The 115032-nt window shown below is 64.7% G+C and carries 111 protein-coding genes (1 of these 111 only partly in view); 46 read left to right on the forward strand and 65 right to left on the reverse strand.

Features of this window, described 5'->3' with window-relative positions; translation table 11 throughout:
* Positions 1-2728 (forward strand): carboxyl transferase domain-containing protein (locus KVY23_RS12155; RefSeq protein ID WP_308070785.1); only part of this gene is annotated, 2728 nt, incomplete at its 5' end.
* 72 nt (positions 2729-2800) lie between these two features.
* On the opposite strand, the gene KVY23_RS12160 is transcribed toward KVY23_RS12155, so the two are convergent.
* The 4 genes from KVY23_RS12160 to KVY23_RS12175 form a co-directional block, all read right to left on the reverse strand.
* Positions 2801-3694, reverse strand: a complete 894-nt coding sequence (locus KVY23_RS12160) for a pseudouridine synthase (RefSeq protein WP_230556783.1) — start codon at positions 3692-3694, stop codon at positions 2801-2803.
* 61 nt (positions 3695-3755) lie between these two features.
* On the reverse strand, positions 3756-4598 hold the full coding sequence (locus KVY23_RS12165; protein ID WP_230556596.1) for a rhodanese-related sulfurtransferase: 843 nt from the start codon (positions 4596-4598) through the stop codon (positions 3756-3758).
* Positions 4599-4625: 27 nt separating this feature from the next.
* Positions 4626-6311: an alkaline phosphatase gene (locus tag KVY23_RS12170; RefSeq protein ID WP_230556597.1), complete on the reverse strand. Its 1686-nt coding sequence runs from the start codon at positions 6309-6311 to the stop codon at positions 4626-4628.
* 93 nt (positions 6312-6404) lie between these two features.
* The gene (locus KVY23_RS12175; RefSeq protein ID WP_075839622.1) at positions 6405-7307 is read right to left on the reverse strand and encodes a ParA family protein; all 903 of its coding nucleotides are present in this window, start codon (positions 7305-7307) and stop codon (positions 6405-6407) included.
* A 98-nt stretch (positions 7308-7405) separates the two neighbouring features.
* Here KVY23_RS12175 and KVY23_RS12180 point away from each other — a divergent pair, with 98 nt between their 5' ends.
* Positions 7406-8890 carry a cryptochrome/photolyase family protein gene (locus tag KVY23_RS12180; RefSeq protein WP_230556598.1) on the forward strand — a complete coding sequence of 495 codons (1485 nt, stop codon included), beginning with the start codon at positions 7406-7408 and terminating at the stop codon, positions 8888-8890.
* 16 nt (positions 8891-8906) lie between these two features.
* Here the strand turns inward: KVY23_RS12180 and KVY23_RS12185 are convergent, their stop codons facing one another.
* A complete protein-coding gene (locus KVY23_RS12185) occupies positions 8907-9932 on the reverse strand; it encodes an iron-siderophore ABC transporter substrate-binding protein (RefSeq protein WP_230556599.1) in 1026 nt (341 codons plus the stop codon).
* A gap of 101 nt (positions 9933-10033) precedes the next feature.
* Here KVY23_RS12185 and KVY23_RS12190 point away from each other — a divergent pair, with 101 nt between their 5' ends.
* Positions 10034-10846: an SDR family oxidoreductase gene (locus KVY23_RS12190; RefSeq protein WP_206509499.1), complete on the forward strand. Its 813-nt coding sequence runs from the start codon at positions 10034-10036 to the stop codon at positions 10844-10846.
* Complete coding sequence (locus KVY23_RS12195; protein ID WP_075839623.1) at positions 10843-11337, forward strand: SRPBCC family protein; 495 nt, start codon at positions 10843-10845, stop codon at positions 11335-11337. The genes KVY23_RS12190 and KVY23_RS12195 overlap by 4 nt, the downstream gene beginning before the upstream one ends.
* A gap of 15 nt (positions 11338-11352) precedes the next feature.
* Here the strand turns inward: KVY23_RS12195 and KVY23_RS12200 are convergent, their stop codons facing one another.
* Entirely contained in the window at positions 11353-11862 is a 510-nt protein-coding gene (locus tag KVY23_RS12200) for a DinB family protein (RefSeq protein WP_075839624.1), read from the reverse strand.
* A 149-nt stretch (positions 11863-12011) separates the two neighbouring features.
* Here KVY23_RS12200 and KVY23_RS12205 point away from each other — a divergent pair, with 149 nt between their 5' ends.
* The 3 genes from KVY23_RS12205 to KVY23_RS12215 all read left to right on the forward strand — a co-directional run bounded on the left by KVY23_RS12205 (position 12012) and on the right by KVY23_RS12215 (position 14711).
* Complete coding sequence (locus KVY23_RS12205) at positions 12012-12635, forward strand: bifunctional 2-polyprenyl-6-hydroxyphenol methylase/3-demethylubiquinol 3-O-methyltransferase UbiG (RefSeq protein WP_206509498.1); 624 nt, start codon at positions 12012-12014, stop codon at positions 12633-12635.
* 48 nt (positions 12636-12683) lie between these two features.
* Positions 12684-13052 carry a VanZ family protein gene (locus KVY23_RS12210; RefSeq protein ID WP_075839625.1) on the forward strand — a complete coding sequence of 123 codons (369 nt, stop codon included), beginning with the start codon at positions 12684-12686 and terminating at the stop codon, positions 13050-13052.
* Between the two features lie 201 nt (positions 13053-13253).
* Complete coding sequence (locus KVY23_RS12215; RefSeq protein ID WP_230556785.1) at positions 13254-14711, forward strand: stealth family protein; 1458 nt, start codon at positions 13254-13256, stop codon at positions 14709-14711.
* Here the strand turns inward: KVY23_RS12215 and KVY23_RS12220 are convergent.
* From KVY23_RS12220 to KVY23_RS12230, 3 genes are all read right to left on the reverse strand, one after another.
* The gene (locus KVY23_RS12220; protein ID WP_269418060.1) at positions 14708-15643 is read right to left on the reverse strand and encodes a phosphodiesterase; all 936 of its coding nucleotides are present in this window, start codon (positions 15641-15643) and stop codon (positions 14708-14710) included. The two genes, KVY23_RS12215 and KVY23_RS12220, sit on opposite strands and share 4 nt — an antisense overlap.
* A gap of 147 nt (positions 15644-15790) precedes the next feature.
* The gene (locus KVY23_RS12225; RefSeq protein ID WP_075839626.1) at positions 15791-16891 is read right to left on the reverse strand and encodes an acyl-CoA dehydrogenase family protein; all 1101 of its coding nucleotides are present in this window, start codon (positions 16889-16891) and stop codon (positions 15791-15793) included.
* Positions 16892-16901: 10 nt separating this feature from the next.
* Positions 16902-18077 carry an acyl-CoA dehydrogenase family protein gene (locus tag KVY23_RS12230; protein WP_075839627.1) on the reverse strand — a complete coding sequence of 392 codons (1176 nt, stop codon included), beginning with the start codon at positions 18075-18077 and terminating at the stop codon, positions 16902-16904.
* A gap of 75 nt (positions 18078-18152) precedes the next feature.
* On the opposite strand from KVY23_RS12230, the gene KVY23_RS12235 reads away from it, so the two are divergent.
* Both KVY23_RS12235 and KVY23_RS12240 read left to right on the forward strand, forming a co-directional pair.
* Positions 18153-18722 carry a histidine phosphatase family protein gene (locus KVY23_RS12235; RefSeq protein ID WP_230556600.1) on the forward strand — a complete coding sequence of 190 codons (570 nt, stop codon included), beginning with the start codon at positions 18153-18155 and terminating at the stop codon, positions 18720-18722.
* Position 18723: 1 nt separating this feature from the next.
* Positions 18724-19206, forward strand: a complete 483-nt coding sequence (locus KVY23_RS12240) for a RidA family protein (RefSeq protein WP_230556601.1) — start codon at positions 18724-18726, stop codon at positions 19204-19206.
* 33 nt (positions 19207-19239) lie between these two features.
* Here the strand turns inward: KVY23_RS12240 and KVY23_RS12245 are convergent, their stop codons facing one another.
* The gene (locus tag KVY23_RS12245; protein ID WP_230556602.1) at positions 19240-21063 is read right to left on the reverse strand and encodes a DEAD/DEAH box helicase; all 1824 of its coding nucleotides are present in this window, start codon (positions 21061-21063) and stop codon (positions 19240-19242) included.
* Positions 21064-21360: 297 nt separating this feature from the next.
* Here KVY23_RS12245 and KVY23_RS12250 point away from each other — a divergent pair, with 297 nt between their 5' ends.
* Positions 21361-23148 carry a long-chain fatty acid--CoA ligase gene (locus KVY23_RS12250; RefSeq protein WP_230556603.1) on the forward strand — a complete coding sequence of 596 codons (1788 nt, stop codon included), beginning with the start codon at positions 21361-21363 and terminating at the stop codon, positions 23146-23148.
* Positions 23149-23207: 59 nt separating this feature from the next.
* Here the strand turns inward: KVY23_RS12250 and KVY23_RS12255 are convergent, their stop codons facing one another.
* Positions 23208-23822 carry an alpha/beta hydrolase gene (locus KVY23_RS12255; protein ID WP_230556604.1) on the reverse strand — a complete coding sequence of 205 codons (615 nt, stop codon included), beginning with the start codon at positions 23820-23822 and terminating at the stop codon, positions 23208-23210.
* A 56-nt stretch (positions 23823-23878) separates the two neighbouring features.
* On the opposite strand from KVY23_RS12255, the gene KVY23_RS12260 reads away from it, so the two are divergent.
* Positions 23879-27301, forward strand: a complete 3423-nt coding sequence (locus KVY23_RS12260) for a bifunctional RecB family nuclease/DEAD/DEAH box helicase (protein ID WP_230556605.1) — start codon at positions 23879-23881, stop codon at positions 27299-27301.
* A 28-nt stretch (positions 27302-27329) separates the two neighbouring features.
* Here KVY23_RS12260 and KVY23_RS12265 read toward each other — a convergent pair whose 3' ends face one another.
* Both KVY23_RS12265 and KVY23_RS12270 read right to left on the reverse strand, forming a co-directional pair.
* On the reverse strand, positions 27330-28553 hold the full coding sequence (locus KVY23_RS12265; RefSeq protein ID WP_230556606.1) for an alanine racemase: 1224 nt from the start codon (positions 28551-28553) through the stop codon (positions 27330-27332).
* Positions 28554-28591: 38 nt separating this feature from the next.
* The gene (locus KVY23_RS12270; RefSeq protein WP_230556607.1) at positions 28592-29236 is read right to left on the reverse strand and encodes a TetR/AcrR family transcriptional regulator; all 645 of its coding nucleotides are present in this window, start codon (positions 29234-29236) and stop codon (positions 28592-28594) included.
* 78 nt (positions 29237-29314) lie between these two features.
* Here KVY23_RS12270 and KVY23_RS12275 point away from each other — a divergent pair, with 78 nt between their 5' ends.
* Positions 29315-30619, forward strand: a complete 1305-nt coding sequence (locus KVY23_RS12275) for a D-arabinono-1,4-lactone oxidase (RefSeq protein ID WP_230556608.1) — start codon at positions 29315-29317, stop codon at positions 30617-30619.
* Between the two features lie 6 nt (positions 30620-30625).
* Here the strand turns inward: KVY23_RS12275 and KVY23_RS12280 are convergent, their stop codons facing one another.
* On the reverse strand, positions 30626-31321 hold the full coding sequence (locus KVY23_RS12280) for a thioesterase domain-containing protein (protein ID WP_230556609.1): 696 nt from the start codon (positions 31319-31321) through the stop codon (positions 30626-30628).
* A 164-nt stretch (positions 31322-31485) separates the two neighbouring features.
* Between KVY23_RS12280 and KVY23_RS12285 the strand changes: the two genes are divergently transcribed.
* Positions 31486-32970 (forward strand): molybdopterin-dependent oxidoreductase, encoded by a 1485-nt coding sequence (locus tag KVY23_RS12285; RefSeq protein ID WP_230556610.1) that lies wholly within the window; start codon positions 31486-31488, stop codon positions 32968-32970.
* On the opposite strand, the gene KVY23_RS12290 is transcribed toward KVY23_RS12285, so the two are convergent.
* Both KVY23_RS12290 and KVY23_RS12295 read right to left on the reverse strand, forming a co-directional pair.
* Positions 32963-33898: an adenosine deaminase gene (locus KVY23_RS12290; protein ID WP_206509489.1), complete on the reverse strand. Its 936-nt coding sequence runs from the start codon at positions 33896-33898 to the stop codon at positions 32963-32965. The genes KVY23_RS12285 and KVY23_RS12290 overlap by 8 nt on opposite strands.
* Before the next feature lie 10 nt (positions 33899-33908).
* Positions 33909-34700 carry an enoyl-CoA hydratase/isomerase family protein gene (locus tag KVY23_RS12295; protein WP_230556611.1) on the reverse strand — a complete coding sequence of 264 codons (792 nt, stop codon included), beginning with the start codon at positions 34698-34700 and terminating at the stop codon, positions 33909-33911.
* A gap of 84 nt (positions 34701-34784) precedes the next feature.
* On the opposite strand from KVY23_RS12295, the gene KVY23_RS12300 reads away from it, so the two are divergent.
* Entirely contained in the window at positions 34785-35930 is a 1146-nt protein-coding gene (locus KVY23_RS12300) for an acyl-CoA dehydrogenase family protein (RefSeq protein ID WP_230556612.1), read from the forward strand.
* A gap of 187 nt (positions 35931-36117) precedes the next feature.
* Here the strand turns inward: KVY23_RS12300 and KVY23_RS12305 are convergent, their stop codons facing one another.
* Entirely contained in the window at positions 36118-36321 is a 204-nt protein-coding gene (locus tag KVY23_RS12305) for a cold-shock protein (RefSeq protein WP_068369974.1), read from the reverse strand.
* Positions 36322-36469: 148 nt separating this feature from the next.
* Between KVY23_RS12305 and KVY23_RS25110 the strand changes: the two genes are divergently transcribed.
* Positions 36470-37198 carry a GNAT family N-acetyltransferase gene (locus KVY23_RS25110; protein ID WP_230556613.1) on the forward strand — a complete coding sequence of 243 codons (729 nt, stop codon included), beginning with the start codon at positions 36470-36472 and terminating at the stop codon, positions 37196-37198.
* Between the two features lie 10 nt (positions 37199-37208).
* A complete protein-coding gene (locus KVY23_RS12315) occupies positions 37209-38228 on the forward strand; it encodes a glutathione S-transferase family protein (protein ID WP_230556614.1) in 1020 nt (339 codons plus the stop codon).
* On the opposite strand, the gene KVY23_RS12320 is transcribed toward KVY23_RS12315, so the two are convergent.
* Together KVY23_RS12320 and KVY23_RS12325 are read right to left on the reverse strand one after the other, a co-directional pair.
* Positions 38213-38635: a VOC family protein gene (locus tag KVY23_RS12320; RefSeq protein ID WP_075839636.1), complete on the reverse strand. Its 423-nt coding sequence runs from the start codon at positions 38633-38635 to the stop codon at positions 38213-38215. The genes KVY23_RS12315 and KVY23_RS12320 overlap by 16 nt on opposite strands.
* A complete protein-coding gene (locus KVY23_RS12325; RefSeq protein ID WP_206509484.1) occupies positions 38632-39486 on the reverse strand; it encodes an AraC family transcriptional regulator in 855 nt (284 codons plus the stop codon). Before KVY23_RS12325 ends, KVY23_RS12320 begins: the two co-directional genes overlap by 4 nt.
* Before the next feature lie 78 nt (positions 39487-39564).
* Here KVY23_RS12325 and KVY23_RS12330 point away from each other — a divergent pair, with 78 nt between their 5' ends.
* The 6 genes from KVY23_RS12330 (at position 39565) to KVY23_RS12355 (ending at position 50940) form a co-directional block, all read left to right on the forward strand.
* Positions 39565-40305: a YbdD/YjiX family protein gene (locus KVY23_RS12330; RefSeq protein ID WP_230556615.1), complete on the forward strand. Its 741-nt coding sequence runs from the start codon at positions 39565-39567 to the stop codon at positions 40303-40305.
* Positions 40305-41165 (forward strand): LLM class F420-dependent oxidoreductase, encoded by an 861-nt coding sequence (locus tag KVY23_RS12335; RefSeq protein WP_374108725.1) that lies wholly within the window; start codon positions 40305-40307, stop codon positions 41163-41165. Before KVY23_RS12330 ends, KVY23_RS12335 begins: the two co-directional genes overlap by 1 nt.
* A 99-nt stretch (positions 41166-41264) precedes the next feature.
* On the forward strand, positions 41265-42398 hold the full coding sequence (locus KVY23_RS12340) for an ABC transporter ATP-binding protein (RefSeq protein WP_230556616.1): 1134 nt from the start codon (positions 41265-41267) through the stop codon (positions 42396-42398).
* The gene (locus tag KVY23_RS12345; protein ID WP_230556617.1) at positions 42395-43159 is read left to right on the forward strand and encodes an ABC transporter permease; all 765 of its coding nucleotides are present in this window, start codon (positions 42395-42397) and stop codon (positions 43157-43159) included. Before KVY23_RS12340 ends, KVY23_RS12345 begins: the two co-directional genes overlap by 4 nt.
* Positions 43160-43198: 39 nt before the next feature.
* Positions 43199-47032 (forward strand): ABC transporter ATP-binding protein, encoded by a 3834-nt coding sequence (locus KVY23_RS12350; RefSeq protein ID WP_230556618.1) that lies wholly within the window; start codon positions 43199-43201, stop codon positions 47030-47032.
* A 113-nt stretch (positions 47033-47145) separates the two neighbouring features.
* Positions 47146-50940, forward strand: a complete 3795-nt coding sequence (locus KVY23_RS12355; RefSeq protein WP_230556619.1) for a multifunctional oxoglutarate decarboxylase/oxoglutarate dehydrogenase thiamine pyrophosphate-binding subunit/dihydrolipoyllysine-residue succinyltransferase subunit — start codon at positions 47146-47148, stop codon at positions 50938-50940.
* Between the two features lie 85 nt (positions 50941-51025).
* Here the strand turns inward: KVY23_RS12355 and KVY23_RS12360 are convergent, their stop codons facing one another.
* Entirely contained in the window at positions 51026-51562 is a 537-nt protein-coding gene (locus KVY23_RS12360; RefSeq protein ID WP_230556788.1) for a DUF1772 domain-containing protein, read from the reverse strand.
* 74 nt (positions 51563-51636) lie between these two features.
* Here KVY23_RS12360 and KVY23_RS12365 point away from each other — a divergent pair, with 74 nt between their 5' ends.
* On the forward strand, positions 51637-52266 hold the full coding sequence (locus KVY23_RS12365) for a TetR/AcrR family transcriptional regulator (protein WP_230556620.1): 630 nt from the start codon (positions 51637-51639) through the stop codon (positions 52264-52266).
* A 93-nt stretch (positions 52267-52359) separates the two neighbouring features.
* Here KVY23_RS12365 and KVY23_RS12370 read toward each other — a convergent pair whose 3' ends face one another.
* Positions 52360-52971, reverse strand: a complete 612-nt coding sequence (locus KVY23_RS12370) for a TetR/AcrR family transcriptional regulator (protein ID WP_230556621.1) — start codon at positions 52969-52971, stop codon at positions 52360-52362.
* Positions 52972-53040: 69 nt separating this feature from the next.
* Here KVY23_RS12370 and KVY23_RS12375 point away from each other — a divergent pair, with 69 nt between their 5' ends.
* Genes KVY23_RS12375 through KVY23_RS12385 form a run of 3 tightly spaced genes read left to right on the forward strand, consistent with a single transcriptional unit; the run spans position 53041 to position 56390 of the window.
* Positions 53041-54606: an NAD(P)/FAD-dependent oxidoreductase gene (locus KVY23_RS12375; RefSeq protein ID WP_230556622.1), complete on the forward strand. Its 1566-nt coding sequence runs from the start codon at positions 53041-53043 to the stop codon at positions 54604-54606.
* On the forward strand, positions 54603-55448 hold the full coding sequence (locus KVY23_RS12380) for an SDR family oxidoreductase (protein ID WP_075839641.1): 846 nt from the start codon (positions 54603-54605) through the stop codon (positions 55446-55448). Before KVY23_RS12375 ends, KVY23_RS12380 begins: the two co-directional genes overlap by 4 nt.
* Positions 55449-55451: 3 nt before the next feature.
* On the forward strand, positions 55452-56390 hold the full coding sequence (locus tag KVY23_RS12385) for an alpha/beta hydrolase (RefSeq protein ID WP_230556623.1): 939 nt from the start codon (positions 55452-55454) through the stop codon (positions 56388-56390).
* Here the strand turns inward: KVY23_RS12385 and KVY23_RS12390 are convergent.
* The 5 genes from KVY23_RS12390 to KVY23_RS12410 form a co-directional block, all read right to left on the reverse strand.
* The gene (locus tag KVY23_RS12390) at positions 56346-57227 is read right to left on the reverse strand and encodes a glycine betaine ABC transporter substrate-binding protein (protein ID WP_230556624.1); all 882 of its coding nucleotides are present in this window, start codon (positions 57225-57227) and stop codon (positions 56346-56348) included. The genes KVY23_RS12385 and KVY23_RS12390 overlap by 45 nt on opposite strands.
* A gap of 75 nt (positions 57228-57302) precedes the next feature.
* The gene (locus tag KVY23_RS12395; protein WP_374108722.1) at positions 57303-58499 is read right to left on the reverse strand and encodes an NADP-dependent malic enzyme; all 1197 of its coding nucleotides are present in this window, start codon (positions 58497-58499) and stop codon (positions 57303-57305) included.
* A 241-nt stretch (positions 58500-58740) separates the two neighbouring features.
* Complete coding sequence (locus tag KVY23_RS12400; protein ID WP_230556625.1) at positions 58741-59001, reverse strand: hypothetical protein; 261 nt, start codon at positions 58999-59001, stop codon at positions 58741-58743.
* A gap of 4 nt (positions 59002-59005) precedes the next feature.
* Positions 59006-59620, reverse strand: coding sequence for a MarC family protein (locus KVY23_RS12405; RefSeq protein WP_230556626.1), 615 nt, complete (start codon positions 59618-59620; stop codon positions 59006-59008).
* A gap of 13 nt (positions 59621-59633) precedes the next feature.
* Entirely contained in the window at positions 59634-60497 is an 864-nt protein-coding gene (locus tag KVY23_RS12410) for a PHP domain-containing protein (protein WP_230556627.1), read from the reverse strand.
* A 109-nt stretch (positions 60498-60606) separates the two neighbouring features.
* On the opposite strand from KVY23_RS12410, the gene KVY23_RS12415 reads away from it, so the two are divergent.
* Positions 60607-61683 carry a magnesium and cobalt transport protein CorA gene (locus tag KVY23_RS12415; protein ID WP_206509471.1) on the forward strand — a complete coding sequence of 359 codons (1077 nt, stop codon included), beginning with the start codon at positions 60607-60609 and terminating at the stop codon, positions 61681-61683.
* Here KVY23_RS12415 and KVY23_RS12420 read toward each other — a convergent pair.
* On the reverse strand, positions 61680-62288 hold the full coding sequence (locus KVY23_RS12420; RefSeq protein WP_230556628.1) for a suppressor of fused domain protein: 609 nt from the start codon (positions 62286-62288) through the stop codon (positions 61680-61682). The two genes, KVY23_RS12415 and KVY23_RS12420, sit on opposite strands and share 4 nt — an antisense overlap.
* A gap of 70 nt (positions 62289-62358) precedes the next feature.
* Here KVY23_RS12420 and KVY23_RS12425 point away from each other — a divergent pair, with 70 nt between their 5' ends.
* The 5 genes from KVY23_RS12425 (at position 62359) to KVY23_RS12445 (ending at position 67172) form a co-directional block, all read left to right on the forward strand.
* Positions 62359-63075 (forward strand): metallophosphoesterase, encoded by a 717-nt coding sequence (locus KVY23_RS12425; protein WP_230556629.1) that lies wholly within the window; start codon positions 62359-62361, stop codon positions 63073-63075.
* Complete coding sequence (locus KVY23_RS12430; RefSeq protein WP_075839644.1) at positions 63065-63916, forward strand: chromosome partitioning protein ParB; 852 nt, start codon at positions 63065-63067, stop codon at positions 63914-63916. Before KVY23_RS12425 ends, KVY23_RS12430 begins: the two co-directional genes overlap by 11 nt.
* Before the next feature lie 112 nt (positions 63917-64028).
* The gene (locus tag KVY23_RS12435) at positions 64029-65570 is read left to right on the forward strand and encodes a sodium-dependent transporter (RefSeq protein WP_230556630.1); all 1542 of its coding nucleotides are present in this window, start codon (positions 64029-64031) and stop codon (positions 65568-65570) included.
* Positions 65567-65680: a methionine/alanine import family NSS transporter small subunit gene (locus KVY23_RS12440; protein WP_075839645.1), complete on the forward strand. Its 114-nt coding sequence runs from the start codon at positions 65567-65569 to the stop codon at positions 65678-65680. The genes KVY23_RS12435 and KVY23_RS12440 overlap by 4 nt, the downstream gene beginning before the upstream one ends.
* A 91-nt stretch (positions 65681-65771) precedes the next feature.
* Positions 65772-67172 (forward strand): MFS transporter, encoded by a 1401-nt coding sequence (locus KVY23_RS12445; protein WP_230556631.1) that lies wholly within the window; start codon positions 65772-65774, stop codon positions 67170-67172.
* A gap of 51 nt (positions 67173-67223) precedes the next feature.
* On the opposite strand, the gene KVY23_RS12450 is transcribed toward KVY23_RS12445, so the two are convergent.
* The 6 genes from KVY23_RS12450 to KVY23_RS12475 all read right to left on the reverse strand — a co-directional run bounded on the left by KVY23_RS12450 (position 67224) and on the right by KVY23_RS12475 (position 73197).
* Entirely contained in the window at positions 67224-68393 is a 1170-nt protein-coding gene (locus tag KVY23_RS12450; protein WP_230556632.1) for an ABC transporter ATP-binding protein, read from the reverse strand.
* Positions 68394-68398: 5 nt separating this feature from the next.
* On the reverse strand, positions 68399-69232 hold the full coding sequence (locus KVY23_RS12455) for a carbohydrate ABC transporter permease (RefSeq protein ID WP_075839646.1): 834 nt from the start codon (positions 69230-69232) through the stop codon (positions 68399-68401).
* Positions 69232-70173 carry a carbohydrate ABC transporter permease gene (locus KVY23_RS12460; RefSeq protein WP_075839647.1) on the reverse strand — a complete coding sequence of 314 codons (942 nt, stop codon included), beginning with the start codon at positions 70171-70173 and terminating at the stop codon, positions 69232-69234. The genes KVY23_RS12455 and KVY23_RS12460 overlap by 1 nt, the downstream gene beginning before the upstream one ends.
* On the reverse strand, positions 70170-71492 hold the full coding sequence (locus KVY23_RS12465; protein WP_308070854.1) for an ABC transporter substrate-binding protein: 1323 nt from the start codon (positions 71490-71492) through the stop codon (positions 70170-70172). The genes KVY23_RS12460 and KVY23_RS12465 overlap by 4 nt, the downstream gene beginning before the upstream one ends.
* A gap of 176 nt (positions 71493-71668) precedes the next feature.
* Positions 71669-72160, reverse strand: a complete 492-nt coding sequence (locus KVY23_RS12470; protein ID WP_206509465.1) for a general stress protein — start codon at positions 72158-72160, stop codon at positions 71669-71671.
* Positions 72157-73197 (reverse strand): CoA ester lyase, encoded by a 1041-nt coding sequence (locus KVY23_RS12475; protein ID WP_230556634.1) that lies wholly within the window; start codon positions 73195-73197, stop codon positions 72157-72159. Before KVY23_RS12475 ends, KVY23_RS12470 begins: the two co-directional genes overlap by 4 nt.
* Positions 73198-73274: 77 nt before the next feature.
* On the opposite strand from KVY23_RS12475, the gene KVY23_RS12480 reads away from it, so the two are divergent.
* The 4 genes from KVY23_RS12480 to KVY23_RS12495 all read left to right on the forward strand — a co-directional run bounded on the left by KVY23_RS12480 (position 73275) and on the right by KVY23_RS12495 (position 77276).
* Positions 73275-74549, forward strand: coding sequence for a magnesium transporter MgtE N-terminal domain-containing protein (locus KVY23_RS12480; RefSeq protein ID WP_230556635.1), 1275 nt, complete (start codon positions 73275-73277; stop codon positions 74547-74549).
* A gap of 20 nt (positions 74550-74569) precedes the next feature.
* The gene (locus KVY23_RS12485) at positions 74570-75124 is read left to right on the forward strand and encodes a DUF1003 domain-containing protein (RefSeq protein ID WP_230556791.1); all 555 of its coding nucleotides are present in this window, start codon (positions 74570-74572) and stop codon (positions 75122-75124) included.
* A 125-nt stretch (positions 75125-75249) separates the two neighbouring features.
* Positions 75250-76113 (forward strand): lytic transglycosylase domain-containing protein, encoded by an 864-nt coding sequence (locus tag KVY23_RS12490; protein WP_230556636.1) that lies wholly within the window; start codon positions 75250-75252, stop codon positions 76111-76113.
* Positions 76114-76142: 29 nt separating this feature from the next.
* Positions 76143-77276, forward strand: coding sequence for an Mrp/NBP35 family ATP-binding protein (locus KVY23_RS12495; protein WP_230556637.1), 1134 nt, complete (start codon positions 76143-76145; stop codon positions 77274-77276).
* A gap of 23 nt (positions 77277-77299) precedes the next feature.
* Here KVY23_RS12495 and tatB read toward each other — a convergent pair whose 3' ends face one another.
* Genes tatB through sigE form a run of 4 tightly spaced genes read right to left on the reverse strand, consistent with a single transcriptional unit; the run spans position 77300 to position 80324 of the window.
* A complete protein-coding gene (tatB, locus tag KVY23_RS12500; RefSeq protein WP_075839652.1) occupies positions 77300-77722 on the reverse strand; it encodes a Sec-independent protein translocase protein TatB in 423 nt (140 codons plus the stop codon).
* A 52-nt stretch (positions 77723-77774) separates the two neighbouring features.
* Positions 77775-79229 carry a S1C family serine protease gene (locus KVY23_RS12505; protein WP_230556638.1) on the reverse strand — a complete coding sequence of 485 codons (1455 nt, stop codon included), beginning with the start codon at positions 79227-79229 and terminating at the stop codon, positions 77775-77777.
* Between the two features lie 59 nt (positions 79230-79288).
* Positions 79289-79624 carry a hypothetical protein gene (locus KVY23_RS12510; protein ID WP_230556639.1) on the reverse strand — a complete coding sequence of 112 codons (336 nt, stop codon included), beginning with the start codon at positions 79622-79624 and terminating at the stop codon, positions 79289-79291.
* A 16-nt stretch (positions 79625-79640) separates the two neighbouring features.
* Positions 79641-80324, reverse strand: coding sequence for an RNA polymerase sigma factor SigE (gene sigE / locus KVY23_RS12515; protein WP_294637150.1), 684 nt, complete (start codon positions 80322-80324; stop codon positions 79641-79643).
* A 300-nt stretch (positions 80325-80624) separates the two neighbouring features.
* On the opposite strand from sigE, the gene KVY23_RS12520 reads away from it, so the two are divergent.
* The gene (locus KVY23_RS12520; RefSeq protein WP_187346765.1) at positions 80625-81257 is read left to right on the forward strand and encodes an O-methyltransferase; all 633 of its coding nucleotides are present in this window, start codon (positions 80625-80627) and stop codon (positions 81255-81257) included.
* A gap of 5 nt (positions 81258-81262) precedes the next feature.
* Here KVY23_RS12520 and glgC read toward each other — a convergent pair whose 3' ends face one another.
* Complete coding sequence (gene glgC, locus KVY23_RS12525) at positions 81263-82477, reverse strand: glucose-1-phosphate adenylyltransferase (protein WP_206509460.1); 1215 nt, start codon at positions 82475-82477, stop codon at positions 81263-81265.
* Between the two features lie 76 nt (positions 82478-82553).
* On the opposite strand from glgC, the gene glgA reads away from it, so the two are divergent.
* Positions 82554-83741, forward strand: coding sequence for a glycogen synthase (gene glgA / locus KVY23_RS12530; RefSeq protein WP_230556795.1), 1188 nt, complete (start codon positions 82554-82556; stop codon positions 83739-83741).
* Here the strand turns inward: glgA and KVY23_RS12535 are convergent.
* The 10 genes from KVY23_RS12535 to dapE all read right to left on the reverse strand — a co-directional run bounded on the left by KVY23_RS12535 (position 83726) and on the right by dapE (position 91923).
* The gene (locus tag KVY23_RS12535) at positions 83726-84547 is read right to left on the reverse strand and encodes a putative RNA methyltransferase (RefSeq protein WP_230556640.1); all 822 of its coding nucleotides are present in this window, start codon (positions 84545-84547) and stop codon (positions 83726-83728) included. The genes glgA and KVY23_RS12535 overlap by 16 nt on opposite strands.
* An 84-nt stretch (positions 84548-84631) precedes the next feature.
* Positions 84632-84799, reverse strand: a complete 168-nt coding sequence (locus tag KVY23_RS12540; protein ID WP_068369835.1) for a DUF3117 domain-containing protein — start codon at positions 84797-84799, stop codon at positions 84632-84634.
* 97 nt (positions 84800-84896) lie between these two features.
* A complete protein-coding gene (locus KVY23_RS12545; RefSeq protein ID WP_230556641.1) occupies positions 84897-85505 on the reverse strand; it encodes a DNA-3-methyladenine glycosylase I in 609 nt (202 codons plus the stop codon).
* A gap of 3 nt (positions 85506-85508) precedes the next feature.
* A complete protein-coding gene (locus KVY23_RS12550; RefSeq protein WP_075839657.1) occupies positions 85509-85856 on the reverse strand; it encodes a DivIVA domain-containing protein in 348 nt (115 codons plus the stop codon).
* A 29-nt stretch (positions 85857-85885) separates the two neighbouring features.
* Complete coding sequence (locus KVY23_RS12555) at positions 85886-86818, reverse strand: glucosyl-3-phosphoglycerate synthase (RefSeq protein ID WP_230556642.1); 933 nt, start codon at positions 86816-86818, stop codon at positions 85886-85888.
* On the reverse strand, positions 86815-87675 hold the full coding sequence (folP, locus tag KVY23_RS12560) for a dihydropteroate synthase (RefSeq protein WP_230556643.1): 861 nt from the start codon (positions 87673-87675) through the stop codon (positions 86815-86817). Before folP ends, KVY23_RS12555 begins: the two co-directional genes overlap by 4 nt.
* A gap of 20 nt (positions 87676-87695) precedes the next feature.
* The gene (locus tag KVY23_RS12565; protein WP_230556644.1) at positions 87696-89471 is read right to left on the reverse strand and encodes a long-chain-acyl-CoA synthetase; all 1776 of its coding nucleotides are present in this window, start codon (positions 89469-89471) and stop codon (positions 87696-87698) included.
* Positions 89472-89506: 35 nt separating this feature from the next.
* Entirely contained in the window at positions 89507-90058 is a 552-nt protein-coding gene (locus KVY23_RS12570) for a TIGR00730 family Rossman fold protein (protein WP_206509454.1), read from the reverse strand.
* Positions 90055-90816 carry a TIGR00730 family Rossman fold protein gene (locus KVY23_RS12575; RefSeq protein ID WP_230556645.1) on the reverse strand — a complete coding sequence of 254 codons (762 nt, stop codon included), beginning with the start codon at positions 90814-90816 and terminating at the stop codon, positions 90055-90057. The genes KVY23_RS12570 and KVY23_RS12575 overlap by 4 nt, the downstream gene beginning before the upstream one ends.
* 9 nt (positions 90817-90825) lie before the next feature.
* Positions 90826-91923, reverse strand: coding sequence for a succinyl-diaminopimelate desuccinylase (gene dapE, locus KVY23_RS12580; RefSeq protein ID WP_230556646.1), 1098 nt, complete (start codon positions 91921-91923; stop codon positions 90826-90828).
* Between the two features lie 97 nt (positions 91924-92020).
* On the opposite strand from dapE, the gene dapD reads away from it, so the two are divergent.
* A complete protein-coding gene (gene dapD / locus KVY23_RS12585; RefSeq protein ID WP_230556647.1) occupies positions 92021-92974 on the forward strand; it encodes a 2,3,4,5-tetrahydropyridine-2,6-dicarboxylate N-succinyltransferase in 954 nt (317 codons plus the stop codon).
* A 13-nt stretch (positions 92975-92987) separates the two neighbouring features.
* Here dapD and KVY23_RS12590 read toward each other — a convergent pair whose 3' ends face one another.
* The 4 genes from KVY23_RS12590 to KVY23_RS12605 are packed head-to-tail and all read right to left on the reverse strand — an operon-like array spanning position 92988 to position 97106.
* On the reverse strand, positions 92988-93425 hold the full coding sequence (locus tag KVY23_RS12590) for a 6,7-dimethyl-8-ribityllumazine synthase (RefSeq protein WP_230556648.1): 438 nt from the start codon (positions 93423-93425) through the stop codon (positions 92988-92990).
* A 9-nt stretch (positions 93426-93434) separates the two neighbouring features.
* Complete coding sequence (locus KVY23_RS12595; protein WP_230556649.1) at positions 93435-93857, reverse strand: DUF1810 domain-containing protein; 423 nt, start codon at positions 93855-93857, stop codon at positions 93435-93437.
* A gap of 24 nt (positions 93858-93881) precedes the next feature.
* Complete coding sequence (locus KVY23_RS12600; protein ID WP_230556650.1) at positions 93882-94961, reverse strand: MerR family transcriptional regulator; 1080 nt, start codon at positions 94959-94961, stop codon at positions 93882-93884.
* Positions 94962-95006: 45 nt separating this feature from the next.
* Entirely contained in the window at positions 95007-97106 is a 2100-nt protein-coding gene (locus KVY23_RS12605) for an HNH endonuclease signature motif containing protein (protein ID WP_230556651.1), read from the reverse strand.
* A 277-nt stretch (positions 97107-97383) separates the two neighbouring features.
* On the opposite strand from KVY23_RS12605, the gene KVY23_RS12610 reads away from it, so the two are divergent.
* Positions 97384-97974 (forward strand): CHAP domain-containing protein, encoded by a 591-nt coding sequence (locus KVY23_RS12610; protein ID WP_230556652.1) that lies wholly within the window; start codon positions 97384-97386, stop codon positions 97972-97974.
* Between the two features lie 2 nt (positions 97975-97976).
* On the opposite strand, the gene KVY23_RS12615 is transcribed toward KVY23_RS12610, so the two are convergent.
* The gene (locus tag KVY23_RS12615) at positions 97977-99377 is read right to left on the reverse strand and encodes an acyl-CoA synthetase (protein WP_187346815.1); all 1401 of its coding nucleotides are present in this window, start codon (positions 99375-99377) and stop codon (positions 97977-97979) included.
* 17 nt (positions 99378-99394) lie between these two features.
* On the opposite strand from KVY23_RS12615, the gene KVY23_RS12620 reads away from it, so the two are divergent.
* The gene (locus tag KVY23_RS12620; protein ID WP_230556653.1) at positions 99395-99802 is read left to right on the forward strand and encodes a hypothetical protein; all 408 of its coding nucleotides are present in this window, start codon (positions 99395-99397) and stop codon (positions 99800-99802) included.
* A 34-nt stretch (positions 99803-99836) separates the two neighbouring features.
* Here KVY23_RS12620 and KVY23_RS12625 read toward each other — a convergent pair whose 3' ends face one another.
* The 5 genes from KVY23_RS12625 to KVY23_RS12645 form a co-directional block, all read right to left on the reverse strand.
* Positions 99837-100454 carry a LysE family translocator gene (locus tag KVY23_RS12625; protein ID WP_230556654.1) on the reverse strand — a complete coding sequence of 206 codons (618 nt, stop codon included), beginning with the start codon at positions 100452-100454 and terminating at the stop codon, positions 99837-99839.
* A 267-nt stretch (positions 100455-100721) separates the two neighbouring features.
* Positions 100722-101825 (reverse strand): succinyldiaminopimelate transaminase, encoded by a 1104-nt coding sequence (gene dapC, locus KVY23_RS12630; RefSeq protein WP_230556655.1) that lies wholly within the window; start codon positions 101823-101825, stop codon positions 100722-100724.
* Positions 101826-101841: 16 nt separating this feature from the next.
* Entirely contained in the window at positions 101842-102165 is a 324-nt protein-coding gene (gene fdxA / locus KVY23_RS12635; protein ID WP_075840339.1) for a ferredoxin, read from the reverse strand.
* A 110-nt stretch (positions 102166-102275) separates the two neighbouring features.
* Complete coding sequence (locus tag KVY23_RS12640; RefSeq protein ID WP_230556656.1) at positions 102276-103022, reverse strand: hypothetical protein; 747 nt, start codon at positions 103020-103022, stop codon at positions 102276-102278.
* 5 nt (positions 103023-103027) lie between these two features.
* Entirely contained in the window at positions 103028-105604 is a 2577-nt protein-coding gene (locus KVY23_RS12645; RefSeq protein ID WP_230556797.1) for a bifunctional FO biosynthesis protein CofGH, read from the reverse strand.
* A gap of 73 nt (positions 105605-105677) precedes the next feature.
* On the opposite strand from KVY23_RS12645, the gene KVY23_RS12650 reads away from it, so the two are divergent.
* The 3 genes from KVY23_RS12650 (at position 105678) to KVY23_RS12660 (ending at position 108342) form a co-directional block, all read left to right on the forward strand.
* Positions 105678-106166, forward strand: a complete 489-nt coding sequence (locus tag KVY23_RS12650; protein WP_230556657.1) for a PH domain-containing protein — start codon at positions 105678-105680, stop codon at positions 106164-106166.
* A gap of 62 nt (positions 106167-106228) precedes the next feature.
* The gene (locus KVY23_RS12655; RefSeq protein ID WP_230556800.1) at positions 106229-107659 is read left to right on the forward strand and encodes a PH domain-containing protein; all 1431 of its coding nucleotides are present in this window, start codon (positions 106229-106231) and stop codon (positions 107657-107659) included.
* Positions 107647-108342, forward strand: a complete 696-nt coding sequence (locus KVY23_RS12660; RefSeq protein ID WP_230556658.1) for a uracil-DNA glycosylase — start codon at positions 107647-107649, stop codon at positions 108340-108342. Before KVY23_RS12655 ends, KVY23_RS12660 begins: the two co-directional genes overlap by 13 nt.
* Here the strand turns inward: KVY23_RS12660 and KVY23_RS12665 are convergent.
* The 5 genes from KVY23_RS12665 to typA all read right to left on the reverse strand — a co-directional run bounded on the left by KVY23_RS12665 (position 108269) and on the right by typA (position 113611).
* Positions 108269-108721 carry a hypothetical protein gene (locus KVY23_RS12665; RefSeq protein WP_230556659.1) on the reverse strand — a complete coding sequence of 151 codons (453 nt, stop codon included), beginning with the start codon at positions 108719-108721 and terminating at the stop codon, positions 108269-108271. The genes KVY23_RS12660 and KVY23_RS12665 overlap by 74 nt on opposite strands.
* Before the next feature lie 27 nt (positions 108722-108748).
* Complete coding sequence (locus KVY23_RS12670) at positions 108749-108934, reverse strand: hypothetical protein (RefSeq protein ID WP_230556810.1); 186 nt, start codon at positions 108932-108934, stop codon at positions 108749-108751.
* A 16-nt stretch (positions 108935-108950) separates the two neighbouring features.
* Positions 108951-109835, reverse strand: coding sequence for an N-acetyl-1-D-myo-inositol-2-amino-2-deoxy-alpha-D-glucopyranoside deacetylase (mshB, locus tag KVY23_RS12675; RefSeq protein ID WP_230556660.1), 885 nt, complete (start codon positions 109833-109835; stop codon positions 108951-108953).
* Positions 109832-111571, reverse strand: a complete 1740-nt coding sequence (locus KVY23_RS12680; RefSeq protein WP_230556801.1) for an ABC transporter family substrate-binding protein — start codon at positions 111569-111571, stop codon at positions 109832-109834. Before KVY23_RS12680 ends, mshB begins: the two co-directional genes overlap by 4 nt.
* A gap of 102 nt (positions 111572-111673) precedes the next feature.
* On the reverse strand, positions 111674-113611 hold the full coding sequence (gene typA / locus KVY23_RS12685) for a translational GTPase TypA (protein WP_075840331.1): 1938 nt from the start codon (positions 113609-113611) through the stop codon (positions 111674-111676).
* A gap of 186 nt (positions 113612-113797) precedes the next feature.
* Here typA and KVY23_RS12690 point away from each other — a divergent pair, with 186 nt between their 5' ends.
* The gene (locus KVY23_RS12690; RefSeq protein WP_230556661.1) at positions 113798-113974 is read left to right on the forward strand and encodes a hypothetical protein; all 177 of its coding nucleotides are present in this window, start codon (positions 113798-113800) and stop codon (positions 113972-113974) included.
* Here KVY23_RS12690 and KVY23_RS12695 read toward each other — a convergent pair.
* Entirely contained in the window at positions 113940-114365 is a 426-nt protein-coding gene (locus KVY23_RS12695) for a (deoxy)nucleoside triphosphate pyrophosphohydrolase (protein WP_206509440.1), read from the reverse strand. The genes KVY23_RS12690 and KVY23_RS12695 overlap by 35 nt on opposite strands.
* 32 nt (positions 114366-114397) lie before the next feature.
* On the opposite strand from KVY23_RS12695, the gene KVY23_RS12700 reads away from it, so the two are divergent.
* Entirely contained in the window at positions 114398-114688 is a 291-nt protein-coding gene (locus KVY23_RS12700; protein WP_230556662.1) for a 4a-hydroxytetrahydrobiopterin dehydratase, read from the forward strand.
* Here KVY23_RS12700 and KVY23_RS12705 read toward each other — a convergent pair.
* A protein-coding gene (locus KVY23_RS12705; RefSeq protein ID WP_206509439.1) for a mannosyltransferase crosses the window boundary here: on the reverse strand, positions 114630-115032 show its final stretch. It continues 833 nt past the right edge of the window; the window shows 403 of its 1236 coding nt (coding positions 834-1236); its start codon lies off the right edge, out of view; its stop codon occupies positions 114630-114632. The genes KVY23_RS12700 and KVY23_RS12705 overlap by 59 nt on opposite strands.

The following is a 115032-nucleotide window of genomic DNA, read 5'->3' on the forward strand; positions in this document are numbered from 1 at the left end:
CCCCGAACCCCTGATCGACCTCCTCGCAGCACGAATCACCGACCCCGGCGCACTCCTGGAAGTCATCACCCGCCAATACTACGAAATCCGCACCCTCGAAGACGTCAAAGCCTTCGACCGCGACAACAAACACTTCGTCACCGGCAACTTCGACCTCGCCGGCGAACGACTACAACTCGTCTCCACGGCAACGTCGTTCACGGACCTGTCTGCGACATTGGACGCGATCGACGACATCGCCGGTCCCGCACCCGAGCACCTCGCGGTGGACCTGTATCTGGCATGGCCCGACGCCCCGTCCGACGGGGACGAGATCTCCGCGGTCATCCAGGCGGTACTGTCCGAACACCCGCGCACCCGCGGCTGGCGCCGAATCACGGTCACCGTCTGCGGTGACGTCGTGTCCAAGATGACGTTCCGCCGACCCACCGGCGAGGGCAATCTCGCCACCGAGGAAACAGGCCCGCTGGCCGAGGACCTCGTCATCCGCGATATGCATCCGTTGACGGGGCAGCGGTTGAATCTGTGGCGGCTCAAGAACTTCGATGGTAAGCGGCTCCCCGCGGCACCGGGAACGTATCTGTTCCAGCTCAACGCCAAGAACAACCCGGCCGATGAACGCTTGATGGCACTCGCAGAAATCCGAGGCGTGACAACACAACTCGACGACAACGGCGACGTCGTCGCAGTCCCAGAAATCGAACGCACCATCGCAGCCTGCCTCGACGGCATCCGCCGCGCACAAGCGGGCCGCGGCCGCAAACGCCTCGACTCCAACCGCGTCACCCTCTACGTCTGGCCCGTCCTCGACGTCCCCGCAGACCGACTCGCCACCATCGCCCGACACATCGCCCCCTCCACCATCGGCGCGGGCCTGGAAGAAATCACCATGATCGCCCGACTCAAAGACGGCGACAACCCCATCCGCGAAGTCGCCATCCGATTCTCCTACCGATCCGGCGCCGGAGTCGTCGCCAAGATCACCGACAAACCCACCGAACCCCTCCGCCCCCTCGACGAATACACCCAGAAAGTCCAACGCAGCCAAGCCCGCGGCACCGTCTACCCCTACGAGCTCATCCCCCTCCTCACCAGCACCGGTGGCACCTTCACCGAATACGACTTCGACTCCGCCGGCACCCTCGCCCCCGTCGAGCGCCCCTACGGACACAACACCGCCGGCATCATCACCGGTGTGCTCAGCACACCCAGCGAGCGCTACCCCGAAGGCATCACCCGGGTCGCCCTCTTCGGCGACCCCACCAAAGCCCTCGGCACCGTCGCCGAAGCCGAATGCTCCCGCATCGTCGCCGCGATCGACCTCGCCGAACACCTCGGCGCCCCCGTCGAATGGTTCGCCCTGTCCTCCGGCGCCACCATCTCCATGTCCACCGGCACCGAAAACATGGACTGGGTCTCGCGCGGACTACGCCGCATCATCACCTTCACCCAAGCCGGCGGGGAGATCAACATCGTCGTCGCCGGCATCAACGTCGGCGCCCAGCCCTACTGGAACGCCGAAGCAACAATGCTCGCCCACACCAAAGGCATCCTCGTCATGACCCCCGACAGCGCCATGGTCCTGACCGGAAAACAGTCCCTCGACTACTCCGGCGGCGTCTCCGCCGAGGACAACTTCGGTATCGGCGGCTACGACCGCGTCATGGGCCCCAACGGACAAGCCCAATACTGGGCACCGAACCTGCGTGCCGCAATCGAAGTACTCTTCGCGCACTACGACCACGCCTACACCGCACCCGGAGAACGCTTCCCCCGCCGCGCCATCACCGCCGACCCCGCCGACCGCGACGTCCGCAGCTACCCACACGTGCACCCGGCATCGGATTTCACCACCGTCGGCGACATCTTCTCACCCGTCACCAACCCGGACCGCAAGAAACCCTTCGACATCCGCACCGTCATGCGCGCCGTCGTCGACCAAGACCACACCGTCCTCGAACGATGGGCCGACATGGCCGACGCGGACACCTCCGTCGTCATCGACGCACACCTGGCCGGCATCCCCGTCAGCGTCATCGGCATCGAATCACGCGCCATCGCCCGCAAAGGCTGGTTCCCCGCCGACGGACCCGACCAATGGACCTCGGGCACCCTGTTCCCCAGCAGCTCCAAGAAAACCGCCCGCGCCATCAACGCCGCCAGCGGATCACGACCGATCGTCGTCCTGGCCAACCTCTCCGGCTTCGACGGCTCCCCCGAATCACTACGCACCCTGCAACTCGAATACGGCGCCGAAATCGGACGGGCCATCGTCAACTTCGACGGACCGATCGTCTTCTGCGTCGTCTCCCGCTACCACGGCGGCGCATTCGTCGTCTTCTCCGGCGCACTCAACGACAACATGGAAGTCCTCGCCGTCGAAGGATCCTACGCATCCGTCCTCGGCGGCGCACCCGCAGCCGCCGTCGTCTTCACCAGAGACGTCAACGCCCGCACCGCCGCCGACCCGAAGGTCAAGGACCTCGAAACCGCACTCGCCGCCGCCGACACCGACGCCGACCGCGCACACCTACGCATCGAACTCGCCACCACCACAACCGAAGTCCGCAACGCCAAACTCGGCGAAGTCGCATCCGAATTCGAAACCATCCACAACATCCAACGAGCCCAACAAGTCGGATCCGTCCACCACATCGTCCCCGCCGCCGAACTCAGACCACAAATCATCGCCGCAATCGAACGCGGCATAACCCGCACACAGGCATAGCATTTCGACAACCACTGCACCCCCGGCCGCTCAGCGACCGGGGGTGCAGTGATGTCGGGGCCTGTGTCGGCGCTACCGATCGACGAGGTTGCGCTGACTCTCGAAGCGTCGGCGCTCACCGGTGACCGGATCATCGAATTCGATTGCACGCGCGAGTAGTTGCAGCGGGGCGCTGAAATCGTCGGCGGCTGTGCGTGTGAAAACTGGGTAGTATGGATCGCCCTTGATCGGGATGCCCAACGAGGACATATGAATTCGCAGCTGATGCGTTCGACCGGTGTGCGGGAACAACCGGTACCGGGCCCACTCCCCCATCGTTTCGATCAGTTCGATTCGCGTTTCGCTGTTCGGCTCGCCGGGCTCTTCCCGCGCCACCATCACGCCGTGATCTTTTTCGATTCGACTACGCACAGTTCGCGGGAAGTCGAGTTCGGGGTCGCATCCCGCGACGGCCTCGTACTCCTTGAGGACCGACCGGGATGAAAACAGTTCCTGATATGGCCGACGCAAATCGGCTGTCCGCGTGAAGATCAGCACGCCCGCCGTCGCACGGTCGAGCCGATGCGCAGGAGTGAGGTGCGGGCAGTCGAGCAGGCGACGCAACCGCACCGTCGCTGTCTCGGTGACGTGCATCCCCCGCGGAATGGTCGCAAGAAAATGCGGCTTGTCGACGACGACGATGCCGTCGTCGTCGTGCAGAATGTCGAGCTCGAACGGGACGGGCACCTCGGGTGCGGGCGTACGGTGGAAGTACACGAATCGTCCTGGTGCATAAGGACTGTCCGCGGTCCACCGGCGAGCTTTCTCGTCGACGACGCCGCCCTCGGCCATCATCTCGGCCCAGTGATCGTCCGGATACTCGCGCACCAGGAAATCGAGTACCGTCGCCGCGGTCTCGCCGTGTGGGAGCCGGATACGAAGGGGCGCAAGGCCGTCCCGGAAGGGCAGGAGTGGAGCCTGCGGAATGACCCGATTGGGCAGGAGTGGAGCCTGCGGAATGACCCGGTTAGGCAGGAGTGGAGCCTGCTCAGGCACAGTCCACGCACACCAGGCGCAGGCCCCGACCGTCGTCGCCGTCGAAGTCCTGGTAGCGGGAGGTCGGGTTGGCGCACACGGAGCACCGGCCGATCACCGAGGTGTGATCCGAGAAGTCCACCGTCATCCGCTTGTCGAAGACGTAGAGCGAACCCTCCCACAGCGCATCGTCACCGAATGTTTCGCCGTAGCGAACGATGCCGCCGTCGAGCTGGTAGACCTCCTCGAAGCCACGCGAACGCATCAGGGCGGACAGCACCTCGCATCGGACTCCGCCGGTGCAGTACGTCACGACGGGGGCCTTCTTGAGGTGGTCGAACTGCCCGGACTCGAGCTGTGCCACGAAATCGCGGGTGGTCTCGACATCGGGAACCACTGCGTTCTTGAATTTGCCGATCTGCGCCTCGAACGCATTGCGGCCGTCGAAGAACACCACCTCGTCGCCGCGCTCGTCCACCAGTTCGTGGACCTGCTGCGGACTCAGGTGCACTCCCCCGCCGACCACGCCCTCGGCGGCGACCTTCAGTTCCTCGAGTGCACCGAATGTGACAATCTCGGGGCGAACCCTGACGCTGAGCTTCGGGAAGTCGTCACCGAGGCCGTCCGACCACTTGATGTCCGCGTCGGCGAACGGGACATATGAGCGAGTACCTCGCACGTACTTCTTCACATCCGCTACTTCTCCGCCGACGGTGGCATTGATCCCGTGTTCGGAGACGATGATGCGTCCGGTCAGGTTGTTCGAGTCGGCGAGCGCATGTTGCCAGAGCCGGATGGCCTCCGGATCCGGCAACGGCGTGAACACGTAGAACAAGACGATTTTCGGTACTGCCATACAGCAAAGTATGCCGCGTGTACGTCTTTACGTGCGCACCGGCAGCGCAGCGTGCTCGACACGGGCGGTACCGGCGGGCACGGTGAAGCCCGCACCCCAGTACACCCCGGTCAACGGGTCTTCCTTGGCGTCGAGATACCAGTGGTCCATCTGCACACCCGTCGGCGTCACGGTGAACACCCCGAAGCCGTGGCTGTCGAGTTCGACATAGCGGATGTGCCGGTTCAGCGTGGTCAGGGCAGACTCCGCGACACGGCCGAGACTGTGCGGCGGCGTGCGCGTGAGGTCGTCGACATTGGCGGACGATACCGACGTCACGACCAGTTCGGTCGCGACCGCCCCCGTCTCGAAGTAACGCGCAGCGTCCTGCGGAATATCGCAGGCCCACGACGAGTGAATATCGCCGGTGATGAACACCGTGTTATTGACGCCGTTGTCGGCGATTGCCCCGAGCAGCCGCGCACGATCGGCGGTGTACCCGTCCCACGGGTCGGCCATGTAGGGCACCCCACCCCGGGGAATGCCGAGAAGTTCGGTCAAAGCGCCGGCAGCTTCGCTCTCGAGCGGCGGAACCAGCACCGGGGTGATCATCACGGGATTGCCGACGATCTTCCACGTCGTAGGCGAGCTGACGATCCCATCGGTCAGCCAGTTCATCTGATCTCGGCCGGTGATGGTGCGATCGGGTGAATCGACTTCGGCGCCTGCTGTGGGCGCGACCTGCTTCGAGCGATACGTGCGCAGGTCCAGCATGGAAAGCTCGAGCAGGCTACCGAAGCGCAGGCGCCGGTACAGGTGCCTGTTCTGCGGCGTACCGGCTACTCGAACCGGCATCCACTCGTAGTAGGCCTGCACCGAATTGGCCTTGCGAACGTTCCATGGCCCCTCGGTCTCTGGCTGATGATTCTCCGCGCCGCCGTCGTAGGCGTCGTTGGCGCTCTCGTGGTCGTCCCACGTGCAGATCCACGGGACACCGAGATGCGCCGCCTGCAGATCCGGGTCGCTCTTGTACTGACCGTGGCGGATTCGATAATCGGAGAGACTGACGATCTCGTGCACCGGGTCATGCTGGCGAACCACACCGTACTTCCCGGCGAACGCACCGGTCCGGTACTCGTAGAGGTAGTCGCCCAAATGAATGATCGCATCGAGATCGGTGCGGGACGCCAGGTGGCGGTAGGCGCCGAAGTATCCGGACTCCCAGTTGGAACAGGAGACGACACCGAACCGGATTCGATCGACGTCTGCATCGTTCGTCGGCGCCGTCCGGGTGGTGCCGATGGTCGACTGCGTTCCCGCAGCCGGGCCGTCGAGTACCTCGAAGCAGTAGTGGTACGTGGTCGCCGCGGAAAGCCCGTCGACATCGACCTTCACGGTGTGGTCGACGTCCGCGGAGGTGGACACCGTGCCACTGCGTACGAGATTGGTCAGTTCCGGGTCGGTGGCGACACGCCACCGGACCGACGTCACCGGGCCCACACCGGACCCCGGCCTCGCGTCGGGAGTCGGAGTCACACGGGTCCAGACGATCACCGCATCCGGCGTCGGATCACCCGAGGCGACACCGTGCGCGAACGGCACGAATTCCGCACCTTGCGCACGAGCAACCCTGGGCAGCGCTCCTGCCACACCGGTAGCCGCGCCGACCGCCGCGACAGCAATCGACGAGGACTTCAGAAACCCGCGCCTGGACACACCTTCTCGTGAAACCACCCGACCAGTCCATGCGAACTCGAGGCGCAGGTCAAGTCGGGCTGGCCACCGGGGGTGAATGTTCACGTCACCGACAGTTGGTGTATCACTCGATCACAGATAGACACCGACATTCTGCACGAGATGATCGGTCACATTGCGCAGCGTCTCGAACTGCCCGTGGGTGCCGTACTTCTGCCGAAGCGTGCCGAAGTCCACGAAATCCGCGGACTGCGCGATCTGATTGGATTCCGGAATCCAATGCGGTATCACCGTCGGAGGTCGAGGACGGGAAGCGCGTTCGTGTGCGGGAAGCGCGTCGTATTCGAACACCGCCCGCTGTAGGCGCTCGATCGTCGTTCGATGCAGAGACGAACTTCCGCGGTACTTCGTGATGATCAGGCCCAGTGGCGTGAGCGTGTGACCGGTGCGATCGGTGAACCGCTGCACCCGTCTCTGTAGCTGCGGTATGCCGTACGTCGACAGCACGTCGGGGATGGCAGGGACAACGTAGGCGTCGGCCATCATGAGACCGTTCGCGGTGACGATACCCAGGTTGGGGGCGCAGTCGAGAAGGATGAAATCGTAGTTCGATCGCACGTTCGCCAGCGCGGCCCGCAGCACCAGCAGCGGCTCGAGCGAGCCCGGCACCTCGTACTGCCAGGCGTTCATCTCCTCCTGCGTCTCCATCAGATCGAGCGAGGACGCAAGCAGGTCGATGCCGCGGACCGACTCCAGTGGCGATACTCCCCGCACCAGGGACCGGTCGACGTCGAACTCCGGTAGATCCGCGTCCAGGGCACTGGCGAACAAGGCGTCGACGGTCTGTTTCCGGTCGTTGACCTCCTGCCACCGCTGCTCACCGATCATCATCGTGGTCAGATTGGTCTGCGGGTCGAGGTCGACGAGCAGAACCTTGTACCCGAACTCGGCCGACATGAACTCGGCGAGCGCTGCAGTGGTCGTGGTTTTCCCGACCCCGCCCTTGAGATTGATCGTGGCGATGACAGTCGCCATGGCGAACCCCCTCCCTCCCCCTGGACACGAGTACCGGGCCAAGTTCAGCACAGAGCGCGTGGGTTTGCTGATGTATAGATCCGTGCATCCTGGGGTGCATGACCTCCTCGGCCCCGCTCTGGTTGTTCGGCGACCAACTCGGTCCGCACTTCCACTCCACACCCGATCACGGGCACCGTGAAGTGTTGCTGATCGAGAGCACCCGCGCCGCGCAGCGCCGGAGATTCCACCGTCAGAAACTGCACTTGGTGCTTTCGGGAATGCGGCATCTCGCCGAGGAGCTGGGCGAACGCGCCACCTACCTGCGCGCCGAGTCCTACCGGGACGCGCTCGAGGAGTTCGGCAGACCGGTACTCGTGTTCGAGCCGACCTCCCATGCCGCCGAGAGATTCGTGCAGCGTCTCGCCGAGGAAGGCGTCGTCGAGGATGTCCTGCCGACGCCGATGTTCGCGCTCGGCCGAGCGGATTTCGCCGAGTGGGCCGGCAACCGGCACCAGTTCAGGATGGAGACGTTCTACCGCGATCAGCGGCGACGCTTCGAGATCCTGATGAACGGGGACGAGCCCGTGGACGGGCGATGGAACCTCGACGAGGAGAACCGGGAGCCGCCGCCGAAGAAGCAGGCGAGGCTGGGCGTCGATCCACCGTGGTGGCCCACCGAGGACGCAATCGACGAGGAGGTGAGAACCGATCTCGACGAGCTCGATCTCGATACCGTCGGAAAGGACGGCCGGCGACTGTTCGCCGTCACGGCCGACGAAGCACAGAAGGCGTTGCAGCACTTCGTGTCCTATCGGCTGCAGGATTTCGGCAAGTACGAGGACGCCGTCATGACCGAGGATTGGACGATGTCGCACTCGCTACTGTCGGTCCCGCTGAACCTGGGATTGCTTGCGCCTCTCGATGTGGTCGAGGCGGCGGAGAAGGTGTGGCGTGACGGGGACGCCTCGCTGGCGTCGGTGGAGGGATTCGTGCGACAGGTGCTCGGTTGGCGCGAGTACGTCTGGCATCTGTACTGGCACTTCGGACCCGAATACGCAGATCGCAACGAGCTGGGCGCGCACGTTCCGCTCCCCTCGTGGTTCACCGATCTCGATGGCGAAAAACCGATCGCCGCCTGCATGTCGCACACCCTGTCCGAGCTGCGTGATCGCGGGTGGGTGCACCACATCCCGCGGCTGATGATCCTGGGCAACTTCGCGTTGCAGCGCGGCTACGACCCGAAAGCCCTGATGGAATGGTTCGCCACCGCCTTCGTCGACGGGTTCGCTTGGGTGATGCCCGTCAATGTCATCGGGATGAGCCAGCACGCCGACGGTGGCTTGATCGCGACCAAGCCGTATGCCTCGGGCGGGGCATACCTGAACCGAATGACAGACCACTGTGGCGGCTGCGAATTCAACCCGAAGAAACGACTGGGACCCGACGCCTGCCCGTTCACGGCGGGCTACTGGGCATTTGTGCATCGGCACCGAGATCGGTTGGCGCAGAACCATCGGACTGCGCGTCAGGTGTCGTCGATGAACAGGCTTTCCGATCTCGAGGAAGTGCTCGAACAGGAGTCACAGCGCGAGGTGTTCTGAGCAGCCCGAGCGCCCGCTAGTTCGGCAGTTCGGCCACTGCGTCGTCGATCATCGGGACGTAGCGTTCGAGTGCCCACGGGACGGTGAGGGGGTTGATGATCGACGAGCCGGTGACGAAGGGTTGGTCCGTCGGCGCCACCACGGACCCGCGTTCGATGGCTGGGATCTGGTTGTAGGCGGGTTGGGTCTCGGTGTCGCTGCGGTTCTGCGGGTCGGAGTAGAAGGTGAAGATCAGATCCGACTCGTCGAGCAGGTTGGCGTTCTCCAGGCCGATGACTGCGGAGTCGGTTCCTCCGGTTTCGTCGAGGGTGTACACGACCGGATCTATTTCGAGGCCGAGTGCGCGGACCATCGCCACGCGCTGCTCCTCGGCAAGGAACACACCGAGCGTGCCGGGGCCGGTGTTGTAGATGTAGGAGAAGGTGACGTCCCGGTACTCGGGGTGGGCCGCGGCGGCGTCGGCGAAGCGGCTGTTGATCTCGGCGATCTCTTGGGCTGCCTTACCTTCCTCGCCCATGGCCTTGCCGATGACGGAGATCTGCTCTTCCCAGGTGATGGTCCACGGCTGCTCCTCGTAGGCCACCACGGGGGCAAATCCGTTGAGCGAATCGAACTGCTGCTGAGTGATGCCGGACCACGGTGCGAGTATCAGGTCTGGTTCCAGCGCGAGGATGGCTTCGATGTTCAGTTCGGTGCCGCCAGTGAACTGTTCGGGGAGTGCCTCGCCCGATTCTGTGATTGCGTCGTACATCCACGGCAGGTATCCGGATTCGTCGGATCCCCAGGGGTATTCCTCCACGCCCACCGGTACGGTTCCGAGCGCGATCGCTGTTTCGGCGGATCCCATGCCGAGGGTGACGATGCGTTCGGGCTTGTCGGTGATCACGGCTCGGCCGAGGGCGGAGTCGATGGTGACGGTTTCGAAGTCACCGGTCGATGTGGTTTCGGCGTCTTCGCCGGCCGAACTGCATCCCCCGAGAATCACAGTTGTGGCCAGAAGACCGGACAGCACCACAGTGCGCAGGGAGCCAGCGTGTCGCATAAGAGGCCTTTTCTCGAGATCGGGTTCGACAATGAAGCCTAGGCTTACCTTTGTTGGAATTTCAACTCTCGTGAAAGCTCGAGGGAGCTACGGTGGAATGCATGAGCCTTCCTCGCCCCGCCCCTGATCGCACCGCCGTCGTGACCGGGGCATCCTCCGGTATCGGCGCAGAAATCGCCCGCGAGCTCGCCGCACGCGGACACGGAGTGACACTCGTGGCCCGCCGAGCGGAGAAACTGACCGCGCTCGCCGAGGAGTTGAGCGCACGCGGGGTGCGCGCCGAGGTGCTCCCCGCAGATCTCTCCGAGCGGTCGGATCGCGCCGAACTACTGGGCCGCATCGAAGCGCTCGGACTCGTCCCCGACGTGCTCGTCAACAACGCCGGGCTATCAACCGTCGGCCCGGTCGCATCCTCGGACCCGGAAGCCGAAATGAACATGATCGAGGTCGACGTCGTCGCGGTTGCCGACCTGTGCAGCAGGTTCCTTCCAGGAATGACCGCCCGCCGGCGCGGCGCGATTCTCAACGTCGCGTCCACTGCCGCCTTCCAGCCGCTCCCGGGCCAGGCGGGCTACGGCGCAGGCAAAGCCTTCGTGCTCTCGTACACCCAGAGCCTCGTCGGCGAGCTTCGCGGAACCGGAGTGAGCGCGACAGCGCTGTGCCCCGGGCCGGTCGACACCGGCTTCGCCGAGGCCGCGGGTTTCTCGGTCGACGACGCCGAGGCTGCGCTGCCATCGATCATGTGGGTCTCCCCGCAGGAGGTGGCCAAGACCGCGGTGAACGGGCTGGCCAAGGGCAGCATGGTTGCGATACCGGGCATGGCCAACCGCATCACCTCCGTGTTCGCTGCGGTGACACCACGCACCCTGCTGGTGCCGATGCTCGCTCGCATCCATCCCGGGCTCCGCAAGTGACGCGCGATTTCACCGTCGCCGACAGTGTGGTGGTCGCGGCCGATGCCAACATCCTGTACGACGCGATCAGCGACCCGGTGCAGATGGGCAACTGGAGTCCCGAGAATCGCGGTGCAGTGGTTGCCGAACCGCGGGACGGCGCCTACGTCGGGATGGTGTTCGACGGCCGAAACAAGCGAGGCAGAGCACGCTGGGTCACTCGCTGCACGGTGACCGTTGCCGAGCCGGCCAAGGCGTTCGAGTTTCGCGTGCACGCGATCGGCGTCACGTCTCCCCGATTGAAACGCGCCATCGCGACGTGGCGCTACGAGTTCGAGCACGTTTCGGGTGGAACCAAAGTCACCGAAACATGGACCGACGATCGCCGAAACTGGCCCGATGCACTGGCTTTCGTGTTCGACAAGATCGTCACCGGCGGTAGTACCTTCCCCGAGTTCCAGCGTCGGAACATCAGGAGGACACTCGGCAACCTCCAGAGGCGATTCGCCTGAGCATGCACGTCACCATCAACCGTGCCGTTGGAACATTCCCCGGACATAGGCAGCCTGGCCCGCGTGCTGAAGATCGTCGGAGACCACGGACACCAGCCGCACACCCAATGTCACCGGGGGATCCCAATGGTCGTCGACAACACGATCCAGGTCAGCCGCTGATAGCGACTCGACATACGCGACCGTCCTGGCGTGCACGGCATCGTGATAGTCCCGGAGCAGCTCGGCGGAAGCGGTGACCTCGGCGACCTCCTCGGCATTCTGGCCGTAGCCGATAGCGCTGCTCTCGAACGGCAGTCCGAAGCGGGCTTCCCAGCCGTCAGCGGTCCACACCTGGTCGCTTCCTGCAACGCCGGAAACATGATCGTCCTGAACACGCGTGAGGTGCCAGATCAACCAGGCGACAGTGTTCGCTTCGGAGTCCGGCCGGAAGGTGAGTGCGTGCGGAGCGATATCGTCGAGGATTTCGTGAACGAGTTCCCGAATCCTCCCGAAAGCATCGGCCAGCACTGCGGCGTGATTCACGAGGTGGTCCTTTCGTCGTGCGCCTTCGGCGCATGTGCGTGGAAATACATAGTCTTGCCCGTATTTCCGCGCACATGCGCGAAGCGCCTTCTTTGCTGTTTCGGCAAACCCTGTTGCGCCCGCGGGCGGAGGTGGGCACAGTGGAAATCATGCACACACACGACGAAACTCCCACCGAGTTCGATCAACCGTTCTGGGACAACCTGTACACCGAAATGCCACAGCGTTGGAGCGGCAAGGCCAACCCGGTCCTCGCCACCGAAGCCTCGAAGCTGACGCCCGGCACGGCACTCGACATCGGCAGCGGCGAAGGGGGCGACGCCTTCTGGCTCGCCGACAACGGATGGAAGACCACCGGCGTCGACATCTCCGAAGTAGCACTCGAGCGTGCACGAGCCAACCAAGGCGACCGTGACATCGAATGGCTGCACCGCGACCTGCTCACCTGGGCGCCGGAGACGCAGTACGACCTGGTCACCGCGCATTTCTTTCAGCTGCCCATGCAGCAGGTCGGTCCTGCGTTTCTCAGATTCGGCCACGCAGTCAACCCAGGCGGGCACCTGCTGATCGTCGGACACAGCCCCTCGGACGACCATGCCAAGCACCACCCGCGCGCAGACATACTGTTCGATGTCGATCCCATCACAGCGCTGTTCGACGACGAGAACTGGACGACCGTCCTCGCCGAGACACGCGCCCGGGCCGGTGCCGGACCCGACGGCACCCCTGCCGAGCGGAAGGACACCGTCGTCCTGCTGCGCCGCAACACCTGAGCCGGGCCGCAACTCCTGGGCTGGACCGAGACTCCTAGGCTGGGAGCGGTGCCCCCGCCCCCACCACTCGAGCTACCGCTGAAGTACTACCTCCCACTCGCCATCTCGGTGGTCGCCGCGCTGATCATTCTGTTCACTCCGGCGTCGGGGGTTCCGAGTGGGTTCGAGCACAGCGACAAGATCGTCCATTTCTGCCTGTTCGCGGCGCTGGCGTACTCGTCTCGAGTGGCAGCGATATCCGCGAGGTGGACCGCTGTGTGGACCGTCACCTTCGCGGGGCTATCCGAGGCGCTGCAGGCGGTCCTCCCGCTCGGTCGGAGCGGTTCGCTGGACGACGCACTGTTCGACGTGTTCGGTGTCACCGCCGGTCTGCTGATCGCGGCGCTCGTGGCGCCCTCTCGTTCGGCTATACACTGAGAGGACGCTCCGGGGGTCCTCGGCTCGCACGCCTGAACCGGAAGGGTCACCATCACCACGACGTCCGCACCCCACGACATCTACCTGGTTCCGCCCGAGCAGGACACGGCCGACCCGGTGACCGGTGCGTCACCGGAATCCGCAGCGCGCCTGACGGACCGCTCCGATGTCGTTCCACATGCCGGACGCTTCGCCCTGAAGATGACCTCGACCACGCCCCACGAGGCCATGGTCGAGGATCTGCTGTTCGTCCGCGAGGCGCTCGATGCCGCCAACATCAAGTACCTCCTGGTCCGGGGCAACGACGAGCGGCCGGTCGTCGCTATCGACGTCGCCGCCCGCCGCAAGCTCGAAACCGCGTTGGTCGAGGCCTGCTTGCGGGAGCCGTTCTACGCCAAGACCGTGGACGTCAAGCGCGCCAAGACAGTTCTCGTCGCCGACGGATCGCTCTCCGAGGCCAGTGACGCTCGCATCTTCCGGCTCTTCCGCCCCCGCGTCGAACCCGTCAGCGCACTGCACTACGGGGCATCGACGGCCGTTCAGATCGAACTGTGGGCGTTCTCGCCCACCGAGGTTCAGTTGCCGGTGGAGAATTCTCTGACCCGGCGCAGCATCGCCCCGAGCGAGGCGGTCCGCGGCACAGTCGAACGATTCGGCATGACCTGGCCGACCATCGAGAACATGTTCGCCGACCACGCGTCGGACATCAATTTCGACATCGACATCGTCTTCTCCTGGGTCGACGGTTCGTCGGCCGAGTTCCAGGCCCAACGGGCCCGCCGCATGCAGAACTACATTGTCGGTGAAGGTGATTCCTCGGCCGCTCGATTCCGGCAGATCGACGAACTGAAGTACGCACTCCGCTCGGTTCACATGTACGCACCGTGGATCCGTCGCATCTTCGTCGCCACCGATTCCCCACGTCCGGCGTGGCTCGCCGACGATTCCCGGGTGACCTTCGTCCCCAGCGACCAATTCTTCGTAGACGCATCGAATCTGCCGACACACAACTCGCAGGCAGTGGAAAGCCAGCTGCACCACATCCCTGGCCTGTCCGAGCACTTCCTGTACTCCAACGACGACATGTTCTTCGGCCGTCCGGTGGGGCCCCAGATGTTCTTCTCCCCCGGTGGCATCAGTATGTTCATCGAGGCGCCGACCCGAATAGGGTTGGGCTACAACGACGAGGACCGCAGCGGTTTCGAAAACGCGGCCCGGGTCAACCGTCGCCTGCTGCAGAAGCGTTTCGGTCTCATGACCACCCGGCACCTCGAGCATGCAGCTACACCACTGCGCAAGAGCGTGATGCAGGAGATGGAAAACGAGTTCGCCGACGAGTTCGCTGCCACCGCAGCGAGCGCATTTCGCGCCAGTACGAATATCTCGGTGACCAATTCGCTGTATCACTACTACGCGCTGATGAGTGGCCGCGCCGTCGTACAGAAAGATGCCAAGGTGACGTACATCGACACCACGGCGCACACGGGTCTGCACTCGATGGAAAATCTGCTTCCCAAGCGAGCCGTCGACTTCTTCTGCCTCAACGACGGCAGCTTCCCCGAGGTCGATCTCGACGTCCGAACACGGCGAGTGACCGCATTCCTGGAGCGCTACTTCCCGATCGTGGCGCCCTGGGAAACCGAAGCTCGCAGGAACTAGAAGCTGACGCGCGAGCTCCGAGTGCTCTCGGCGATACGCACGCCTTCGCGTTCCAGGCGACGCGCGACTTCGTCGGCGGGCACGTACTCGCCGACGGTGTCGTAGGAACCGATGGGCACCACCGAATGCACGACCGTGTCGTCGTAGACATTGACGAGGTTGAACGCTTGCGCACCGTCGCGGCCTCGGAGTGCGCCGTGCGCGACGTTCAAATCCTGCGTGTAGCAGGTCGCGGACGCCACCGACACAGGAATCCCCGCGAACGTCGCCGAGGTCGAATAATGTAGGTGGCCCGCCAGAATGGAACGAACATCCGTGCCGCGCAGCACCTCCGCCAACGCGCTCTGGTCGAGTAGCTCGACGAGCACGGCGAGGTCCAGAACCGTCGGCACCGGCGGGTGGTGCATCGCGAGGATCGTGCCGAACTCCGTGGGCGTGGACAACTCGTCGGCCAGCCAACGCAACTGCTCCGAGGTCACTTCGCCGTGATGCTCGCCCGGCACCGTCGAATCGAGCGTGATGATGCGGAGCCCGTCGACCTCGTGCACACGGTCCACCGTGCCGGTGCTCGGCTCCTGATCGAGCAATCGCGCGCGGAATGTGGCGCGGTCGTCGTGGTTGCCCATGGCCCAGATGATCTGCGCGTCGAGCGCCTCCGCCAGCGGCTCGACGAGGCCGCGAAGCCTGTCGTAGGCCCCGGCCTCACCGCGGTCGGTCAAGTCGCCCGTGAACACCAACGCGTCGGGTTGGACGCCGGACGCTTCGACATCGCCGAGGAGCCGCTGCAAACTCGCTGTGCTGTCGACACCGCCGTACAGATTCCCGCCCTCGACGAGATGAGTATCGCTGAGGTGCAGGAGGCAATGATTCGGGCGTGGATACTCCGCCGTCCGAGCCTTCATCGGTGTCTCGCTTCCGATCGGACTTGGCATGGGCACGCTGTGCGCGCGCCTTCGCCTCCAGCCTAACCACCCACCCTGAGAGTTTCAGATACGCCGGGCCAACATGTGGCTAACAGGCGCTCGGCGTAGGTGAGTGGAAGTACATAGCGGGCTATGTACTTCCACTCACATGCGGCGTCAGCCGCCTATCAGCACCCGCAGGTGCTCGTCGACGCCGCCGAGCGTGTGCTCGATGGCCACGAGCCTGCTCACGTAGTGCCCGACGGGATACTCCGCGGTGACACCGATGCCGCCGTGCAGCTGAATCGCTTCCTGCCCGAGCTTGCGCGAGGACCTGGAGATCTGCAGCTTCGCCCGAGACGCGACCATGGGATCGACGACGTCGTCGGCTAGGTTCATCGTCGCGTACAGGGCCATGCTCCGCGCCAGCTCCAGCAGCACGTACATGTCGGCTGCCCGGAATGTCAGCGCCTGGAACTTGGCCAGCGGAACACCGAACTGCTTGCGCTGCTTGAGGTAGTCGGTGGTCAACCGAAGCGCCTCCTCCATTGCGCCCACTGCCTCGGCGCACAGAGCGGCCTGCGCCTTCACCTCGGACGCGACGATCGCGGCGGTGGCGTCCGATCCGTCACCGAGGGGCTCGGCAGCGACATCGGAGAACGAGATCTGCGCCGCCCGCTGACCGTCGTGCGTGCGATAGGACTTGCGCGTCACGCCGGTCGCGTCGCCGTCGACGAGGAAGAGCCCGACACCTCCGCCGGGCAGCGCCGCGCTGACCACGAGGATGTCGGCACTGCCGCCGTGTGGGACCGGATTCTTGGTGCCGTCGAGCGAGAACGAGCCGCCATCCTCGGTTGCCGATACCCCGACCGCGACGTTCGGCCACCTACTGCCGGTCTCGTTGTGCGCGAACGCAAGCAACGTGCTGCCCTCGGCCACACCGGGCAGCACGCGTCGACGCTGATCCACCGAACCGACGTCGGAAATCAATCCTCCTGGGACGAGCACGGCGTCGAGAATCGGCTCCGGCGCAAGCCGTCGACCCATCTCGGTCATCACTGCCATGATCTCCACCGGCCCGGCGTCCATGCCGCCGTCGTCCTCGGCGAAACTGAGCCCGAGCAGCCCGACCTCGGCGAGTTGCTTCCACACGTCCGCGGACCAGCCCGGCTCGGCCGCGACGATTCGATTTCGCTTCTCAGTGTCGTACGCTCGCGAGAGCATCTCACGGGCTGTGTCTCGGAGGAGCTTCTGTTCTTCGTTCAATTCGAAATCCATAATGTGAACCTCACAATCCGAGAATCGTCGACGCGATGATCTGACGTTGCACTTCGTTGGAGCCGCCGTAGATCGACACCTTGCGGTAGTTGAGGTAGGTCGGCACCGACCGCTGCGCCCATTCCGCACTCCCGATGTCCTCGCCCGCCTCATAGGGCAGCGAGTCCGGGCCTGCGATGTCCATCAACATCTCGGTGGCGGACTGCTGCAGTTCGGACCCCCGCAGCTTGAGAATCGACGAGGCTGGATTGGGCTTGCCGTCCTCCGAACCCGACACCATCCGAAGCTGCGTCAATTCCAGTGCGAGAACCTCGTTTTCGAGCTCGGCGAACCGCGCCGCAAACAGCGGATCCTCGGCCAGCGTGCCCGTGCCGACCTTGGTCGCCGCGGCATGCTTCTTGGCCTCTTCGAGCCGTACCTTGGTGTGTCCGACGCGGGCGACTCCGGTGCGCTCGTTGCCGAGCAGGAACTTGGCGTAGCTCCAGCCTTGATTTTCTTCTCCGACAAGGTTTTCCGCAGGGACACGCACGTTCTCGAAGAACACTTCGTTGACCTCGACGCTGCCGTCGATCAGTTTGATCGGGCGCATCGTGATACCCGGAGTGTTCAGGTCGATCAGCAGGAACGAGATGCCTGCCTGCTTCTTCGGCGCAGTCGGATCGGTCCGAACGAGGGCGAAGATCCAATCGGCGTACTGCCCGAGCGTCGTCCATGTCTTCTGGCCGTTGACGATGTAGTCCTCGCCGTCGCGCAGCGCTGTCGTGCGGAGCGAGGCCAGGTCCGATCCAGCTTCCGGCTCGGAGAATCCCTGGCACCACCAGATGTCCACATTTGCCGTCTTGGGGAGGAACTTCTCCTTCAGCTCCTGCGAGCCGAACGTCGCGATGACCGGTCCGACCATGGACGCGTTGAAAGCCAGCGGCTCGGGCACCGAGGCCAGCTGCATCTCGTCGAGCCAGATGTGGCGCTGCACCGGGGTCCAGTCCCGGCCGCCGAACTCCTTCGGCCAATGCGGAACAGCGAGTCCGTTCGCATTGAGAATCCGCATCGTGGTCACCAGATCTTCACGGCTCAGCTCGGCGCCGACGCGGTTCTTCTCGCGTATCTCCGCGGGAATCTCGGTGGTGAAGAAAGTACGCATCTCGTCACGAAATGCGGCTTCCTCTTCTGTCAGGGCAAGATTCATGAGATCCCTCCGCTATCTTTCCACTGGGTCATCCTCGACCGTACTCTGCGGCAACTGCGATAATGTTCGCTGACTATGACTTTTCTGGCACTGGTTCGGCACGGCGAAACCGATTGGAATCTGCACGGCCGACTCCAGGGCAGCTCGGACATTCCGCTCAACTCGACCGGCCGAGCTCAGGCGAGCGAAGCCGTCTACGAACTCGAAGGACGACGCTGGGACTTACTGGTCAGTTCGCCACTTTCGAGGGCTGCCGAAACTGCCGACATCATCGGCGCCCACCTGGGAATCGAACGCACTGGAACCTATGCTGACCTGGCCGAACGGCACTTCGGCGCTGCCGAGGGCTTCACCGATTACGACGCTTGGTCACGCTGGCCGCACGGGCACTATCCGGGCCTCGAGTCGCGCGAGAATCTGATCGTTCGAGGCCTGCGCGCGATCGACGAGATAGCGGATATGCACCCCGATTCGTCGGTCATAGCCGTCGCCCACGGCGGTGTCATCCGCGCGATTGTGGGCGCCCTCCGCGGAATTCCGTCGCCGCGCATCCTCAATGCAGGAGTATCGACACTGGTTCGGCAGAACGGGAAGAATTGGACTGTCGAGACAATCAATGGCGTCCCCGCACAAAGGACTCGGTGACATGCGCACAGAACGGCATATCGAGGAATTGGGTTTCGTCCTGCCCGAGGAGGCTGGGGCCCCGCCCGGGTTCACGTTCTCCTTCGACTGGGTACGCGTGCGCGGCAACCGCGTCCACGTCTCCGGTCACTCACCCCAGCTCGCCGACGGCTCCCTCGCCGGCCCGTTCGGGGCCGTGCCGTCGGAGATCTCCCTCGATGCTGCGACGGACGCTGCCCGCGACACCGCGCTGGCCGTCCTGGGCAGCGTGCGTCGAGCGATCGGTGACCTCGACCGAATCAGCGCCTGGCTCACGGTTTCCGGAATGGTCAACGCCGACCACGGGTTCACCCAGACGACGACCGTCATCAACGGCTTCTCCGATCTCGTTCTGCAGATCTTCGGCCCGGAGGTCGGCGCGCACGCACGCAGTGCGATCGGAGTGGCAGCACTGCCGATGAACAACGCTGTGGTCGTATCGGCAGAAATCGAGATAGACGGCTAGGAACCCCAGCGGCTCTCAATCAGCGGCTCTCAATCAGCTTCTCGGACGCTTGTCCTTGCCCTTGGGTCCGCTGAATTTTCCGCCACCGCGCGGACCGCCACGGCCCCCGGGAGGGCCGAAATCGGGCTGCAACTGAATCAGCACCCCACTGATGCGGGTGCGACGCAGCGCCTCGACGGTCTCGTCGGCGAGATCGGCTGGAAGTTCGACGAGCGAGTGGTCCGGACGGATGCTGATGTGCCCGAAATCGCTGCGACGAAGTCCGCCCTCGTTCGCGATGGCTCCGACGATCGCACCGGGGGCGACGTGATGGCGCTTACCCACGGCGATGCGGTAGGTCGCCATGTCCTGACCGGTCTTGCGGTGATGCGAGTTGGCGGCATCCTCGTCGAACTTGCGCGGCACCCGCTCGCGCGGTTCGCGTGCCGCGCGCGGCGGGGCGGGCGGCTCGGGCTTGAGCAAGAACTCTTCACCGTCGCGGGACTGCACGGCGAGCGCCGCAGCGATGTCGGCGAGCGGGACGTCGTGCTCGCGTTCGTAATCCTCGATCAGCTTGCGGAACAGTCCCAGGTTCGTCGAGCTCAGGCTCTCGGTGATGGAGTCGCCGAACTTGGTGACGCGCTGCGCGTTGACGTCGTCGACGCTGGGGAGCTGCATCTCGGTGATGGGCTGGCGCGTCGCGCGTTCGATCGCCTTGAGCAGGTGACGCTCGCGCGGTGCGACGAAGAGCAGAGCCTCACCGGCTCGACCGGCCCGGCCGGTGCGTCCGATGCGGTGCACATAGGACTCGGTGTCGTGCGGAATGTCGTAGTTGATGACGTGCGAGATCCGGTCCACGTCGAGGCCGCGGGCAGCGACGTCGGTGGCCACCAGTACGTCGATGGCGCCGCTCTTGAGCTGACCGATGGTCCGTTCGCGCTGAGCCTGGACGATATCGCCGTTGATCGCGGCGGCAGAGAATCCCCGCGCCCGCAGCTTCTCGGCGAGTTCCTCCGTAGCCTGCTTCGTCCGGACGAACATGATCATCGCCTCGAACTCTTCGACCTCGAAGATCCGGGTCAGCGCTTCCAGCTTGCGCTGGTGTGCCACCTGTACGTAGCGCTGGGTGATGTTGGGTGCAGTCGAGGTCTTGGTCTTGACGGTGATCTCGACCGGGTCGTGCAGGTACTGCTTGGAGATCTTTCGGATCGCGGGCGGCATCGTGGCCGAGAACAGCGCGACCTGCTTGTACTCAGGGGTGTCCGCCAGGATGCGCTCGACGTCTTCCTGGAAGCCCATCTTGAGCATCTCGTCGGCCTCGTCGAGCACCAGGTACTCGAGCTGAGACAAGTCGAGTGTGCCCTTTTCGAGGTGGTCGATGACACGACCTGGCGTTCCGACGATGATCTGCGCACCCTTGCGCAGCCCGGAAAGCTGAATGCCGTAAGCCTGACCACCGTAGATCGGGAGAATATGCAGGCCGGGGATGTTGGTGGCGTACTTACCGAACGCCTCGGCCACCTGGAGCGCGAGTTCGCGCGTCGGAGCCAGCACGAGTGCCTGAGGCACCCGGCGTGAGACGTCGAGCCTGGACAGGATCGGTACCGCGAATGCAGCGGTCTTGCCCGTGCCCGTCTGCGCCAAACCGACCACATCATTGCCGCTCATCAGCGGCGGAATGGTGGCGGCCTGGATGGGCGAAGGACTTTCGTAGCCGACGTCGTGCAGCGCCTTGAGGACGCGTTCGTCGATGCCGAGATCGGCGAAGGTCAGCGGCGGGTCGGTGGCCGCCGACGCCGGCCCGTTCGATGTGGACTCGTCCGTGGTCCCAGCGGCATCGGTCACAGCGGCATCCTGATTCGGCTCTGTTGTGCTCATATACCTGGGAGTTTAATCCCTGTCACGGCCTCCGACGGACCGAGTGCCGAGAATTGGGCGCAACGAACGGGGATGAGCGGCGACTCCGCACCCGCTCGAGGGTCCAACTGCCGGCGAAATCGGGCATTTCGTCGCGGTCGAAATCGGCATCGCCACCAGTTATGGTGCTCTGCGAGTCATACCAAGCTCCACTGAACGTGTAGAAACGTCGCAAACCGGACACCCCGGTAATGCAGAACGACACGGAATGTGATGAAATGCACACCTGTTACGTCATTTACCCGGAGGGGTCCTACAGTGCGCGAATATTCTGTGCCAGCATCATTCACCATTCCCGAAGATGCATCGATGGCCGACACGGTTTACCGATACGAGAAGGAGTGCCCGAACCTCGTTCCCTTCCAGCGCCAGGCCGGCGGGACGTGGACCGACGTCACCGCAGGTCAGTTCGCCAAAGAGGTAGCCGCCGTAGCCAAGGGCTTCATCGCCTCCGGCGTCGAGGTCGGCGACCGCGTCGCCATCCTGTCCTCCACCCGCTACGAGTGGGTCGTACTCGACTACGCCATCTGGACCGCGGGCGGCTGCACCGTCGCAATCTACGAGACCTCCGCAGCCGACCAGGCGCAGTGGATCCTCGAAGACTCGGCCACCACGATGCTCGTCCTCGAAACCCCCGAGCACGCCGAAGCCTTGAAAGCGGTCACCGAGGGCGCGGCGGATCTGCGTGAGGTTCTGCAGATCGACGCGGGCGCCATCGAAGAACTCAGCACCCGCGGCGCCGGCGTCAGCGACGAGGACCTGCATGCCCGTCGCAAGCAGGTGAACGCGTCCAGTCCCGCGACGCTCATCTACACCTCGGGCACGACCGGGCGCCCCAAGGGCGTTCAGCTCACCCACGGCAACTTCTACGCCGAGATCCAGGCCACTTCGATGGCTCTGCACGACTCGATGAACGAGGGCAACCGCACGCTGATGTTCCTGCCGATGGCCCACGTGTTCGCACGCGCCGTCTCGGTCGCCGCGTTCGAGTCGAAGGTGACCATCGGACACACCTCCGACGTGACCACCCTGCTCGACCAGTTCGCCACGTTCAAGCCCGACTTCATTCTCTCGGTGCCCCGCGTCTTCGAGAAGGTCTACAACTCGGCCAAGCAGAAGGCATACGACGGCGGCAAGGGCAAGATCTTCGACAAGGCCGCAGCCACCGCCATCGAGTGGAGCGAGGCCAAGGATAAGGGTGGGCCCGGCCTGATCCTGAGCGCCAAGCACGCCGTGTTCGACAAGCTCGTGTACTCCAAGCTCCGCACAGCGCTGGGCGGCAACTGCGAGCGGGCGGTCTCCGGCGGCGCAGCCCTCGGCGCTCGTCTCGGACACTTCTTCCGCGGCGTCGGCATTCCCGTCTACGAGGGCTACGGCCTCACCGAGACCAGCGCGGCGATCACCGTCAACACCACCACCGAGCAGCGCATCGGCAGCGTCGGCAAGCCGTTGAACGGCCACGCCGCTAAGATCGCCGACGACGGCGAGCTTCTGGTCAAGGGACCGGTCGTGTTCGGCGGCTACTGGCACAACGACAAGGCGACAGCCGAATCGATCGTCGACGGCTGGTTCCACACCGGTGACCTCGGATCGATCGATCAGGACGGGTTCGTCTCGATCACCGGCCGCAAGAAGGAAATCATCGTCACCGCCGGCGGCAAGAACGTTGCGCCGGCCGTGCTCGAGGATGCACTCCGCGCGAACGCTCTGATCAGTCAGTGCCTCGTGGTCGGAGACGGCAAGCCGTTCATCGGTGCGTTGATCACCCTCGATCCCGAAGCACTACCGGGATGGAAGGAACGCCACAGCATCGCCGAGAACATCGCGTTCGAGGATCTGAAGAAGAACCCCGACCTCATCGCCGAGGTCGACCGGGCCGTCGCCGACGCCAACAAGAAGGTCTCGAAGGCAGAGCAGATCAAGAAGTACTCGGTGCTCGAGGTCGACTTCACCGCCGAGACCGGCGAACTCACCCCGACGATGAAGCTCAAGCGCAACGTCATTCATCAGGAGCGTGGATCCGAGATCGAAGCTATCTACAGCTGATCTCCACCGCATGAAAGCAGGGCCCGTGTGCATCACACGGGCCCTGCTTTCGTAGTGCGCTACACGTGTTCGAGTAAGAAGGTAGCCGCGTCCAGCGAGACGGTCCGGTGTACCTTCTCGTGCAGCAGGTCGTGACCTGCGTCCTCGTATTCGCGCAACTGCGCCCCGGGCACGTTCGGGATCCAGGCACGCACGGCATCGATCGGCGCCATCCGGTCGTCCACCCCGTGCACGGCCAACAAGGGCACCGCGGTGTCGTCGAGATCCGAGAGCTTTCCAGTCGTCGACTTCGGTGTTCCGCACAGCACCGCCGCGCAGAATCCGCTCGGCTCCTCGGTCAGGGCGGCGATCGCGGTCGCCGCCCCCAGCGAATGGCCCATCAGCGCCATCGGCACCCCCGAACGCTCGGCACGAGCGAGACTTGCCAGCTGCAGCGCGTTCTTCGCCAACCCGGCAATCTGCGATGCGTCCGACAACTCTCCCTCGGTCAAACCGTGTCCGACGTGATCGATCGCCCACACGTCGATGTCCTCGTTGTTGAGGACGCGGGAGAAGCGATGGTAATGGCCGCTGTGCTGGCCGAGACCGTGAAGAAATACCAGAACCAGACGCGGATGGGTCGTCGTCCACGAGCGATAGTGGACGGCACCGGTGACTCCCTCGAAAAAAGGCATTCGGCTATTTTGCATGCCGAGCTTCGGCGTCGGTGCACTCACCTACAGTTGGGCGCGTGTTCCTCTTGGCCGACCGCGTCGTTTACAGCGCCAGCGACCTCTCGGCCGCCGCGTCGTGCGAGTACGCGTTGCTTCGCACCCTCGATGCAAAGCTCGGCCGAATCGACACCGTTCACGACGCCGCAGACCCCATGCTCGAACGCACCTCGTCTCTCGGCCTCGCGCACGAACGCCGTCAACTCGACCTGTTCCAGAGCAGGTTCGGAGCGGGTGTCGCGATCATGCCCAGGCCCGAGCGCACGCTCCTCGGTCTGGCCGACGCCAATGCCGCCACCATCGAAACCGCGCTGTGGAAGTACGACGTGTTGTATCAGGCCACGTTCTTCGACGGCCGCTTCCTCGGGTTCTGCGACTTCCTGGTCAAGGAAGGCACTCGGTCGAACGACACCGCGTACTCCGTGTACGACACGAAGCTGTCGCGGCACGCCCGAGTACCGGCCCTGCTGCAGCTGGCCGCGTATGCGGATGCGCTCGAAACCAACGGCATCGAGGTGGCCCGGCACCTGCACCTGATGCTCGGCGACGGCTCCACCACCGACCACGCAACCAAGGACCTGCTCCCGGTCTACCGTCGCCAGCGAGCCCACCTCGAGGAGATCATCGACGAGCATGTCGCCGACGCCGAACCCGTCGACTGGGCCGACCCCCGGTACACCGCTTGCGGGCGGTGCGATGCGTGCGAGGAGCAGGTCATCGCCCGCGAGGACCTGCTCCTCGTCGCCGGCATCAGCGGAGGCAACCGAGCACATCTCGTCGACGCCGGCGTCACCACCATGACTAAGCTCGCCGCGCTCGACGGACCCGTCGAGGGTATCTCTGCCCGCGTACTCGGAAACCTCGCTGCGCAGGCGAGACTGCAGGTAGCGCAGTCGATGAGCGGTGTGCCCGAATACGAGATCATCGATGCCGCTGCGCTGGGCAGCATTCCGGAGCCGAACGCGGGAGATGTGTTCTTCGACTTCGAGGGTGACCCGCTGTGGACCGAGGGCACTGCGGACTGGGGTCTCGAGTATCTCTTCGGCGTACTCGACGCAGGCGGCGCGTTCACACCGTTCTGGGCCCACGACCGAGCGCAGGAGCGGGCGGCGTTGACTGCCTTCCTCGAGTACGTGACCGCGCGTCGGCGCGAGTATCCTGGGATGCACGTCTACCACTACGCGGCCTACGAGAAGACGGCGCTGTTGCGTCTCGCCGGACGGTACGGCGTCGGCGAGGATGTCGTCGACGACCTGCTTCGCGAGAACGTTCTCGTGGACCTCTACCCCGTCGTGCGGGCATCACTGCGCATCGGTGAGCGGTCCTACAGCATCAAGAAGCTGGAGCCGCTGTACATGCCGGGCAGTCGAGACGGCGAGGTCACCAACGCCGCCGCGTCGATAGTCGAGTACGCGAACTGGTGCGACCTGCGCGATCGAGGGTGTACCGAGGAGGCCGACGCGTTGCTCGCCGAGATCGCCGAATACAACCGCTACGACTGCGAGTCGACAGTTCGGCTGCGCGACTGGCTGCTCACCCGAGCGGCCGACGTCGGTGTCACGCCGCGGGCACCGGCCGCCCTCGCACCCGAGTCGGTCGAGGAAATCGACCCTGCCGAAGAGTCGTTGCGCGAGTTCGTCGGCTACGGCCCAGTCTCCGAGCGCTCACCGCAGGCGCAGGCGGTGGCCCTCTACGCCGGATCGATCGGGTATCACCGCCGAGAACGCAAGCCGTTCTGGTGGGCCCACTTCGACCGGTTGCAGAGCCCGGTCGACGAATGGGCCGAGTCCGGCGATGTGGTGAAGGTGGACACCGGCTCGATCGATTCGGTATGGGCGAAGACCACGCCCAGGCAGAAGCTCCTTCGGCGTCGGCTGACGTTGCACGGGAGCGTCGGCAACAGCCTCGGCAAGACCGTGCGACTGCTGTACGACGTGCCGGCCCCCGACGGGTTGGACCAACCGCACCCCAGCTATCGGGCGTGCAGCAAGGCCGACGTCGTCGAGGTCAGCGAGGCGTTCGTCGTGGTCGAGGAGAAGCTCGCCGCGGGCGCCGATCCGTATGAGCAAGTTCCGATGGCGATTGCACCCGACGCGCCCATCCGCACCGTCAGCCTGGAAGCGGCGATCGTCCGCGCGGCGTCCGAGGTCGAGCGGTCGTTGCCGAATCTGCCCACAACCGCGATGGCCGATCTGGCGGCACGGTCGGCGCCGCGGACACTCTCGGGCCGGCCGCTGCCCGCGATCGTGGTCGGCGAGCACGGCGCCGGGAACTACGTCGATGCGATTGCTGCGGCATTGGAAGATCTCGACAACTCGTATCTCGCTGTGCAAGGCCCTCCTGGCACTGGCAAGACCTACACGGCGGCAACGGTGATCGCACGGCTCGTCGAGCAGCGACAGTGGCGCGTCGGCGTCGTCGCGCAGTCTCACTCGGTGGTGGAGAACCTCCTGGATGCGATCGCGAAGGCGGGGGTCGCCCCCGAACTGATCGGGAAGAAGGCGCCGACCGAGCACACCCTGTTGCGCGATGCGGACTATCCCGGTTTCGTCGCCGACGCCGCCGGCGGTTGCGTTATCGGCGGGACGGCCTGGGACTTCTCGCTCGACACTCGCGTCGTGCCGGGTTCGCTCGATCTACTCGTCGTCGACGAGGCGGGACAGTTCTCGCTGGCCAACACCATCGCTGTCGCCGGTGCTGCACAGAACCTGCTGCTGTTGGGCGATCCCCAACAGCTACCCCAGGTCAGTCAGGGCACGCACCCCGAACCGGTGGACGAGTCGGCCCTGGGATGGCTCGCCGAAGGACACGACGCGTTGCCCGCCGACCGCGGCTACTTTCTGAGCCGGACCTGGCGCATGCACCCTGCACTGTGCGCACCGGTCTCGGCGCTGTCGTACGAGGGCCGTCTGTTCTCCAACGAGCAGGCCACGGGCACGCGGGTGCTCCACGGTCTGGCACCGGGGCTGCACGCCGTGACCGTCGATCACCACGCGAACACCACCGACTCACCGGAGGAGGCCGAGGAGATCAGGCGGCAGATCGAATCGCTTGTCGGTTTGCCGTGGGTCGATCCGGAAACCCACGACGCGACGCGGGGCCTGACGCCCGGCGACTTCATCGTCGTAGCGCCGTACAACGCGCAGGTGGCTCTCATTCGCGAACATCTCGAACGCGCGGGCCTCGCGGACGTCCCCGTCGGCACTGTCGACAAGTTCCAGGGGCGGCAGGCACCGATTTCGATCGTGTCGATGACCGCATCGAATGCAGGCGATTCGCCCCACGGGGCGCGCTTTCTGCTCTCACGAAACCGGTTGAACGTCGCGATCTCCCGCGGCCAGTGGGCGGCGATCGTCGTGCAGGCGCGAACGCTGACGCACTACCTCCCCGCGACACCCGACGGCCTCGAAACCCTGGGGGCATTCATGGCCCTCACCGGGTGATGAGCCCTGCTTCGAACATGCCCCGGTCTCAGCCGAAGTTCTTGCCCTCACCGCGGTAGGTGGGGACGGCGGTGACGGTGCCGTCTTCCTCGGCGATGTGCAGGGTGTCGAAGCGTTCGCACACTTCCCCGGCTTTGGCGTGCCGGAACCAGATGCGATCTCCGATGGTGACGCTTCCGGGTGGCACGGCGACCGGCGTCTGAACCTCACCTGCTCCTTCGTTTCGCAGAAGTTTCAACCCACCGCGCACGAGGCCGCCGAGGGCGGTGTTCATCGCCACCGGCGAAGGCGCGCGCGACCGCGAGGCCGGACCGGAGGCTACGTAGCCGCCGCCGAAGGTCGTTGCGACGGCCGGCGTAGGAGTGCGGACCACGGGCAGCGCGAAGTACAACGCCGGATTCGGAGTGAAGGCCCGATAGCGATCGAACAGGGTGGGCACGAACAATCCGGAGCCGGCCGTGACCTCGGTGACGACGGGGTCGGCCGAGCTGACCTCCAGCGAACCCGTCCCGCCACTGTTTACGATTTCGAGGCTGCCGACCACATCGGTGACCGCGTCGACGACCTCCCCTCTGCGCAGTTTCAGGTCCGCTACCGAGGCCCTCTTCATCAACTCGACGGCGATGTTCGAGTCGGGCAGTCCGGCGATCTGCGCCTCGTAGAACATGACTCCGACGACTCGAAACCCCCGCTCCTTGGCGAGACGGGCGAACTCGGCGACCTGCCCCGGCTCGCGCAGCGGGGATCGCCGAACTCCGATGTGCAGCGGGCCGATCCGAAGGGAAGCGTCGACGTCGATGCAGATACGCGGCTTGACCAGATCGGATCCTGCTGCGTCGCGGATGATGTCGAGGTGTGCCGGGTCGTCGACCATCAGCGTGATGCGGCCAGAGAGCACTCGGTCGCGTGTGATGGTGGCCAGGGCGGACTTGTCGACCGTCGGGTACCCCATGAGAATGTCTTGCGCTCCGAGCCGCGCCAGCCAGATCGCCTCGGACGGTGAGTAACACATGAGGCCCGCAAACCCCTGCGCGGCAGTGAGGTCGGCGCCCAGCACTCGTTCCAGAATTGCGCGAGAGCGAACGGACTTGCTCGCCACTCGCACCGGAAGGCCGTTTCCTCGTCGAATCAACTCGTGCGCGTTGGTCTCGAACGCCGCGGCATCGAGTGCCGCGAACGGGGGTTCGAGATCGGCGCTGACCCTGGAGATGCGGTCGAGGGCGGTCGGGCTGCGGCCGAGAAGTGACGTCACGGGCCCAGTCAAGCACCCTCCGACGGCATCTGCACCCTTCACGGGCGCTCGACGGCCTTCGCGGCGATCACACCGGCCAGGTCGTCCAGTGCAGCTATGACGGCGATGTCGTCACGATCGACCAGCCACCGCAGAATCAGCCCATCGACGGTCGCCATTCCGAATCGGGCCACCGAGTCGACCGGTTCCAGCCATCGTGTTCCCGTGTGCTCTGCCGCGCGGCTGAAGAACTCGAATGCCTCGGTGTCACGAATCCGGTACTGCCCACTGGCGAGAGCGGCAGCCTGCTCCGAACCCAGCGCTCGATGCCGGAGCAGATAGGTCTTGATCTCGTAGGACAGCAGCTGGCGGTCGGCTGATCGCTCGACGATCGGCCACACCGCACTCAGTCCGCTGTGCAGCAATTCACGAAGTCCCCTGGTCCCGGTGAGTTCGCATGCGTCGACCGCTGCGTTCAAGGCGGCGTGCAGCGCCCCGGTGATGTCGACGATCAGACCCTCGCCCATCGCCGTGACGAGAATTTCCTTGGACTCGAAGCAGTAGTAGACGGCGCCACGCGGTACGCCTGCTTCCTCGGCGACCCGGCGAACGGTCAAGCCCTCGATCCCCACCTGCTCGGCGACGTTCAATGCGGCCGCGACCAGTCGAGTGCGCCGTGCATCTACGGGCAACCGGGTCTGCATGCTTCCCGATAGTAGGCGCGCACGGGCGATGGGGGCCGTGAATTGACCGTGGCGGAGGTGCGCATTCATAGTTGACCGATGACGGGGCTGGAGTGGCAGAACTGGGCAGGCAATCAGCGAGCGCATCCAACCGAGTTCGCCGAGCCTGGCACCGTCGAGGAACTGCGGGCCGTGGTGCTGCGCGCCGAGACCACCGTCAAATGCGTCGGCGCGGGCCACTCGTTCACCTCGATCGCCGTCACCGACGGAACTCAGGTGAGCCTGGATCGGATCAGCGGCATCGAATCGGTGGTCACCGATGCCGACGGGTCCGCGCTGGTGACGGTGCTCGCCGGCACACGATTGAAAGAGCTCACAGCCACGTTGTGGGATCTCGGGCTGTCGATGACCAACCTCGGCGACATCGACGAGCAGTCCATCGCCGGTGCCATCTCGACCGGCACTCACGGGACTGGGGCGAGGTTCGGTGGCATCGCCGCGCAGGTGCGTGCTCTGGAAATTCTCACCGCGGACGGTCGACTCCTCGCGTGCTCGCGGCAGGAGAATGCAGACATCTTCGACGCTGCGCGCATCGGTCTCGGCGCGCTCGGCATTATCACCGGTGTCACGGTGCATTGCGTGCCGGCATTCGCGCTCGCGGCCCGCGAGGCACCCGCGACCCTGACCGGCACACTCGCCGAACTCGACGAAACGGTGTCCCGGACAGATCACTTCGAGTTCTACTGGTTCCCGCACACAGACCGAGTTCTCACCAAGGCCAACACTCGGATGCCGCTGGGGACACCGCTGGCTCCCCTGGGCAGGCTCTCGTCCTACGTCGACGACGAGCTCATGTCGAACAAGGCCTTCGAGGCCATCAACCGCATCGTGACGCGGTTTCCCGCGGCGATACCGCGCGCTAATGCCGTCTCCTCGAGAGTGCTGTCCGCGCGGGAGTACACCGATCGCAGCCACCGCGTGTTCGCCTCGTCGCGGAAGGTTCGGTTTCGCGAGATGGAGTACGCGGTGCCGTCGGAATCTATCCCGTACGTGGTGCGCGAGATCGACCGCTGGCTCGAATCGTCCTCGTGTACCGTCGCCTTCCCGGTGGAAGTGCGATTCGCGGCGGCCGACGACATCTGGCTCTCGACGGCCTACGAGCGCACCAGCGCGTACGTCGCGGTGCATCAGTACCACCGCCGGGATCACCGTGAATACTTCACCGCGGTGGAAGCGATCGCGCGCAGCGTCGGTGGGCGCCCGCACTGGGGCAAGCTGCACGGGCTGGTCGCCGAAGATTTCGCCGGAATCTACGACCGCTTCGATGACTTCCGCGGGGTTCGCGACCGACTCGATCCCGACGGCCTGTTCCAGAACGAGTATCTGCGAACCGTCCTCGGGTAAGCGGGGCTACAGGTGCCGGTTCACCAACGGCCCGACGAGCCCGAAAGCCGATGCGTCGGGGACCTCGTACTTCGAAACCGTCCCGCTGACGAAGGCGTGCCACGCCGCGCCGGCGTCGGACCCCACGGTCGAGACGACGAGCGCTTTGCCGCGGTAGACACCTGGGAAATGCTGCTTCGCCAGCTCTTGATGATCGGTGGCGAGGGCGACGAGCTCCTCGGCTCGGCTTCGATCGACGTCCTCGCCGATGCCTGCGAGGAGCTCGTCCGCCGGCTCGTCGGCGCGCGGGGGTTGAACGGGGCTACTGCCGAGCAGCGCCAGGCTGTTGACCGCGAGTCCGCCTAGCTGCAGCGCCACGGCGACGGCGTGAGCGAGCAGGCCCCCGAACGACACACCCAGAAGGTTGATCGGCCCATTGCCCCGCACTGCGAGAATATCGTCGGCGTAGCGCTCGGCCAGCGCGGATACCGAGGACGCGCGCGGCACGGACGCCGATGTCTCGACGCCGTAGACGGGGCGGTCCCCGTCGATGTGTGCGGCCAGTGCGGCGTATCTGCCCGCACGACCGTCGATGGAATGAATGCAGAAGACCGGCGAACGCGTACCGCCCGCGCGGATCGAAACGACTGTGGAGGAGGCTCTGGGCGCCCGGTCAGCGATGTCGACAAACGAAAACTGCGATAAATCACTGATGACGGTCATTTCAAGGGCCTCCGGGGTCGAGTCTTCGAGATATGGGGTGTGGCGTGAAACCCCGGCAGTACGTGTGCAGCGACTACAGAGATATGTCGTCGCGGCGGTTGCGGATGTTACCCACGTCTCATACTCCTCTGCTAGCCGCCGTCGCGGACACTTATGTTGGAGAGATGTGGAAACGCGCGCTCTCCGGGAGCATCGCCGCCGGAGTGATCGTCGGGGTCGGCGAATTGGTCTCGGTTCCGTTCGGACCGACCTCGTCGCCGGTCGTTGCAGTCGGCTCGGCCGTGGTCGACAACACCCCCGAGGCTCTCCGCGACTGGGCGATCGACACCTTCGGCACCGCGGACAAACTCGCCCTGTTCATCGGCATGGGCATCGTCATCGCGCTGATCTCCGCCGGCGCCGGGCTGTTGCGTCGTCCGTTCGGCGCAGTGCTGTTCGCGGGACTCGGAGCTATCGGGGTCCTCGCTGCGGTCACCCGCTCGGGCGCCACACCGCTGTCGGCACTACCGACCGTCCTGGGCGTCGCAGCCGGCATCGTCGTGCTGCACGCACTGATCAGCACCACCGAACCGGAGGTTCCCGGCGGCCTGAGCAGGCGGAGCTTCCTCGGGCTGGCCGTCGCGGCAGGGTTTGTCGCGGTGGCCGCCGGAACAGCCGGTCGCATGATCGGGCAGGCCCGCAGCGTCACAGCCAACCGACTCGGCTTCATCCTCCCGACGCCGACGCCGCAGCCACCGATCCCCGCCGGTGCGGACCTGAACATCGAAGGACTGCCCTCGTACATCACTCCGAACGAGGACTTCTATCGCATCGACACCGCGCTCGTAGTGCCGCAAGTGTCGTCGGAGACGTGGTCGCTGCGCATTCACGGCATGGTCGAGCGGGAACTGGAGATCACCTTCGCCGATCTTGCCGAACGGCAGGCCGTCGAGAGCACAGTGACCCTGACCTGCGTGTCGAACATCGTCGGCGGGGATCTCGTCGGCAACGCCACGTGGATCGGCTACCCGCTGAAAGACCTGCTGGAGGAAGCGGGCATCGAGGACGGCGCGGACATGGTGCTCTCCTCCAGTCACGACGCATTCACCGCAGGAACGCCACTGGAGGTTCTGCTCGACGGACGGGACGCGCTCCTGGCCGTCGGGATGAACGGTGCGCCGCTCCCCGTCGAGCACGGCTACCCGGCGCGTCTGGTCGTCCCCGGTCTCTACGGCTACGTTTCGGCGACCAAATGGGTCACCGATCTGGAAGTCACGCGCTTCGACCGGGCCAGCGCGTACTGGACCGACCGCGGCTGGGGCGAGCGCGGGCCGATCAAAACGGCATCGCGTATCGACACACCCCGATCCGGTGCCGCCGTCGAGGCCGGACCGGTCGTCATCGCCGGCGTGGCCTGGAAACAACACACCGGCATCTCCGCCGTGGAAGTGCAGATCGATGACGGTGACTGGATGCCGGCGACGTTGTCGGAGGAATACTCCGAGAACACCTGGCGGCAGTGGACCATCGAATGGGACGCGCCGCCGGGCGAGCATTTCCTTCGGGCCCGCGCGACCGACGCCGAAGGTGAAATCCAGACCGCGACGACCGCCGACACCGTGCCCGACGGTGCAACCGGCTACCCGCAGGCGTTCGTCACCGTCAGATGAAAGTGGCCTTCATCGAATTGGTACGTAGGATCTCGCTTTCGGCCTCGGTCAGTCCCACCTGGTCGACGAGCGCCGCGAAGTTGTCCTCGACGTAGCCCCCGAAGTATGCCGGATCATCGGAATTGACCGTCACCAACAATCCCCGCTCGATCATGCCCCTGATCGGGTGATCGGCAAGGGTGTCGATGACTCTGAGCCGCACGTTCGACAGCGGACAGACCGTCAACGGGATCTGCTCCTCGACCAGCCGTGTGACGAGTGCGTCGTCATCCAGGCAGCGCACCCCGTGATCGATCCGCTCCACGTGCAACAGATCGAGCGCCTCCCAGATGTATTCCGCGGGTCCCTCTTCCCCCGCGTGTGCGACGACGTGCAAACCCTCCGCCCGCGCCTTCGCGAAAACGTCGACGAACAGCGACGGCGGAAACCCCGCCTCGGCCGAATCCAGACCGAGTCCGATGATCGGGGCCTTCATTGCCAGCAGATCGTCGAGCAGCTTGTTCGCATGCAACACAGGCTTGTCCCGCAGAATCGACGCGATCAGACCGCTCGAGACGCCGAACTCACGTTCACTCGACGCCGCGGCGTCGGCCAGCCCCTCGACGACCGCCTCCAACGGCACCCCACGAGAGGTGTGCGCCTGCGGATCGAAGAAGATCTCCGCGTGCGTGACACCGCCCGCCGCAGCGCGGGAAAAGTATGCGCGAGCCAGATCGGCGAAATCCTGTGCAGTGAGCAGCACGGACATGTTGGCGTAGTACAGATCCAAGAACGAACCCAGATCCGAGAACTCGTACAGCCCCCGCAGTTCCTCGATGTCCGCGTACGGCAACGTGATCGCGTTACGCTCGGCGAACTCGAAGATCTGCGGGGGCTCGAGCGAACCCTCGATGTGCATGTGCAGTTCCGCGAGGGGCATTGTCGTCATCGCCGCAACACTACTTACCGGTGTACGTCGCCTTCCCCGGCCCGTTCTCCAGAAAGCTACGGACGGCGCCGCGAAGATCATCGGTCTCGAACAACGCCCCGGACACGTCCGAGGTGATCTCGTCCGCATGCGCGACGCCGCCCGAACGCCACGCTGCCACAATCTTTTTGGTGGCAGCATGCGCCACCGTCGGGCCGGCGGCCAGCCGCTCGGTCAGGGCAACGGCCTCGCCGTCGACATCGGTGTGGATGGCATTGACCACGCCCCACTCCAGCATCGTCTGGGCGTCGTAGAGGTCACCGGTCATGACCAGTTCGCGCGCCCGACCCGAACCGGCACGCTCGGCGAGACGCTGCGGGCCGCCCATCGACGGTGTCAGTCCCACAACGGTTTCGACGAGACCGAACTTGGCTCTGGGACCCGCGAGAATGATGTCGCAGGCCAGCGAGATCTCGAAGGCGGCCGTCAGGGTCAGGCCGTGCGCGGCGTAGACGACCGGGCACGGCAGAGCCTCGAGCGGATGCGCGATGTCGGCGAACAACTGACGCCACATATCGGCGCCCTGTTGCGCGGACAGCCCGTCGAACACGTGCACGTCGACGCCTGCCGAGTTGACCTTGCCGTCGGCGCGCAGCAGCACCGCCCGCGGCGGATTCGCCGTCAGATCAGCGACGTTCGCCGCTACGGCGTCGAACATCGCCTGATCGAAGAGGTTGAGCGGTCCGTGGTGGAAGTTGAGCACGGCAACCTCTGCGCCGGCGTCCGTCGAGTACCTGACTAGCGAAGTGGGTTCATCGGCCATGGGTGCCAGAGTGCCACACTGCGCCGGACCGATTGCTACTCACGAGTATATTGCGACCAAATTACCGTTACTTGGAGGAACACTATGAAGCGCAGCTTGTTCGAGCAGGACCACGACGCGTTCCGCGAATCCGCCCGCGAGTTCGTCACCCGCACCATAAGACCCCGCGAAGAAGAGCTCGCCGAGCAGCGTTTCATCGATCGCGACATCTGGCTCGAAGCCGGACGCAACGGATTCCTCGGGCTCGAGGTGCCCGAGGAATACGGCGGCAGCGGCGCCGACGACTACCGCTTCAACGCCGTTCTCGGCGAGGAACTCGCCCGCTCGAGCGCCGCGGTGGCGTCGTGCTTCGGCATTCACATCGACATCGTCGCGCCCTACCTGGTGAAGCTGACCACCGAGGAGCAAAAGAAGCGCTGGCTGCCGGGGTTCTGCAGCGGCGAAATTCTCACGGCCATCGCCATGACTGAACCATCGGGCGGATCCGATCTCGCCGCGCTCAAGACCACAGCGGTCGCGGACGGCGACGACTTCATCATCAACGGGTCGAAAACGTTCATCACCAACGGCAACAGCGCCGACCTCGTCATCGTCGCCACCCGGACGACGCCGGAGAAGAAGGCCAAGGGCATAACGCTCTTCGCCGTCGAAAACGGGACCGAGGGTTTCTCGCGCGGACGCAAGCTCGACAAGGTCGGCCAACCGGAATCCGATACCGCCGAGCTGTTCTTCGAGAACGTGCGGGTGCCCAGCTCCAACATGATCGGTGAATACGACAACGGGTTCATCCACATGATGCAGCTGCTGCCACAGGAACGCATCAGTTGTTCGGTCGCCAACCTGGGGCATGTACGGCCGATTCTCGAGGAAACGATCCAGTACGCCAAGGACCGAAAGGCCTTCGGACAGCAGATCGGCTCGCTTCAGTGGAACAAGTTTCTGCTCGCCGAGCTCAGTACGAAACTAGATGTGGCGCAGGCCTATGTCGACAACTGCATCGCGGCGCACGGCGTCGGGGAGCTCACCGCGATCGATGCGGCGAAGGCGAAATGGTGGAGTTCGCAGGTCCAGAACGAGATCCTCGACCACTGCGTCCAACTGCACGGTGGCTACGGCTACATGAACGAGTACCGCGCGGCTCGCGCGTGGAAGGACGCCCGCGTCACGAAGATCTGGGCGGGATCGAACGAGATCATGAAGGAGCTCATCGGCCGCGATCTGGGCCTATAGGCAGCTTCGCTGCATGTGCGCGGAAATACATAGCCCTCTATGTATTTCCGCGCACATGCGGCGAAGCCGCACACAGCACGAAGGCCGGATACTCGGGAATTGCTTCCCATGTATCCGGCCTTCGAGTTACCTGAACTGAAGACAGCATTAAGCCGTCAGCAATTTCGGGTGGCGATCCTTGGGGGGATCAGATAGCGCGAACGCCTGTGGCCTGGGGGCCCTTCTGGCCCTGGCCGACCTCGAACTCCACGCGCTGACCCTCGTCGAGCGACTTGAAGCCAGTTCCCTGGATCTCCGAGTAGTGAACGAACACGTCAGGTCCGCCACCGTCCTGCTCGATGAAGCCGAAGCCCTTTTCGCCGTTGAACCACTTAACACTGCCCTGCGTCATACCGTAAACCTTCTGTAGCGAGCTGGACCTTCACGTCGAAGCTCCAATCTCATTTCACAATCATGCCATCCAAACGCCAGATGCGATACGTCGGGGGCAAAAAAATTACTCAGCTTGCTTTCACACACGGCGCGATAGCCTTGCGACGGTGGATTCCCATCATCACGACATCATCCGTCTCGCGTGGTCGAGGCATCTCGGGCTTGACGATTCGGCATTGCGGCCGGACCATCGGCACACCGCCGTCGACCCGAATGCGACTTGCGTCACATTCGTGCGACTCGGCGATTCCAGCGCGCTGCTCGGACCGAAGGATGCGCTCACAGCGGCCGAGGCGCGCACCGACGAAGAACTCTCGAAACGCGGCGCTCTGGGCGAGCTGTTGAAAAGCACCGCCGGACGCACCTACGGCCCGACGGTGCTGGCCTTCGCGGACGAGGTGGGAACCACGCTCGACCGCCACGACCCGTTGATCTCACGTGAACTCGGCCATGTGCTCGGCCTGGAGGCACTCTGTGCGCCCGACGACGTCATTGCTGCGGACCTGACCCGGAAACGATCGTGGTTCACCTTGCTCGGCGACGATCGCCCTGCGGACTCGGCCGCATCGTTGTCCGCTGCTGCCCATCTCGAATGGGAGGGCGTGCTGGCCGACGTCGCTGTTCTGACGGCCCCCACGGCACGGCGGCAGGGCAACGCCCAGGTGGTGGCCCGGCTCGCCACCAACGAAGCCTTCGACGAGGGCATGATCCCGCAGTGGCGATCGAGCGCAGAGAACGGAACAGCGCGACGGCTGGCGGCCCGCCTCGGATACGAGGAGTGGGGTGTGTTCATCTCCGTCGACCTGTCGAATCCGTCGGACGCGGACAATCCGTAAATTGGGAATCATGAGCTATGTCGAGAACGGCAAGGAATTCAACCGAGACACCAACTACATCGAGACGCGCATCACAGCCGATGGACGTGACGGATACCCCGTCGAGCCCGGCCGCTACCGGCTGGTCGCTGCGCGAGCGTGCCCGTGGGCGCACCGGACGATCATCGTCCGTCGCCTGCTCGGCCTCGAAGATGTCATCTCGCTCGGTATCCCTGGCCCGACGCACGACGAGAGCAGTTGGAACTTCGACGAGGAGCCCGGCGGTGTCGATGCGGTCCTGAAGGTCAATCGGCTCCAGGAGGCGTACTTCGCTCGCTACCGCGACTACCCCCGCGGCATCACCGTCCCCGCGATCGTCGAGATCGCCACCGGCCAGGTCGTGACCAACAACTACCCGCAGATCACACTAGATTTCTCGACCGAGTGGACGCAGTACCACCGTGAGGGCGCACCCGATCTCTACCCGGAGGCCCTTCGCGGAGAAATCGACGAAGTAGCCGAACTCGTCTTCCGTGACGTCAACAACGGCGTCTACCGCTGCGGTTTCGCCGGAACGCAGCAGGCGTACGACAAGGCGTACGAGCAGCTCTTCGCACGCTTGGACTGGCTCGCCGGACGGCTCACCGATCAGCGGTACCTGGTGGGCGAGACGATCACCGAGGCCGACATTCGGTTGTTCACCACGCTCGTGCGTTTCGATGCCGTGTACCACGGCCACTTCAAGTGCAACCGGAGCAAGCTGAGCGAGATCCCAGTGCTCTGGGACTACGTCCGTGATCTGTTCCAGACACCGGGCTTCGGCGACACCGTCGACTTCGATCACATCAAGCGCCACTACTACGAAGTGCACACAGACATCGATCCGACGTCGATCGTTCCGAAGGGCCCCGACCTTCACGGTTGGCTCGAACCCCACGGACGCGAGTCACTGGGCGGTCGTCCCTTCGGCGACGGCACACCGCCGCCGCCACCGAAGGCCGAGGAGGTCGTACCCGCAGATCACTGGGTCCCTGCTCAGGTTCCGCTGTAGGTCCCGAAGCTCCAGTGCACACCTTCGGGGTCGCGGCAGGTGAAGCCGCGGCTCCCGTAGTCCTCGTCCTGCAGCGGATGAACGATGTTGCCACCGGCAGCAACCACGCGTTCGTGAATCATGTCGGGGTCGTCGGTGACGACATACGCCGCGCCGACCCCCGCGGGTAGATCGGCAAGCGCGCTGTCCGACTCGGCCAGGAGTGGAGCCTGCGGAACGACCCGTTGGACAGTGCCGAGCATGACCCCGCCGCCCTCGGGCCAGCGGAGTTCGGCGTGGTCGACTCGGTCACCGTCGCCGTACACGACGGCTTCGGTGAACCCGAGCACGTCGACGAGAAACCGGATGGCCGCACGGGCGTCGTCGTAGAGGAAACAGGGCCAGATGTGGGTACGTGTATCGGTCATGACTGCAGAGTCTTCTCGGTAACCTCGCCTCCGTCTTGTACGAATGCGAACTGCTCTCCCCGACGCCACTGCGTCGGCGACGACCCAGCCAGTTCGCGCCACTCACGCGCCATGTGTGCCTGGTCGTAGTAGCCGCATTGGGCGGCGACGTCGGCGAGCAACGGCGCCGCGGGCCGTCTCAGCATCTGATGGGAACGATGGAAACGTGCGATCCTGGCCGACTCCTTGGGCGTCACGCCGAATTCGGCGGAGAAGCGGTTGATCAGGTGACGACGGCTCCACCCGATATCGCGAGCCACCTGATCGACCCGTACCGATCCGCCGGAGAGGACCAGTTGCCGCCAGGCCTCGGTGAGTGTCGGATCGAGCTCGGGCTCGATCAGTGATCGGCACAGGATGTCGTCGAGGATCTCGAACCGGCCCTCCCACGAGGGCTCCGCGGCGATGCGATCGGTCAACTCTCGTGTGTCGGGAAGCACCTCGCTCAGGTCGACCATCCAATCCCCCAGCGCCGCGGTCGGAAGGCGGAACAGTGCCCGCGCACCGGCAGGGGTCAAAGAGAGCTGAATTCCGTGTTGGCTGCCGTCATGAACGATCGTCACCGGAGCGGCCGAAATGCCGCTGGCCAGGGTCTCGAACGAGCATGCTCCCTGGCGCGGCGAATCCGAGATGTCCAACGTCGAGTCGATCGCCACGATGACGGTCAGCAGGGGGCCCGGCATCCCGATATGCGTTCCGGCCTCGAATCCAGACAGGCGGTACCCCTCGTACGAGGACACAAATCGCCGCAGCCGAGCGTCGGGCAGTGCTCGTGAGCCCTCGGAGTGACCTGTGCGGTGGGTACCGGCCATCTCTGCAGGGTAGAACCGTTGACGAACGGGTACCAGCTTCTCTGGCCCAAAACTTGACCGTGAACGATCGGAGCGTCGATGGCGAAGAAGAACAACGATGAGGTCGAGGTCGTCGCGGAAGGCGGACGACTCGAGAAGGCGCTGGTCCGGATCCTGGACAACGCCAGCCGCCTGCAGGGACCGGCCGTGGAGAAGTACGTGGCGCACATGCGTCGGGCACATCCCGAGGACAGTCCCACGCAGCTCATCGACCGTCTCGAGAAGCGCTTCCTGCTCGCTGTCACCGGAAGCGGCAGCGCGGTAGGCGGGGCGGCAGCCATTCCCGGTCTCGGCACGATGGCGTCCCTGGGCGCGGTGGGCGCCGAGACCGCCTTCTTCATCGAGTCATCGGCGCTGCTGACGCTGTCGGTGGCGTCCGTGCACGGGATCCCGGTGCACGATCATCAGCAGCGACGTGCTCTTGTGCTGGCCGTCGCGCTGGGTGAATCCGGCATGCAGATCGTGGAGAAAACTGTTGGAACGTCCGCGAAGAACTGGGGAATGCTCATCACCTCGCGCGTTCCCGGCGGCGCGATGACGACTATGAACAAGTCACTTCTGAAGAAGTTCGTCCAGAAGTATCTCGCAAAGCGCAGTGCTCTTCTGTTCGGGAAGTTGCTGCCCGCCGGTATCGGCGCGGCCATCGGCGGGGCTGGCAACCGGGTCATCGGCAAGGGCGTCATTCGCAACTCCCGGGACGCCTTCGGACCGGCGCCGAGAACGTGGGCGGCAACCAGAATCATCGAACCCGACGAGCTCGACGGAATTTCGGGGCCGTGATGGCGTTGAACCCGGACATGACCAATGGCACACCTGATCTCGGTTCGTACGGCATCTGGCGACACTTCGCGGGGGTCGGCCCCGAGCTGGCCCGCTTGATCGAGTCCTCCGGCTACGGAGCCATCTGGCTCGGCGGGTCGCCCCCGGCCGATCTCGTCTCGGCCGAGGACGTTCTGGACGCGACCGAGTCCATCGTCGTCGCCACCGGCATCGTCAACATCTGGTCGGCGGCGGCACCCGAGGTGGCCGAGTCCTACCACCGCATCGAGAAGAAGCATCCAGGTCGCTTCCTGCTCGGCATCGGCGCGGGCCACCCCGAGGCGACCCAGGAATACCGGCGGCCGTACCAGGCTCTGGTGGAGTACCTCGACGCGTTGGACATCGGCGGTGTGCCGTTGGAACGTCGGGTACTCGCGGCACTGGGCCCGAAGGTACTGAAGCTGTCCGCTGATCGGAGTGCCGGCGCGCACCCCTACCTCACCACCCCGGAACACACCGCCGAGGCGCGCGAGATACTCGGCCCCGGAAAGGTACTCGCGCCCGAGCACAAGGCGGTACTCGAATCCGACCCGGTGCGGGCACGCGAGATCGGCCGTCCGCCGGTCAACAATCCGTACCTTCAGCTACGCAACTACACCAACAATCTCGAGCGTCTCGGCTACAGCAAGGACGAGCTCGGCGGAGGTGGCAGCGACCGCCTCATCGACGCACTCGTCGCACACGGCGGGGCCGACGCGATCGCGGCCCGGCTTCGCGAGCACCTCGACGCCGGCGCATCCCACGTCACACTGCATTCTCTGCCCGATGGTGCCGATCCGTCGGCGACGTATCGCGAGGTCGCCGCAGCCCTGTTCGGCTGAGCTACTCGACCGCACTCTCTCGCGAACCCGTACTCTCTCTGGCGGGCCGAGACCGTCCTCGGCTCGGCAGCTGACTTCTACGGTCGGGGGAAAAGACAGATGAGCCAGGGTCTCGATGTACACGGCTTCGGTCACAGCGCGCTCGAAGCCCACGGCCTCACGAAGCAGTTCGGGACGGTCTTGGCGGTCTCCGATCTCAGTTTCGTGGTTCCGCGTGGATCCATCACCGGATTTCTCGGGCCAAACGGCTCGGGCAAGACGACCACGCTGCGGATGCTTCTCGGACTGATCAGGCCGACGGCCGGGGCCGGGTTGGTGGCCGGGGCGCCGTTCTCTCGCCTGAGCCACCCGGCCCGTGTGGTCGGCGCGGTTCTCGACTCGCGCAGTTTGCATCCCAAGCGCACGGCGCTCGGCCATCTCCGCATCTTCACTGCCGCGATCGGTGTACCGGATACCCGCGCCGAGGACGTCCTGCGCGTGGTGGGTCTCAGCGATGTCGGTGGACGCACCGTCGGCGGGTTCTCGCTCGGCATGCGACAGCGTCTCGCGCTGGCCACCGCGCTGCTGGGTGACCCCGAGATCCTCGTGCTCGACGAGCCGGCCAACGGACTCGACCCGGAGGGCATCGCCTGGCTCCGCGACTTCCTCAAGTCGTACGCGGCAGGCGGTAGAACCGTGTTGATCTCGAGCCACCTTCTGCGCGAGGTGGAGGCGACGGTGAACAGCCTCGTGATCGTCAGCGGCGGACGTCTGGTGTATCAGGGCAGCATCGAGCAACTGCGTGCCTCCCGGCCCAGCCGCATCCTCGTCACGGTCTCCGATCCGGCCGCTCTCGCCCTGGCCCTGGCGTCGAACGGCGTCACCAACTCTCAACTGCTGCCCGACGGCCGACTCGGTGTCGCGGGTAGTGACGGCGAGTTCATCGCCCGCGTAGCGGGCGAAGCGGGTCTCACGGTGTTCGGGACGACCTACGAGCACGTCGATCTCGAACAGGTCTTCCTGTCCATGACGGCAGGCCAGTACGCAGCCCTGCCCACTCCGCACGGCCCGCCACCGGGCTACGGTCCACCACCGGGCTACGGTCCCCCATCTGGCTACGGTCCACCACCTGGCTACGGTCCCACACCGGGCTACGGTCCACCGCCTGGCTACGGTCCCCCATCTGGATACGGACCGCCGCAGGGGCATGCTCCTGCTCCTGCCGAATCCCCCTGGAACGGAGATCGACGATGACGACGCTGCTCACCGCCGAAATCCGCAAGGTCACCACACTCAAATTCTGGTGGGCTCTGGCGATCCCACCCGTGCTGGTCGGCGTCTGCGCCAGCGCCATCTCGTCGGCGGTCGCGACCACGACAGACGAGATCTACGGCGGAGAAGTCGACGGCATCATCGTGGCAGGGCTCGTCGCGGCGCTCGTGTCGGCGATGATCTTCGCTGCGGTGTTCTCCGCGGTCAACGTCGGTACGGAATTCCGGCACGACACCATCACGACGTCGTTCCTCACCGCCGCCGGCCGAGATCGCGTCATCGCCGCGAAGGTCGGTGTCACCGCACTGTTCGCGCTGGGATATGGGCTGGTCGTGGCGAGCTTCAGCATCATCGGCCTGCTGTTGTTCACCGGTGGCCGATTCGCGTTGTCCGGAGACATCGTGGCCAGTGTTGCCGCCGGTCTCTTCGCGGTGATGCTGTGGTCGCTGATCGGCTCGGGGCTGGGCCTGCTGTTCGGGTCGCCGACGTGGCCGTCGATCGCGATCGTCGCGTGGTTCCCGGTAGGCGAGATGATCGTGGTCGCGATCCTGTCCGGGCTCGGGATCGACGGTGTTTGGCAGCTTACGCCGTCGACGTTGACCATCTCGGTCATCGGCGCGGGTTCCTTCGACGACCCCGAGCTCTTGCCGGTGTGGCCGTGGGCACCGATCGGGTTGACACTGTGGGCTCTCGGGGCCCTCGCAGCGGGCTGGTACCGCACCCGCGAACGCGATATCGACTGAAATCCGAGTGTCGGTGGGTCGGACTACCGTTCACACGCGATGGTGAGAAACGGTAGCGATCAGGTCGGCTGGATTCGCCGACTCCTGGCACAGTGCTGGCTGCACCGCGCAACGATGACAGGCGCGTTGGCGGTCACGCTGATCGCCGCTGCGATCGACATCTCGTTTCCCCTTCTCACTCGCGTGGCTATCGACGACGCGGCTGCGGGCGAGAACAGCGCGATAACGGCCGTGGCCCTGACCATTGCCGGACTAGGTGTGGTCCGATTCGGTTGCCAGTTCGGTAGACGCCTCCTAGCGGGACGATTGTCCATCGACGTCCAACACGACCTGCGGCTCGCGCTTCTCGCCTCCTTGCAGCGCCTCGACGGCCGTAAACAGGACGAGATCAGGACCGGCCAGGTCGTCTCCCGATCCATCACCGACCTCCAGCTCGTGCAGGGTTTGCTCGCCATGGTTCCGTTGTCCGCGGGCGCACTCGTGCAGTTCGTACTGGCACTCGGTGTGATGGCCTACCTGTCTCCGCTGCTCACCGTCGTCGCACTGCTCATCGTTCCGGCAGTGTCCTTCGTGGTGTACCGGCTGCGGCCCACGCTCTATGCAGCCACCTGGTCCGCCCAGCAGCGGGCATCCGACCTCGCGCAGCACGTCGAGGAGACGGTTACCGGCGTCCGCGTCGTCAAGGGGTTCGGCCAGGAAGAACGCATGGTGGATCGCTTGGAGGCGCTCGGACGCCGACTGTTCGCCGAGCGAATGCGATCGACGAAGATCAATGCGAAGTTCGCCCCCTCGATGGCAGTGATACCTCAGCTCGGGCTGGTCGGAGTGATCGCGCTCGGCGGCTATCTGGCTTTGCAGGGCAGTATTACGGTCGGCACGTTCCTCGCCTTCGCCACGTACGTCGCCACGCTCTCCGCCGTGACTCGCACCCTGTCGTCCGTAGTCATCATGGCGCAGCTCTCGCGTGCGGCGGTCGAACGCGTCTACGACGTCATCGACACCGAGCCCTCGGTGCCCGAACCGGAGCACCCGACGGATCTACCGGACGGGCCGCTCGGACTCGACCTCTCAGCGGTCACCTTCGGATTCGAACCCGACCGGGATGTCCTCAGATCCTTCGACCTCACCGTCATGCCCGGAGAAACCGTCGCAATCGTCGGACATGCGGGGGCAGGCAAGACAGCCTTGTCGCTGCTACTGCCCCGGTTCTACAGCCCACACTCGGGTTCGGTCGCGCTCACCTGCGCCGGTGAGCGATTCGACGTCGATCGTGTTTCCGCGTCACAACTACGCGAGGCCGTGGGCCTCGTGTTCGACGAGCCGTTCCTCTTCTCCGACACCATCGCGGCCAATATCGCCCTCGGGCGGCCCGACGCCACCGCAGAGGAGATTCAGCGCGCCGCGGCGCTGGCCGAGGCAGCCGATTTCATCGAGGCACTGCCCGAGGGATACGACTCCGTCGTGGGCGAGCGGGGACTCACGCTCTCCGGTGGCCAGCGTCAACGCATTGCTCTTGCACGCGCTCTGCTGACCGATCCTCGCGTCCTCGTCCTCGACGACGCCACATCCGCTGTCGACGCCACTACAGAGGCGAAGATCTTCGACGCGCTCCGTTCTCTGCGCGACCGAACCACCGTGATCCTCGCCCATCGACGCTCCACCCTCACCCTCGCCGACCGAGTCGCCGTGCTCGACGGCGGAAGGATCATCGACACCGGAACCGTCGACGATCTCGACGAACGCTGCCCGCTGTTTCGTGAGCTGCTCTCCGGCAGCGATCCAGCTGCACACAGCCGGCCCGCGGTCGTTGCCACGCCAGGGCAGGACGCCGCCCGTCCACCCTCGTCGGGTGTGCTGTGGCCCGACACCAACTTCGACACGGGTACCGCCACGGGCACGTCCACCGCCGAGCACCGGGCCGTTCACTCGAGCACACCCACTGGCCGGGGACCTGCCTCCGGCGCCGTCGGCAACCTCGCCTCGACACCGCAACTGCGGGCCTCGGTCGTCGCCCTCCCCCCTGCCACCGAGGATCCTCGAACATCCGGTGCCGACGTTCGAGCCCCCGACCCGCACTTTCGCCTGTCCCGCCTCCTCTCGCCGGTGCGAACACTGCTCGTTGTCGCTGTTGCGCTGCTCGCACTGGACTCGCTCGCAGGGATCGCCTTCCCGTCCATCGTTCGTTTCGCCGTCGACGACGGTGTCGGGCGTGGTGACCGGGGAGCACTGTGGACCGCGACCGCGATCGGGGTGGCGCTGGCTACAGCAACCTGGTTTGTCATCGCAGCCACCACCACCATCACGGCCCGCGCAGGCGAACGCGTGTTGTTCGGGCTACGCGTCCGCAGCTACGCACACATCCAACGTCTGGGCCTCGACTACTACGAGCGTGAGCTGTCCGGCCGAATCATGACGCGCATGACCACAGACGTGGACGCCCTCTCCTCGTTCATCCAGACCGGCGCCTCCACGGCAGTGGTCAGCCTGCTGATGGTGTTCGGTATCGCGGCCGCGCTGCTCGTCACGGATTTCTCGCTCGGGCTGGTCGCGCTCGCGGTGGTCCCAGTGCTCGTGGTGGCCACAGTGTTCTTTCGCCGTGTGTCCGCCGCCGCGTACTCGACCTCCAGGGAACGCATCTCGGCCGTCAACGCCGACTTTCAGGAGAACATTGCCGGGCTGCGGTCGGCACAGGCCTACCGACGCGAGGAGTTCGCAGCCAACCGGTTCGCCGAGCGCGCCGAGCATTATCGCGTCAGCCGTATGCGGTCACAGAAAGCGATCTCGCTGTACTTCCCGTTCATCACCCTGCTGTCGGACCTCGCGCTCGCACTCGTGGTGTTCGTGGGAGCGAACCAGGTGGCTTCGGGGACGACAACGACCGGCACGCTCATCGCATTCGTCCTGTATCTCGGTTTGCTGTTCGGTCCCATCCAACAGCTTTCACAGGTCTTCGACGGATACCAGCAGGCCAGCGTGGGAGTACGCCGAATCGGCGATTTGCTGCGCACCCCGAGCTCGATCGAGACGGCACAGAACACTGTGGGGACAGCCTCCGTCGGCACGCCCTTCCGCGACGGGCGCCTTCGAACCGACATCGAATTCGCCGATGTCGGGTTCCGCTACGCCGGATCGTCTACCGAGGCGCTCAGTGAGGTCAATCTCACAATCGAGCACGGGACCACCGTCGCCCTGGTCGGACAAACCGGCGCCGGCAAGTCGACCGTCATCAAATTGCTGGCGCGTTTCTACGATCCGACGTCCGGAAGTGTGCGCGTCGGTGGCACGGATCTGCGTGAATATCACCTGCCCGACTACCGGCATCGGCTCGGCGTCGTCCCCCAGGAAGCGCACCTGTTCACCGGCGATGTCGCGAGCAACATCGCCTTCGGCAAACCCGACGCTACCCGCGCGGAGATCGAGGCCGCGGCCCGCGCCGTCGGGGCCCTGGAGACCATCGCTGCACTTCGGGGAGGTATGCGAGCGCCGGTGGGCGAACGCGGGCAGGGTCTGTCCGCGGGCCAGCGGCAGTTGATCGCTCTGGCCAGAGCCGAGTTGGTCGACCCGGATCTACTGCTGCTCGACGAGGCCACCGCAACCCTCGACCCTGCGACTGAGCGCACCGTTCTCGCGGCGAGCGAGAAGGTGTTGCGCAAGAGAACTTCGGTGGTCGTAGCCCATCGACTGGCCACCGCTGCCCGCGCGGATCTGGTAGTCGTCGTCGACGGTGGACGGATCGTGGAGACCGGAACGCATACCGAACTGCGCGCCCGCGGTGGCTATTACACCCGGTTGTGGGATGCGGCCGAAACGCGCGGCGGGAATAATCCGATGAATACAGGAGTAGTCAGGAACGAAGCTGAAAGTTACTCGTGAGTACATATCACAGCCACGTCCCGGCCGTTCGTGATACCCGGATGAGGTCTAGCCTGGATATGTACGCGCGTGTGTAAAGGGAACGAAGAGAAGAATCGAGGCGAACTACTGCCGTGAGCAGCAGCTCTACTACCCAATTCGGACAGAACCAATGGCTGGTCGACGAGATGTATCAGCGATTCAAGGACGACCCCTCATCGGTTGATGCCAGCTGGCACGAGTTCCTCACCGACTACGATCCGGACGCGCCGGTAAGCGACGGGACAGCGTCGACTCCGAACGGAAGTAACGGCAACGGCAAGCCCGCAGCACCCGAGTCACCCGCGCCCAAGTCCCCAGCGCCAAAATCAGAAGCACCCAAGTCGACCGAGTCGAAGGCAGACACTCCTCGGACGACGCCTTCTGCATCGGCGAGTCCCGAGCCGGCCGCGAAGAAGCCAGCACCGACGTCGAGACCAGCGACGTCCAAGGCGGCAGGCACGAAACCTGCCCCCGACATCTCGAAGCCGGCCGCCGAGTCCAGTGGTGAGGAGTCGACCAAGGTTCTGCGTGGCGCTGCTGCTGCCGTCGCCAAGAACATGTCGCTCTCGTTGCAGATTCCGACCGCGACAAGCGTTCGAGCAATCCCGGCGAAGCTGATGGTGGACAACCGTCTCGTCATCAACAACCACCTCGCGCGCACACGCGGCGGCAAGATCTCGTTCACTCACCTTCTCGGCTATGCGATCGTGCAGGCCGTCAAGGCGTTCCCCAACATGAACTGCCACTTCGCCGAGATCGACGGAAAGCCCAACTCTGTCACCCCTGCCTCGACCAACCTCGGCCTGGCGATCGACCTGAAGGGCAAGGACGGCAACCGCACTCTCGTCGTCGCCGCGATCAAGAACACGCAGAATCACTCGTTCACGCAGTTCTACAACGCCTACGAGGACATCGTTCGTCGTGCCCGTGAGGGCAAGCTCACCGGCGAGGACTTCCAGGGCGTCACCCTCTCGCTCACCAACCCCGGCGGCATCGGCACCGTGCATTCGGTTCCGCGGTTGATGAAGGGCCAGGGTGCAATCATCGGCGCGGGCGCCATGGAATACCCGGCCGAATTCCAGGGCTCGAGCGACGAGCGACTCGCGGACTTGGGCGTCGGCAAGCTCATGACGCTGACCTCGACCTACGATCACCGCATCATTCAGGGCGCGGAGTCCGGTGACTTCCTCCGGACCATCCACAACCTTCTGATCAGCGACGAGTTCTACGACGAGATTTTCCACTCGATGCGGATCCCGTACGAGCCGATCCGGTGGCGCAAGGATCTGCCCGAGGGCACCGTCGACAAGAACACTCGTGTGCTGGAACTGATTGCCGCGTATCGCAACCGTGGCCACCTCATGGCCGACACGGATCCGTTGCAGTTCACCAAGGACAAGTTCCGGATGCACCCGGATCTCGACGTCATCAGTCACGATCTGACGCTGTGGGACCTCGACCGCGAGTTCAAAGTCGGCGGATTCCACGGCGAGGACAAGATGCGTCTGCGGGACGTGCTCAGTGTTCTGCGGGATTCGTACTGCCGCCACGTCGGCGTGGAGTACACCCACATCCTCGAGACCGATCAGGTCGCGTGGCTGCAGGACCGCGTCGAAACGAAGCACGTCAAGCCCACCGTGGCCCAGCAGAAGTACATCCTGAGCAAGCTCAATGCTGCGGAGGCGTTCGAGACGTTCCTGCAGACCAAGTACGTCGGGCAGAAGCGCTTCTCGCTCGAAGGTGCCGAGTCCGTGATTCCGATGATGGATGCCGTCATCGATCAGAGCGCCGAGCATGCACTCGACGAGGTCGTCATCGGCATGCCGCACCGCGGGCGTCTGAACGTGTTGGCGAACATCGTCGGCAAGCCTTACTCGAAGATCTTCACCGAGTTCGAGGGCAACATGAATCCGGCAGCCGCACACGGCTCCGGAGACGTGAAGTACCACCTCGGCGCCGAGGGCACGTACATCCAGATGTTCGGTGAGAACGACATCTCCGTCTCGCTCACCGCGAACCCCTCGCACCTCGAAGCCGTGGACCCGGTCCTCGAAGGCCTCGTTCGCGCGAAGCAGGATCTGCTCGACAAGGGCGCCGGTCCGGGCGGTTTCTCCGTCCTGCCGTTGATGCTGCACGGCGATGCCGCGTTCGCCGGCCAGGGTGTGGTCGCGGAAACTCTGAACCTCGCCCAACTGCGCGGCTACCGCACCGGCGGCACCGTGCACATCGTGGTCAACAATCAGGTCGGCTTCACCACCGCACCCGAGCATTCCCGTTCGTCCGAGTACTGCACCGATGTGGCGAAGATGATCGGCGCGCCGATCTTCCACGTCAACGGCGACGACCCCGAGGCATGCGTTCGCGTCGCGCAGCTCGCCGTCGACTTCCGCCAGAAGTTCAACAAGGACGTCATCATCGACATGATCTGCTACCGCAGGCGTGGACACAATGAGGGCGACGACCCGTCGATGACGCAGCCGGCGATGTACGACCTCATCGACACCAAGCGGAGTGTTCGCAAGAGCTACACCGAATCGCTCATCGGCCGCGGCGACATCTCGCTCAAAGAGGCCGAGGACGCCCTGCGCGACTACCAGGGCCAGCTCGAGCGCGTGTTCAACGAGGTCCGTGAGCTCGAGAAGTACAACCCGGAGCCCAGCGAGTCGGTCGAGCTCGACCAGCCGTTGCCTGCCAAGCTCACCACCGCCGTCGACAAGTCGGTCCTGCATCGCATCGGCGACGCCCACCTCGAAGTACCGGAAGACTTCACCGTGCACCCGCGGGTCAAGCCGGTCCTCGAGAAGCGTCGCGAGATGGCGTACGAGGGCAAGGTCGACTGGGCGTTCGGCGAACTACTCGCTCTCGGGTCGCTCGTGGACGAGGGACGCAACGTGCGTTTCTCGGGCCAGGACACCCGGCGCGGGACGTTCACCCAGCGCCACTCGGTCATCATCGACCGCAAGACCGGCGCCGAGTACACCCCGCTGCACAACATCGGGAGCGCGAAGCCCGGCAAGTTCATGGTCTACGACTCCGCTCTCAGCGAGTTCGCGGCCGTCGGCTTCGAATACGGCTACTCCGTGGGCAACCCCGATGCACTCGTGCTCTGGGAAGCGCAGTTCGGCGACTTCGTCAACGGCGCGCAGTCCATCATCGACGAGTTCATCTCCTCCGGTGAGGCCAAGTGGGGCCAGCTCTCCGACGTCGTACTGCTGCTGCCGCACGGCCACGAGGGCCAGGGTCCGGACCACACGTCCGGCCGTATCGAGCGCTTCCTGACGCTGTGCGCCGAGGGCTCCATGACCGTCGCCGTTCCATCGACTCCGGCGAACTACTTCCACCTGCTGCGTCGCCACGCACGGGACGGTATCCGTCGTCCGCTGGTCGTCTTCACGCCGAAGTCGATGCTGCGCAACAAGGCCGCGGTGTCCAACATCGAGGACTTCACCGACAGCAAGTTCCACTCGGTGTTCGACGAGCCGACCTACGACTCCGGAACAGGAGATCGCAGCAAGGTCAAGCGCGTGCTCATGGTGAGCGGCAAGCTCTACTACGAGTTGCTCGCTCGCAAGCAAAAGGACAACCGTGAGGACGTGGCTATCGTCCGTATCGAGCAGCTCTACCCGGTTCCGACCCGTCGGATCACCGAGGCGGTCAGGAGCTACCCGAACGCCACCGAGTTCCGTTGGGTTCAGGAGGAGCCGGCGAACCAGGGTGCGTGGCCGTTCTTCGGTCTGGCCTTCCCGGAACTGATGCCGGAGGTGCTGAGCGGAATTAAGCGGGTCTCGCGTCGCGCCATGTCGGCACCGTCGTCGGGATCGAGCAAGGTGCACGCCGTCGAGCAGCTCGAGATCATCGACGAAGCGTTCTCGGGAGTCGGCGAGTAGATCTACCGTCCGTTCCAGAGCGAATGGCGCATCCGGTCACCTACTGGTGATCGGATGCGCCATTCGACGTTTGTGGGACGCTCGCTCAGGCATGCGATTCGCGCCTGATCGACGACGCCGCTGCAGCACGGACACCACCGAACGCGAGTAGCAGTGCCGTACCTGACGCTGTCATCCGCACCGCGTTCCAGAGCTGCCACTTTCCGGAGTAGTTGCTCCAGATCTGTTCGGCATCGGCCACGTCCTGTGGCACTGCAACGACTGCGAGGTCCTCGTTCATAGGCACGTTGACTGTCACTGTGAGCAGCAACCCGCCGAACAGGTAGACCATGGCAGCCGCAAAGAAAAACCGCGAACTCGCGTGCAGGCCTAGCCTGCGGGACAGCAGAGCAGCCAACGCCAATGCGACCGGCGTGAGAAAGAACGCCGGAAAGAACACAGCATTGCGTACCGATTCGTTCATCGCCTGCATCGCCGCGATCGCGACGCGAGGGTCAGCGTTCCCAAGTCCCCACATGGTCGAGCAAACCCACGCATAAAAGAACCCGAATATCGCGGCGGTCAACAGCACCGCGACGGCAACCACCAGCCAGTAGATGGTTCGAAAGCCTGAACGCTCCATCACGAGTACTCCCTTGCAGGTAACCGAACCCAGCCGTACGGATAAGTATCCGTACGGCCTAGTACGCTTGTCAAGTGACGACTTCCCCACGGCGTGGACGGCTACCCACTCGCGAACGCGATGCGCGACGCGCTGAGATCCTGTCCGCAGCCGCCGCCGAGCTCGTCGAAGTCGGCACGCAGGGCCTCACGATGGCCGCAGTGGCAGCGCGCGCAGGCGCCTCGAAGGAGACGCTCTACGCCTGGTTCGGCGGACGAGACGAGTTGCTCGGCGCGTTGATCAAGGCGAATGCAGACCATTCGATGGCCGCAATTTCCGAGCTCTTCGATCACGGCGACCTGGACGACCTCGACCGTGTCCGCGAACTCCTCGGCTCCTTCGCTCGCGGACTGCTGACCCTGCTGACGGGGCGGGTATCTATCGAACTGAACCGCGCCGCAGCAACTTCTCCCGAACTTGCGCAGCGGCTGCTTGCCTCGGGGCGGTACCGCGTCGGACCACGAGTGGAAGCATTTTTCGCGGAACTCCACACGCGCGGAATTCTGAACGTGCCAGATCCTGCCGACGCCTTCTGCGCCTTCTACGGATTGACGATCAGAGACACCCAGATCCGTGTATTGCTGGGCGAACCCGCGCCGACCGCCGACGCGATTGCCGCAACTGCCGATCAGGCGGTCACACAGTTCATCCTGCTGAACCAGTAGAGGAACCCAGCAGGACGTTGCAGCGCGCTGTTCGGATGGCCAGCGATCGCATCAATGTTCCATTCATGCCGACTAGAGGTTGCGATGGTCCATTCATGCGCGAGGAGGGCGGGCCAGGGTGACGGCGGGCAACGCGTTGACATTCAGTTCGATCAGCTCGTCGCGGCTGACGCGCGGATCGCGCAGCCACGAGATGGTGGCCTCCTCCACGAAGGCGATCCAGCCGCGCACCGCGAGCTCGGTAGTTGCGTTCGTCTCGATCCCGAGCTTGTGCAGGTCGGACACGGTTCGATCGGCCATCGTCGTCCGGGTCTGTTCGAAGACCTCGCGCATGTCGGGGTCCCCGGATGCAGATCCGCGCAGAAGGGAGATGAATGTGTCTCGGTTCTCGGTGACGTAATCGACATAATTCGCGATGGAAGCGTGCAGAATGTCGAAGGGATCGAGATTGCTCTCGGGCGCGGTGCGGTCGAGCATGGTCCTACTGGCCTCACGAACGATGGCGAGGTGGAAGTCCTGCTTCGAGGAGAAATAGTGGAACAGCAGCCCCCGCGAAACACCCGCCTGGTCTGCGATGTCCTCGACCGAAACCTGCTCGAGGGGCCGGTCGGCCAGCATTTGCGTTCCGAGGGCGATCAGCTGCGCACGTCGCTCCTCGGGGCTCATGCGCGTGCGCTTGGCTACTCCGTTGTTCACATCGGCCATGAAATCACTCTACTGAATAGTAGTCAACAGCTATTGACTAGCGCTCAGTAAGCTCCTACTCTCATCTACATGAGTCTTTCCGTAACAGATACTCCGGAGCGCGTGACAGCACCGCGACAGGTCGACACCATCATCATCGGCAGCGGTTTCGCCGGACTGGGCGCCGCGATCAAGCTGACCCAGCAGGGCAAGACCAACTTCCTGGTGCTCGAGCGCGGCAGTGACGTCGGCGGCACGTGGCGTGACAACACGTACCCGGGTGCGGCCTGCGACGTCCCCTCGCACCTGTACTCGTACTCGTTCGCGCTCAACCCCGACTGGACACGGTCGTTCTCCGCGCAGCCCGAGATTCAGAAGTACATCGCCTCGGTCGCCCGCAAGTACAAGGTGATGGACAAGCACGTGTTCAACTCCGACGTCACCTCGGCGACCTGGAACGAGGACACCCACCGCTGGGACATCGTGGCCAGCACCGGCACGTACACCGCCAAGATCGTCGTCACCGCTGTCGGCGCACTCTGCGAGCCCAACCTGCCGCCCATCAAGGGCATCGAGAGCTTCCAGGGCGACGTCTTCCACTCCGCGCAGTGGAACCACGACGTGTCACTGAAGGACAAGCGCGTCGCCGTCATCGGCACGGGCGCCTCGGCGATCCAGATCGTGCCCACCATCGCGGACGAGGTGGAGCACCTCGACGTCTATCAGCGCACCGCACCGTGGATCCTGCCCCGCTTCGACCGCGAGTACACCAGCATCGAGAAGCTCGCGTTCAAGTACATCCCCGGATTCCAGCGCCTCTCACGCAGTGCGATCTACTTGGCGCGCGAGACCCAGGTCGTCGGTCTCGCCAAGAACCCGAAGCTCATGAAAGCTCTCGAGATCATGGCTCGCAGACAGATCAGCACCGGCATCAAGGACAAGGCGCTTCGCAAGAAGGTCACGCCGAACTTCCGGATCGGCTGCAAGCGCATGCTCATCTCCAACGCTTACTACCCCGCGCTGGATCGTCCGGATGTCGAGCTCGTGACCGACGGCATCGCCGAGATCAAGGCACACTCGATCGTGAGCGCCGATGGCACCGAACGCGAGATCGATTCGCTCGTAGTCGCCACCGGCTTCCACGTCACCGACTCCCCCGCGTACCAGGGCATTTACGGTAGGGAGGGAAAGACTCTCGCGCAGGTCTTCGACGAGGAGGGACAGCAGGGCTACAAGGGCGCCGCGGTCGCGAACTTCCCCAACATGTTCTTCCTGGTCGGCCCCAACACGGGCCTCGGCCACACATCCATGGTCTTCATGATCGAGTCACAGCTCAACTACGTCATCGACGCACTCGACACCATCGACAAGCACGACATCGGTGTCATCGAGGTTCGCAAGGACGTGCAGGACGACTACAACGCCGACCTCCAGGATCGGATGGCGAACAGCGTCTGGATGAACGGCGGCTGCGCCAGCTGGTACCTCGACAAGCACGGCAACAACACCACACTGTGGCCGGACTTCACGTTCCGATTCCGAAATATGACCAAGAAGTTCGACCTCGCGGCGTACCGTAGCGTCGCTGCGTCCGATCTCTCGAGCAGCCTCAACTCAGCAAATGCCGACTCCAACAGCAAGGTCGTGGCCAAGTGACATCGAAGGCATCAAACGCATTTTCGGGCAAGGTCGCCGTCATCACCGGCGCCGGCTCGGGCATCGGTCGCGCGCTCGCGGTAAACCTGGCCGAGCGTGGAGCGAAGCTCGCCCTGTCCGATGTCGACGTCAACGGACTCGCCGAGACCGTGCGTCAGGCGCAGGCCCTCGGCGCGGAGGTCGAATCACAGTTCCTCGACGTCGCTCAGCGCGAGACCGTCCTCGACTACGCCGAGACGGTCAAGGCACGTTTCGGCAAGGTCAACCAGATCTACAACAACGCGGGCATCGCGTACCACGGCGACGTCGACGCCACCTCCTTCAAGGACATCGAGAAGATCATCGACGTCGACTTCTGGGGAGTGGTCAACGGCACCAAGGCATTCCTGCCTCACCTCCAGGAATCCGGCGACGGCCACATCGTCAACATCTCGAGCCTCTTCGGTCTGCTCGCAATGCCTTCACAGGCCGCCTACAACGCGGCGAAGTTCGCAGTTCGCGGCTTCAGTGAGGCACTGCGCATGGAACTGCTGATCTCCAAGGCGCCGGTCAAGATGACCGTCGTGCATCCCGGTGGCATCAAGACCGCCATCGCCCGCAACGCGACGGTCGCCGAGAACTATGACCAGCAATCGGTCGCCAAGTTCTTCGACGCCAAGCTCGCCAAGACGACACCGGATCAGGCCGCCAAGGTCATCCTCAAGGGGGTCGAGAAGGGCAAAGGCCGCGTGTTGATCGGTTCCGATGCGGTGGCCCTCGACATCATCCAGCGTCTGACGGGTTCGAAGTACCAGCGCATCATCGCCCTTGTCGCCGCTCGCGCCATGCCGCAGAAGAAGTAGGCCATGAAAAGCATCTACCTCCCGCTTCCGATCGTGGAAGCCGCACTCAAGCCGTTCTATCGGTTCGCCCTGTGGGCCACGCTGCCCACCACGGTTCAACGCCGGATTCTCGATCTGGCGGCGCCACTGCAGTTCATGCCCGACGGCGCCGTCAGCCAGAAGCTGACATTGGCCGGCCGACCTGCTGAGCGCATCACCGTCGGCGCGACCGAGCGGTCCACCGCGGTGCTGTACCTACACGGCGGCGCCTTCACGATCGGTTCCATCGCCACCCACCGATCACTGGCGGCCCATCTGGCACGCGAATCGTCCAGTGCCGTTTACGTCCTCGACTACCGACTCGCCCCGGAAAACCCGTACCCGGCGGGTCTGAACGATGCCGTCGCCGCATTCCGTGAACTCGTCAAGTCGCACGGGTACACCGCCGATCGCATCGCGATCGCCGGCGACTCGGCCGGCGGCGGTCTGAGCGTCGCGACGGCACGCCACCTGGTCGACGACGGAGTGACGCCGGCCGCGCTCGCACTGATCTCCCCGTGGGTGGATCCTGGTGCACGCGATGCAAAAATTTCGCGGGACATCGTCGTCAACACGGCGTGGTCCTACAGTGCCGCCGAGGCCTACCTCGGTGACGGTGATCCACTGGATCAGGGCTACGCGCCATTGCTGGGAGATCTGACCGGTCTACCACCGATCGTGATGCATGTGGGCACAGCCGAGGTGCTGTACTCACAGATCGTGACCTTCCGGGACAAGCTGCTTGCCTCCGGCGTCGAACTCGAATACGTCGAGTACGAAAAGCTTTGGCACGTCGCACATCTGCAGGCATCGATCCTGCGTGAAGCAGCCGATGCGGTGCGGCACATGGGCGCCTTTCTCGCTCAGCGTCTCACGAGCTCACAGAGTGCGGTCGCCGAGCCAACGCGCAGCGACATCTCCTGAGTCGGAACCACCGCGGACCTCGTCGATCATATCGGCGAGGTCCGCTGTCGTCAGTTCACCCGCCACCACGCTGAGGGCAGAAACCGCATCATCGCCCAGCGCGCCGTCGCGCAGGAGCGGTACGACGTTCTGCGCGGTGAACACCGACTCGTCGTCTTCGAGGGTCGTCAGATCCGACACCAGCGGTCCGAACGAGGCGGTCCGCACGGCCAACGCACCCACCGCACCGGACTCCACCGCATCCATTGCCGCTCGGGCGTCCGGGTAGATCATGAATTCCTCGACCTCACAGCCGTATCCGGTTGCCAGGCGAGCGGCCACGTCGATCGGATCCGGCGCCGAAACATCGTCGACGGTTCCGAGGACGATGTTTCCGCAGTCTCCTGCGACATCGCTGAGAGACGTCGCGGACGCGAACTCCCCCGCAGACGCCACCGCTATCGTCGTCCGGTCCTCGGCGAGTGCGTAATCACCCACGGCAAGGCCCTCGGGAAGCGACCGGTTCAGGTCGACGAAGACATCCTCGGCCTCGGTGGCGCCGGACAGCGAGTCGAAGGTGGCCAGGAGCTCACCGGTCACATCTGGAACGAGTGCGAGAACACCGGCGTCGAGTGCACCGAGATACTCAGCGCGGTCGCCCAGGTTGGGCGTCACCTCGACATCGACCCCGGCCGACCGAACGGCGCCGGCATAGATGTGCGCGAGCAGTTCTCCGCGCACATCATCACCGGAGCCGACGACCACCGTCGCTCTCTCGTTCACCTCGGCGCCGCATCCTGCCAGTGCCGTCGCCACGAGTGCTAGACCGGCGAGCGTCCTGCAACGCGAGGCGAACACACACTCTCCATTCCGCAAGGCACCCCGAATCGCACCCGGATAGGGGCGATTCGGGGTGCTGTTTCCTACCTGTTCCTACGCGACGCCCTCGGCTCGCGCTGCTGCCGCAACTGCGTCCGCAACGGCCGGGGCGACGCGAGGGTCGAGCGGGCTCGGCACGATCTTGTCCGCAGCCAGCTCGTCGCCGAGAACCGAGAGGATTGCCTCGGCAGCGGCGAGTTTCATACCTTCGGTGATGCGGCGTGCTCCGGCGTCGAGTGCGCCCTTGAACACGCCCGGGAAGGCGAGCACATTGTTGATCTGATTCGGGAAGTCGCTGCGGCCCGTGGCCACGATCGACGCATACTGCGCTGCGCGCTCCGGGTGAATTTCCGGGTCCGGATTGGACAATGCGAAGACGATGGACTCGGGGGCCATCGAGGCGATGTAGCTCTCGGCGATCTGGCCGGCCGACACACCGAGGAAGACGTCGGCTCCGGACAGTGCCTCTGCGGCGCCGCCGGAGAGTCCGCGCGGATTGGTGCGACCCGCGAGCTCGACCTTCACGCTGTTCAGGTCGGTGCGATCGGCAGAGACGATGCCCTTCGAGTCGAGCAGGACTACGTCCGCTGTCCCGGCCGCGAGAAGGATGTTCGCACAAGCGACGCCCGCGGCGCCGGCTCCAGAGATGACGACCTTCAAATCCGAGGTGCTGCGGCCCTGAACCTTCGCCGCACCGTTGAGTGCAGCGAGGACGACGATGGCCGTGCCGTGTTGGTCGTCGTGCATGACCGGGCAGTCGAGAGCGTCGATGACTCGCTTTTCGATCTCGAAGCATCGGGGCGCCGAGATGTCCTCGAGATTGACCGCGCCGAAGCTGTGACGCAACCGCACGATGGTCTCGACGATCTCGTCCACGTCGTGCGTCTCGAGGACGATCGGGATGGAGTTGAGTCCAGCGAATTTCTTGAACAGTGCCGCCTTGCCTTCCATCACCGGCAGCGAGGCGCGCGGGCCGATGTCGCCGAGTCCGAGGACGGCAGAGCCGTCGGAGATGACGGCGACGAGCCGATCGGTCCACGTGTACTGCTTGGCAAGCGAGGCGTCCTGTGCGATGGCCCGACTGACCTGCGCGACGCCCGGTGTGTAGGCAATCGACAGGTCACGCTGAGTCTCGAGTGGTGCGGTGAGCTCGACGGAGAGCTTGCCACCGACGTGGCCGAGGAAGATCTCCTCGTCGGTGATGGCGGACAGGTCGGCGGTGGTGCTGCTCGTTTCGGTCACAATCGTCACGGTATAACTCCTAGGTCACAATTCACCCGGCCGGTACCACTGAACCCAGAGGCGACAAAAGAACGGCAGGTGAAACAAGAAAAGGTGATGTTTCGACGAGCGCCCTTAGTGGCTGCTTCGGCCGAAAAACCGGATGACGGGAGGCGGGTGAGCCGTCACAGTCGAGCGTGACGCTGTAGCGCCGGACGCTTGAAGTCGATCAAGTGTGCCACCGCGGCGCGGGCGTTGGCAAACGCCCGACTCACCCCCACCACTGTGTCCACAGGACGGTACCGGCGATGACGAACACCAGCAGGGAAGCCGACACGGACGCCACTCGGCGACGGTGATCCGCAAAATGCTGAACCACGAGCGCGGCGAGCGCGGCGACGATGTGGGCTGTCACCGACACCGCTCCCGGTCCCGGAAAATCCCGCTGGATGCCCAAGTACTGGGCACCCGCCACGACCAACGCCAGCACGACGAGTCCTGCCGTGACGGCTCCACTCAGACCTCGAAGCACACTGTCATCCTCCTGTGACGAATCCGCGGACGGAATCGGCGATGAGCTGGACTGCGATGGCAGCCAGCAGTAGACCGGCGATACGGGCGAGCAGTGTGATGCCGCCCTGACCCAGGACCCGAATCAACACCGTCGAGAACCTGAGCACGAGAAAGAGCACCAGGTGAATGGTCACGATGGCGGCTCCGACGGCGAGCAGTGACCCGGCGCGCCCGTCGGCCTGGCTGACGTAGACGATCACGGCGGCGATTGCACCCGGTCCGGCCATGAGCGGTGTTCCCAGCGGCACGAGTGCAACATTGACGTCCTCGCCCTCAGCGCTGCCGCCTGCACCCCGCCCAGTCAGCAGCGACAGCGCGATGATCAGCAGCAGGAGACCACCCGCGCCTTGCAGCGCGGGGATGCCGATGTGCAGATACCCCAGGATCGCCTGCCCACCGATCGCGAACAGGGTGATGACGGTCAGCGATACCGCGGGTGCCTGCCACGCAGCCCGGTTGCGCTCCTCTTTGCTCTTGCGTCCGACCAGCGAAAGGAACACCGGGATCGCGCCCGGCGGGTCCATGATGACGAACAACGTAACCAGCACGGTCACGTACAGCGTCACATCGAAAGTCACTGGAGGTCCATGTTCATACGGTGAGCCCGGACGACTGCGCGAGCAGTCGCTCGTACTGCTCGACATCGGTTGTGTGTTCGCCGAGCGAGAGGGTCTTGTTGTCGCCGTGGTAGTCCGAGGACCCGGTGACGACGAGATCGAGTTCCTCAGCCAGCTCGGCGAGCGGGCGAATGTCCTCGGGTGCGTGGTCGGCGTGGAACACCTCGAGCCCACCGAGCCCGGCGGAACCGTCGGGACGCCGGCCGGCGAGTTCGCGCACCTGATTCAGATCCAGGATGCGTCCGCGCATCCGCGCCCGAACATGCGCGACGACGCTCACTCCCCCGGCCGCCGAGATCATCTCCACGGCCCGTTCGATGGGGGTGTCCACCTTGTCAACGTAGTAGGGGCTCCGCGTCGACAGCGGCCCCTCGAAAGCCTGCGCGATGCTCGTCACCACGCCGATGTCGACCAGTGCTCGCGCAAGGTGGGGCCGCCCCGCCGCCGTCCCTGTCGCGGCCATGATCGCGTCGGGATCGAACTGCGGGTAGTCGACGGCGATCCGCTCGGCCATCGCACGGATTCTGGCGGTGCGCTCGGCAAGCAGACGGGCACGTTCTTCCGCGAATGCGCTGTCTTCGGGATCGAAAAGGTAGGCCAACAGATGCACCGGCACGGGCGAGCCGTCCTCGCCGCGGCCCTCACAGGACATCTCCATGCCACGCACCACTGTCAGTCCTCGCGGCGCGGCATCGAGCGCTTGCTCCCACCCTGCGGTGGTGTCGTGGTCGGTCAGCGCCACCACGTCGAGGCCGCTCTCGGCGGCTGCCCGCACCAACTCCGCCGGGGAATCGGTGCCGTCGGACGCAGCCGAGTGAGTATGGAGGTCGATGCGCACGACGGTCAGTCTCTCAGGCGAGCGCCGCCAGACGCGCGCGAGGTGTTCGTCCGGCTGGCGTAACATTGCCGGTTGCGCTGTCGACCGGGAGGAGAGCATCGTGCCGTCCATGCCACCGAGGCCGTCACTGTCGTCGCTGCGGCCGTCGAATCGCGTAGCGCAGATCAGCCCTCGCATCGCCGTTCCCACTGCCCGAGCGATCGTCGACTGCGGAATCTACGTCGACGGAGTTCGGCTCCCCGGCAAGTACACCCACTCGGCCGCCATCGAAGAAGTCCGTCGACGCGGGGAAGGATTCGTCTGGCTCGGCCTGCACGCTCCCGACGAGGGCCAGATGAACGGCGTCGCCGAGAGCTACGGGCTGCACGAGCTGATGGTCGAGGACGCCGTCCACGCGCATCAGCGTCCGAAGCTCGAGCGCTACGACGATGTCACCTTCCTCGTCCTCCGAACCGTCAGCTACGTCGAGCACGAGTCCGTGACCACCGCCAACGAGATCGTCGAGAGCGGGGAGATCATGCTCTTCCTGGGCAACGATTTCGTCATCACCGTCCGCCACGGTGAGCACTCGGGCCTCTCGGGTGTCCGGCGCCAGCTCGAGCAGAACCCCGAGCGATTGTCGCTGGGCCCGTCGGCGGTGTTGCATGCCGTCGCCGACCACGTCGTCGATGAGTACCTGACCGTGACCTCGTCGATCGAGCGCGATGTCGACGCCATGGAAGAGGAAGTGTTCTCGCCGCATCATCGGGTGCCGATCGAGAACATCTACATGCTCAAACGTGAGGTCGTCGAACTCCGTCGCTCCGTCACTCCCCTGTCCACACCCCTGACCCAGCTCGTACACGCCGACGCGCCGATCCCGAAGGCGGTCCGCCGCTACCTGCGCGACGTACAGGACCACCACACCACCGTCGCCGAACGCGTGGCCGAATTCGACGAGGTGCTCAGCTCGCTCGTCGACGCCGCGCTGGCCCGGGTGACGATGCAGCAGAACATGGACATGCGCAAGATCTCGGCGTGGGTCGCCATCGCCGCCGTACCGACGATGGTCGCCGGAATCTACGGCATGAACTTCGACAACATGCCGGAACTGCACTGGACATATGGGTACTACTACGTCGTCGGCGGCGTCGCGACCGTGTGCACCGGACTGTTCGCGACCTTCCGCCGCAACAACTGGCTCTAGAGGTTCACTGCCGAGCGCTGTGGATCGCGGATATCGATACCCGCTTCGGCCCACGCCTCACGCAATGCATCCGCCCCTCGAAGCCGCACCCACGCTGCCTCGGTGCCGGTGACGGGAACGACCTCGAAGAACTGGACCGGATCGGCCGGCTCCGGCAGCGGCAGCTCGGGGAGCTCGCCGGCACCGAGCAGCACCGCGGTGAACGGCGCTCCGTCCCACAGCGGCTCGCCCAGATCGAGCAGCAGGTCCTGCTGAAGCACCACCCCCTCCACCGACGGAGTGGCAGCCAGTTTGGCGATGTTCCGCAAAAACGACTGGTCGATGCCGTCGAACACACGCGTGACGAGCATCAACTCGGCCCGCGGCCCGCGGGTGGCGTCGGCGATCATCTCGCCGGGATCCGACATCGGATGGCGGGAGCAACCCAAGGTGACGAACCGCACGAACTCGTCGCGTCGGGGAAAGAACGTCAGCACGTCCAGAGACTCCAAGCCGAGAAACGTGACGGAGAAGGGGGTCGGGTGCTCGTCCCCGATCTCGGCGATCAGATGTGTGCGGACCCGAGCAATAACGCCGTCGATGTCACTGTCGCTCACGGTGTCCATCCAACACCACTGCTGTGTCGGCGATGCGTTCGGCGCATGCCCGGGCCGGGAAGTGAGTACCGTCGACTGCGTGGTCTCCGTCCTAGCAGTTGCCGATGAAACGATCGAGAGCCTGTGGAGTTCCCAGGTCCGCGCGCTCGATGTCGATCTGATCCTCGGGGCGGGCGATCTTCCGTTCGACTACCTCGAGTACCTGACGGATGCGCTGGACGCGCCCTGCGTCTTCGTTCCCGGCAATCATGACGCCGATTTGACCGGCTATTCGGCGGGCCGCGCGGGGTGGATGCGTGCAGGGCTTCCCAGCGCGTGGCCGGGTCCGGTCGGAGCCGTGAACGCCGATCGCAAGATCGTCGACGTCGCGGGACTGCGTATCGCCGGACTCGGTGGTTCCATCCGCTACAACAGCGGACCCAATCAGTGGACCCAACGTCAGCAGCGACGGCGCGCCAGGACGCTGACGCGCTCCGATCGCTGGAAGGAGAAATTTCAGCGCGGATACCGCAGCGTCGACGTGCTGCTGACGCACAGCCCGCCGCTCGGCGTCGGCGACGACACCGACCCGGCTCACATCGGCTTCGAATGCCTCGACGACGTGGTCAGATCGCTGCGGCCACAGTTGTTGCTGCACGGACACATCCATCCGCACGGCCGCACCCCCGACGACCTCGAGTTGCACGGATCGGTCGTCGTCAACACCGTCGGGTACACACTCCTCGAGATCGAGCCGGCGTCGCTCACCCGCGAGTCCACCTCTCCGACGATTCTGAGGCGACGACATGGCACGTGACACCGGGTTCCCCGTCGCCGATGCGGAGAACGACTTCACCCGTCAGCGTCGCCGAGCGGATATCGCACGGCTGGTCGGGTGGCTGCGCCGGCAACCGGACGACGTCAACACGATCCTTCCGTTCGACGAGGTGGTCGCCGCCCTGGGTAAGGTCGGCGAGCGACACCTGGGCGTGCAGGTCATCCGCGTGGACTCCATCGTCGGCAGCGTCGACCGCACAAGGGATTTCGACCGATTCTTCCGCCCCACATCGGCACGTATTCGTGAGCGTTGGCAGCGACTCGCAGCGGCTCAGCGGCGCGGCGAGGCGATGCCGCCCATCCAGGTCTACCGAATCGGATCGATGCACTTCGTGCTCGACGGTCATCACCGGGTATCGATCGCGTTCGCCATGCACCGCACGACAATCGACGCCGTAGTCACCGAGATCATCACCCGCATCTCCCCGGAGGGCATCACCCGGCGCGGTGACCTGCTCATCAAGGATCACCGACGCATCTTCCTTTCACGGGTCCCACTGGTGGGCAAAGCACGCGACGCGGTCACCGTCACCGACCCGTACGAGTACGCCGACCTGAGCGAAAGCGTCGAAGCCTGGGGCTTTCGGCTGATGCAGGAAATGGGCGAGTTCGTCGACCGCGCGACCGTGGCACGACGATGGTTCGGCGAGGAGTTCCTGCCCGTGGTCCGCATGGTTCGCGCCGCCGACATTCTCGAAGGTCAGACGGACGCCGAGGCCTACCTGTGGATGATCAGGGAGAGGTATCGCCTTGTGCGTGAACATGTCTGGAACGACGAGATAGTCTCCGAGCTCCGCGAACGTGCACGTCGTTCGAAATAGCGATCTCTTCGACGCAAGAATTTGCGGTCCCGTGTGTGCGGGGCAGCGGTAACCGCTACGGTTTCTTCTGCGGCGACATCGCTGCGACAAGCCGAAGAAGGGTTGCCCCACCGTGGAACAGAGGCCTCAGGCCGTCCCCGCGCAACGTGAAGCGTGGTCGGGCCGGACAGTGTTCATCCTGGCCGCGATCGGATCTGCGGTCGGACTCGGCAACATCTGGCGGTTCCCGTACATCGCGTACGAGAACGGCGGCGGAGCGTTCATCGTCCCGTATCTCATCGCTCTGCTGTCCGCCGGTATCCCGCTGCTCTTCCTCGACTACGCCATCGGACACAAGTTCCGCGGCTCGCCGCCCCTGGCGTTTCGTCGCCTCAGCCGCCCCGCCGAGGCCCTCGGTTGGTGGCAGGTAGGAATCTGCTTCGTCATCGCTGTGTACTACGCGGTGATCATCGCGTGGGCCGCCCGATACGCGATCTTCTCCTTCTCCGAGGCGTGGGGCGATGATCCGGCGAGCTTCTTCGCCTCGGACTTCCTGCAGCAGGACGGCGAGTCGACATTCGGACTCGACTTCGTACCCGGCGTGGTCATACCGCTGTTGCTCGTGTGGATCGGCGTCATCGCAATTCTTGCCTTCGGCGTGCAGAAGGGCATCGGATCGGTCACGAAGTACTTTGTGCCCCTGCTGATCGTGCTCTTCGCGATTCTCGTGGTTCGCGCACTGTTCCTCGACGGCGCCGGGCAGGGTCTCGACGCCTTCTTCACCCCGAACTGGTCGGCGTTGACCGACAGCGGGGTCTGGATTGCGGCATACGGTCAGATCTTCTTCTCGCTGTCGGTCGCCTTCGGCATCATGATCACGTACTCCTCGTACCTGGGTCGCCGAACCAACCTGACCGGTTCCGGTCTCGTCGTCGCATTCTCCAACAGCAGCTTCGAGATCCTGGCCGGCATCGGAGTGTTCGCTGTCCTCGGTTACATGGCCCAGGCCACCGGCGTCCCAGTCGCCGAGGTCGTCGAAAGCGGAATCGGCCTGGCCTTCATCGCATTCCCCGCCATCATTTCCGCCATGCCGGGCGGTCCGGTTTTCGGTGTCGCATTCTTCGGCGCACTGGTGTTCGCCGGCTTCACCTCCCTGATCAGCATCGTGCAGGTCGTCGTCGCGGCCGTGCAGGAAAAGAGCGGGCTTTCACGCGGCGCGGCGGTCCTCACGGTCGGCGGCTCCGCAGCGGTCCTTTCCCTTCTGCTGTTCCCCACCGCCACGGGCCTGAACGTCCTCGACATCGTCGACAATTTCGCCAACAACATCGGCATCGTCGGCGTCGCACTGGTGGCCTTGGTGACCGTGGGACTTATCCTGCGCAGACTGTCAGATCTGCAAGAGCACCTGAACCAGGTCTCCTCGTTCAAGGTCGGCATCGCGTGGCGAGTCTTCGTCGGCGTCATCACACCCGTGGTCCTGGCCTACATGCTGATCGACCAGATCGTTCAGCGCATCGGCGACGGCTACGGAGGTCTGCCGACCGGCCTCGTGGTCACGTTCGGTTGGGGCGTACAGGCGCTCGTCGTCATCGCCGCGATCGTTCTCACCTTCCTCCCGTGGCGCGGATCGGTGGACGAGCTTCCCGCCGAGACCGATTCGAAAGGCAACGCATGAGCACCACAGCAATCGTCATGATGATCATCTCGCTCGTCCTGGTTTGGGGTGGGCTCGCTGTCAGCCTGCTGCACCTGCGGAGTCACCCGGACGAGGACATCGACATCTGACTTCAGCACTCGAGTACCGGCCCTGAGCTCTGGTAGGTAGCACACGGGGCTGGATGGTTTGTGCAACTACCTACCGCACTAGGCTTCGCTCATGTCGACCTGGCCGCGCACCACCACGACCACGCACGCGGGCCCTCTTCTGCTGCCGACCCTGTGTGTCGTCGTGATGACGGTGTCCGTCCTGCAGACCATGGTCGTTCCCATCATCGGCACCATCGGCCAGCAACTCGACGTCAGCACCACTGCGGCGGGCTGGGTCCTCACCGCCAACCTGCTTGCAGCCGTCGTTGCCACCCCGGTCATCGGCAGGCTGGCCGATCTTCACGGCAAGCGTCAAGTACTGCTGTCCGTGCTGGCGCTCGTACTCATCGGGTCGCTGATTGCCGCCGCAACCGACTCGCTTGCTCTGCTCCTCGCCGGTCGAGTGCTACAGGGAGTTTCCTACGCCCTCTTCCCCATCTCGCTCGCCCTACTGCGAGACGAGATGCCGAGAACCAAGCTCGTCGGCTCGATGGCAGTGGTATCGGGAACCCTCAGCGTGGGCGCTGGCTTGGGCTTGATCCTGACCGGCGTGCTCACCAGCGACGGCGCGGACTACCACCGCGTGTTCTGGCTGACCGTCGCCATCCTCGCAGTGGCGATCCTGTTGTGCTGGGTGGCGGTACCCGCGCGCCCGCGCGTCGAAGGGGGCCGCGTCGACTGGTTGGGTGCGTTTCTCCTCGGGACCGCGCTGGTGCTGCTCTTCCTCGCCCTCACTCAGGGCCGCACATGGGGTTGGGTGTCCGTGCCCACCCTCGGATGCGCGGTGGGCGGATTTTTCGTCCTGACGGTGTGGTGGGTCTCCCAGAACCGAATCGCCGTCCCGCTCGTGGCCCCCCGCATGCTCACCCACGGCCCGCTTCTCGCGACCAACATCGCGACGCTCTTCGTCGGCATCGCCATGTTCCTCAACTTTCTCGCCTGCTCCTACTTCGTCCAGACGCCAAGTGAGATCGCCGGATACGGATTCTCGGCCGATGTGCTCTCCGCCAGCCTCGTCTACCTGCTACCGGGCGCCGCGCTCGGCGCACTGACATCGCTGATTGCCGGGCGGCTGATCAATCGATTCGGAGCGCGCGCGGTACTCATCGGCGGTTCGGGCCTGGGCACCGCGGGCTTCGTGTTCTTCGCGCTGGCGCGAGATTCGACGTGGCAGGTGATCACGGCGTCCGCCGCCGTCAGCGTCTTCGTCAGCCTGGCGTTCGCCGCCGTTCCGAACCTGCTGATGGCCGAGGTATCGGCGAGCGACACCGGGGTGGCCAACAGCGTCAACTCCATCGTCCGCACCGTCGGCACCTCGATCGCCAGTGCCGTACTCACCACCATGCTCGCCACGTACACGATCGCGGGAACATCCATTCCGCAGGAGGTCGTGTACACCGTCGCGTTCGTCTTCGGCGCCGTGTCATGCGTGATCGTGACGCTGTCGACGGTAGGCGCTACGCGCATGTGAGCGGAAATACATAGTGGGACACGTATTTCCGCTCACATGCGGCGGAGCCGCCTACAGGGTGAGGTTGGCGCCCGACGACTGGTCGAACACCGAAATCTTCGCCGGGTCCAACCACAGCTCGACGGTGCTGCCCTCGACAGCTGCGGACTCCGCGGCCAGGCGTGCAACCACCTGAGCCCCGCCGGAGTCACCGAGACCCGCCTCGGCTGCCAACTCCTGGAGCTCGGCCGACTGGACCTTGTCGCCCTTCGATTCGAAGTACACGTACTTGTCGCTGCCCATCGATTCCATGACGTCGACCTTGGCGGTGAACGTCGCACCGTTGATCTTCTGGTAAGAATCGATGAGCGCGGCGTCCTCGAAGTGCTCGGGACGAATACCGACGACGACGTCCTTGCCTGGATTCTTCTGCGCAATCATCGCGCGGCGCTCGCGCGGCAACGTGAACGTGCCGAGTTCGGTGACCACGCCGTCGGCAGTCAACGTGCCGGGTACGAAGTTCATCGAGGGCGATCCGATGAATCCGGCCACGAAGAGGTTTCGCGGCTTCTCGTAGAGTTCCTGTGGCGAGCCGATCTGCTGCACGAACCCGCCGCGGAGCACGACGACCCGATCGCCGAGCGTCATGGCCTCGGTCTGATCGTGCGTGACGTACACCGTTGTGGTGCCGAGGCGTTTCTGCAACCGGGAGATCTCGGCGCGCGTTTGAACACGAAGCTTGGCGTCGAGATTGGACAGCGGCTCATCCATCAGGAAGGCCTTGGGCGTACGAACGATGGCGCGCCCCATCGCCACACGTTGACGCTGACCGCCGGACAGGTTGGACGGCTTGCGGTCGAGGTGCTGGGTCAGATCCAGAATCTTCGCTGCGTTCTCGACCTTCTCGTTGATCTCGCTTTTGGACAACTTCGCGAGCGTCAACGGGAAGGCGATGTTCTGCCGCACCGTCATGTGGGGGTAGAGCGCATAGGACTGGAACACCATCGCGATGTCGCGGTCCTTGGGTGCGCGTTCGTTGACGCGTTCGCCGGCGATGCGCAGTTCACCGGACGAGATGTCCTCCAGACCGGCAATCATGTTGAGGGTCGTGGACTTTCCGCATCCGGACGGTCCGACGAGGATGATGAACTCGCCGTCGGCGATGGTGATGTCCACTTCGCTCACCGCGGCTGCGCCGTCGGGGAAGAGCTTGGTGACTTTGTCGAGAACGATTTCGGCCATGACGGTTATCCCTTCACTGCGCCGGACGTCAAGCCCGCCACGATGCGTCGTTGAAAGAAGAGTACGAAGATGATGATCGGAATGGTGATGACGACGGCGGCCGCAGCGATCGACCCGGTCGGCTCCTCGAACTGCGAGCTACCGGTGAACTGAGAGATCGCGGCGGGCGCGGTGATCGACCGTTCCGTTGCCGTCAGTGAGATGGCGAGTAGCAGGTCGTTCCACGCGAAGATGAACACCAGAATCGCCGCGGTGACGATGCCTGGGGCAGCCAGCGGCGCGATGACCTTGCGAAACGCCTGTGCCGGTGTGGCGCCGTCCATCTTCGCGGCCTTCTCGAGCTCCCACGGGATCTCGCGAAAGAACGCCGAGAGCGTGTAGATCGCCAGCGGCAACGCGAAGGTGATGTACGGGATGATCAGGCCCGGCCATGTATCGAAGAGACCGAGTGCACGCTCGATGTCGAACAGCGGTGTCACCAGCGAGATCTGCGGGAACATGGCGATGAGCAGCGCCGACCCGATGAGCGCCTTCTTACCCGGGAACTCGAGCCGAGCCACGGCGTAGGCAGCCATCGTTCCGATCACCACGGCAATGAAGGTGGTGATCAGGCCGATACCGATCGAGTTGAACAGCGCAGAGGTGAACTGGCTGGTGGAGAAGATCCCCTTGTAGTTGTCGAAGGTGATCGACGTCGGAATGAAATTGCCGTCGGCGATGGTGGCGGTCGACTTGAACGACAAGCTGACGATCCAGGCCAGCGGGATGAGCGCGTACAGCAGTACGAGCACGTTGATGACGGTCCAGCCGACCTTTTTCCGAGGCGTTATGGTCGTCATTACTTGCGGCCTCCGTCGTCCGAGCCCGGTGCCGACGCACCGAACAACTTGATGAACATGAACGCGATGATGGCGACGCAGAAGAAGATCAGGATGCTGATCGCCGAGCCGAGTCCGAGATTGAAAGCGCCGAACAGGTTGTTGTAGCCGAGGATCGACACCGACCCCGTGTTGTTGCTACCCCGTGTCAACACGTAGATGTTGTCGAAGATGCGGAATGCGTCGAGCGTGCGGAACAGCACTGCGACCAAGATGGCCGGTTTCATCAGCGGAATGGTGATGCGAATGAGCCTGGTCCACGCGCCCGCACCGTCCACCTGCGCTGCCTTGAGCAGATCGTCCGGTACAAGTGCGAGCCCGGCGAGCAGCAGCAGCGCCATGAACGGCGTCGTCTTCCATACCTCGGCGAGCACGATGATCGCCAGTGACGGCAACTGCTCGGTGAGTGGCGCGGTGCCCTCGGGAAGCAGATTGGCCAGATATCCGGTACCCGGCGTCCACGCGTAGTACCAGCTGTAGGCCGCGGCAACAGTCACGATGCCGTACGGGATGAGCACCACGGTGCGGACGAGCCCTCGCCCGAAGATGGTGCGGTGCATGATGAGCGCGATCGCGAGTCCGAGTACGAACTCGATGATCACCGAGACGATGGTGATGCCCGCAGTAACGCTGAATGCCGTCCACCAGTAACCGTCCGATAGGACAGTGACGTAGTTCTCCAAGCCGACGAATTCGCGGTCCTCGGGGAAAGCGAGGTTGTACTTCTGCAGGCTCAACCAGAACGCGTAGACGATGGGATAACCGGTGACGGCCAGCATCATGAACGCCGCCGGTGCGATCAACATCAAGCCGAGTTTGCGTTCGGCCTTCTTGCCGTCCGAGATGTTCTTCAGAACTGCCTGCTTGTCCACGCTCGAAGACTCGGTTGCCGGTGCGCTCATGGAATCAGCCCTTCGGAGTTGACTGCCTGGGTGACAAGGTCGGCGAGCACGTCCACGTCAGCCACCGGGTCGATCTCTGAAGGTGGGTTCAGCGCATCGGTGAGGAGAATCGAGATGCTCTGGTACGCGGGCGACACCGGACGAACCGCGGCGTTCTCGATGGACTCGAGCACGCCCTCCCAGGCCGGGTAGACGGCCTGGAATTCTGGATCCTGATACAGCGAGGCCAAGACGGGCGGTACACCGCCGTCGACGGCATTGTTGCGCTGGTTCTCCTCGTTGGTGAGGCACTGGACCGCTTCCCAGGCGAGGTCCTCGTGCTGAGTGGTGTTGGCGACGCCGATGTTGAAGCCACCGATGGTGACCTTCGCCGACTCGTCGGGATACACCGCCGGGTACGGGGCGTCACGGAACACCTCGGCGACGGCCGCATCCTGCTCTTCCGCAGGCACATTGGTCAGGTCGAGGAACTCCACCGCACCGACTGCCGCATTCTCTTTCAGGCCGGGAAGAACGAACGGGTAGTTGACCTGGAAGACGGAGTTACCGGCTTCCATGCCGAGACGCGCTGTGCCCTCGTCGCTTTGCGAGACGGAGGAGTCGGCACCGTCTGCCAACGCGACACGCTTCATTATCTCGAGCGTCTTCTCGGTGGCGGCGCGGTGTTCGGGGGTGTCGTTGAGGGTGACGGTGGTGCCGTCATCGGCGACAACCTGCCCACCGGCGCTCACCAGGAGGCTGTTGAACCACACCATAAGACCCTCGTACTGCTTGGCCTGTACGCCGATGTTCGACGGTTCTCCCCGCGCCGCGTTCTCCTCCGCCATGTCGATCATCTCGTCCCATGTCTGCGGTGGCTCACCACCGGGGACGAGGTCGGGGCGATACCACAGCAGCTGGGTGTTGGAGTTCAGTGGGACGGCATAGAGCTGATCGTCCCACTCGGCCGTGGCGAGGGGGCCTTCGAGAGTCCGTCCGTCCCGCAACTCGGCAGCGAGATCCTCGGGAACTGGCAAAGCCCAACCTGCCTCGGCGAATTCGGCGGTCCACACGACGTCCAGCGTCATGAGATCGAGTGAATCGTCGTTGCCGGCCAGTCTTCGCGCCAGCTGCAAGCGCTGATCGTTCGCGCTCTTGGGGAGAGTTCTCTGCTCCACTGTGTAGCGACCGCCCGACGCGTCCGAGCACACCTGCGAGGCGGCGGCATACTGCTCGGCGCCATCCGCCGCGGTATAGAAGCTCAGCACGGGTGTGCTGCTGTCCGACGACCCACAAGCCGCCAGCAACGGGCTGGCGACAAGCGTCGCTGCAGCCAACACCCCTATTCTGGTTGCGTGTGCACGCCTGTGACCACGTTGTCTCGGCACTTTCCGCCTCCGTATTTTCGATTACGTGCCCAGAGCCTTGTCGACCTACTGCTCTACGCATGAAGAAACGTAACCGAACCACACGGACTCGAGGGGGGATTGGGACAATTCCGTAATGTGCCGCTAGATCAGATCGACAACTTCGCGAGCATGTCGCGAGCCTTCTCCGCACTCTTGGGCTCACAGAGAACGTCGTATCGACCGGCGACCAACTGCATGCTCGACGCGAAATCACGCTGCCCGCGCGTAGCCGCATACGGAATCACGGTGGTGATCAACCCGAAGATGACGCCACCGACGATGCCGATGATCAGCGCACCGAGAATGTTGCCGTTGGTGAAGATTCCCAGCACCAAACCGAGAAACAGGCCCAGCCAGGCACCCGAAACTATGCCTCCACCAACAACTTTGGGCCAGGTGAGCCGACCCAGCACGCGCTCGACCTGCATGAGATCGACACCGACGATGGTGACGTCCTGCACCGAGAATTGTTCGTCCGACAAATAGTCGACGGCCTTCTGCGCCTCGGCGTATGTCGGATAGGAGCCGATCGGCCAACCGGACGGCGGCGTCGGTAGCCCCTGACCCGAGCGACCGGATTGCGAAAGTGGATTCGTCATTCCCCTATTGTGCCTGCTCCGACCGCATCCGCACCATTCCTGGTGCCCACGCTGCGCTGCATTCCCGCGCCCACGCTGGGCTGCATTCCCGCGCCCACGCTGGGCTGCATTCCCGCCGCCCGCCCCTTACCCGAGATGACCAACGCCATCTTGCGGCTCGCCTCGTCGATCATCTCGTCGTCGAGCATCACGGCCCCGCGCCCGCCACCTGCTTTCGAGGTATGGAACTCGTACGCCTCGAGTATTCTTTCGGCCTTGTCGAAATCCGATTGGCGCGGACTGAAGATCTCGTTGGCCGCGTCGATCTGAGTGGGATGCAGCACCCATTTGCCGTCGAAGCCGAGTCCGGCGGTTCGCCCCGCGGCCCGTCGAAACGCGTCGAGATCGCGGATCTGAAGGTAAGGTCCGTCGATCGCCTGCAACCCGTGCGTGCGCGCGGCAAGAAGGATCGTCATCAGAATGTGGTGATACGCATCACCGGTGTCGTAGCCCTCGGGCTGCTCTCCGACGACGAGGGTGCGCATGTTGACACTCGCCATCAGGTCGGCCGGACCGAACACCAAGGTCTGCACTCGCGGACTCGCGGTGGCGATCTCGTCGATATTGCGCAGGCTGCGGGCACTCTCGATCTGGGGTTCGATGCCGATCGCACCCACCGGAAGCCCGCTCGTCTTCTCCACCTGCGTCAGTAACAAATCGAGGGCCTCGACGTGCGAGGCGGTCTCCACCTTGGGAAGCAGGATTGCATCGAGGTTGGCGCCGGCGCCGCTGACCACGTCGATCACGTCGCCGTACGTCCACGGCGTCGTCCAGTCGTTCACCCGGACCAACTTGAGCTGGGAACCCCAACCGCTCGAGTTGAGCGCTTCGACGATGCGTCCCCGCGCCTGCTCCTTGGCGATCGGCGCGACGGCATCCTCGAGATCGAGGAAGATCGCGTCGGCAGGCAACCCCTTTGCCTTCTCGATCATCTTCGCCGAACTACCCGGCACAGCCAGGACGGATCGACGCGGACGGCCCTGCTCCACCGAGCTCATACGGTCCTGTCACTCCTTCGATTCTTCTCGTCGGTCCGATTCTCTGAATGGTCCCGGGACGCTCTAACCTTGCCATCATGGCAGCTCTGAGCAAGCTTTACGCGGCCAGGCTCGCAGGTCTGGTCGTCCTCGGTCCCGACGGCGAGTCCATCGGCCGTGTCCGTGACCTGGTGGTCACCATGCGGATGGCTCGCGCGCAACCGCGCGTCCTCGGTCTCGTCGTCGAGCTTGCCACGCGCCGAAGAATTTTCGTGCCGATGCTGCGCGTGACGAGCATCGAACCGAACTCGGTTCAGCTGAACACCGGAAACGTGAGTCTGCGCCGATTCTCGCAGCGGGCGAACGAGATTCTCGTCTTCGCCCAGGTCCTCGATTCCAAGGTCCGCGTGGACGATCCGGAACTCGAGGAACTGCACGACGTGGACTCGGTCGTGGTCGATCTCGGGATCGAACTCATCCGCACCCGCGATTGGCTCATCGCCCGCGTCGCAGTGCGGCGTCAGCGCGCCAGGCTCGCTCGTCGCGGAGCCGTCCATGTCGTCGACTGGCAGCACGTGCAGGGATTGACGCAGACGACCCTGTCGATGCCCGGGCAGGGCGTCGCGCAGCTGCTGATGCAGTTCGAGGATCTGCGCGCCGCCGACGTGGCCAACGCAATGCGCGAACTGCCGGTCAAGCGGCGAATGGAGGTCGCGCTCGCGCTCGATGACGAACGCCTGGCCGATGTCGTCCAGGAACTCCCCGACGACGACCAGGTCGAGATGATGCACTACCTCGGTGTCGATCGTGGTGCCGACGTTCTCGAAGCCATGGATCCCGATGATGCCGCCGACCTCCTCGGCGAGCTCCCCGATACCGAAGCCGAGTCGCTGCTGCGTCTGATGGACCCCGAGGACTCCGCACCCGTGCGCCGGTTGCTCGAGCATTCACCGGATACCGCCGGTGGTCTGATGACGCCGGAACCCGTGGTGCTCAACGCCTCGACCACCGTCGCCGAGGCGCTAGCTCGCGTGCGCAACCCCGATCTGACGCCGGCACTGTCCTCGCTGGTGTTCGTGGTGCGGCCACCCACGGCCACCCCGACGGGCGCCTACCTCGGCTGTGTCCACCTCCAACAACTACTGCGCGAACCGCCGGCCAGTCTCGTCGGCGGCATCATCGACAAGGCTCTCCCGCGCTTGGCCGCAGACGACTCCCTCAATGCCGTCACTCGCTACTTCGCTACGTACAACCTGGTCTGCGGGCCCGTGGTCGACGACGAGGATCACCTCATCGGCGCAGTAACCGTCGACGACGTGCTCGATCATCTGCTGCCCGAGGACTGGCGCGATCAGGAGGTTGCAGGACAGTGAAGGAAACAGCGCGTCAGCGCATGGACACCCCGAGGGGTGCGAAGCTCTTCGATCTGAAATTCGACGTAGACCTCGGCAGTTCGGGCGAACGGGCAGCGCGCTTTCTCGGTACCGGTCGCTACCTGGCGATGCAGACCCTCGTTGTCATCGTCTGGATTTTGATCAACGTGCTCGCCGTCAGTCTGCGGTGGGACCCATACCCGTTCATCCTGCTGAACCTGGCGTTCTCGACGCAGGCCGCCTATGCCGCCCCGCTCATTCTGCTCGCGCAGAACCGGCAGGACGACCGTGACAAGGTCTCGCTCGAAGAGGATCGCGCCCGCGCCCAGCAGACCAAAGCCGACACCGAGTTCCTCGCCAGGGAGCTGGCGGCGCTGCGTATCGCCGTCGGCGAGGTTGCCACCCGCGACTACTTGCGGCGCGAACTGGATGAAGTGCGAGAACTGCTCGAGCGGGTCAGCGGCCAGGAAGCCGCCCCGCCGAAGAAGTCGCGCAAGAAGTCGGCCCGTCAGCGCGAGGACGCGGCGCCGATCTCCGACCCAGCCCCGATCACCGAAGAGGACTCCGGGCTGTAGAACTGCTGCCCAAACACGCCGCTAGATAACAGCGTGGTAACAGAAGTGTCTCAAATCAGGTAGCCTCGTGTGCGTTCATGAGCACGGCCTCCGGAATTCGGAGCGCAACAGGAGGTATTGCACGCGTGGGACGTCACAGAAAAGCATCGAATTCCAGTATCCGTCGGACTTCGGTGATCGCCTTGACAGGCCTCGTTCCCGCGGGGCTCATCACGGCAGCGACCAACGCGGACGCCACCGAGTACATCCCCTTCATGGTCGCCGACAGCACGACACAGTCCGCCTCGACGATCGAGACACCCGAGCCCATCGCCGAGAAGACCGATTCACAGTCCGTCGCCGAAGCAGAGGCGCCGGTACCGCAGGCAGCTCCGGTGCCTGCTGCCGCACCCGAGGCACCGCCCACACCGGAACTCCCCACCAGTGCGGTAGCAAGCCCTCTCGGCGTTCCCACCGTCAACGTCAGCGCTTACAAGAACGCAGCGAACATCCTCGCCACCACCACGCCGGGCTGCGGAATCGAATGGACCCTCATCGCCGGCATCGGCCGCGTCGAATCCACCCACGCCAACGACGGCAAGGCCGACCAACTCGGCCAGCTGCTCGAGCCCATCCTCGGCCCCCGGCTCGACGGCACCCTGGCGGGCAACAACGTCATCGCCGACACCGATGGCGGCGCACTCGACGGTGACGCCAACTTCGACCGCGCCGTCGGACCCATGCAGTTCCTCCCCGAAACCTGGAATCGCTACAAAGCAGATGGCAACGGCGACGGCGTCTCCGACCCGCAGAATCTGTACGACGCAGCTCTCGCGACGGGCCAGTACCTGTGCGACGGCGACCTGAACCTGCGCGACCTCGCCCAGAGCACCAAAGCCATCCTGCGATACAACAACTCGATGGCCTACGTCGCCAACGTCCTCGCCTGGTCCACCGGCTACGCCACCGGCATCGTGCCCTCCTCCGATCAGCTCCCCCGTATCCACTGACCGTTTCGGCCTGCATCTACCATGGACACATGGCAGTACTGACGGAATCCGACGTTCGAAGCGCACTCAACAAGGTCATCGATCCGGAAATCCGTAAACCGATCACCGATCTCGGCATGGTCAAGAGCATCACGATCGGCGACGGCGGCGCTGTCGGCGTCGGCATCTATCTCACCACCGCTGGCTGTCCGATGAAGGCAGAGATCAGCGACCGCGTCACCCAAGCGGTCGCCGACGTCCCGGGCGTCGGCACCATCGATGTCGAACTCGATGTCATGAACGACGAACAGCGCACCGAACTCCGCAAGTCGCTGCGCGGCGACTCGGCAGAACCGATCATCCCCTTCGCGCAGCCGGGATCGCTGACCCGCGTGTACGCGGTCGCGTCGGGCAAGGGCGGTGTCGGAAAATCGTCCGTGACGGTCAACCTCGCTGTATCCCTGGCCAAGCGCGGACTGTCGGTGGGCGTGCTCGACGCCGACATCTACGGACACTCCGTTCCGCGGATGCTCGGCAACGACGCAAAGCCCACTCAGGTCGAGAAGATGATCATGCCGCCGCAGGCGCACGGTGTGAAGTTCATCTCCATCGCGCAGTTCACCTCCGGCAACACCCCCGTCGTCTGGCGCGGACCGATGCTGCACCGCGCGCTCCAGCAGTTCCTCGCGGACGTCTTCTGGGGCGACCTCGACGTGCTGCTGCTGGACCTCCCACCCGGCACCGGCGACATCGCGATCTCGGTCGCACAGCTCATCCCGGGAGCCGAGATTCTCGTCGTCACCACGCCGCAGCAAGCAGCCGCCGAGGTGGCCGAACGCGCCGGTGCCATCGCGCTGCAAACACGCCAGCGCATCGCCGGCGTCGTGGAAAACATGTCCTGGCTCGAACTCCCCGACGGCACACGCATGGACATCTTCGGGTCCGGCGGCGGTCAGGACGTCTCGGATCGCCTCACCACCGCGGTGGGCGCCAAGGTTCCGCTACTGGGTCAGATTCCCCTCGACACCGCAGTTCGCGAAGGTGGCGACGACGGCACCCCTATCGTCCTCTCGAGGCCGGAAACCCCGGCCGCCCAGGCGCTCGAATCCGTGGCCCAGAAGCTCGCGGTACGCGAACGTGGCCTCGTCGGCATGTCGCTGAGTATCGATACGACTCGCAGCTAGCGTCAGTCGCGCCTCGAAGCCGGTTAGGTCGCGTCCGAGTCGATCGGCGGGGCCTGCCCGGCCGAGAGCTTCTGCGAGGGTGACTTGTCCAGCGAGGGCTTGGCGCCCTGAGACTTGGTGGGCGTGTTCGACCCGTTGCCGGTCGGCTTCGAGTCGAAGTTGCCGGTGAAGATGGAGTCGTCGCCGTCGAGGAGATGTTTGGTGATGACCGCGCGCGGAGTCATCCCGCGCAGCTGATTGAGATCGGAGAGCGGCTTCCGAAAGTCTTCGAAGTCGGTCCCGAGCTCATCCTTGAGCTGCTGACTGGCGCCGTTGGCGTACTCCTTGACCTGACGGATCGACTGGGTGACCCAGGAGATGGCGCCGGGAAGCCGGTCAGGACCGAGGATGACGAGTGCTGCTATCAGGAGAATGACGAGCTCTCCCCAGCCGATGTTGCCGAACACGACCTCAGCCTACGTCGGAAAGCCGGGAACTTGCCATGCGTTCGCTCACTGTTCAATCCGAGACCGGTGTGACGGTGAGGTCGACGAGTCGTCCGGCACGTACCAGCTGCACGGGCGTTTCCTCACCGATCTCGCTCGACTGGACCGCGACGACGAGTTCGTCGGCGTCACCGACCGTCCGATCTCCCACCCTGGTGATGACGTCACCTTCGACGATGCCGGCCTGCTGAGCCGGTCCACCGGATCGCACATTGGCGACTTCGGCGCCCGAGGTGGCGTCATTGATGACCGAGCGAGCATTGACGCCGATGTCCGGGTGACTCATCTGCCCGGTGGCTATCAGGGACTGCGCGACCTCGGTGACATCGTCGATCGGGATGGCGAAGCCGAGTCCGACGGATCCGCCGCTCTCGCTGCGGATGGCCGAGTTGATGCCGATCACACGGCCCTCGGCATCGATGAGGGGGCCACCGGAGTTACCAGGGTTGATTGCGGCATCGGTCTGGACGGCGTCGATGACCGCGTCGGTGTCGGTGCCCTCGCCCGACAATCGGACCGGGCGATCGAGCGCGCTGACGATGCCTCGGGTGACCGTCTTGCTCAGGCCGAGCGGTGATCCGACGGCGACGACATCCTCACCGACTTGCACGTCGGCGGAGCTTCCGAGTTGGGCGACGGTGAGGTTTCCGACGTCGGTCTTGAGCACGGCGAGGTCGGTCTTGATATCGCGTCCGACGATCTCGGCCGGCACCTTGGTGCCGTCGGAGAAAGTCACCCGAAGAGTGGCGCGATCGGAGTCCGCTGCCATGGAGATGACGTGATTGTTGGTGACGATGTAGCCCTCACCTGCGATGACGACGCCGGAGCCAGTGCCGGCGTTGTCGCCGAGCGTGACCTGGATGGACACCACGGACGGCAGCACGGCGTCAGCCACCCGAGCCACCTGCCCCAGCGGCAGATCCCCGCCGCCCGACTGCGTGAGGTTGACCTTTTGGCTGGTCAGAGCTCCGGTTACCTCGGCCGTCTCGCGCCCGATGAGTCCGCCGACCAGTCCGATCGCCAAAGCCACGGCGCCGAGCACGATCAGCGCTTTCGGCGCAACGCGCTCGCCGAACAGGACCTCGCGCACCCCGAGCTTCGGGCCCTCCGGCGTCGGCTCCGGTTCGGGAGTTTCGGCGGCAGCCGCGCCCAGATGCACGGGCGAATGTGGATCGCGCCATGGGTCCTCGGGCTCCGGTTCGGGCGGAGGTGGACCGGTCGGCACGTCCGGGTCACGCTGAAGTGAATCGAGGGCGTCGGCAGGGCGACCGAAGGCCTCGGCGAGGACTGGATCGGGTGCGCGGGAGGTGATGTTCGGCGATGGCGTCCGACGCGCACCGACCGGAGTGAAGGACCCTTCGACGTCGCTCGGGCGTCCGAATGCCGCTGCCGAGGCCGGATCGACGGCCGGACGGAAGACGGGCCGCGGCGGAAGCCGCGGTGCGTCTGGATCTGTGGTTGTACTCACGCGTTCCCGGTACCCCTCGCTCACGTCGGTCACAGCGACTTACGTTACACAGACTCCGCTCAGCGGCGGCGTCTGCGAAGGCTGACGACAGAGGTCATGATCACGCGGCGCCGGCGTTCGACGTCGTGCTTAGACTCAGCGGGTTCGCACAGGGGAATCTGACTGAGGAGTCCGAGAAGCGAGTGCGGCATCGACACCTCGCCGGACTCTTTGAGCGCATTACGCGCCTGCTGCTGGGCGTCCACCTCAGCGGCGCATTCCGGGCACTCGGCGATGTGCCGAGCGGCGCGCAGGTAGGCAGCCATCCGCAGTTCGCCGTCGGCGAAGGCAGCGACGGCTTCGCTCGCGAGATGCTCCGTCGAGTTGAATCGCCGTGGCTCAGGCGCCTGCGTCATCCAACCCTCCTGGTAGCTACTGTGCACGTGCGTAACCCGAATCGACCTTCCCGCTTGCTCGAAGGTACTCGCGTAGCGCCGCGCGGCCCCGGTGAATGCGACTACGCACCGTTCCGAGCTTGACTCCCAGTGTTGCACCGATTTCCTCGTAGGACAGACCTTCTATGTCGCAGAGCACGATCGCGGCGCGAAACTCCGGCGCCAGCGAGTCGAGGGCGGACTGAAGATCGGGGTCGAGTCGCGCGTCGTGGTAGATCTGCTCGGGATCGGGCGTCTCGGACGGGACGCGATCGTAGTCCTCGGGAAGCGCTTCCATGCGGATGCGATTGCGGCGACGCACCATGTCGAGAAAGAGATTGGTCGTGATGCGATGCAGCCAGCCTTCGAACGTGCCCGGCTGGTAATTCGACAGCGACCGGAAGACACGGATGAATGTGTCCTGCGTGAGGTCCTCGGCGTCCTGAGCGTTGCCGGAAAGCCGGTAGGCGAGGCGGTAGACGCGGTCGCCGTGTTCGCGGACGAGTTCATCCCAGGACGGCATGGACGACTCCTCGCCCGTGGCGTCGAATACCGCAGTGCCGCTCAGATCTTCTACCGGGGCCTCTCCTGCCGGGGCCGATGTAGGTGTGAGAACGGCGTCGTGACCCGCGACAACGGGGAGACCCGTATTCGCAGCACGATCGGCGTTGAACTTGTAGATGGTCGGATCCTCCTGCTCAGGAACACGGACTGGTGCCGCTCGAAGCTGTCCTGTTCAACACCAGGCACCGCCCGAGATGTTCCCGTCGTGTTGCTCGTCGATCAAGCGATCCCCTGAAGCCTCTCGCACCCGCGTGTGGCGGAAGTATGAATAACCTGAGGTGCTGCTGAGAATGTGCAAGACCGTTTCCTCCGGTCACTCCGCAGGCTCCGCTCCTGCAACCCGAGTCGCTCCGCAGGCTCCGCTCCTGCAACCCGAGTCGCTCCGCAGGCTCCGCTCCTGCCGCGATAACCTCGTTCAGTGCCGACAAACGCCGAGAAACTGCTCGCCTACGCCGAAGACTCCGTCCAGGAGGACGAGGTGCTCGTTTCGGCGCGAGAACGCGCGGAGGATCTCGGAGCAGCTCCCGTGCCACCATCCGTCGGGGCGATTCTGAGCATCTTCACCCAGATGCTGGGTGCGAAAACCGTCGTCGAAATCGGTACCGGCGCCGGAATCAGTGGGCTGTGGCTACTCGACGGCATGCGTGATGACGGCGTGCTGACCACCATCGATACCGAACCGGAGCACCAACGCGCCGCGAAGGAAGCTTTCCGAGCCGGCGGCGTACCGCCGTCCCGGACGCGGTTGATCAACGGCTGGGCCCTCGACGTACTCCCCCGGCTCGCCGACGATACCTACGACCTGGTGTTCATCGATGCGAGCCCTGTCGACCACGTGCATTTCGTCCAGGAGAGCGTCCGACTCCTCCGGCCCGGCGGGGTTCTCGTGCTGCACAACGCCCTACTCGGTGGCCGTGTACCCGATGCTGCTCAGCGCGACGCCACCACCGTGGCCGTGCGTGCGGCCGCCCGCGCGATCGCCGAGGACGAGCGCCTCACGACGGTTCTGCTTCCACTCGGAGACGGCCTGATCTGCGCCTCGCGAACGTAGCGCGGTCAGATCCAGACGCCCTTACCCACGGACACAACGCCTCCGGCAGAGACGTTGAATCGTTCCTTGTCGCGCTCGAGATCGACGCCGACGATCTCGCCGTCACCGACGACGACGTTCTTGTCGAGGATCGCCCGTCGCACGACGGCACCCTTACCGATCTTGACGCCCGGCATCAGGACACTGCCCTCGACGGTGGCGCCGCTGTCGATGATCACATTCGACGAAAGCACCGAATTGCGCACCGTCGCGCCCGACAGAATGCACCCGGCACCGACGACCGATTCCTGGGCGAGTCCGCCCTGAACGAACTTCGCGGGCGGTAGATTCTCGGCCGCACCACGGATCGGCCACCGACGGTTGTAGAGGTTGAAGATCGGGTGCACCGATACGAGATCCATGTGCGCGTCGTAGAACGCGTCGATGGTGCCCACGTCACGCCAGTAACCGCGATCGCGTTCGGTGGCACCGGGCACCACATTGTCGTTGAAGTCGTACACCGACGCGACACCCGCCTCGACGAGCGCGGGAATGATGTCGCCGCCCATGTCGTGATCGGAGTCCGAGTTCTCTGCATCGGCCTTGATGGCGTCGAGCAGAACCTTCGTCGTGAACACGTAGTTGCCCATCGACGCGAAGGTGACGTTGGGGTCGTCCGGGGTGCCCGGCGGCTGTGCGGGCTTCTCCAGAAACTGGGTGATCTTGCCGTTCGCGTCGCTGTCGATGCAGCCGAACGCGAATGCCTCGCTCCGCGGCACCCGGATACCTGCCACGGTGACACCGGCGCCGGAATCGATGTGCTGCTGCACCATCTGCTCCGGATCCATCCGATACACGTGGTCGGCTCCGAAGACCACGATGTATTCGGGGTCTTCGTCGTAGACGAGGTTGAGTGACTGGAAGATCGCGTCGGCGCTTCCCGTGTACCAGCGCGGACCGAGTCGCTGTTGAGCCGGCACCGGAGTGATGTACTCCCCCGCGAAACCGGACAGGCGCCAGGTCTGCGAGATGTGTCGGTCCAACGAATGCGATTTGTACTGGGTCAGCACGCAGATCCGGAGATAGCCGGCGTTGACGAGGTTGCTCAGAACGAAGTCGATGAGTCGGTAGGCGCCGCCGAACGGGACGGCCGGCTTGGCTCGGTCCGCGGTCATAGGATAAAGGCGTTTACCTTCACCCCCGGCAAGCACGATTCCGAGTACGTGCGGTTGTGTCCTCACGTGCCCAACCTATCCGCACCGGATGAACCTTGCTAGCAGTACACGCGCTTCGGCGAAGGAATGTAGGTTGACAGCTGTGCGCGTGGCAATGATGACGAGGGAATATCCGCCTGAGGTCTACGGCGGGGCGGGTGTGCACGTCACTGAACTTGCAACCCAATTGAATGCACTGTGCGAGGTGGACATCCATTGCATGGGCGCTCCCAGGGATACGGCGCAGGTCCATGACCCGGATCCAGCCTTGGCGGGCGCGAACCCCGCGTTGACGACGCTCTCCGCGGAGTTGCGGATGGCTGCTGCTGCAGCCGGGGCCGATGTCGTGCACTCGCACACTTGGTACACCGGCCTTGCCGGGCATCTCGCGGCCGAGCTGTACGGCGTCCCGCACATTCTCACGGCGCACTCGCTCGAGCCCCGGCGGCCGTGGAAAGCCGAGCAACTGGGCGGTGGATACCGCATCTCGTCATGGTCGGAGAAGAACGCCGTCGAATACGCAGACGCCGTCATCGCGGTGAGCGAAGGCATGGCGAAGGATGTCCTGGACGCATATCCGCGCCTCGATCCAAGTCGAGTTCACGTGGTGCGCAACGGAATCGACACCGCGAAATGGCACCCCGGCCCGGCGGCCGATCCGTCGGATTCCGCGCTGGCAGAGATCGGCGTCGATCCGAGCAGACCGATGGTCGCGTTCGTCGGACGCATCACCAGGCAGAAGGGCGTGGGCCACCTGATCGCGGCGGCCCATCACTTCGATCCGTCGATTCAGCTGGTCCTCTGCGCGGGCGCGCCGGACACACCGGAGATCGCTGCGGAAACGGAGCGCGCGGTCGCCGAACTGGCTCGGCAACGTTCCGGTGTGTTCTGGGTTCGAGACATGCTGCCTACCGAAAAGGTTCGCGAGATTCTGTCGGCAGCACGAGTGTTCGTATGCCCGTCGGTGTACGAACCGCTCGGGATCGTCAACCTCGAGGCCATGGCCACCGACACCGCCGTGGTCGCATCCGATGTCGGCGGAATTCCCGAGGTGGTCGTCGACGGTGTGACGGGCCGGCTCGTGCACTACAACTCGTACGAGCCACAGGTTTTCGAACGCGCCCTCGCGGACACGGTCAACGAGGTCGCCCTCGACCCGGACACCGCGAGCGCGATGGGCACGGCCGGCAGGGCGCGGGCCGTCGCCGAATTCTCGTGGACGGCCATCGCACACCAGACCATGGAGGTCTACCGGGCTGCGCTCGCCGCCCGCGGTCACACCGCGCGGTAGATCCCGACTGTCACCGACGCGGTGACCTCGACGCGGTCCGGCAGATCTCCGATGGCGGTGTCTCTCGCGGCGTCGGTGGTGTGCCGCGCCGACGGCCCCATCTCGACGATGTTCCGGGCGTCGGCGTGCGTGAGCAACATCGGAAACTCGAGCACGCTCTTGGTAACCGATTCGAATCGGCCGGACAGCGTATCGCCGAGCCGCCGAGCCTTGTCCTCGTCGACGCCGATGAGTCCGAGCGGGCCGATCAGCTCCCGTTGGTGACGTTCGGTGGGAGTCACGACGACGAGTGTGCCGCGGGGCGCGAGAACGCGGTGCAGCTCGGCCGCATTGCGTGGGGAGAACACACACGTGACTGTGTCCAGCACACCCGACCGCACCGGCAGCCCGTGCCAGACATCGGCGACGACCGCACCGACCCGTGGATGCGCGCGGGCGATCCGTCTGGCCGCAGCCTTGGACACGTCGACGCCGATCCCGCGTCCACCGGTGTGCTCGAGGACAGCGGCGAGATAGTGACCGGTTCCGGCGCCGACCTCGAGAATGCTCCCGCACTTCCCCACTGCCGCAACCACCGCGTCGACAATCGGATCGAAATGGTGCCCGTCGAGGAAACGAACCCGCGCGGCCAGCATCTCAGCAGAATCCCCGGTGATCTTTCCCGCGCTGCCCGGCAACAAGCTGACGTAACCCTGCCTCGCCACGTCGAAGGTATGGCCCCGGTCGCACAGCACGGCGCCGTCCTCGGTGTCCAGATCGGCGCCGCAGTGCGGGCAAGCCAGCAGATCCATCACATCGGAGAGCATCGACTCACCACATCACGACTGTCCACATCACAAAGCCCCGCCTGCCGGTTCGGCAAGCGGGGCTCGGCGTCGAATAACAAGCAGTTAACCGGTGACGCCCTTCAACTCTTCACCGAGGGCAGCCGCCTCGTCAGGGGTGAGTTCGACGACGAGGCGCCCACCGCCTTCGAGCGGTACTCTCATGACGATCCCTCGTCCTTCTTTGGTTGCTTCGAGGGGACCGTCACCGGTCCGGGGCTTCATCGCCGCCATCCTCTGCTCCCTCCAGATCTGCGCCACCAGCTCGAGCGCGTCGGCAAAATTTGATGCTCTCGCCCGCGGCGAGAAATGTTCTCCCGTCTATTCTTCCCTATCGCCGCTCATACCGGGAACTGGAGTCGGTATTCGTAGGCTCGACGAGACAACCCGACAGGTGATCGTCGACCATTCCGGTGGCCTGCATCAACGCGTAGGCCGTGGTGGGCCCGACGAAGCGCAGCCCCCGACGCCTGAGCTCTCTCGCCATCGCCGTCGATTCCGCGGTAATTGCGGGGACCTCGGCGGTCTCATGCAGCCTGCGCGCACGGGGCGTGGGGGCGAAAGACCAGAGCAGGGCGTCGAGGCCCGGTTCATCCAGTTCTACGATGACGCGAGCGTTCCCGACCGCGGCTTCGATTTTCGCCCTGTTGCGCACGATCGAGGCGTCGTTCATGAGGCGCTCGATATCGGCTTCACCGAACCGGGCCACTTTCTCGGGGTCGAACCCGGCGAACGCCGCCCGAAAGTCCTCCCGCTTACGGAGAATCGTGATCCACGAGAGCCCCGATTGAAACGCCTCGAGACTCAGCCGCTCGTAGAGGGCGTCTCTGCCGTGGACGGGCCGTCCCCATTCGGTGTCGTGGTACTCGCGGTAGAGATCGTCCGGGACGGCACCCCACGGGCAGCGAGGCCTGCCGTCCGGGCCCGCAACAGCTGTCACTGCTCAGTCGTCGCTTTCCTCGGCGCGGCCATGCTTGCCGTGCGCGCCCAGTTCCTCGAAATTGCCCGGGCCGTCCACGGCCGCGAGCCGTGATCGGAGCAGGTCGATTTCGGCACCCAGTCGGTCGAGCGCCCAATCGACCTCGCTCTGGTTGTAACCACGCAGACTCTGCTGGAAGCGAAGCATTTTCACGTCGTCTCCGGTCACGCCCTCGGCGGGCAGTACCGTCGCCGTCGTGCCGTCCGGGAGCGGCGCCAATTCTTCACCGCGTCCGAACACAGCACTTGCCACGAAGAAGAGCAGGGCTGCGATGACCGCGATGATGATGACGTACAGCAGAAGCGTCAGCATGGCACGATGATCTCACGCAGCCCTGCCCGTCACATACGCAAGCTGTCTATCGCGGGGCGGTCGGTGAGTGAGACCTCCGTCGAGAACGAGACGAACGAGTCGCCGTCGACCCGGAACTGCGTCAACCCGGCGCCCGAGTCGACCATCCCGCAACGATTGAGCATGGTCCCGACGATCTGACGGCTCATCGCCCCCAGCTCGACGAGCGGGCGATTGCGATGCTTGCGCACGCCCAGATTCACCTGGCCGATAGCGCTGAGCCCGAGCCGGTCGTAGGTGTCGAGCAACAGCCCGATCTCCACGCCGTATCCCGGCGCGAAAGGAACTGCGGACAAGAGCTCTCGCGTACCCGCGTACTCCCCTCCGAGCGGCTGGATGACGCCCGTCAACTCCGGTCGCATCGCCGCGAGCATGGGACGCGCGACCAGCTCGGTGACACGCCCTCCGCCGTTGGCGTCCTCGCTACCACTTGTCCGCAGCGGGCGACGGTAATAGCCCTTCACCAGATGGATGCCGTCACCCATCAGCAGAGGCCCGAGCAGCTTCGGCACGAACGCCGGATCGGGATTGATCAGATCCGAATCGACGAAGGCGATGAGATCGCCCGTCGAGGCCGCGACGGCGCGCCACAGCACCTCGCCCTTGCCTGCCACCGGATCGAGACCCGGGATCGCTTCCTCCCGGCTGATGACGCGTGCGCCGGCGGCCGTCGCCCGCTCGGCAGTGGCGTCGGTGGATCCGGAATCGAGCACGATGAGCTCGTCCACGAGTCCGCCCAACAGGGGGTGGATGGTGTCCACCACGGCCGCGACGGTTTCTTCTTCGTTGAGCGCGGGCAGAACCACAGAGACGGTGCGGCCGGCTCTTGCGGCTTCGAGTTCCGCGAGCGACCACGACGGTTCGTCCCAACGATTCGAATCCGCCCAGGATTGCATCACTGATGTTCGGTCGGCGAGTGTCATGCGAGCCCCCTTGTGGTTCGCCTCGGCAACCTCGTCCCCTGTATCGCCGCCACCATGTCCACGACTCTTCTGGTCGACGCCACCTCGTGCACCCGGAACATTCGGGCGCCGCCTGCTGCGGCCAATGCTGTCGCTGCCAATGTTCCCTCCAACCGGTCGGCCAGTTCCACCCCTAGAGTCTCCCCGATAAAGTCCTTGTTGCTCAGCGCCATGAGCACTGGCCACCCGGTGTTTACAAGAACGTCCACGCGACGCAACAACTCGAGCCCGTGATAGGTGTTTTTGCCGAAATCGTGAGTCGGATCGATGAGAATCGAGTCCGTACGGACGCCGGCTGCGACTGCTTTCTCGGCCGCCGCGGTCACTTCCGCCACTACATCGGCGACGACATCGGTGTACCGAACTCGATGCGGCCGAGTCCTGGGCGTTGCGCCACCGGTGTGCGAACAGACGATTCCGACGCCTTCCTCGGCCGCGACACCGACGAGATCGGGATCGGCGCCGGCCCAGGTGTCGTTGATCAGATCGGCGCCCACCCCGACCGCGAGGCGAGCGACTTCGCTGCGCCAGGTGTCCACGCTGATGAGCAGGTCCGGGTAGGCAACTCTGATCGCCTCCACGAACGGAACGACGCGGCGGATCTCCTCCGCCGCGTCGACGAGCACACCCGGTCCTGCTTTGACTCCCCCGATGTCGACCATGTCGGCACCCTCTGCGACCGCCCGATGAACCGTCGCCATTGCGGCGTCGTCGGCGAAGTTCACACCCCCGTCGTAGAACGAGTCGGGAGTGCGGTTGACGATCGCCATGACGAGGGCACGGTCGCCGGCCACCGGCTTACCGCAGAGGGTGCTCATACATTCATGGTTACACGCTGTCAGTGACGTGGTGCCTTACCTGCGGCCACCTCGTCGACGAATCCCTCGTAGGCCTTGTCGTAACCATGGGACTTGCCGCGCAACACATAAAGCTCGCTGTTCGAGTCGTCGCTGTATCCGAGTTTGCGCAGTTCGACTTTCTGCTTCTTGAACGTCGAGGTCTGCTCGAGGCTTTCGACGATGCGGACGAACAGCGGGACCGCGTAGGTCGGCAGCTTGTCGTACAGATGTTCGGCGAGTGCCTGGCCGTCGAAGGTGTGGCCGTCGCGGAGCGTCACCGCGGCCATACCGGCCTTGCCGTCGGTGCCCTCGATGTCGACTCCGTAGACGACGGCGCCGTCGACGGAACCGTGTCCGCCGAGCGCGCCTTCCACCTGGGTGGTCGCGACGTTCTCACCCTTCCATCGGAAGGTGTCGCCGAGTCGGTCGACGAATGCGACGTGCAGCCAGCCCTGCTTGAGGACGAGGTCGCCGGTATCGAACCAGGCATCGCCGGACTTGAAGCCGTCACGGACGAGCTTCTTCTCCGTGGCCTCGTCGTCGGAGTACCCGTCGAACGGTGCACGGGCGGTGACCTTGGACAGCAGCAGACCGACCTCGCCGGTGGCGACCTTCGACAGCTTGCCGTCGGAGCCACGCTTGGCCTTGCCGCTTTCGTCGTCGTACTCGACGACTGCGTACGGCAGCGGGCACACGCCCGCGGTCTTCTTCACGTTGAGCGCGTTGACGAACGCGATGTTGCACTCGCTGGCGCCGTAGAACTCCGCGACCCGAGAGATACCGAAGCGCTCGGTGAACTCTTCCCAGATCTCTGGACGAAGTCCGTTGCCGACCACGAGCTTGACCGTGTTGTCGCGATCGGTGGGCTTCTCCGGCTGCGTCAGCAGGTAGCGGCACAGCTCACCGATGTAGGTGAAGGCGGTTGCCTTGTTGATCGCGATGTCGTCCCAGAACCTGCTGACCGAGAACTGCTTGCCGATGGCCATGGTGGCACCGCCTGCGAGCACGGACGACAGCGTCACCGTCAGGGCGTTGTTGTGATAGAGCGATAGGCAGCAGTAGATGACGTCGTCACTGCGCAGGCGAACGCCCATGTTACCCAGGCCGGACATCGACTTGAGCCAGCGGAAGTGGCTCATCAAGCTGGCCTTGGGCATACCGGTGGTGCCCGAGGTGAAGATGTAGAACGCCTTCTCCTTGGCCTGGATCTCGGCGGTCACGGACGGATTGGCCGTGTCGGCCTTGCTCGCCAGCTCGGCCAGCTCCTTCATCGGCAACACCGACCCGACCTTCGGCTCCGAGTCGAGCGAATCCAGCGCCTCACGCGCGTTCTCGTCGAGCACCAGAACCTTGGCATCGAGGATGCCGAGGCTGTGCTCGAGGACGTCGCCACGCTGGTTGTAGTTGAGCATTCCGGCGACCGCGCCCAACTTCACCGCGGCCAGGGCAGCGAACAACGCCTCCGGACGATTCTTGCTGAGCACACCGACGACGTCGCCGCGCTGGACACCGCGTTCGGTGAACACGTTCGCATACTGGTTGACCAGTGCATTGGCATCGGCGTACGAGGTCGATTCGCCTTCGAAACGTACGAAGGGATGGCTACCGTTCTTTGCTGCCGCGTCCTGGAACACCTGACCGATCGAGGCCTTGTGATCGGGTTTGCGAGTGAAACCAGCAAGACCCTTCAGCAGACTCGGCAACTCCGTCACCATTTTCGGCAACGCGACCGCGAGATCGGCCACTCCAATTTTCTGACGGGCATCGACAGCCATGAGCTCCCCTTATGTGCGATGTGAGATTAGTTACCCTACTCCAGAGTAACCTGCGGCGAACAGGCGTCGAGCGCCGCTTCCACGCTGTCCACCCTGACCAGGGTGTCGAGCGCTCTCTGCTGGACGAAACCGGTCGAAGCGAGACCGTCGACCCAGTTCAACAAACCATCGAAATGGTGCACCGGATCGAGCAGAACCACAGGTTTGGCGTGCATCCCCAGATACCCCGCCGTCCACGTCTCGAACAACTCTTCCAGGGTGCCGATACCGCCCGGCAACGTGATGAACGCGTCGGCGCGGTCCTCCATGATTCTCTTTCGCTCACGCATGGTGTCGGTGACGATCAACTCGTCGGCGTCGACGTCGGCGACCTCCCGATGCACGAGCGCCTTCGGAATGACCCCGACGGTACGGCCGCCCGCGGCGCGGGCCGACTCGGCGACGGCGCCCATCATCGACACGTTGCCGCCGCCGGACACCAACTGCCAACCACGGCCCGCGACCGCAGTGCCGAGTTCACGGGCCAGCTCGATGAACTGCTCGTCCACCGGCCCGGACGCGCAATAGACACAGACACTCCAACTCACAGAATTTCCCCCGTCGTGTCCACAACGATGCGGACGGCCTCGTCGACACTGTCGGTGCAATGGATCAACTCGAGATCTTTGTGCGATACCTTGCCCTCGGTCACGAGGGTGTTCTTGATCCACTCGATGAGACCGGACCAGTAGTCGGTGCCCAGAAGAACGATGGGAAAACGCGTCACCTTGCCGGTCTGCACCAACGTGAGGGCCTCGAACAACTCGTCCAGCGTGCCGAATCCACCCGGCAGGCAGACGAATGCCTGCGCATACTTCACGAACATCGTCTTGCGGACGAAGAAATATCGGAAGTCGATGCCCAGATCGACCCACTCGTTGAGCCCTTGCTCGAACGGCAACTCGATGCCGAGGCCGATGGAATATCCGCCCGCATCGCACGCGCCGCGATTGGCGCCCTCCATGACGCCTGGACCGCCACCGGTGATGACCGCGAAGCCCGCCTCTGCAAGCGCCGCCCCCAGGTTGCGTGCCCGCTCGTACTCCACGTGATCCCGCGGCGTGCGGGCCGAACCGAACACGGTAACTGCCTTGGGTACCTCGGCCAGGGCGCCGAAACCTTCGACGAACTCACTCTGGATACGCATGACACGCCACGGATCGCTGTGGATCCAGTTTCCCGTGCCACGCCGATCGAGCAGCCGCTGATCCGAAGTCGAAGTCTCGGTATTGCGTCCTCGGCGCAGAACCACCGGGCCTTTTCGCCGCTCGGAGTTGCTCAGCGCGTCTGCGTTCTGCTGGTCCATGCGGACAGGCTATCCGGCGGTGAGATAGCCCCGAAGGACGCGGGTGACGTCGGTGATCTGCGCCGTCGGCACCCGCTCGTCCCGCTTATGGGCGAGGTTCGGATCACCGGGGCCATAGTTCACCGCAGGAATTCCGAGCGCCGAGAAACGGGAGACATCGGTCCATCCGTACTTGGCGCGGACATCGCCGCCTGCGGCGTCGATCAGCGCTGCTGCTGCAGGGGCATGAAGTCCCGGTAGCGCCCCGGCCGATGCGTCGGTGATTTCGAAGCCCAGATCGAGACCGTCGACGACCTCGCGCACATGGTCGAGAGCCTGCTCGACGCTCCGATCCGGCGCGAAACGGAAGTTGACGTCCAGCTCGGCTACATCGGGGACAACATTGCCTGCGACGCCACCTGCGATCCGCACTGCCTGGAGCCCCTCGCGATAGACGCAGCCGTCGATATCGACGTCCCTGGCCTGATAGCTCGCAAGGCGGTTCAGCACAGCACCGAACTTGTGAATAGCGTTATCGCCCAACCACGACCGCGCACTGTGCGCCCGCGTACCGCCTGCCGTCAACCGCACTCGCAAGGTGCCCTGACACCCAGCCTCGATGAATCCCCCGGTGGGCTCCCCTAGAATCGCGACGTCCGCCTGCAACCATTGCGGCAGCTCACGTTCGATCCGACCGAGCCCATTCTTCGTCGCTTCGATCTCCTCGCAGTCGTAGAACACCAACGTCATATCGTGCGCCGGCTCGGCGATAGTCGCGGCCAGATGCAGAAACACCGCATCTCCCGACTTCATGTCGACGGTGCCGCATCCGTGGATGACATCACCCTCGGCGCTCTCGCGTTCGCGACGACTCGGCACGTTGTCGGCGATCGGAACGGTATCGAGGTGCCCGGCCAGGATCACCCGACTGCGCAACCCTCGATTCGTGCGAGCCAGGACGGCGTTGCCGTTGCGGACGATCTCGAATCCCGTGGTCTGCTCGCGTAGCGCGGCCTCGACGGCATCGGCGATGACGGACTCATCCTGCGACACGCTCGGAATATCGACCAACGCCGCAGTCAGATCGATCGGGTCGGCTTGCAGATCCAGCGGGGGGTACGAGGTCACCCGAACAGAGTAATGGTCATTCCGCTGGCTCCACTCCTGACCTGATTGGTCATTCCGCTGGCTCCACTCCTGCCAGTGCCCCGTATCCTCGATATCTGTGAGCGCACAGGGAGCATCTGCAATCGGAATTGCCAACATCACCACCGACGGAGTCGTCCTCGACACCTGGTTCCCGAGCCCGGAGCTCGGGGAGTTCGACGAGGCCGGCACCACGCGCCTCGAGGGCAGCGACATTCCCGACGAGTTTGCGGACCTGGTCGGCCCCGACGCCGCCCGCGGTGTCGAGGTCGTCGCGGTACGCACCACGATCGCCTCCGTGGAGGACAAGCCGCTCGACGCCCACGACGTCTACCTGCGCCTGCACCTTCTCTCGCACCGCCTGGTTGCGCCGCATGGAGTCAATCTGGACGGCCAGTTCGGCTTCCTCGCCAACGTCGTGTGGACCAACTTCGGATCGGCCGCGGTGGACGGGTTCGAAACAGTACGCGCACGTCTGCGGGCCCGCGGACAGGTGACCGTCTACAGCATCGACAAGTTCCCCAGGATGGTCGACTACGTCGCCCCATCGGGTGTGCGTGTCGCCGACGCCGACCGTGTCCGCCTCGGCGCGCATCTCGCGAGCGGCACCACCGTCATGCATGAGGGCTTCGTCAACTTCAACGCCGGCACTCTCGGGAACTCGATGGTCGAAGGTCGCATCTCGGCAGGCGTCGTCGTCGGCGACGGCTCCGATGTGGGCGGGGGTGCATCGATCATGGGCACGCTCTCCGGCGGCGGCAAGAACGTCATCTCGGTCGGCAAGAGTTGCCTGCTCGGCGCCAACTCGGGCCTCGGCATCTCGCTCGGAGACGACTGCGTCCTCGAGGCCGGCCTCTACATCACCGCGGGCACCAAGGTCACCGGACCCGACGGAACCGTCGTCAAAGCTGCCACGCTCAGCGGCAAGAGCAATCTGCTGTTCCGTCGCAACTCCGTATCGGGCACCGTCGAGGTAGTGCCGTGGAAGGGAACCGGCGTCGAACTCAACGCCGCATTGCACGCGAACGACTGACCCGGCCGTTCGGTCAGCCGATCTTCTTCAGGGACTCCAGAGTCTGCGTCACCGCACGCGCCGCCTCGGCACCCTTCTTCTGAAGATGATTGGCGAAGAACTCGTTGTGATCGGCGTGCTCATGGAAGTGGTGCGGGGTGAGCACGACCGAGAACACCGGCACATCGGTGTCCAGTTGCACGCGCATCAACCCGTCGATGACGGCGGCCTCGACGAACTCGTGGCGGTAGATGCCACCGTCTACGACGAGCGCCGCCGCGACGATCGCCGAGTACCGGCCGGTCCGCGCGAGTCGTTGCGCGTGCAACGGGATTTCGAATGCGCCCGGCACCTCGTACGTGTCCACATCGGAGCCGAACTCGGACACGAAACCCTGCCGCGCACGGTCGACCAACTCGCTGTGCCAGGTCGCCTGGATGAAGGCCACAGTTCCGAGCATCTCGTTCGTCATGCCCTGATGCTAGTCGCCGAGAAGATCGAGAGTTCTTTCGTCCGGACGTCCGCCGAAGTATTTCTTCAACACCGATCCGAAGACCGCACTCTGCGGATCGGCTTCGGCGAACAGAGTCATCGACGAGTGCAACTTCAGGTCGTCGGGATACCCGAATATCTCGCCCACTTTCCTGCCTTCGATCTTTGCCACCAGAGACGACGCTTGCAGCAATCGTGGTCCCAGAACCTCGTGCGATAGATACAGTTTCGCCTCGCCGAGGTCGGTAATCGCGAAGTGCTGCGCGGTTGGACTGAGACCGAGACCGGCGAGCTGAGGGAACACGAACCACATCCAGTGTGTCTGCTTGCGTCCGGCCTTCAACTCGCCGCGGACTGAGGACCACACGGGGTCTTGTGCGTCGATGAACCTCTGCAGGTCGTATTCACTCATTCCGCCATTGTCCTGGTGTATCGATTACCCCTCGACACCGATGGCCTCGCGATCCACAGGCATGGCAAGCGTCGTGAGATCTCCGTCATCGGCGGATCTGATCACGACAGGCATATGCGCAGCGCTGATGTCGATCATCACTTCCGGCCCGACCGCGGAGGCAAGCGCCGGGTAGAGCGTGGTCATCGAGAAAGTCAGCTCCACATCCGGACCGGTGACGGTCGCGGCGAGTTCGACTCCTGCACGTTCGGACACCGCGGCTACCGTCACCCGGCCCGCCTCGACTGCGACAGTACAGAACTCGTACTGATGATCCTCCAGCGCTCGGATCAGCGAGTTGCGTGAGGTGACCACCCGGGTGACGACGGGCGGCAACCCGTCGAGCATGGCACGGTAGTCGGGAAACGAGTCGGCAAGGACACGGCAGCGCTGCGCCGCCTCGCTCTGCGGGACGAAGGTCACCCCCGCCTCGCCGACGGACAGTTGCAGCCGGTGATGTCGCCGAACCATCGGAAGAATCGTGCGGAGGTCATCCCCGTCGACGACGGCATCCCGTGTCGATCGAGCATCAGCTTCGATCGACAGTGTTCGCGTCGACAACCGGAAGCGGTCGGTCGCGGTCAATGTGATGGTTGCGGTAGATAGTTCGAGATTGACCCCAGCGAGGATCGGGTGGTCGCGGTGGTGCGCGGTCGCGGTCAGTATCTGGTCCACCGCTGTGGCGAAAACGGGTCCGTTGATGGTGACCATGGTGTGGCCTTTCTCGGGGTGGAGGGATGCATCCAGTTCGGCGGCGGTGCTTCGAGCCCGCTGAGCATCGGCTTTCAGGTTGTCGACGTGTTGGTCGATAGCCGTTCGGTCACCGGCCAAGACCGCTGCGATCTTGTCGAGGGACATGCCGATTTCTCGAAGACGCCGGATGGTCACGGCCCGCTCGATCTGGTCCTTCGAGTAGTAGCGGTAGCCGGAGGATCGGTCCGTACTCTCCGGCACCAATATCGACCCGTCCGAATAGAACCGCAGTGCGCCGGGTGTCAGACCTGTTGCTCGCGCGAATGCACCGATCGTCATCAATTCTGGCGTGGCACGCTGTGTTGCAATCACCTCTTCATCATCGAGGTTCGTGTGGCCCGAAGGTCAAGTGCGCGCTCATAGTTCGGGTGGGTCGAAGTAGTGGTTGCCGTGTGGGTCGGTGGTGTGGATGACGTCATAGGGCAGTTTTTCGGTGCTCCAGAGTTTGCTGGTCTTGAGATTGTGGTGGGTGCGGCAGTAGGGAGCGAGGTTGGCGGCGATGGTCCAGCCGCCGCGGTGGGGGTTGTGATGGTCGAATTCGACGATGTGGTCGAGGTCGCAGCGGCTCGAGGCGATGGTGCAGCCGGGGTGGCGGCAGGTGGGGTATTGGGCGCGGATGTACGTCGCGAGTGCTGTGCCGGGGGTGTAGGTGAGGGCTCCGGGTGGAGGTGTCGGATGACCGCCGTGGCCGTCGGGGTGTTCGGCGTGATCGTGGTGTGGGTCGCCTGCGACGACGGCGCGGTAGTAGTCGGCGAGGCCTGCGGCGGTGGTGGCGGGCGCAGGCGCCCGTGGCGGGTTCGGTGGCGGGTCGGGTAGGTGTCCGGCTGAGAGGGGGCGGGTGCGCCCGAGGATCAGGTCGGGGGTGGTGCTGGCAGGTTCGGGTTCTGCGAGGTCGGCGAGTAGGTCGGTGTCGTAGAGGAACCCGTTGTTGCCGGTGTCGGGGGTGTCGGGTTTCGGGTCGTCGGGGTTCGGGTCGTCGGGGTTCGGGTCGTCTTTGTTGTCGGTGGTGGTGAGGGTTGCTCGGCGTCGGTCGTCAGTGGTTTGTGTGCGGGTGGGTGTGCTCATGCGGGTGGGCAAGTGTGCGGTGTGGCGGTCGTGTTCGGCGGCTGCTGCGGCGAGGAGGTCCGCGAACGGGTCGGGGGTGTGGTGGGGGTCGGTGTGTGGGCGTGGTGGGGTGCCGCAAGTACAGGTGCATTGCGGTGTGTGAACGGTCGATCCTGACGGTGGCGGGTCGGGGTCGGTGAGATCGGTGAGGGTGTCGAGGTATCGGCGGCTGGTGGTGAAGATGATTTGCCAGGTGGCGTCTCGGGCGAGGGTGCGCAGGGTGGTGGGGTCGAGGGGTCCGTAACCGTGGAGGTAGGCGTTGCGGTTGTGCAGGCCGAGGATTGTTTCGAGGTCGGCGGTGATGTGGATGAGGGGGCGGCTGGCGGTGACGGTGGCTCCATGGGGGTAACGGGTGGAGTCCGGTACCGAGGAAGTGGGCTGCGGCGGTAGTGCTCGCCCGCATGGGCAGTGCCCCGGCGCAGACCCGGACCCGGACTCACCACCGGAACCACTGCCTTCGTCTGGGCCACTGCCTTCGTCTGGGCCACTGCCTCCGCCTGGGTCGTTGCCGTCTCCGGCCGGGTTGCTGGGTGTGTCGTCGCTGCTCTGCTCGCCGGTGTTCTCGTCTGTGTCTGTGTCTGTGTCTGTGTAGGGGTGTTGGGCCTCGCAGTGAGGGTGTGTGCAGAGGCAGGTGAGGTGTCCGCCGCGGAGGAGAGCGGTGAAGGCGTCGGCGCGTCGGGTGTCGAGTGGGCGGGGGTCGAGGCCGCAGACGCGGGTGCATTCGGTGTCGAGGAGGGCGGTGAGTTCGGCGGCGTCGCGGGCGCCGAGGACCGCTGACATGCGGGCCATTCCTCGTGGGAGGTGACTGACGCGCACTTTTTTGGTGGTGGAGGCGGCGCGTCGGCGGGCGCGTGTGTCGAACTCGGGGTCGAGGGCGGTGATCATGGCGTCGATTTCTTTGCCGAGCCGGGTGGGGGTGAAGTGGCGTGTGGCGGTGATGATGTCGGGTTCGAGGGCGGCGATGACGGTGGCGGGGGCACCAAGGGTGTGGTCTCGGATAGTGCGTAGAACCTCGAGGCTGATGGTGCCGGCGGTGAACATCTCGCGGTAGACGGGTCTGCTTCCCCACCAGATGTTCAGGTGTGTTTCCACGGTGCCGGCGGGACGGGTGGTAGCGGCTGCGATCTCGGCGATGGCGGAGGTGTGGGTGATGCGTTCGACGTCGAGGCGGGTGGGGATGGTGCTGGGGTCGATGTCGTTGATGCGGGTGTCGTAGAAGTGCGCGGCGGCGGTGATGGATGCGGCGAGGGCGGCGTTGGCGGCGCGGTGGGCGGCGACGGTGTCGGTGAGCAGCCCCGCAATAGGGTCGGGTTCGAAGTCGAGGTCGCGGAGTAGATCGTTGTCGATGCTCACTGGATGGTTCACCTCCGATCTCGACATATGTTCGAACGTTTGTTCGATTACCGAGAACAGTAGAGCACTCCACCGACAGAAACCTGACACCGGTTCAGACTGCGCACAGCCGAGAAGTCCGTTACCAGGTCAGTGTTCGGAGACGACAAATCCCATTCAGGCCGGATGGATGCGCCGCAATCCGAACCATCTGCGGTCAGACGCCAGTTCAGACGTACTGTGGCCAGTTCAATTCCTGTGGAATGGCACCCACCGAACCAGCCGGTACATTCGAGGCATGAGCATCGACTCCCCCGCCCGTCCGCGGCGGCGAACCGGCCGCCTCATCGCGGGCGTTCTTGCGGTGGTGGTCGTGATCGTCGGCGCGGTCCTGTGGATCGCTCCGAGTCGATACTTCCCCTGGGACACCGCCGCATTCCCCGAGGTGGACACCTCGACCTTGACCGCAGAGCAAGCAACGGTCGTCGATCTGCTGAGGCTCGAACACGAGCGGCAGCGGCCGGGAACCTTCTATTCCGAGGGCGTCGAACAAGCGTGGTGTGCCAATTTCGTCAGCTGGATCATGCGCGAGGCCGGCCAGCCGCTGAGCAATCCGAACTCCGGAAGCTGGCGCATCCCCGGCGTGTACACGCTCACCGAGTATTACCAGCAACAAGAGAGATTCGAACCGACCGGCTACGAACCGAGCGTCGGAGACGTTGTTCTGTACGACAACAGCAGCTGGACCGGCCAACACACCAATATCATCGTTGCGGTCGACGGTGACACCGCTACGACAGTGGGCGGCAACGAGTTCGGCAAGATCCGCGTACACACCGTGGACGTCCAGTCCGATTCCGCGATAGTCGGTTTCGGGACCTTGGCCTGATTTCAGCCCAGCTGCTTCTTCTGCACCTTGCCCATGGCGTTGCGAGGTAGGGAGTCCACCACGCGTACTTCTCGCGGCCGCTTGTGCATCGACAGTTCCGAGGCCACCAGGTCGATCAGCACTCGCTCCTCGACACCGGACCCGACGACGAAGGCAACTATTCGCTGACCGAGGTCCTCATCCGGTAGGCCGACCACAGCGACCTCGTCGACACTGGGATGCGCCAGCAGCACTGCCTCGATCTCGCCCGCGCCGACCCGATATCCACCGGTCTTGATGAGATCGGTCGATGCCCGTCCGACGATGCGGTGAAAGCCGTCGGGCTCGATCAGGGCGACATCTCCGGTGTCGAACCAACCGTCCTCGGTGAAGGACTTCGACGTCGCCTCTGGGTTGTTGAGGTACCCGTCGAACAACATGGGTCCCCTGACCTGAAGTGCACCGATCGTTTCCCCGTCGTGCGGCAGGATCTCCCCCGACTCGCCACACAACCGCGTTTCGACGCCTGCCACCGGCGTTCCGACCGAGCCTGGCCGTCGTTCACCGTCGGCGCGGGTACTGATCGTGATGAGAGTTTCGCTCATGCCGTAGCGCTCGATCGGCGCCTGCCCGGTGAGTTCGCGAAGCCTGTCGAACACAGCAACCGGCAGCGGAGCACTGCCGGAGACAAGCAGACGCGCATGTGAGAGTGCTCGCGCCGAGTCCTCGTCGGCAGCAATGCGCGACCACACCGTCGGAACCCCGAAGTACAGCGTTCCTGCCGCAGCGGCATACCGTTCGGGCGTGGGTTTGCCGGTGTGAACCACTGGGCTCCCCACCCGAAGTGGCCCCAGGATGCCGAGGATCAACCCGTGAACGTGGAAGAGCGGAAGGCCGTGCACCAACGTGTCTTTCGACGTCCACTGCCAGGCCTCCGCAAGCGCGTCGAGACCGGCCGCAATTGCCTGCCGTGAGAGCAGCACGCCCTTCGGCGGACCGGTGGTACCCGAGGTGTACAGCACGAACGCGATGGACGACGGATGCGGATCGGGGTAACTGTGCCACGACCGCGCGTGCTGGCGGACGGGTAGCACCTGCAGACCCGCGGTGTTCTCCGGGGCGTCACCCAGCCAGGCTTGCGCGCCCGAATCACGCAGGATGTGCTCAACCTCGGCCACACCGGCATCCGGTGGCACAGGAACCACCGTCACACCCGCGATGAGGCATCCGACGACGGCGAGGACAGTCTTGACCGACGGGGTCGCCAGCACAGCGAGCCGCTCAGCCTGCGAGATCCGCTCGGCAACCGATGTCGCGGCGCCGAGAATATCGCCGCGCGAGAGGGAAATATCCCCGATTGTCACGGCGTCGGGGATGTCGTGTCCGCGGGCGACGGCGAGTGGATTCAAGGAACGAAGCAGCACATGGTTACCGTACAGACATGGATGCCGACGGAATCGACACCGGCGACTACGCCGAGTACATGACGGTGGCGGCCGGGGATCTTCAGCCTGGTGTCTATCTGATCGGGACGGATGCCGAGCACGATGACGACATCGAAGAAGAACTCGAGCGCAATCTGGACACCGCTGGCATCGACGAGGACGAGGACGACGCCGCACACGTCTCCGACGGTGCACCGCGGCTCGTGTACTCGGTGCAGTCCGATGACTTCTGGACGCGAGTGGAGCTTGCCGACCTACGTGCGTCACAGCTGTACGAGGAAGCCCATGCCCGCAATCCCTCGGAGAACGCCGAACCGAAACGCTTCACGACGGTCGAAGCTTTCGGCAGCACCGAGCTCGTCTACATCCTGCGTATCAGGCGTGGGGGCTGGGACATCGGCTAGTGCCCACACCTGACGCCAGTGCCGACATCTCACGCTAGATCGACGACGCGACCGTCCCGACGCCGAGTGCGGCGAGAATTCCCGCGCTGATGCGGTCCAGCCAATCGGTCACCTTGGGCCGTCGCAGGAGTGCGACGGCCCGCGACGCGACCACGGCGAACACACCCATGACCAATGCCGCCACGACCACTTCGACGATGCCCAGTGTCATAGCGCCGGCGAACGTCACGACGGTCAGAAATTGCGGCACCACGGCCAGGTAGAACAACCCGACCTTCGGATTGAGCGCACACGAGAGAACTCCGGCACCGAATGCCGAGCGGGCCGAGGCCGCCACCGGAGTGATCGAATCACCGTCGACCTTCTTCTTGCGCCGGGTCCTGAGTGCACGCACACCCAGGTACAGCAGGTAGAGCCCGCCGAGGATCTTGATGACGCGGTAGGCGGTGGCGGATTGCTCGACGATCGCAGCCAAGCCGACCGCGACCAGCGCCGCCCAGAACAGACCACCGATGGCGACCCCCATCGCCGCCGCCAACCCGGGACGGAGTCCTCCGATGCTGTAGCGAAGCACGAGAAACGAATCTGGGCCCGGCAGGATTGCCAGCAGGAAGCACACGCCGGCGAAACTGAGCAGCAGGCCAAGAGACATGCGGGAATGGAACCACCCGGGCCGAGCCACCGCAAACTGTATATTTCGACGAGGCCGCCTACCTCGAAGACGAATTCTCCGACTGTGCTGCCAACGCAAGACAGAAGACGAATGCACCGATAGCGGCAAAGGCCCAGCCCGGCGGATCACTCATGCCGAGTATCCGAAGTCCAACTGCGATTATGAGGAGCACCAAGATTTGAATGGCGAACGCTGTCCCATATCTGAGCAGCAGAGATCTCACATTCCGAGCAGAGAACTTTTGCACTAAGGCGCCAAACGCTCCGCTGCGGCGTGGATGCGTTCGTCTGTGGCGGTCAACGCGATGCGGACGTGCTGCGACCCGGATGGGCCGTAGAACTCGCCTGGGGCGGTCAGGATGCCGCGCTCGGCGAACCAGTCGACGGTGGTGCGGCACTGTTCGCCGCGGGTGACCCAGAGGTACAGCCCGGCCTCGGAGTGCTCGACGGTGAATCCGGCTCTCTCGATGGCAGCCTTCAACTCGATTCTTCGCGCGCGGTAACGCTCGCGCTGCATCTTCTCGTGCTCGTCGTCGTTCAGCGCGGCGGTCATCGCCGCCTGCACCGGCAGGGGCACGATCATCCCTGCGTGTTTGCGTACCTCGAGGAGGTCTTTCACGAGTGACGGGTCCCCGGTGACAAAGCCCGCTCGGTAGCTCGCCAGGTTCGAGGTCTTCGACAGCGAGTGCACTGCGAGCAGATTCGTATGGTCTCCGTCGCAGACGCGAGGGTCGAGGATCGAGACGGCTTCGGCGTCCCAGGTCAGTCCGAGGTAGCACTCGTCGGAAACGACGACGGCGTCCCGTTCACGTGCCCATGCAACGACCTTGCGCAGGTGCTCGATCGGAAGCACCTTGCCGCTGGGGTTGGACGGCGAGTTGACGAACACCAGCGCTGCGTTTTCCGGGCCGAGCCGGTTGAGACCGTCAGCCCGGGTGATGCGTGCACCCGCGAGCAGTGCACCGACCTCGTAGGTCGGGTAGGCCAGTTCGGGGATGACGACGAGATCGCCTGCGCCGAGTCCGAGGAGAGTCGGCAGCCAGGCGATCATCTCCTTGGTCCCGATGGCGGGGAGGACCGCGTCGGTACCGATGCCCGTGACACCGTAGCGACGCCCGAGCGCGTCGACGGCGGCCGTGCGCAACTCGACGGTACCGATGGTGGTCGGGTACCCGGGTTCGGCGGAGACGGACGCCAGTGCGTCGCGGATGATGTCGGCAACCGGGTCGACGGGTGTGCCGACCGAGAGATTCACGATGCCGTCAGGGTGCGCCTGGGCTGTGTTCTTGGCGGCCGTGAGCGAGTCCCACGGAAAATCGGGCAGAGAGGCCGCGACCGAAATTCTGGCCACTCTCAGATCTCACCCATCAGGACTCGCCCATGGGAGGCAGTGCCTTGATGAACGGCGGATCGTAATCGACCTTGCCGAGCTTGCCGGCTCCACCGGGTGAACCGAGATCGTCGAAGAAGTCGACGTTGGCGCTGACATATCCGTTCCACTGGTCCGGAACATCGTCCTCGTAGAAGATTGCCTCGACGGGGCAGACCGGCTCACACGCGCCACAGTCGACACACTCGTCCGGGTGGATGTACAGCATTCGACCACCCTCGTAGATGCAGTCCACCGGGCATTCTTCGATGCACGCCTTGTCCAGTACATCCACGCACGGTTCTGCAATCGTGTAGGTCACTGCTGCCCTCTGCCTTTCGCATAGTCGATGCCGTAGTCCCGCTGGCCTTCGAGCGCCCTGAGCATCTTAGTATCGCGACGAAGATTTCAGGCAACCAGTGCAGGGTGTCCTCACTTGCTGAGGCGCGCTGTCGGAATGGTCTCGTGGTCCGCCACCCATCGGCGTCCCTGCTCCGCAGCCCGAGACAGTGCGCCGCGTTCGCCGAAGTAGCTGGCGACTCCACCGACCAGCGGGATCGCCGAGATCATGCGGAACACTGTCCTGCTGTGCGGCCGCTTGGCCAGTTCACTCGACACATCCCTGAGCACTGAAGCAACGTCCCACATCGCTCGCAGTAATGCGAACGGACCCCAACTGCGCTCGGGCTGCGGCTCTTCCTCGGCCTCGGGTGTATCCGGGGCCGATGGGTCGATCTCACGTTCGCACAGCACCGAGGCCAACAGTTGCACATGCGCCGACCGATCGGTGACACCGGCCTCTCGCGCGACTGCGACCAGCACCATGGCCTGGTTGGCAAAGCCGAGGAGGTCCTGCAGCGGCAACCGGTTCATCAGTACTCCGAACACGCCGGGGAATGCGACAGCGACAGTGTTGAGCGCGCCGATACGTGCGACCCACCAGTCGGAGCGGGCGTCGGAGTCGAGCTTCTCCCACGCCTCGGTACCCGGAAAGTCCGTGGCGTTCAATGCCGAAGCGAGCGCCCCGAGCACTTTGTCGACGACGGAATCGTCAGCGGTCGCAGTTCTGTGAGTGCGTGCTTTCAGGCCCAGGGGGTCGCGGGCGGCGAGGACGTCCAGCACGGGGTCGATGATGGCGACGGCCCGATAGAGGGCAGAGGCGACGGTGCGATCGTCCATTGCCATCAGAGAAGTCCCACTGCGGGGACGCGGTCCACGAGACCGTAGGTGGTGGTGCGTTCGCGGGCCGGCCGGCCGATGCCTGCCGCGATGTCGTGCAATTCGGCCACGGTCTTCTCCGAACCGTTCTGACTGCCTGCCATGCGTGAAATCGTCTCCTCCATCAGGGTTCCACCGAGGTCGTTCGCTCCCCCGTTCAACATCACCTGTGTACCCGTGGTGCCCAATTTGACCCATGACGTCTGGATGCTGTCGATCCGGCCGTGCAGCATGATCCTGGCCAGCGCGTGGACGGCGCGGTTGTCGCGATTGGTCGGGCCGGGGCGCGAGGCACCGGCGAGATACAGCGGCGAGCTCTGGTGCACGAACGGCAGAGGCACGAACTCGGTGAACCCACCGGTCTTGTCCTGGATTCGTTTGAGCACGTTCAGGTGACCGACCCAGTGGGACGGGTTGTCGACGTGGCCGTACATCATCGTCGACGACGAGCGCAGTCCCACCTCGTGCGCCGTGGTGACCACTTCGATCCATTCGGCTGCGGGTAGCTTGCCCTTGGTCAACACCCAGCGCACCTCGTCGTCGAGGATCTCTGCCGCGGTTCCCGGAATGGTGTCGAGGCCCGCGACCCGCAGTTCGGTCAGCCAATCGCGGATGGACTGCCCGCCCCGCGATGCCCCGTTGACGATCTCCATCGGACTGAAGGCGTGCACGTGCATCGACGGCACACGCTCCTTCACCGCCCGCACCAGATCGGCGTAGCCGGTGACGGGCAACTCGGGGTCGATTCCGCCCTGCATGCACACCTCGGTCGCGCCCGCGGCGTGCGCTTCCCAGGCGCGGTCGGCAACCTCGGCGGTAGAGAGGGTGAAAGCGTCGGCGTCGCCTTTGCGCTGCGCGAACGCACAGAAGCGGCAGCCCGTGTAGCAGATGTTGGTGAAGTTGATGTTCCGGTTCACCACGTAGGTGACGGTGTCTCCGTTGACCTGCTTGCGCAGGTCGTCGGCCAGCGCAGCCACCGCGTCCATACCGGGCCCCTCGGCTGTCGCCAGCGCGAGATATTGCTCGTCGGACAGTCCCGCAGGATCTTTCTCGGCAGCTGTCAGCGCTGCTACCAGATCGCGGTCGACGCGCTCGAGGCCGGCAAGATCGCGGACCTGTTCACGAATGGACTCCCAGTCGCCGAAGGCATTGGCCAAGTCCGAACGGGTCTCGGTGTTTCGGCCGTCGGTGTCGATCTCGGTGTTCAGATCGACGCGGCCAGAGGACACCCATTCCTCGTCGGGTTCCTGCCAGGGCAGTCCCGTCGGTGTCACCTCGGCGCGCGCCATCCCCGTCTCCGGATCCGTCAACGCTCGCACGTGCGCTGCGATGCGCGGATCGATCCACGGCGACCCGGCGAGCACGTACTGAGGTTGCGCCGCTGTCCGTTCGACGAGGGTGTAGCCCGCTGCCGAGCTGAGCTCGGCGAGGGTGTCGAGGTTGGGCCACGGGCGCTCCGGATTGACATGGTCGGGGGTCAGCGGAGAGACACCACCCCAATCGTCGACGCCGGCTCCGAGCAGGGCCGCGGTCTCCGCCGCTTCCACGAGGTTCGGCGGCGCCTGAATCCGCATCGCCGGTCCGAGCAGGAGACGGGTCACGGCGATGGTGGCGAGAAATTCTTCCAGTCCCGCGTCAGGTGTGCCACGCATCGCAGTGTCGCTCTTGGCCAGAAAATTCTGCACGATGATTTCCTGCACATGCCCGAAAGCTTTGTGTGCCTTCCGGATAGCCATGATCGACTCGGCGCGGTCGCGGATAGTCTCTCCGATGCCGACGAGAATGCCCGTCGTGAACGGGATGCTGAGCCGTCCGGCGTCGGTCAGCGTCCGCAGCCGGACCTCGGGGTCTTTGTCCGGGCTGCCGTAGTGGGCCTGCCCTTTTTCTTCGAACAGACGCCGCGAGGTCGTCTCGAGCATCATGCCCATCGACGGTGCGACGGGCTTGAGCCTGGACAGCTCCTGCCACGACATCACCCCCGGGTTCAGGTGCGGCAGCAGACCCGTCTCCTCGAGCACCTTGATCGCCATCGCGCGCACGTAATCGAGCGTGGAGTCGTACCCGCGCGAATCAAGCCACTCCTTCGCCTCCGGCCAGCGATCCTCGGGCCTGTCACCGAGAGTGAACAGTGCTTCTTTGCAACCGAGTTCGGCGCCCTTGCGGGCCACCTCGACGATTTCGTCGGGGTCCATGAACAGGCCGTGGCCCCCAGAATCGACGCCAGCGCGAATCTTGCCGGGCACCGTGACGAACGTGCAGTAGTGGCACTTGTCCCGGCACAAGCGTGTGATCGGGATGAACACCTTGCGCGAATAGCTGACGGTCTTGTCCCGACCCGCCTCCAGCAGACCCGCATCACGAACCCGCGACGCCGACGCCATCAGATCCATCAGATCCTCGCCCCTGGCGTGCAGCAGCACGGTGGCCTCGTCGACGTTGAGAGCGACACCTTCACGGGCGCGGCGCAGAACGCGACGCATGGCGGACGGGGCGGGAGCTTTCTCTTCATCGCGTGCAGTTACAGATGCGGGATCGGGCAGCATGGTCACCAGTCGATCATGCTCCTCCGACACTCGGGCGTGCCACCGGAGGGGGTAGTACCACTACGTTGTAGGCATGATCACGATGACCGACCCAGCGTGGCGTCCGAGTCCCCGTGCCAAGCAATTGTGGGCGATCAATGCAGCTCTGATGTGGCTTCCGCTGTTCTTGGCTCAGCTCGTGTGGGCGGTGATCGCCGGTGATGTGACGACGTGGCCGCACGTGGCCGTGTTCGCAGCGTCCGTGGTTGTGGCCGCCGCGCACATCATCGTCGTGCCGGTGTGGCGGTATCGCGTACACCGCTGGGAAATCAGCGACTCCGCCGTGTACACGCGGACCGGCTGGTTCGATCAGGAACGACGTATTGCGCCTATCTCGCGGGTACAGACGGTCGACACCGAGCGCGGTCCCATCGATCGCATGCTCGGCCTCTCGACGGTCACGGTGACCACCGCGTCGTCCGCGGGCGCGGTCAAGATCACCGCCCTGGACAAAGATGTTGCCGACAGGACAGTCGCGCAGCTCACCGACATCGCCGGACGGACCCTGGGCGACGCAACGTGAGTACCGACCCCGAACTACTCGCCGCCGAGGAGCAACAGCCCTGGCTACGTCTCGACAAACGGATGCTGCTCGTCCATCCCGTGACCGAGGCCGTCAAGGTCCTGCCGATTCTGCTGGTGTCGTTCGTCGTCGGCACACAGAGCGGCAATCATCTATGGGGCCTGGGCGTTCTCGTTCTGGTGCTCGTGTTCGCGGTGCTTCGCTGGTTCACCACCAGCTATCGCATCGGCCCGGTCCACGTGCAGCTGCGCTCCGGGGTGTTCCAGAAGAAGCTTCTGTCGGTGCCGCGTAGCCGAATCAGGTCCGTCGACATCGAGGCCGGCGTGCTGCATCGGATTCTCGGGTTGTCGATACTGCGCATCGGCACGGGCCAGCAGGCCGACCAGGGTGAGAGGTTCGAGCTCAATGCCCTCGACGCCACGGCGGTGCCCGAACTCCGCGAGCTGCTGCTGCAGCGCGTGACCCGTGCAGCCGACATTCCCGGGACGCCGCCGCCCGTCGAAACAGAGATCGCGCATTGGCGAACGTCCTGGGTGCGGTACGCGCCGTTCTCGTTCACCGGGGTCGTCACCATCGCCGCTGCTGTAGGTGTGCTCTTTCAGTACGGTCTCGGCGAACGCCTCGCCGACTCGACGGTGATCTCCCAGGGCATCGACTCAGCCGAGCGGCTCGGCATCGCGGTGGTCATCATCTTCGGCCTTGTCCTCCTGCTGATCGTGGCGAGCCTGTTCGCCTGTGCTCGATATCTGATCGCGTACGGCAACCTCACGGTCACCGACGACGGCACCCGCCTGCACGTGGCGCACGGCCTACTGCGGACACGATCGACGACGCTCGACCGAAACCGGCTCCGTGGAACGTCGCTTTCCGAGCCTTTGCTCCTTCGGGTTGCGAAAGGCGCGAGGCTCGATGCCATCATGACGGGCGTCAGCGCAGAGAAGAAGGAATCCTCGCTGCTCCTTCCCCAGGCGCCCGCCGACGAGGCTCGACGCATGATGACCGTCGTGCTCGGCGAGGCCGGCATGCACGCCGATGCACGCAAGCCGTTGCAGTCCCACGGCCCTGCGGCCCGGCAGCGACGCTACGTCCGCGCAGTCGTCCCCGTCCTCGTATTGGCCGCCGGTCTCGGCGTCGCCAGGGCTTTCGGGGCACCGATCCCGCCGCTGGTGTGGGCGACGACGATGCTGTTGCTCATCGGGGCAGTACTCGTCGGGTGGGATCGCTACCGCAGCCTCGGTCATGCAGTACTGCCGGGCTGGCTGATCACCCAACACGGCTCGCTCGACCGCAAGCGGCACAGTGTGGAGGCCGCGGGCATCATCGGTTGGACGGTGCGGCAGACGTTCTTTCAGCGACGCGCCGGTGTGGCGACCATCGTTGCTGCCACGCCCGCCGGCGTCGGGCACTACGAGATACTCGACATCCCCATCGAGCAGGCATGGGCACTCGTCGAGGGCGTCACACCGGGCGCGGGAGACATATGGGCGCGGTGACGAGTATCGAGGAACTCGACGCTGCCATCAGCTCGTGCCGCGCATGCCGCCGACTCGTGCGCTGGCGTGAGAAGGTCGCCGCCGAGAAGCGACCTAGCTCGCGCGACGAAACATATTGGGGACGAGCAGTACCCGGATTCGGTCCACCGGACGCGAGCATGCTGATCGTCGGCCTCGCCCCAGCCGCACACGGCGCGAACCGCACAGGACGCATGTTCACCGGCGACCGCAGCGGGGACGTGCTCTATGCCGCGCTGCACGCCGTCGGACTTGCCAGCCAGCCCACCGCGACACACATCGACGACGGGCTCACCCTGAGGGGTGTGCGCATCACCGCTCCGGTGCATTGCGCTCCCCCGGACAACAAGCCCACCGTCACCGAACGCGATCGCTGCCGCAAATGGCTCGACACCGAACTCCGCCTGCTGAAGCCGACACTACGATCGATCGTCGTGCTGGGCAGTTTCGGGTGGCAGTCGCTGCTACCCGTTCTCGGCAGCAACGGCTGGGAGATACCGCGGCCACGTCCGAAGTTCGGTCACGGTGTCGAACTACAGCTCGGCACCGTCCGGTTGTTCGGCAGCTTTCACGTCAGTCAACGCAATACATTCACCGGGCTGCTGACCCCGTCGATGGTCGAGGACGTACTGCGGGCCGCGGGTTCGCATGCGGGGCTTCTGTAAGGCTTTTCAGTCTCCACGAAAACAGGAGCAAACCCGGGGGCAGCAGCCCACCGAGCAGCAAGAAGCCCGTCCGCCAGTCCGCGAGGAGGAGGACATCCCCGCCTGGGCCACCGAACATGCACAGCAGTACAGCTGCACCCCAGCCGATCAGTGGCGATGCGATGGCCAGCGACGTGTCGGCGACCTTGCGCGCGGCGAACAAGAGCATCACGTTCGCGATGCCCGCCAGCAACGCACTCACCGGGAACGGCACCGGACCGAGATGCGTCGGAAGGAAGAAGACCGCCAGAATTCCGCAAAGGAAGCCGTCGAAGATGAGTACGGCGAGCGTTGTCCTGGACACGAGGACGACAGCATTGGATGCGGCCTTCGAGATCATGCACCAATACTGACGTATCGAACCCGGTCAGGAGATCGGCGGGTATCCCAGAGCAGTCAGCAGATTGCTGAGCGCGGAGGCCATGTCCGTCAGCCCTTGCTGGTAGAGCATCTCGTGATGCGGGAAATCCGGCTTCAGCGAATCGACGAATACGGCAATGGCGTCCTGCACGCTCCAGTTGTACATCTGTATTCCACCCCTGCTGTCAGCCATCCGGGACATCACCTGTTCAGTGATCCACGTCATACTCTAGTACGCCAGAGAACAGGTCACGTTCCCTACCCCGCTCATCCACCTCGCCCAGCTTGCCCTGCACCAGAACGTACTGCTCGTCCGGCAGAATCGGCTGCACGATGTTGTTCGACAACGCGTAGTCCACACCCGACGGCGCCACGGCCACCTGCGTCGCATGAGCGCGCAGCGCATCGCGCTTGCGGGCGAACACAGCGCGCACATCGACCGACGTCGTGATCTCGCGCTCCGGGATACTCGGCAACTCTCCTGGCTCGGGCATCCGCCATCCAGCCGGTATTTCCGCGATCGACGCGAGAGAGTCACGAAGCTGGTTCTCACCGGTGACCGTCCAGTACAACTTCTGCGGCGTCCACGGCTCGCCTGCCGCGGCGAGCACGTCACTGCCTGCGACCTCGAACGCCTCGGTGACCAGGGTGTGCACGTGCCGATGGTCGGGATGCCCGTAACCACCTGCTGGGTCGTATCCGACTACGACGTGCGGACGCACTGCACGGACCGCCGCGACCATGGCCGAGAGCACCTCGTCGTGGTCGGCATTGACGAAGGCACGAGGGTTCGACGCCGCCGCGGTCCCCTCCATCCCGGAATCTCGCCAACGACCCGCTCCCCCTAGGAATCTCGGCGGGCGAGCACCGAGCGCGTCCAGCGCCCTTGTCAGTTCGAGTATCCGATAGCCGCCCAGTTGATCGGCCTGATCGGCGACGAGACCCGCCCACCGATTGCCGATCACTTCGCCTTCCTCGCCCAGCGAGCACGTCAGCACCGTGACCTCTACTCCGGCCTGGGCATAGTGAGCGATGGTCCCACCGGTGGTGATCGTCTCGTCATCCGGATGCGCGTGAACGAGCAAGAGTCTCACTTGTTTTCGGCCCTCGTCCAGTAGGCCACGTCGTCGAAGATGCCAACCTCGATCGGCCCTGTCAGCGACGCACCCTCCACGTCGGCCCCGATCGCGACAACAGAGGAATCCTGCACGATCGGCAGGACCGCCGAGAGGTTCCACAGTTTCGACTCCGCCTCGGCGACAAGCAACTCGGCCGAAAGGTCACCTGTCAGAGCATGCTCGAGCGAATCCTCGAGTTCAGGCACGCACAGACCCGACAGGTTACTCGGCGCCCCCAGAGGACCGATCGCCTCGGGCTCGGACTCGGGGTCGGACTCAGGGTCGGTGGACGTCGCTGCGCTGCAACCGAATCGGGAGGCCATGATGGTCGCGGGATCGGATCCGACAGCCGTCCAACCGACCACCGCGTCGACTTCTCCCCCGGTGACCGCCGAACCGTACAACTCGTCCGGCGCGAGCGGCGTCACCGTCGCGGCGATGCCGGCACCGGCCAACTCGTCTGCGGCGGTGTTGGCGACGGCGAGTGCGGTCGCGTCGTTCTCGACTGCACCGATCGCGAACTCGACTGCAACACCGTCTTTTTCGAGAACACCGTCCACCGAAAGCACGAACCCGGCCTCCCCGAGGAGTGTCATCGCAGCTTCGCGACCGATCGGCGCGGGCGCAGTCGGTGAGTACCATCGGTCCGAGGGACTCGAAAGTTGCGCTCTGGCTGGAAAGTTGGCGGAACCCGATCCGGCGGCAACCGTCGCGAGCAACATCGGGTCGATCAATCCGATGACGCCGCGCCGGACGGCCGGATCCGTCAGTAGGGGCGCGCGACCGTTGAGCGTGAAATCAAGCACCCGCGGCTGAAATCTCATGTCCGTGCGGACACCGGGAATAGCGGAAAGCTGCGCCTCCGTCGCACTACTCGCCCGTACCTGAGCGAGCTGAGCATCCTTCGAACGCAGTGAATCGGCAAGCTGGGCCGGCGTACCACCACGCCTGAGCAGGATCGAATCCGCAAGCGCCGGTTCACCCCAGAACCGATCGTTGCGTTCGAGCAGAATCTCGTCCCGTCCCTTGTCGAGAGAGTCGATCTTGAACCGATTGGCCGACACGGGGACGTTGTCGGTCAGCCCCGTCGTGAATCCGCCCGGTGAATCCTTCAACAGGTGACTCGGCAACAAATCCGTGAAGAGCCTCTGCCAGTGCGGGTACGGCGCGCGGAACGTCACGTTCACTGTTTTTCCGCCACCGGCCGACGCGACGTTGTCGATGAGGGCATATCCGGCCGGGTCGACGACACCGGGCTGCGAGATCATCTGCTGCCACAGGTAGTGAAAGTCCTCGGCCGCAACGGGCGCACCGTCCGACCACTGCGCCTCGGGGCGGAGCCGGTAGGTGACCGTGAACGGTGCTTGCGAGGTCACCTCTGCCGAGATGAGCACGGCAGGATCGAGCAGCATGATCGTCGCTGCCGGATCAGCCGGATCCAGGGCGGGCCGAAACGGACTCGGCAGGACCAGCGCGCTGACGGCGGATGTTGCGGGCGACTGGTCGGCGAGAAGATGCGGGTTGAATCCGATGCCGATGTCGTCGACGGCCACCACCACGAGGTTTTCACTCTCGACCACGGGGGCAACCGTCGTCGTGGTGACGGTCGGCTCGCTCTCGACCGGGGGCGGCGGGTCGGCTGTGCATCCCGCCAGGAGCAAAGCGGCGACACCGACAGCGGTAGCGCGCCGAGCAGTCGAACGCACCTGCATAGTGCTACTGCTTCGCACCGGGCCGCTCCTTCGTCGAGGCTCGTGTTCGCGTGGTCCGTACACAAGACGGACCACGCGAACACTTCGCATGAGTAGCGAAGTCTACAGAGCAGCCTTGTCGCGCGACTTGCTGCGCGAACGCTCGCGCGCACGCTCATTGGAGTCCAGGTGCACCTTGCGCACACGCACGACCTCGGGGGTGACCTCGACGCATTCGTCGCCCGCGCAGAACTCCATCGCCATTTCCAGGTCCAGCTTCTTCGGCTTCGCCAGGGTCTCCATCACGTCGGCGGAGGACTGACGCATGTTGGTCAGCTTCTTCTCTCGCGTGACGTTGATGTCGAGGTCCTCCTGACGCGGGTTGATGCCCACCACCATGCCCTCGTAGGTGTCGGCACCCGGCTCGACGAAGAACGTGCCACGGTCCGCGAGCTGGATCATTGCGAACGGCGTCACGGTGCCATTGCGGTCCGAAACGAGCGAACCGGTGTGGCGGGCGCGGATCTCGCCGGCCCACGGCGCGTATCCGTGGAACACGGCGTTCGCGATTCCGGTGCCGCGCGTATCGGTGAGGAAGTCCGTGCGGAAGCCAATGAGGCCACGCGAGGGGACGATGAACTCCATCCGAACCCAGCCGGCGCCGTGGTTCGTCATCTGCACCATCTTGCCCTTGCGCGCGGCGAGCAGCTGCGTCACGCCACCGAGGTACTCCTCCGGGGTGTCGACGGTCAGCTCCTCGAAGGGCTCGTGCAGCTTGCCGTCGACCTGCCGGGTGACCACCTGCGGCTTGCCGACGGTCAGCTCGAAGCCCTCGCGACGCATCTGCTCGACGAGGATGGCGAGCGCGAGCTCACCACGACCCTGCACCTCCCAGGCGTCGGGCCGGCCGATGTCGAGCACCTTGAGCGAGACGTTACCGATGAGCTCCTGGTCCAGACGGCTCTTGACCATGCGGGAGGTCAGCTTGTGTCCGCTGACCCGTCCGACGAGCGGGCTGGTGTTGGTGCCGATGGTGACAGAGATGGCCGGCTGGTCGACGGTGATGCGCGGAAGCGCGACCGGATTCTCGAGGTCGGCAAGGGTGTCACCGATCATGATGTCCGGGAAACCGGCGACGGCGACGATATCGCCTGCGACGCCCTTCTCACCCGGCACGCGCTCGACGCCGATGGTGTTGAGCAGCTCGGTGATCTTGGCCTTCTGTACGACGGGCTCGCCGTCGACCTCACGCATCCAGCTGACGGTCTGGCCCTTGCTGAGCTGACCGTTGTGGATACGAACCAGGGCGAGGCGGCCGAGGAAGGCCGACGCGTCGAGGTTGGTGACGTGCGCCTGCAGCGGAGCGTCGACGTTGCCCTTGGGAGCGGGGACGTAGTTGAGCAGAACCTCGAACAGCTCGTCGAGGTTCTCGGCGTCGGGAGCGTTGCCGTTCTCGGGCTTGACCTTCGATGCCTTGCCCTCGCGACCGGAGGCATAGAGGACAGGCAGGTCGAGTGCCAGCTCGGCCGCCTCGGAGGCCTCGTCGTCGAGGTCCGATGCCAGGTCCAGCAGCAGGTCGTGGCTCTCGGAGACGACCTCCTCGATGCGCGCGTCGGGACGGTCCGTCTTGTTGACGACCAGAATCACCGGAAGCGAGGCGGCGAGCGCCTTGCGCAGCACGAAGCGGGTCTGCGGCAGCGGGCCCTCGGAGGCGTCGACGAGCAGGACGACACCGTCGACCATGGACAGTCCGCGCTCGACCTCACCGCCGAAGTCGGCGTGGCCGGGGGTATCGATCACGTTGATGACGGTGATGGTTCCGTCGGCGTTGCGTTTGTGGACGGCCGTGTTCTTGGCCAGAATCGTGATGCCTTTTTCTTTTTCGAGGTCGCCCGAGTCCATGACGCGGTCGATCGCTTCGGCGCGTTCCTCGAACGCTCCGGACTGCCGGAGCATGGCGTCGACCAGCGTGGTCTTGCCATGGTCGACGTGTGCAACGATGGCTACGTTGCGGAACGTGGTGGTGGAATCGATGTTGTCTGCACTGCTTGGGGCACTCACGCGAAAAATTCTCCTGGGTCTAATGCGGGCTCTTGTTCGCTAGCGGGCTTATGTCGCTAGAGAAGCGCGCTGCACCGCGAGATTCTCGCGACCGGCCGAGTTTACCCGCTGGCACAGGGTGACCTGCACCACGCAGTAGTCTTGCCCGTAAGTTCACCCAAAGTTATCGAAATCCGGAGTAGTTGCATGGGCAAGGTCAAGGCCAAGGACGTTTCGGGCCTCAAGCCCAAGAAGAAGTGCTGCCGCAAGAAGACGCGATGCATCACATGCCCCGTCGTCATCATGCGAATGAAGAAGCTCGAAGCGTCCGGGGCCAGCAAGAAGGAACTCAAGAAGGGTCTCGAGCACGCCCGGGAGAAGTGAGTATGTCGAGCAGTTCGGGCATCCATCCGCGATCTGCCTCGACCAGGTCGATTTCGCGCAGGCCGTCGGCGTCGACCCACCTGAGATCGGAATGCTCCAACGGCGCCGGCGTCCCCGAGACCAGTTCGACGCGATAGGCCCGCAGTATCGATGCGCCCGGCAGCGCCACTTCTCCGCCCAGTGGTTCGGTCACCGCCGTCTCGACGCCGAGTTCCTCCCGCAGTTCACGTTCGAGCGCACTTTCCTCGGACTCGCCCGCTTCGACCTTGCCGCCGGGTAGCTCCCACCGACCGGCGAGCTCCGGCGGGGAGGCGCGCTGCGCCAGCAGCAGTCGGCCATCGGAGACGATTGCGCCCGCGACGACCACTCGCTGATCGGCCGTTTCAGTCATGCCACCACTTTCGTTCGTGTCACTATCGCTGCATGAGTGAACTTCTTACCAACTCCGAGATCGACGACGCCCTCACGGGCCTGCCCGAGTGGGCCCTCGCCGGCGACGCGATCACCCGCACAGTCCAGGCACCGACATTTCCGGCGGCGATCGATCTGGTGGCGCGCGTGGCTGCTTCCGCGGAGGCGGCCGACCATCATCCGGACATCGACATCAGGTGGCGGAAGCTGACGTTCACACTGTCCACACATTCTGCGGGTGGACTCACGGTGAAGGATGTGAATCTGGCGCGAGAGATCGATTCTCTGCTTTCTGCCCTTTGAGTCGTCCTCGTCCCAGACGGATCGTCCAGCCGTAGACCAGCAGTACTCCCACCATGTCCACGGCGCCGAGCCATGCCAGCAGTCCGGGCCGAGAGACGAGCCAGATCGACTCCTGGAAGAAACTCAGAATCCATGGGATGCCGACGACGACGGCAACGAGCCAATATCCGGCGACCAGTCGGGTTCCCAGCAGATGCCGGTCCGGTCCGTGCAGCAGCCACACGAGCAGCGGCAGCACCCATACCCAGTGGTGGGACCATGAGATCGGTGACACCGACAGTCCCAGCAGTTGGACCACGAGCAACGTTCCGAGTCGATCGTTCGTACGGAGCGCCCGCCAGGCG

Origin of the sequence: Rhodococcus sp. I2R (assembly GCF_020889545.1) — a bacterium.
Classification (GTDB): Bacteria; Actinomycetota; Actinomycetes; order Mycobacteriales; family Mycobacteriaceae; genus Rhodococcoides.

Bases quoted from the DNA above. Each gene is read 5' to 3' on its own strand.
- KVY23_RS12440 (WP_075839645.1), top strand. From the start codon at position 65,567: ATGAGCACCACAGCAATCGTCATGATGATCATCTCGCTCGTCCTGGTT.
- KVY23_RS12270 (WP_230556607.1), bottom strand. From the start codon at position 29,236: ATGCAGACCCGGTTGCCCGTAGATGCACGGCGCACTCGACTGGTCGCG.
- KVY23_RS12360 (WP_230556788.1), bottom strand. From the start codon at position 51,562: ATGGAGCGTTCAGGCTTTCGAACCATCTACTGGCTGGTGGTTGCCGTC.
- KVY23_RS12565 (WP_230556644.1), bottom strand. From the start codon at position 89,471: ATGGCTGTCGATGCCCGTCAGAAAATTGGAGTGGCCGATCTCGCGGTC.
- KVY23_RS12485 (WP_230556791.1), top strand. From the start codon at position 74,570: ATGGACACCCCGAGGGGTGCGAAGCTCTTCGATCTGAAATTCGACGTA.
- KVY23_RS12245 (WP_230556602.1), bottom strand. From the start codon at position 21,063: ATGAGCACAACAGAGCCGAATCAGGATGCCGCTGTGACCGATGCCGCT.
- KVY23_RS12230 (WP_075839627.1), bottom strand. From the start codon at position 18,077: ATGAATCTTGCCCTGACAGAAGAGGAAGCCGCATTTCGTGACGAGATG.
- KVY23_RS12660 (WP_230556658.1), top strand. From the start codon at position 107,647: ATGGGCGCGGTGACGAGTATCGAGGAACTCGACGCTGCCATCAGCTCG.
- KVY23_RS12220 (WP_269418060.1), bottom strand. From the start codon at position 15,643: ATGCCAAGTCCGATCGGAAGCGAGACACCGATGAAGGCTCGGACGGCG.
- KVY23_RS12335 (WP_374108725.1), top strand. From the start codon at position 40,305: ATGGCGTTGAACCCGGACATGACCAATGGCACACCTGATCTCGGTTCG.
- KVY23_RS12510 (WP_230556639.1), bottom strand. From the start codon at position 79,624: ATGACGCAGGCGCCTGAGCCACGGCGATTCAACTCGACGGAGCATCTC.
- KVY23_RS12205 (WP_206509498.1), top strand. From the start codon at position 12,012: ATGCACACACACGACGAAACTCCCACCGAGTTCGATCAACCGTTCTGG.
- KVY23_RS12305 (WP_068369974.1), bottom strand. From the start codon at position 36,321: ATGACGCAGGGCAGTGTTAAGTGGTTCAACGGCGAAAAGGGCTTCGGC.
- KVY23_RS12375 (WP_230556622.1), top strand. From the start codon at position 53,041: ATGAGTCTTTCCGTAACAGATACTCCGGAGCGCGTGACAGCACCGCGA.
- KVY23_RS12495 (WP_230556637.1), top strand. From the start codon at position 76,143: ATGGCAGTACTGACGGAATCCGACGTTCGAAGCGCACTCAACAAGGTC.
- KVY23_RS12445 (WP_230556631.1), top strand. From the start codon at position 65,772: ATGTCGACCTGGCCGCGCACCACCACGACCACGCACGCGGGCCCTCTT.
- KVY23_RS12275 (WP_230556608.1), top strand. From the start codon at position 29,315: ATGACGGGGCTGGAGTGGCAGAACTGGGCAGGCAATCAGCGAGCGCAT.
- folP (WP_230556643.1), bottom strand. From the start codon at position 87,675: ATGAGCACCCTCTGCGGTAAGCCGGTGGCCGGCGACCGTGCCCTCGTC.
- KVY23_RS12300 (WP_230556612.1), top strand. From the start codon at position 34,785: ATGAAGCGCAGCTTGTTCGAGCAGGACCACGACGCGTTCCGCGAATCC.
- KVY23_RS12215 (WP_230556785.1), top strand. From the start codon at position 13,254: ATGACCTCGACCACGCCCCACGAGGCCATGGTCGAGGATCTGCTGTTC.
- KVY23_RS12255 (WP_230556604.1), bottom strand. From the start codon at position 23,822: ATGCCTTTTTTCGAGGGAGTCACCGGTGCCGTCCACTATCGCTCGTGG.
- KVY23_RS12575 (WP_230556645.1), bottom strand. From the start codon at position 90,816: ATGGACCAGCAGAACGCAGACGCGCTGAGCAACTCCGAGCGGCGAAAA.
- KVY23_RS12455 (WP_075839646.1), bottom strand. From the start codon at position 69,232: ATGACGACCATAACGCCTCGGAAAAAGGTCGGCTGGACCGTCATCAAC.
- KVY23_RS12370 (WP_230556621.1), bottom strand. From the start codon at position 52,971: ATGGCCGATGTGAACAACGGAGTAGCCAAGCGCACGCGCATGAGCCCC.
- KVY23_RS12610 (WP_230556652.1), top strand. From the start codon at position 97,384: ATGAGCATCGACTCCCCCGCCCGTCCGCGGCGGCGAACCGGCCGCCTC.
- KVY23_RS12340 (WP_230556616.1), top strand. From the start codon at position 41,265: ATGAGCCAGGGTCTCGATGTACACGGCTTCGGTCACAGCGCGCTCGAA.
- KVY23_RS12620 (WP_230556653.1), top strand. From the start codon at position 99,395: ATGGATGCCGACGGAATCGACACCGGCGACTACGCCGAGTACATGACG.
- KVY23_RS12190 (WP_206509499.1), top strand. From the start codon at position 10,034: ATGAGCCTTCCTCGCCCCGCCCCTGATCGCACCGCCGTCGTGACCGGG.
- KVY23_RS12625 (WP_230556654.1), bottom strand. From the start codon at position 100,454: ATGTCTCTTGGCCTGCTGCTCAGTTTCGCCGGCGTGTGCTTCCTGCTG.
- KVY23_RS12420 (WP_230556628.1), bottom strand. From the start codon at position 62,288: ATGGACACCGTGAGCGACAGTGACATCGACGGCGTTATTGCTCGGGTC.
- KVY23_RS12385 (WP_230556623.1), top strand. From the start codon at position 55,452: ATGAAAAGCATCTACCTCCCGCTTCCGATCGTGGAAGCCGCACTCAAG.
- KVY23_RS12325 (WP_206509484.1), bottom strand. From the start codon at position 39,486: ATGGCCGGTACCCACCGCACAGGTCACTCCGAGGGCTCACGAGCACTG.
- KVY23_RS12540 (WP_068369835.1), bottom strand. From the start codon at position 84,799: ATGGCGGCGATGAAGCCCCGGACCGGTGACGGTCCCCTCGAAGCAACC.
- KVY23_RS12645 (WP_230556797.1), bottom strand. From the start codon at position 105,604: ATGCTGCCCGATCCCGCATCTGTAACTGCACGCGATGAAGAGAAAGCT.
- KVY23_RS12415 (WP_206509471.1), top strand. From the start codon at position 60,607: ATGCCACCGAGGCCGTCACTGTCGTCGCTGCGGCCGTCGAATCGCGTA.
- KVY23_RS12665 (WP_230556659.1), bottom strand. From the start codon at position 108,721: ATGATCTCGAAGGCCGCATCCAATGCTGTCGTCCTCGTGTCCAGGACA.
- KVY23_RS12550 (WP_075839657.1), bottom strand. From the start codon at position 85,856: ATGCTGACGCTTCTGCTGTACGTCATCATCATCGCGGTCATCGCAGCC.
- KVY23_RS12185 (WP_230556599.1), bottom strand. From the start codon at position 9,932: ATGCGACACGCTGGCTCCCTGCGCACTGTGGTGCTGTCCGGTCTTCTG.
- KVY23_RS12690 (WP_230556661.1), top strand. From the start codon at position 113,798: ATGGGCAAGGTCAAGGCCAAGGACGTTTCGGGCCTCAAGCCCAAGAAG.
- KVY23_RS12165 (WP_230556596.1), bottom strand. From the start codon at position 4,598: ATGGCAGTACCGAAAATCGTCTTGTTCTACGTGTTCACGCCGTTGCCG.
- KVY23_RS12285 (WP_230556610.1), top strand. From the start codon at position 31,486: ATGTGGAAACGCGCGCTCTCCGGGAGCATCGCCGCCGGAGTGATCGTC.
- KVY23_RS12460 (WP_075839647.1), bottom strand. From the start codon at position 70,173: ATGAGCGCACCGGCAACCGAGTCTTCGAGCGTGGACAAGCAGGCAGTT.
- KVY23_RS12595 (WP_230556649.1), bottom strand. From the start codon at position 93,857: ATGAGTGAATACGACCTGCAGAGGTTCATCGACGCACAAGACCCCGTG.
- KVY23_RS12330 (WP_230556615.1), top strand. From the start codon at position 39,565: ATGGCGAAGAAGAACAACGATGAGGTCGAGGTCGTCGCGGAAGGCGGA.
- KVY23_RS12470 (WP_206509465.1), bottom strand. From the start codon at position 72,160: ATGACGAATCCACTTTCGCAATCCGGTCGCTCGGGTCAGGGGCTACCG.
- KVY23_RS12290 (WP_206509489.1), bottom strand. From the start codon at position 33,898: ATGACGACAATGCCCCTCGCGGAACTGCACATGCACATCGAGGGTTCG.
- KVY23_RS12480 (WP_230556635.1), top strand. From the start codon at position 73,275: ATGGCAGCTCTGAGCAAGCTTTACGCGGCCAGGCTCGCAGGTCTGGTC.
- KVY23_RS12670 (WP_230556810.1), bottom strand. From the start codon at position 108,934: ATGGCTGACAGCAGGGGTGGAATACAGATGTACAACTGGAGCGTGCAG.
- KVY23_RS12225 (WP_075839626.1), bottom strand. From the start codon at position 16,891: ATGGATTTCGAATTGAACGAAGAACAGAAGCTCCTCCGAGACACAGCC.
- KVY23_RS12475 (WP_230556634.1), bottom strand. From the start codon at position 73,197: ATGAGCTCGGTGGAGCAGGGCCGTCCGCGTCGATCCGTCCTGGCTGTG.
- KVY23_RS12535 (WP_230556640.1), bottom strand. From the start codon at position 84,547: ATGCTCTCCGATGTGATGGATCTGCTGGCTTGCCCGCACTGCGGCGCC.
- KVY23_RS12295 (WP_230556611.1), bottom strand. From the start codon at position 34,700: ATGGCCGATGAACCCACTTCGCTAGTCAGGTACTCGACGGACGCCGGC.
- KVY23_RS12345 (WP_230556617.1), top strand. From the start codon at position 42,395: ATGACGACGCTGCTCACCGCCGAAATCCGCAAGGTCACCACACTCAAA.
- KVY23_RS12555 (WP_230556642.1), bottom strand. From the start codon at position 86,818: ATGACACTCGCCGACCGAACATCAGTGATGCAATCCTGGGCGGATTCG.
- KVY23_RS12590 (WP_230556648.1), bottom strand. From the start codon at position 93,425: ATGACGAACGAGATGCTCGGAACTGTGGCCTTCATCCAGGCGACCTGG.
- KVY23_RS12320 (WP_075839636.1), bottom strand. From the start codon at position 38,635: ATGACCGATACACGTACCCACATCTGGCCCTGTTTCCTCTACGACGAC.
- KVY23_RS12235 (WP_230556600.1), top strand. From the start codon at position 18,153: ATGACTTTTCTGGCACTGGTTCGGCACGGCGAAACCGATTGGAATCTG.
- KVY23_RS12640 (WP_230556656.1), bottom strand. From the start codon at position 103,022: ATGGACGATCGCACCGTCGCCTCTGCCCTCTATCGGGCCGTCGCCATC.
- KVY23_RS12680 (WP_230556801.1), bottom strand. From the start codon at position 111,571: ATGCAGGTGCGTTCGACTGCTCGGCGCGCTACCGCTGTCGGTGTCGCC.
- KVY23_RS12655 (WP_230556800.1), top strand. From the start codon at position 106,229: ATGCTGCTCGTCCATCCCGTGACCGAGGCCGTCAAGGTCCTGCCGATT.
- KVY23_RS12450 (WP_230556632.1), bottom strand. From the start codon at position 68,393: ATGGCCGAAATCGTTCTCGACAAAGTCACCAAGCTCTTCCCCGACGGC.
- KVY23_RS12350 (WP_230556618.1), top strand. From the start codon at position 43,199: ATGGTGAGAAACGGTAGCGATCAGGTCGGCTGGATTCGCCGACTCCTG.
- KVY23_RS12650 (WP_230556657.1), top strand. From the start codon at position 105,678: ATGATCACGATGACCGACCCAGCGTGGCGTCCGAGTCCCCGTGCCAAG.
- KVY23_RS12240 (WP_230556601.1), top strand. From the start codon at position 18,724: ATGCGCACAGAACGGCATATCGAGGAATTGGGTTTCGTCCTGCCCGAG.
- KVY23_RS12695 (WP_206509440.1), bottom strand. From the start codon at position 114,365: ATGACTGAAACGGCCGATCAGCGAGTGGTCGTCGCGGGCGCAATCGTC.
- KVY23_RS12175 (WP_075839622.1), bottom strand. From the start codon at position 7,307: ATGGCGACTGTCATCGCCACGATCAATCTCAAGGGCGGGGTCGGGAAA.
- KVY23_RS12700 (WP_230556662.1), top strand. From the start codon at position 114,398: ATGAGTGAACTTCTTACCAACTCCGAGATCGACGACGCCCTCACGGGC.
- KVY23_RS12430 (WP_075839644.1), top strand. From the start codon at position 63,065: ATGGCACGTGACACCGGGTTCCCCGTCGCCGATGCGGAGAACGACTTC.
- KVY23_RS12315 (WP_230556614.1), top strand. From the start codon at position 37,209: ATGAGCTATGTCGAGAACGGCAAGGAATTCAACCGAGACACCAACTAC.
- KVY23_RS12180 (WP_230556598.1), top strand. From the start codon at position 7,406: ATGACCTCCTCGGCCCCGCTCTGGTTGTTCGGCGACCAACTCGGTCCG.
- KVY23_RS12280 (WP_230556609.1), bottom strand. From the start codon at position 31,321: ATGACCGTCATCAGTGATTTATCGCAGTTTTCGTTTGTCGACATCGCT.